Genomic DNA, 115,343 nt, shown 5'->3' with positions numbered 1-115,343 from the left:
TTGTGATCCTTGCTGTTGCAGGCGCGCCACCACGTCTTTATGGGGAAAATGCCATGGGTTCCAGCGTCCGCTGGAAATCAGCGCAATGTCCGGTTGAATATGTTGCACTAATGCCTGCCCCGTCGAGGTTTTGCTACCGTGATGCCCCACTTGTAACACATGGATTTTGCCAAGTTTCGGTAGGATCTTATATTCCACGCTAAGATCCGCATCGCCCGTCAGCAAAATATGGTGCGTGCCATCGGTTAATAAAAGCGTACAGGAATCCCGATTTTCCGCACGGGGCACGATATTCTCCGGTGATAGCACGGTAAAATGCAACCCCTGCCAATGCCATTGTTTACCGGCTTGACAAAAAGTGCGGTCATTTTTTTCGGTGTTTTGGGAACCATATCGCTTTTGTGAAGCGGTGGTCAGTTGAATATGGGGATACATTGCTAAAATATCTTTGGCACCACCTGCGTGATCGTTGTCGTCATGGCTTAATATCAGCCATTCCAAATCAATGCCTTGCCGTTGTAAATAAGGCAGAATTTCCAATTGTGCCATACTGCCGCCCTTCCAACTCGGGCCGGTATCGTAAAGCACGCCTTTGCCGTCTTTCACGATTAAAGTTGCCAACCCTTGCCCCACGTCCAAGGTTTCTAATTGCCAGTTCGGGCGTGAAATAGACTGAGAAATTAACGTCAGGCAACACAGGGCAATCAGCCCGCCGCCCACGCAATAAGCGCTTTTTCGTAACGGTAAACTTAAGGCGCGTTCCGGATTAAAATGAAATCCTTTAAAGCGGTGCTGCCTTGACAAGGCTAAAGTGGATGTTATCGGTTTGGTCGGTTTATAAATAACATAGAGCGCCACTAAAAAAAGAAAGGTTAAACATAGGGTTATCCATAAACTGTGCGGAATGGAAATTGCCAACCAGTCATCCTGCCAAGGCGTCAAAAGTGCGGTGATTTTTTCCGCCAAATCGTTGGCGAGCTGCCACGAATGCCACGCACCCTGGGTGACTACGGCAAATAACACCAACGGGACCAAAACGAAGCTATAAAGCGGCACGGCGATGACATTGGCGATAAAACTATTTAACGAAATGCCGTTAAAAAACAACAGCTGAATGGGCGTGAACAGCCAGAGCAGACCGAATTGCAAATGAAACAAGCCGAAAACATACCGCACTTTCCGCCACGGCGAATTGGCAAGGGAATGGCCGCGCCATTGCAATAGAGACAACGGAAAATACTGATACCAAACAATCAGACAGGTCACTGCGCCCACTGACAACCAAAAGCTGGTGGAAAGCAACATTAGCGGATCGATAAAAATCAGCAAGGCAATCACTCTTAACAAGAATTGCCATACCGTCCAATATCGTCGCCAATACTGAATCGCGTAGAGCATGGCTAACGCAATCATGGCGCGTAAAGTCGGAATAGCAAGCCCTGCCAGTTGGCTGTATAACAGCGCAAAAATGAATCCGCACAGAATCGGAAATGTCGGGCTGATGTAACGCGTCGGCAAGGCAAATTGCAGTAGACGCGCCAAGGTAAAACCCAGCATCATCGCCAGTCCGATATGCAGCCCTGAAATGGCAATTAAATGCGCCGTATTTGTTTTTTGATAAATTTGCCAAGTTTTTTGGTCTAAGCGGAAACGTTCGCCAAAACCGAGTGCCAGCAACAAGCCTTGTCAGGGTAAATTCTCCGTTTGTTGTAAGGCTTGATTGAGAGCGGTTTGGCGTAACGAAAAAACGTTTTCCAATTTGACCGCACTTTTAATCTCTGCCCAAGCGGTGATGTGCTTGCCGAAATACCATGGCTGGCGGTCAAAACCGTCAAAATTCAGGCGGGAAGAAAGCGGTCGCAAGCGTAAATTGCCTGCGTAACGTTCGCCGGGGTTGACTGGTTGCTTGAGTTTCCATTGCGCGTAAATACGTTGTTCGGGAAGATTTTCGGCGAGTTTGGCGCGAATAACCAGGGTTTGATAATGCTGCTGATGCAGAATTTCCTCGACGGTAAATTCGCGGTGAACGGTTTTCGGCAGATTGGCAAGATTATCCGCCTGGGTCAGTATGGAAATTGCCGATTGGTGGACGTAAGCGGACTGAATCATCAAGATCAGTAGCCACATTACTATTTGCTTGATTTTGTCCTGTCGCAGGGCATAAGCAAGCAACATGAGTGGACATAATAAGAGGAGTAAATAGCACGCCGTTTGCCACGATAATAAAAAGCGATCGGGCAAAAACAATAATGTTAAACCGCTAAAAATCAGGGCTATAGCCAACTTATCCAACGAAACGCTCACATTTTCAACCGCACTTTTCTCATCCGAAGGGCGGCTACTATGGAAGAAATGGGCGGGGTGTAAAACCGACGGAAGTGAATATTGGAAACTGAATCACAAAAATAAAATTTTTCATCAAAAAAGCTAGTAGATGTGTAAATTTTATTTGATAAATAGGATAAGTTCTGCTATTTATACGCCTTCAAAATTTGGGTCCGTTTTTTAATCGGTTTACTTTGGTAGTAACAATATTAAGCAACACTGGATTGTGGGGGCTTAGCAGTATGAAATGGATGAATTTTTTATTAGGAGATACAAATGAGTAAAGCGTCTTTGAGTTTATTAGCTTTAGCCGGTGTTGAGCCGTACAAAGAAAAGAAAGGCGAAGAATACATGAATGAGCGCCAAGTGCTGCATTTCAAGAAGATCCTTCAAGCCTGGCATGATCAAATTAGAGATGAAGCTTCTCGAACCGTTGCTCATATGCAGGACGAAGCGTCTAATTTCCCGGATCCATCCGACCGCGCCACACAGGAAGAAGAATTTAGCCTGGAGTTGCGTACCCGTGATCGTGAACGCAAATTAATGAAGAAAATCGAAAGCACCTTGAAAAAATTGGATACGGACGATTTCGGTTATTGCGAATCCTGTGGCGTAGAAATCGGTATTAAACGTTTAGAAGCGCGCCCAACCGCCGATCTTTGTATCGATTGCAAAACCCTGGCGGAAATTCGCGAAAAACAAATGGTGGGTTAATCCTGCTAATTCATTGATAAAAGTGCGGTCAAAAAACACATTATTTTTCGACCGCACTTTCACTTTATTTTTGTGATAAATGGAGATGTATTATCTTTACCTATATTAAAAATCTTTTGAGCAAGAAAACGAAGAACAAAACCTCCGCTCAAAATGAAGTTAAAGTCTCGCCTAAAAAACAATCCGTTATTGAATCTGAACCTGTAACAAGCAAGGCTCAAGGTTTTTCCCACAACAAAAAAAATACCCATAAAAAAGATTTCAAACACAGTATTAAAGCCTCAATGCACGGCATTGCGCCACGCATGATCAATCGCCATGCATTGACCGTGGTGGAAAAATTACAACGCCAAGGCTATGAAGCCTATGTGGTCGGCGGCTGTTTGCGCGATTTATTGTTAGGCAAAAAACCAAAAGATTTTGATGTGGCGACCAATGCCCGCCCGGAACAGATTCAGGCGGTTTTTCAGCGTCAATGCCGTTTGGTGGGACGACGTTTCCGCCTGGCACACGTGATGTTCGGACGTGAAATTATTGAAGTCGCCACTTTCCGCGCCGGTCACATGGAACATCATAATGAAAAACTCGCCAAACAAAGCGAAGAGGGAATGTTATTGCGCGACAACGTGTACGGCACTTTGGAGCAAGATGCGGAACGCCGCGATTTTAGTGTGAACGCGCTGTATTACAATCCGCAGGACAACACTCTGAGAGATTATTTCAACGGTATTGATGATTTAAAAAACGGCAAATTGCGTTTAATCGGTGATCCGGTGACCCGTTATCAGGAAGATCCGGTGCGGATGTTACGTTCCATTCGTTTTATGGCGAAGCTGGAAATGTTTTTGGATAAACCGAGCGAAGCGCCTATTAAAGAATTGTCACATTTATTAAAAAATATCCCGCCGGCACGCTTATTTGAAGAAAGCTTGAAATTGTTACAGGGCGGAAGCGGTGTAAAAACCTATCGCTTATTGCGCCAATACGGCTTGTTTGAACAACTGTTTCCGCTACTACAAAATTACTTCACGGAGCGTGAAGACAGCATGGCGGAGAAAATGATTCTGCGTGCGCTAACCTCCACCGATGAACGTGTCGCCGATAAATTGCCGATTAATCCGGCATTCTTATTTGCCGCGTTTTTTTGGTATCCGTTACGTGAACGGGTGGAAATGCTAAAAAATGAAGGCGGCTTGAATAATTACGATGCCTATGCGTTGGCGTCTAATGATTTGTTGGATGTGTTGTGCAATGCCTTAGCCATTCCGCGCCGTCATACCGCAGTGATTCGCGACATTTGGTCGTTGCAGCTGCAATTTTTGAAACGCACACCAAAATCCGTGCAACGTGTTATGGAGCAATCGAAATTCCGCGCAGGGTTTGATTTATTGGTGATGCGTGCGGAAATTGAGGGCGGGGAAGCTGTGGAATTATCCGCGTGGTGGCACGAATACCAATTCAGCAACGATAGCCAACGGCAGGATCTGGTTAAAGAATTACCAAGCCAGCCGAAAAAACGCAAATATCATCGTCGTAAACGTAGCTCCGCTACGAAAAACACGAATAAGGCTACCTATGAATAAGGTGTATGTCGCTTTAGGCAGTAATTTGGCGGATCCGCAAGCACAACTGGTCGCCGCATTACGGGCGATGAATCAATTGCCTGACAGCCGTCTGATTAGCGTCAGTTCTTTTTATCAAAGCAAACCTCTCGGTCCGCAAGATCAGCCTGATTATGCCAACGCCGTCGCTTGCCTGGAAACGGCGCTTTCTCCCTTCGCATTGCTTGATGAATTACAACGTATTGAACAGGAACAAGGGCGTGTCCGTCTTCGTCGTTGGGGTGAGCGCACATTAGATTTGGATATTTTGCTTTACGCCGAGCAAACCATTCAGTCGGAACGTCTGACTGTTCCCCATTATGATATGCACAATCGTGAATTTGTAATTATCCCGTTGGCGGAAATCGCACCGTCGTTTTCCTTGCCGAACGGGCAATCCATCAGGGAGTTAATGCAAAATTTTACCCATCATCAAATGGTGATTGTGAAAGAGAAGGGCGAGGTTGTGTTTTAAAAAAGTGCGGTCAGTTTAAAAAAAGTTTTTTAAATCCACCGCACTTTACTCTTTGCATGGATTGGGTTTCTTACTTGTGCTTATGTTCGTGATGTTCGCCGACTAAGGTAACTAAAATCACCGTATCTTCCGTTGCTTCCCCTTGAATAAAATGCTTGCCGTCAAAATTCAACACTTGACCCACACGGATGTCATGTTTTTCCGTGTCGTCAAGCAATACGCTAATCTTTCCGTTAAGAACGGTAAAAATGACGCTTTCGCCCTCATGGTTATGGCGTTTTAATTGCTCACCTTTTTTCAATGCTTTTTTTACCACGGTAAACTGATTGCCTTGCAAAATATTGCCAAAGCCTTCTTTTACCGTACCGATGTCCGCATTGGCGTTAAGTGTGATACCGAGACCTAATGCCATGCCCAGCATGAATTTTTTCATAAGCCATCCTTTTGCTAATTGATAAATTGCCTATTCTTTGCTCAAAGCTTGTTTATTCTGAAAGGTTAATAGTAGGTTTGTCAATGAGAATAGTTATCATATTTTAATATAAAGTGCGGTCGTTTTTTTCCGCGTTTTACATTTATTGACAGGTCGGGTGCAGCAACTCCGGGCGATCTTTAAAATATACGGAATCGTGGTGGTACTATTTTCCACTCCAAATAAAGCCGATAATTAAAAATTGTTTTTTCATATTGTGAGTTCAATAAAATAAAGGCTTCCAAATGAAAGCCTTTATTTTTGCACTTAAAGTGCGGTCATTTTTTCAAACGTTTTTAATGACGTTTTATTGTGTCGCTTGGATTGCGGTTAAGGCAATGGTGTACACAATGTCGTCAACTAGCGCGCCACGGGATAAATCGTTCACCGGTTTGCGCATACCCTGTAGCATCGGACCGATGGAAACGAGGTCGGCGGAACGTTGAACCGCTTTGTAGGTGGTGTTACCGGTATTCAAATCCGGGAAGATGAAGACGGTGGCTTGACCGGCAACCGGTGAGTTAGGTGCTTTAGAGCGAGCCACGTCTTCCATCACCGCAGCGTCATATTGTAACGGACCGTCGATGAGTAAATCAGGGCGTTTGTCCTTCGCAATGCGGGTGGCTTCTTTCACTTTTTCTACGTCAGCACCGCTGCCTGATGTGCCGGTGGAGTAGGAAATCATTGCCACTTTCGGATCGATACCGAAGGATTTTGCCGATTCGGCAGATTGAATGGCGATTTCCGCCAATTGTTCTGCCGTCGGATCCGGGTTCACTGCGCAGTCGCCATAGACCAATACTTGATCCGGTAGCAACATGAAGAAGATGGAAGAAATAATGGAGCTGCCCGGTGCGGTTTTGATGATTTGCATTGGCGGGCGAATGGTGTTGGCGGTGGTGTGTACGGCGCCGGATACCAAACCGTCCACTTCGTTGGCTTCCAACATCATGGTGCCGAGCACAACATTGTCTTCCAATTGTTCACGTGCCATGGTTTCGGTCATGCCTTTGGCTTTGCGTAGCTCAACCAAACGTGCCACATAGTTTTCACGCACGCTCGCCGGGTCGATAACGGTAATGCCTTTCACCAATTTAACGCCTTGAGATTCCGCCACGCGTTGTACGTCTTCCGGTTTGGCTAACAGCACACATTCTGCGATACCGCGTTCGGCACATAAAATCGCCGCTTTAATGGTGCGCGGTTCATCACCTTCCGGTAAGACGATGCGTTTTTGGGCGGCGCGGGCTAATTCGGTTAATTGGAAACGGAATGCCGGCGGGGATAAGCGACGTAAACGGCTCGAGGCTTCCACTAAGCCGTTGACAAACGCCGTATCTAATTTTTCACCGGTGTAACGTTTGATGTTTTCGATACGTTCTTTATCATCAACTGGCACTTCAAGATTGAAATTTTGCAGGCTTAGGGCGGTTTGCCAGGTGTTGCCTTCAATACGGAATACCGGTAATTTTTTGCTTTCAAACACGTGTTGGCAAAGCTTTTTGATCTGCGGATCCAATTTGTAGCCGCCGGTTAACAATAAACCGCCGATTTCAATGTCATTAGACACGGCAAGCGCCGCCGCGACGATGACATCAGGCCGGTCTGCAGAAACTACTAATAAGCTGCCGGCACGGAAATGTTCCACCATGTTCGGCAGGCTTCTGGCGCAGAAGGTAATGCCGCGAATCCGACGATTAACATCGCCCTCATTCATAATCGCTGCGCCTAAATGCTTGATTAAATCAATAGCACGGGTGGCGATCAGATCGGCATTCCAAGGAATGCAGGCTAATAGTTTAATCGTGCTTTGGGCGAAAAGTCTGACAAGTTCGGATTCGCTATTATGGCTGTGTTGGAAGGAATCGAAAATTTCGCTTAAATCAGGGCGTGTTCTGCCGGATTCGTCAACCGGTGCGTTGAATTTGTTGACGATCACACCAAGGAGATTCTTATTGCCTTTACCGCCGAATAATGAAGCAGCCGCTTCGACGCGCTCTTTTAATTGTGTCGGAGTTTCCGTTGATGGGGCGGCGACCAATACGATTTCTGCATCAAGGGCTTGGGCGATTTCGTAGTTAATGCTGTTGGCAAAGGTATGTTTACGGGTTGGAATCAAGCCTTCCACGATCACGATTTCGTTGTTTTTCGCCAGCTTTTGGCGATTCTCAACAATTTTTTCCAATAACACATCGGATTGATTTTGACCGATTAAGGATTCCGCCACGCTTAACATAAACGGTTCGGCAGTTTCTAAAGCGGTGCTGGTACGCACGATGGAGGTGGTGCGGTCGATAACATCCTCACCGGTGTTCGGTTGGGAAATTGGTTTCATAAAGCCGACTTTGGCGCCTTTTTGTTCAAGGGCATTGATTAAACCGAGGCTTACACTGGTTAAACCTACGCCAGTGCTAATCGGAATGAGAATAATAGTACGGGACATAATTTACCTTTATTTTGTGTGAGTAAAAAAGAAACTGCCGATTTAATCGGCAGTTTGTTTGATTAATGTTCAAATACAAAGACGTGCAGTATCTTGTGCGATAACGAGCTCTTCGTTGGTTGGAATTACTATAGCGATAGGAGTGTTATCGGCCGTGATGATACCTTCTTTACCGAAACGGGCGGCAAGATTTTTCTCTTGATCCAGTTTGTAACCGAATAATTTTAAGTGATCCAAGGTGATTTCACGCACATGGGCGGAGTTTTCACCGATACCGCCGGTAAACACGATAGCATCCAAACGTTCACCGATTACCGCCATATAAGAGCCGATGTATTTGGCTAAACGATAGCAATAGACACCTAATGCGCGTTTTGCCGGGATTTCTTTCTCATAATTATCTTCTGCATAACGACAGTCACTGGTCACTTCCGTTAAGCCTAATAAACCGGATTTCTTAGTTAACGTATCGTTAATTTCTTTCACGGACATACCCAAAGTATCGTGCATATAGAAAATAATAGCAGGGTCGATGTCGCCGGAACGGGTACCCATCACTAAACCTTCCAATGGCGTTAAACCCATTGAGGTGTCGATACATTTGCCGTGACGGATTGCCGATACGGAACCGCCGTTACCTAAATGACAAGTGATCACGTTGATTTTATCTTCCGGCACACCTAACCGTTTTGCTGCTTCACGGCTGACATAATAGTGGCTGGTACCATGCGCACCGTAGCGACGAACGCCATGTTCGCGGTATAAAGAGTACGGTAATGCGTATAGGAATGCTTCTTCCGGCATGGTTTGATGGAAGGCGGTATCGAATACCACGACATTTTTATCTTTCAGGTGCGGGAATAATTTGAAAGCCTCTCTGATCCCGATTAAATGTGCCGGGTTGTGCAGCGGTGCGAATTGAATTGCTTCTTCAATGCCTTTGACCACTTCATCGGTCACAATAACGGAAGAAGTGAATTTTTCGCCGCCGTGTACGATACGATGACCGATGGCTACAACGCCTTTTTGTAATTCAGGATCAAGAGAGAAAATTTTATTAACAATGAAATTTAATGCTTCGGCGTGAGCGGTACCGGCACCTAAATCTGCCTGCCCTTTTTCACCGTGCAATTTCCATTTAATACGGGCTTCAGGTAAATAAAACGCTTCGGCTAAGCCGGATAATTTTTCTTCGCCTGTTGCAGGATTAAGAATTGAGAATTTTAATGAGGAACTACCACAATTGAGAATTAGGACTAATTTTTCAGACATAAACGACCTATACTGGTTTGAGTTAAACAAAATCCGTTCAAATAACGAACGGGTAATAGAAGGTTAAACCGCCATAGGATACACCTTTCACCATACAAAATAAATTCTCAACAGCAAAAAACACGACATTAATCGAAAAATTTGGTGATTTTGGTGAACGTTAAATTTCGTGATTCACGTTCTGAGCTAAGATACCGGGGGGATTATAAAAAATAGCGGCTTTATGTTATGGTGAGCGTCAAGTTAAAAAGAAGGATAAGGTAGTACATGAGTTTTTTCAGCACTCTAAAAAGCGGTCAGCAATATTTGAAAACCTGGCCGTTAGAACCTAAACTCGGTGCGATTTTTCCGGAAAATCGTGTCATCAAAACCACATTATTTGCCCAAAAATTCATGCCGTTCTTGGCAGTGTTTTCTATTGTATGGCAACAATTTTATGCGCAAAGTGACGGGATTGCATTGGCGGTAGCGGTTCTGACAGCGTTATTTGCGTTATTTTTACCTATGCAAGGCATTTACTGGTTGGGTAAGCGCGCCAAAACACCGTTACCACCAAAAAGTGCGGTCGGTTTTCAGCGCGTTTATGAGGCACTGAAAGAAAAACAGGCAGCGTTGCCGATATGTCCCGAAAAGCCGACTTACTTTGATTTAGCGGTGTTGTTAAAACAGGCACAACAAAAATTAGGACGGGATTTCTGGCAGGATCTTTAAGCCTCGAATTTTCCATATTTATAAATATAACAATGAGATAGTAACGTCCTTTGGATCATTTGATCAAAAGGGCGCTTTTTTGAGCGCATAATTTTTTTGCGCAAATGTTTTCGTTTTTTGCTAGAATAGCGCCCATTGCAAATGAAAATATCTTTTTTCAACGCACAGAGATGATTTAATGATTGATTACATTATTATCGGCATTATTGTTTTTTCCATTATTGTCAGTTTATTGCGCGGCTTTGTCCGCGAAGTCATGTCACTAGCCAGCTGGATCGTGGCATTTTTAATTGCAAGCAATTTTTATATGTATCTTGCCGGACTCTTAACATCAATTGAGTCCGTTTATATTCGTAACGGCACGGCTATCGGTATTTTATTTATCGCTTCACTCATTGTCGGCGCCATTGTCAATTATGTCTTAGGGCAACTGGTAGATCGTACCGGGTTAAGCGGCACGGATCGTGTGCTCGGCGCCTGTTTCGGCTTATTACGCGGGGTTTTGATTGTCGCCGCTATGTTGTTTTTCTTAGATACATTTACCAGTTCAAATCAAACCGATTGGTGGAAAGAATCTAAATTAATACCGCACTTTCGTTTCGTGGTGGATTGGTTCTTCCAACAATTACAAGCCAATTCCGGTTTTTTAAATTCAACCCTGAATTTGGAGCAGATTGCCAATCCGGCAACAAATGCAGTTCCGGTTTCAACTACAAACTAGTCTATTTGGTTGGGATCAGATGAATATCCCTTGGAACGGGATTTATTTGAACGTTGGCGGGGGTAGGTGTTTAAAGTGCGGTGGGTTTTAAAAACGTTTTTAAAACCCACCGCACTTTTCATTTATATTGGTTACATCGGGGCTTACCCTTTACGTTTAGCGTTCACTTTTTTCAGCAATTTCTGAATGTCTTGATCGGCAAAAATTGCGTCGGTGTTTTGCGTTAAACGGCGGCGCCAGTTGGCGTATTGCATACTGGTGCCCGGAATGTTGACCGGTTCGGTCATACCCAGCCAGTCTTCCGGTTGGAAGCCGAACAGGGCGCTGCCCACATCGGCGACATAAGATTGCAGCTGATGAACAAATTTTTTGTTCACATCGGAAGACAAGGTTTCGTCGATACCGGCGTCCACGTCAATGTCATGTTCTTTCAAGCGTTGCAGGATACCCGCTTTTGCTTTCACGCGACCATTTTTCAGAATTTCCAGAATTTGCGGGTTCGGATACACGCCGTATTTTTGCCCCAACTCAAAATCATAACCGCGCCAATAACCGTTAATGGTCGGCAGATCGTGGGTGCTTAGGGTGGTCATCGCTTGGTACGGATAGTCCTGCAGGTCGCGACTTTGTCCCTGTTTATCGAATTCAAAATAGAATATTTTGTAAGACAAAATGCCGGCATTTTTGAGTTTGCTGACGATTTCTTTCGGCACGGTGCCTAAATCTTCACCGATAATCACGCAGCGACGACGTTGGCTTTCGAGGGCGAGAATGGCGATCAAATCATCGACCGGATAACGCACATAGGCGCCGTTGGCCGCGCTGTCGCCTTTCGGGATCCACCACAAACGCAACAACGACATAATGTGATCGATACGCAATGCGCCGCAATGATTCATATTGGCGCGTACCAAGTCGATAAACGGCTGATAAGCGCGTTGTTTCAGAATGTGCGGATTCATCGGCGTTAAGCCCCAGTTTTGTCCTTGCGGACATAACACATCGGGCGGCGCGCCCACGGACGCCCGCAGACAATACAATTCCTTATCGCTCCAGGTTTCCGAACCGCTGCCGGTGACGCCCACCGCTAAATCGCGGTACATACCGATGGTCATTTGTTGCGCTTTGCATAAGGCATCGCATTCGGCAAGTTGTTGGTCGGCGCAGAATTGCAACCAGGCATAAAATTCGATTTTCTCACCATATTGACGACGGAATTGGGCGACGACCTCGGAATGATAATCCTGGAATTCCGGCGCCCAGAAATCCCAGCCCCATTGCTCGCGATAACGGGCGCTTAAATGGGCGTGCAGCGCATCAAAAGTGGCTTGCACCTGTAAACTTTCGCCGCCGTTGCGCACGAAATTGGCAAAAGCTTGTTGGGAAAGTGCGGTCGGATTTTCTTTAAATTCGGCAAAGGCAAAATGCAGCCCCTTCAATTTCAACGCCATCACCTCGGCGTAATCAATCCATTCGGCGGCGCGTAAGGCGTTCAATTTTTCCTGCACTTCCGCCGAATTAAACCAGCGTTTTGCCTCCGCGCTTTGTTGAAATTCCGGCAGTTGATCGATGTTGATGTAAATAATGTTCAGCCATTTGCGCGAAGACGGGCTATACGGGCTGGCACCATCGGGATTTCCCGGAAACAGAGCATGAATTGGGTTTAAGCCTAAAAAATCCGCTTGGTACGGCGCAAGCCCGCGAATAAATTCTTGCAAATCACCGAAATCGCCCACACCCCAGTTGCGCGCCGATTTCAGAGTGTAAAGCTGAATAAAGCTGCCCCAGAGTTTTTTCTGTTCGGCAAATGCTTCCGGTTCATAACAACGCTGCGGCGCAACGATAAGGCGGCAATGCACTTCTTCTTTTCCACCATGCAACACCAAATCGTGATACCCCAACGGCAAATCGCGCGGCAGGGTTATGCTATTTTTTTTCACTTTGCCTTCAAGGATGCCGGCACCATCTTCCAGGTGAAGCTGCCATTTGCCCTGCCATGAGCGGGTGGCATCGGAAACATTTAACAATAAAAAGTGCGGTTGATTTTGATGGAGAATTTTCACCGGCGGCAGCGGGTGAGTACGGCTGGTTACATGACCTTCAAAAGTGGAAAGCAAGGCTTTTTTAATAGCAAGTGGCGCGCGAATTTTCAGCCCTCGTTCGTCAAAAAAGTAGGGCATGATGCCCGCTTGGTCGAAGCGTTTTTCTTTAATAGACATAGTGATTCCTTAAAGGATTGTCTGATTCCGGTTGTGTGTTGATTAGCGGTGGTCGGGAGACGCTCGCCATCAGTGGATTTTATCGTTCACTAAAAAGTGCGGTCATTTTTTCAGCCAGATTCGTTGTTGATAATCGCGGATGGAACGATCGGAGCTGAACATGCCTAAACGCGCGGTATTTAAAATGGCGCTGCGTAACCAGGCATCCTGATCCAAATAGGCTTCGCCGATTTTTTGCTGCGCGTTGACATAGCTGTCGAAATCCGCAAGTACAAGGAACGGATCATGCTTCAACAGGCTGTCCAGCATCAGTTTAAACATCTGTTTGTCGCCGTGGCAGACCTTGCCTTTGGTTAAGAAATCCATGGCGCTTTTTAACACCGGATTGCGTTTGTAGTAATCGCGCGGTTTGTAGCCTTTCGCCAATAACTCGCGCACGCTTTCCACGGTGTGACCGAAAATAAACACGTTTTCTTCGCCTACCATTTCGGCGATTTCCACATTCGCGCCGTCCAATGTGCCTAAGGTCAATGCACCGTTGAGCGCCAGCTTCATGTTGCCGGTGCCGGAGGCTTCTTTACCCGCCATGGAAATTTGCTCGGATACGTCCGCCGCCGGAATGATTTTTTCCGCCAGGCTGACGCGGTAATCCGGCAGGAACGCCACTTGCAGGCGATCTTTCATGGCTTTGTCGTTATTGATGACCTCCGCCACGTTGTTGATGGCGTGAATGATATTTTTCGCCAGATAATAGCCCGGCGCCGCTTTACCGGCAAACACGAACACGCGCGGGGTGTAATCCTGATTCGGATTGGCTTTCAGCGATTGGTATGTAGCGATAATGTTTAACAGATTCAGATGCTGGCGTTTATATTCGTGGAAACGCTTAATTTGAATATCGAAAATCGCATCGGTATTCACGGTGAAGCCTAAAGTGCGTTGAATTTCATCGGCTAACACCACTTTATTGTGATGTTTAATGGCGCGATATTCCTCACGGAACGCCGCATCGTCCACAAATTTTTCCACGCCTTTGAGCAACTCCAGATCTTTCGCCCAGTCTTTTCTCAGGGTTTTATCCAACAGCGCGCTTAATTTCGGGTTGGCTTGTTGGATCCAGCGGCGCGGTGTAATACCGTTGGTGACGTTGCAGAATTTGGTCGGGAACAGTTTGTGGTATTCCGGGAACAAATCACTGACCACCAAATCCGAGTGAATTTGCGCCACGCCGTTGACTTTGAAACAGGTCACTACGCACAGATTCGCCATACGCACGCGGTAGTCGAACAGAATCGCCAATTTTTCCCACACTTTCGGATCCGCACCGAATTTCGACCGCACTTTTTCGTGGAAGAGGTTATTGATTTTTTCCACAATTTGGAAATGGCGCGGCAGTAATTGTTTGAATAAACGTTGATCCCATTGTTCCAGGGCCTCCGGCAATAAGGTGTGGTTGGTGTAAGCGAAGGTGTGGGAACAGATCTTCCAGGCGTCGTCCCAGCTGAGATCATGCTCATCCAACAACACGCGCATTAATTCCGGAATGGCGAGAGTCGGGTGGGTGTCATTCAGTTGAATCACTTGATATTTGGCGAAGTCTTTCAACGCATGACCTTCGGCAAAATGACGCGCCAGAATATCAGCGACGGAGCAGGCGCAGTGGAAATATTGCTGCATTAAGCGCAATTTTTGTCCCGCTTTGTGGTTGTCGTTCGGGTAGAGCACCTGAGTAAGTGCGGTGGCATTGACGATCGTTTTATCCGCGTTAAGGAATTTACCGTCGTTGAACAACGCCAAATCGAATGATTGTTCGCTGTCTGCCTGCCATAAACGTAGCGGTTGGATGACATCATTCTTATAGCCGACGATCGGCAAATCAAAGGCTTTGCCTTGAATGATGAGTTTCGGCTCCCAAGCGTATTTGTCGCCTTTAATCGGCGTGATTTTACCACCGAAGCCGATATTTTGTGTTTTGGACGGGTTATAACGGTGCCATGGGTAGCTGTTGCGCGACCACAGATCGGCGCTTTCTTTTTGCATACCGTCTTCAAAGGATTGTTTAAATAAACCGTATTGATAATGCAAGCCGTAGCCGGTGGCATTTTGTCCGAGCGCCGCCATAGAGTCTAAAAAGCACGCCGCCAAGCGCCCTAAACCGCCGTTACCTAATGCGGGATCCCGCTCCTGTTCCAATACATCCAGCAGTTCCACATCGTATTTTGCTAAATAGGTTTTGATGTCGTCGTAGTAACCGAGATTCATCAAATTATTGCCGGTGATTCTACCGATTAAAAATTCCATGGAAAGATAATTCACATGGCGACCGTTTTTTTTCGCGGCAGGTTTGCCATAAGCCAGTTCGAGAGTGCCTTCGGCAATCACGCGATACCATTGGTCGAGGGCGAATTGTTGCGGTGATTGCACATCAAAATAACGGCAATATTTTTTGACAATCGCATCAAATGCGTTGTCATAGGTTCGTTGTTTAGGCATAAAAGGGGCTCCTGATTAATTTATTTCGTGGTTTTATTATGTTTAATCAAAGTAAAAGGAAATCCTCCCTGCTATAATCTTGCCGGTATGACAACAAGGAAGTAATTCGTTAGACTAGGTAGGAGAAATCCTCCTTCTTTCGTTATAGTTCAATTCACGATTAAAGTTATGTTAATTCCATCAAAGTTAATTTGTTCTTATCGCCTGCAAAACAGTATTCAACGGGATCGTTTAACCCGCTTGCTGGACAAGGCGCATCTTTATCCGCTGGTGCTGATTCATGCGCCGGCAGGCTATGGCAAAACCACCTTAATTTCCCAATGGGTCGCCGGGCAGAAAAATGTCGGTTGGTATTCTTTGGATGACAGCGACAATGAGGCAGAGCGTTTCGCCACCTATTTCAGCGCGGCGTTGCATCGTGCTATCGGCATGAAACCGCCGATGACGGAAGAAGGCTTTAATCAGGCGAATTTACTTTCTTCGTTAAATCAGTTGCTGATGAAGGTCTTGGATTTCAAGGAACATTTCTATTTGATTATCGATGACTACCACTTGATCGATAATGACGAAATTCATGACGCATTAAAGTATTGGATTCGCCATCAGCCGGAAAACATGACGCTGATTCTCATTTCCCGCGCCGTACCGCCGTTTGGCATTGCCGGCTTGCGGGTGCAGGAACAATTGCTGGAAATTGATATGCATCAGCTTTCTTTTAATCATCAGGAATCCCTCGCCTTTTTCCAATCCCGTTTAGGAAATGGACTGCCGGAACAGGAAATCATTGCGTTATGTAACGAAGTGGAAGGCTGGCCGACCGCACTTCAGCTGATTAGCTTATCTGCCAAACAGGCAATGGATAAATCCGGTGGCGTGTTGCCGTTGCAGGAAATGGAAAAACGGCTGGCAAAATTAAATAATTTCCACATTAACGAATATCTAAGCGATGAAGTGCTGAATCATGTAGATAACGAAACCCGCACCTTCGTGTTGCAATGTTCCATTTTGCGTTCTATGAATGAAAATCTGGTGAAAGAGGTTACCGGTTTAAGCAATAGCCGTCGCAAACTGGAGGAACTGGAAAAGCAGGGCTTGTTTATTCAGCAAATGGATTCCGACGACAACTGGTGGCGTTTTCACCCGCTGTTTGCTTCTTTCCTGGCGCATTGTTGCGAACTGGAATTAACGGAACAACTGGAAGAATTGCACCGCCGCGCCGCCCAAGCCTGGTTAAAACTGGGCTATTTTACCGAAGCGCTCTATCACGCCATGCAATTAAGCGATGTGTCCACATTATTGGTGATTTTACAACAGCACGCTTGGTATTTGTTTCATCAAGGTGAATTGAAGTTACTGGAAGAAAGTTTGAATCGCGTTGATTATGCAGTATTGATTCAACACCCGAATTTGGTATTACTGAAGGCGTGGTTGGTACAAAGTCAACACCGTCATGTAGAAGTGTCCGGTATTTTTGCTCATTTTCAGGATGCCTTGGCTGAACATAACGTACAAATGAGCAAAGAAAATCAGGCAGAATTTGACGTGCTGAAAGCACAGGTGGCGATTAACAGCGGAGATGAGAATACTGCCTTCTCTTTGGCTTCTAAAGCGCTAGCCGATTTATCAGAGAATTATTATTATGCACGTATTGTGGCAACTTCCATTATCGGCGAAGCTTACCATTGTTACGGCAACCTTAACGAAGCGTTAATTATGTTGCAAGGTGCGGAAAAAATGGCACGTCAACATCACGCTTATCACAATATTTTGTGGTCGCTGTTGCAACAATCGGAAATTCTCATGGCGCAAGGTTTCCTGCAAGCTGCTTACGATATGCTGGACAAAGCCGGTTTATTCGTGAAAGAAAATCATCTGCAAAAAGTGCCGATGTACGAGTTTTTACTCCGACTGAAAGGGCGTATTCTGTGGGAGTGGTACAATCTGGATAAAGCGGAAGCCATGGCAAATGCGGGTATCGCCGTGCTGAATGAACCGAAAGATAAATTACAGTGCATTGCTTTGTTGAGCAAAATTTCCCTAGTGCGCGGCGACTTGGACAATGCCACCCGTTTATTGCGGGAAGCGGAGCAGTTGCAAAATGCCTATAACCATCATCATGACTGGCTGGCAAATGTGGATCAGGTGAAATTATTTTTATGGCAAATGACTAATGACGAAGAAGCAGCACACAATTGGCTGATTCAAAATCAGCCGCCGGCAACTGATCGTAATCATTTTACTCAGGTTCAATGGCGCAATATCGTGCGTGCGCAAATGTTGGTGGGGCAGTTTGAAGAAGCCAAACAGATTCTGGATAAACTCATCGCCACAGCGGAAGAATATCATCTCACCAGCGATTTAAACCGTGCCTTGATATTGCGTAACCGTTGGTATTTCCTGCAAAACGAAAAACATTTGGCGCAAAAGGATTTAATCGAGGCGTTGCGTTTGGCGCGTCAAACCAATTTCATCAGTGCCTTTGTGATTGAAGGGGAAATGATGGCACAACAAATTCGTCATTTGCTGCAATTAAACGTATTGGACGAACTTGCTTTGCATAAAGCGCAATTTATTTTGCGAAACATTAATCAATATTACCGTCATAAATTCGCCCATTTCGATGAACAGTTCGTCGCCAAGTTGCTTGCCAATCCGCAAGTGCCCGAGTTGCTCAAAATCAGCCCGCTCACGCAACGGGAGTGGCAGGTACTGGGGCTGATTTATTCCGGTTACAGCAATGAACAAATTTCCGACGAACTGCAAGTGGCAACCACCACTATCAAAACCCACATCCGTAATCTCTACCAAAAAATCGGCGTGGCAAACCGTAGTGAAGCCATTTCTTATACGAAAGATTTGTTGAAGCTGATGGGGTATATATAGTTAGAAGGAAAGTGCGGTGGCTTTAAAAAACTTAATGACATAGCAGACAAACAAAGTTGTTTTTATCAATTTTTGCTCATAAATTCAAAGAAGTGGGTGAACCCCATACCAGTATTATCAGGCTTTAACTCACTTTTTATAACCTATTGAGCTTATTTCTTTCTTGCCAACATTGTCACAAATTTCATTTTAATTCGATTGCCGTTTTCATCGGTTTTGTGCAATTCGCCCATGTCTTCGTTGTACTCAAGAAATTCCCAGTCTTTGTAGTATTGTTTTAATTCTCCTTCGGCGAAGGTGAAAGAAAACGGCAGTGGACAAGGGACTTCCGCTGTAGACATGGCGGCAACGATTAAATTATAACCACTCGGGTTGGTGCGGTCTTGTATATTTTCGATAATTGCCGGCATGCGGTCGCGATCCAGGAACATGAAGACCACCGTGGAAACGATGAAATCATAGTTTTCTTGAATATTGGCATCGTTGATGTTGTAAAGTGCGGTCTGAATATTCAGATTTTCTTTTTCTTTGATCTCATTTAAAAACATGAGACTGCTTTCATTGTGATCCCAAGAGGTCACATCATAACCGAGCAAACTTAAATAAAGGGAATTACGTCCTTGTCCGCAGCCTAAATCCAACACCTTGCACGGTTTGATGATTTTGGCAGCATCCACCACATCGCCGTGGGTGGCAGTCATGTTGTATTTTTTGCTGAAATAGTCTTCTTTTGTACAATAGAATTCAAGGAAACATTCTAAATCGTCTGATAGCGCTTCGACACGGTGCCAAAGTTGTGGTTCCACAAAAGGCGTTTCATATTGTGGGGTGAAAATATGCTCGCTGAGCACATCGCCGTCTTTGGTCAGTACATAAAATTTTAATTTTCCTTTTAAGACAGTGATTTTTCCCCAAGTGCCGGTTTTGGTGTTGTGTTTTTCCCGAAACATTTTGGGCAATGTGTGTTTAGTCCAAACAGGCATTTTTTTATAAGAAATCAGCTCGCTTTGCATTTTCTTCTCCAACATAAAATAGTTGAGTGTAATAGTAGGTTAATTTGCTTTGCTATGCAATATTTTATGCGCATTATGTGACGGGTAAATAAAATCGATAAAGTGCGGTCATTTTTTTGATTACTTTAGCAAATTATACCAATTTGTGATTATTTAAAAATGAACGGCAAATAGGATATTTTCTGGCTTAGCGTGAAAAACCGCTATCATTTTTTCAAAAAATCTAATAAGATTCGTATTATTTGTTAAAAATTTGTAATGTCTGTTTTTTTGTACAGAAATTGTATAAGAATTTTTGACAGATTAAACATATTTTAGTTATCAATTCGTTGTTTAATTTCTACAAAAGTAGGTTAAACGTACTTCTAACTTAACAAAGATAAGGAAAAAGCTATGTTAGAATTGTTAAAAAATGACGTAGATCCGATCGAAACTAACGATTGGTTGGCAGCAATTGATTCGTTAATTCGTGAAGAAGGTGTTGAGCGTGCGCAGTTCATTATTGATCAAGTGATGCAGCAAGCTCGTATTGGCGGCGTTTCTTTGCCGACAGGGATTACTACAGATTACGTGAATACGATCTCGGTTTCTGAACAGCCCGAGTATCCGGGAAATTTAGACATTGAGCGTCGTATTCGTTCTTATGTCCGCTGGAATGCTGTGATGATGGTGTTGCGCGGTCAGAAAAAAGACCTTGATTTAGGCGGTCACTTATCTACTTTCCAATCTGCTGCAACGGTTTATGAAGTTTGTTTTAATCATTTCTTCAAAGCCGCAACCGAGAAAAATGGCGGCGATTTGGTTTTCTTCCAAGGTCACGCTGCACCGGGTATGTATGCGCGCGCATTCCTAGAAGGTCGTTTGACCGAAGACCAATTAGACAATTTCCGTCAAGAAGTGCACGGCAAAGGTTTGTCTTCTTATCCGCATCCGAAATTAATGCCTGATTTTTGGCAATTCTCAACAGTATCTATGGGTTTAGGTCCGGTCAATGCGATTTATCAAGCCCGTTTCTTAAAATACTTGGAAAATCGCGGTTTGAAAGATACGGCTGATCAAAAAGTGTATGCTTTCCTGGGCGATGGCGAAATGGATGAAATTGAATCTAAAGGTGCATTGACATTTGCCGCCCGTGAGCATTTGGATAACTTAATTTTTGTGATTTCCTGTAACTTACAACGCTTAGACGGACCGGTAAACGGTAACGGTAAAATCGTTCAAGAATTAGAAGGTTTATTCGTCGGCGCAGGTTGGGAAGTGATTAAAGTCATGTGGGGTAGCGGTTGGGATAAATTATTCGCCAAAGACACCACTGGTAAATTAACCCAATTAATGATGGAAGTGGTTGACGGGGACTACCTGACTTTCAAATCAAAAGATGGTGCCTATGTGCGCGAGCATTTCTTCGGTCGTTACCCTGAAACTGCCGCTTTAGTTGCCGACATGACAGATGATGAAATCTGGGCGTTAAGACGCGGTGGTCATGATTCGAAGAAAGTTTTTGCCGCATTCAAGAAAGCGCAAACAGCGGGCAAACCGGTGGTGATTTTAGTGCATTCCGTGAAAGGGTATAAAATTTCCGAAGCAGAAAGTAAAAACACTGCGCACCAATCCAAAAAAATGTCTATGGATAGCCTTAAAGCCTACCGTGATTACTTCCATATTCCGGTGAAAGACGAAGATTTGGAAAAACTGCCTTACATGACCTTCCCTGAAGGTTCGGACGAGTACAATTACTTGCACCAACACCGTAAAGCATTACAAGGATATTTACCGGCGCGTCAACCGAAATTTGACGTTGAATTTAAGGTGCCTGAGCTTAGCGAATTCGCACCGTTGTTAGGCGCACAACCACGTCCGATTTCAACTACAATGGCATTCGTCCGTTTCCTAAATACCTTATTGAAAGACAAAAATATCGGTAAAAACATTGTTCCGATCGTCGCGGATGAAGCCCGTACTTTCGGTATGGAAGGCTTGTTCCGTCAAGTAGGTATTTATAACCCGCACGGTCAAAACTATGTTCCTTCAGATCGCGACCTCGTGGCGTACTATCGTGAAGCGAAAGACGGTCAGGTATTGCAAGAAGGTATCAACGAATTAGGCGCGACATCTTCCTGGTTGGCTGCGGCAACCTCTTATTCCATCAGTAATGTGCCGATGATTCCGTTCTTTATTTATTACTCTATGTTCGGCTTCCAACGTGTGGGCGACTTATTGTGGGCAGCGGGCGACCAATTGGCGCGCGGCTTCATGATCGGCGGTACATCAGGCCGTACGACATTAAACGGTGAAGGTTTACAACACGAAGACGGTCACAGCCATATTCAATCCTTAATCATTCCGAACTGCGTGTCTTATGATCCGGCATTCGCTTATGAAGTGGCGGTAATAATGCAGGATGGTATCCACCGTATGTACGGCGAAAAACAAGAAGATGTGTTCTATTACATCACCACCTTAAACGAAATTTATGACCAACCGGCAATGCCTGCCGGTGCGGAAGAGGGTATTCGTAAAGGTCTGTATAAATTTGAAAGCGTTGAAGGCAAAGGTAAAGGCGCGGTGCAATTATTAGGTTCCGGCGCGATTTTACGTCATGTTCGCGAAGCGGCTCAAATCTTAGCGAAAGATTACGGCGTCAGTTCTGATGTTTATAGCGCGCCGTCTTTCACTGAAGCGGCTCGCGAAGGTGCCGACGCGGTACGTTGGAATATGTTACACCCAACCGAAACGCCACGTGTGCCATACGTTGCGCAAGTGATGAACGACAAACCGGCAGTGGCGGCAACGGACTACATGAAACTGTTCGCCGAGCAAATTCGCGCCTATGTGCCGTCTAAACACTACCATGTGTTAGGTACCGACGGTTTCGGTCGTTCCGATAGCCGTGAAAACTTACGCGATCACTTTGAAGTCGATGCGCACCACGTCGTTGTTGCGGCATTAAACGTGTTGGCGCAAGAAGGTTCGGTTGATAAGAAAGTTGTTGTCGAAGCAATCGCTAAATACGGTATCGATCCTGAAAGATTGAACCCGCTATACGCATAAAAATACACGAAAAAACCACCGCACTTTAGTGCTCGGCATGAAAAGTGCGGTCGGTTTTAAAAACATTTTTAAAGGTAAAAAAGAAATGGCTAAACAAATTCAAATCCCGGATATCGGTAGTGATGAAGTTACCGTAACCGAAGTGATGGTAAACGTTGGAGATAGCGTCACCGCGGATCAATCCATTATTAATGTTGAAGGTGATAAAGCTTCTATGGAAGTACCGGCACCGGAAGCGGGCGTGGTAAAAGAAATTTTAGTAAAAGTGGGCGACAAAGTGACTACCGGCACGCCGATGTTGGTGTTAGATAGTGCCGATGCCGCATCGGCTCAAGCGCCTCAAGCTGAGGCACCTGCACCGCAAGCCGCGCCTGCTGCCGCACAAGTGGTGGATGTTAATGTACCTGACATCGGCGGTGACGAAGTGAACGTGACCGATGTGATGGTGAAAGTGGGTGATCGTGTTGAAGTGGATCAATCGATTATTAATGTTGAAGGTGATAAGGCTTCTATGGAAGTACCGGCACCGGTGGCGGGTATCGTTAAAGAAATTATTATCAAAGCCGGCGATAAAGTGTCCACAGGCACTTTAATCATGCGTTTTGAAACAGCGGGCAGTGCGCCTGCAGCTGCTCCGGTAGCTTCTTCGCCTGCTGCAGCGCCGGCACCGACTGAGCAAGCAGTACCACAAGCTGTGCCTGCACCGACAGCACAGGCTTCCGCGCCGGCAGCCGCATCTTCTTCCCAAGCGGATGTTGAAAGTGCGAAAAGCTATGCGCACGCCACACCGGTGATTCGTCGTTTAGCGCGCGAATTCGGTGTGAACCTGGATAAAGTGAAAGGCACAGGTCGTAAGGGTCGTATTTTAAAAGAAGATATTCAAGCCTATGTGAAAGCCGCCGTGAAAGCTTTGGAAAGCGGTGCTGCGGCAACAGGCGCTGCAAATGGTGCCGGTTTAGGCTTGTTACCGTGGCCGAAAGTGGATTTCAGCAAATTCGGCGAAATCGAAGAAGTGGAATTAAGTCGTATCAACAAGATTTCCGGTGCGAACTTACATCGTAACTGGGTCATGATTCCGCATGTTACCCATTTCGATAAAGCGGACATCACCGAGTTGGAAGCATTCCGTAAAGAGCAAAACGTCTTGTCTGAAAAACAAAAACTGGGCGTGAAAATCACCCCTGTGGTCTTCATTATGAAAGCCGTTGCCAAAGCGTTGGAAGCCTTCCCGCGTTTCAACAGTTCCATTACCGAAGATGCACAACATTTGATCCTGAAAAAATACATCAATGTGGGCGTGGCGGTAGATACGCCGAACGGTTTAGTTGTACCGGTCTTTAAAGATGTCAACAAAAAAGGCATTATCGAGCTTTCCCGTAAATTGATGGAAGTGTCCAAAAAAGCCCGTGACGGTAAATTAACCGCAGCGGATATGCAAGGCGGTTGTTTCACCATTTCCAGCCTTGGCGGCATTGGTACAACACATTTTGCACCAATCGTGAATGCACCTGAAGTGGCGATTTTGGGTGTCTCCAAATCCGCTATGGAACCGGTTTGGAACGGTAAAGAATTTGCGCCGCGCTTGATTCTGCCGATTTCCTTATCTTTTGACCACCGTGTTATTGACGGTGCGGACGGTGCACGCTTCATCAGCTACATCGGTTCCGTATTAGCCGACTTACGTCGTTTAATTATGTAATTTGCTACGCCTCTCGCATTGAGGGGCGTTGTTGCATTGACACTGATCGCCGAAAAGTGCGGTCAGAAATTTCAACGTTTTTACGAGGTAAAAATGAGTAAAGAAATTAAAACCCAAGTGGTTGTACTTGGTGCAGGCCCTGCCGGTTATTCCGCCGCCTTCCGTTGTGCCGACTTAGGCTTAGAAACCGTCATTGTAGAACGTTATTCCACCCTTGGCGGTGTGTGCTTAAACGTCGGTTGTATTCCGTCTAAAGCCTTATTGCACGTTGCGAAAATTATTGAAGAAGCAAGACACGTTGAACATCACGGTGTGGTATTTGCCGAGCCAACAATCGATTTAGACAAAATCCGTGCCGGTAAAGAAGGCGTGGTTTCCCGTTTAACCGGCGGTTTGGCGAACATGGCGAAAATGCGTAAAGTGCAAGTGGTGCAAGGCGAAGCCAAATTTGCCGATTCCCACACTTTAGCGGTGACCGATAAAGATGGTAACGTCACCAGCGTGAAATTCGACAACGCTATTATTGCGGCGGGTTCACGTCCGATTGAACTTCCGTTCATTCCTCATCACGATCCACGTGTTTGGGATTCCACCGATGCCCTTGCTTTGCGTGAAGTGCCGAAAGATTTGTTAATCATGGGTGGCGGTATCATCGGTTTGGAAATGGGTACTGTATATGAAGCCTTGGGTTCAAAAGTTGACGTGGTAGAAATGTTCGACCAAGTAATTCCGGCGGCGGACAAAGACATCGTGAAAATCTTCACCAAACGTATCGAGAAAAAATTCAACTTAATGCTTGAAACCAAAGTGACTGCAGTAGAAGCCAAACAAGACGGTATTTACGTTTCTATGGAAGGCAAAGCGGGCAATATCACTAACCGTTATGATGCGGTGTTGGTGGCGATTGGTCGTACCCCGAATGGCAAATTAATCGACGCGGAAAAAGCTGGCGTAAACGTTGATGAACGCGGCTTTATCCGTACTGACAAACAAATGCGTACCAACGTTTCCCACATCTTCGCCATCGGCGACATCGTAGGTCAACCGATGTTGGCACACAAAGGGGTACACGAAGGTCACGTTGCTGCTGAAGTGATTGCGGGCAAAAAACACTATTTCGACCCGAAAGTGATCCCGTCCATCGCTTACACCGAACCGGAAGTGGCGTGGGTAGGTAAAACCGAGAAAGAATGTAAAGCCGAAGGGTTGAACTACGAAGTTGCCAACTTCCCGTGGGCGGCTTCCGGTCGTGCAATTGCTTCCGACTGCGCCGACGGTATGACTAAACTGATTTTCGATAAAGACACGCATCGCGTACTTGGCGGCGCCATTGTCGGTACCAATGCCGGTGAATTGTTAGGCGAAATCGGTCTTGCCATCGAAATGGGTTGTGACGCGGAAGACATCGCATTGACTATCCACGCCCACCCAACCTTACACGAATCCGTTGGTCTTGCTGCCGAAGTATTTGAGGGGTCGGTCACCGACTTGCCGAATCCAAAAGCGAAGAAAAAATAATTTGCTTAATTGAAAATAAAAGCCTTTCCGTTTGGGAAGGCTTTTATTGTAAGTATAATTCAGTTAACCGATGAAAATCACTTTATCAAACAAATAAAGTGTGGTCGGAATTGAGTGCAAAATCTGCAGCTTGTTTGGTGCGATTGGTAATGGTCAGCTGTGAATAGGTTAACGGGTGATTTATCTCAATGCTTGGGTTTACCACGTGGGGCAACGTTTGATTAAATCGTCATGCTAGGTAACGACCTGTTGTGCGTAGTTCTCAATACGTTTAGAGTCACTAATTATGGGGTATTTCTATATGATAAGAATAAATCCCTTATGAAAATAAGGGGATATAAAACGCCAATAAAAATGACCGCACTTTTGGAACAGGGGCGAAAAAGAAAACAACCCCGAAGGGCTGTATTGTGCGTGAATAAAAACGATTTAGAAATAACTGATCAACTCACTGCAATTAACGGCTTTTTTCTCCCGTTCCGGTTTTTCTTCGGCGGAACCGATCATGACGAAACCGATAATTTTGTCCTGTGCCGAACAATGGAAAGCTTCACGCAATGTGGCACCGTCCAGCCACGGACCGCTGATCCAAACATTTTTAAAGCCTAAGGCGTTGGAGGCCAGTTGAATGGCGTAAGTGGCGCAACCTGCGCAAAGTAACTGCTCCCATTCCGGCACTTTTTTAATGCTTGTATCCAACTTCGCCACCACGCCGATAATCATTGGTGCGCGGGTAGCTAGATTTTCCGCTTTTTTCAAGCGTTCTTCGCCAAGGTCGAATTCCTGCACGGCATCTTTTAGTAACTCGCTGAAGTTATTCATTTTGGCTTGTTCAATGACGATAAAACGATAAGGTTGCAATTTGCCGTGATCCGGTGCGCGTAATGCTGCCTGAAAGATCAGATCCAATTGTTGAGGCGTTGGGGCGGGAGCGTTGAGTTTTTTTTCCGAACTGCGTTCGGTGAGTAATTGTAATGCGTCCATTTGCTTTATCCTTTTAATGTGAAAAGTGCGGTGGATTATAACATAGTTTCTTGAATTCAGCGGTTTATTGTACTGGCGGATTGTGGTATTTTAGACGCCGTTTTATTGATTTCCCGAGGTTGTATGAAAGTTATTTTTTCGATTATTAAATTTGCCTGGCGCACATTAAATTTTATTCGTGATTTGGTCATGAATATTGTGTTTCTGGTTTTCGTTTTATTATTGCTGACTGCGCTGCCTTTCGTGGTTGGGCTGGATAAACAAGCTGTGGCGTTAAAAGGCGATCAGGGGGCGTTGTATTTAAACCTGGATGGCTATTTGGCGGACAATCGCGATAATCAAGGTGGCGTAAAAACGCTTTTAAAAGAACTGGATAATCAACATATTCCACAACAATATTCCACTTTTGATGTAGTTTACGCTATTGATTCGGCCGCACTGGACGACAAGGTTCGCGGTTTGGTGCTGGATTTGAATTATTTTCAAGGCGGCGATTTACCTTCGTTGGAATTTGTGGGTGCTTCCATTGAAAACTTCAAGAAAAACGGCAAGCAGGTTATTGCGTATTCCGATAATTACAATCGGGCGCAATATTTTTTGGCCAGCTATGCCGATGAAGTTTATATAAATCCAGTAGGAACAGTATCTATTGATGGCTTGGTGCAGGAAAATCTGTATTACAAAGATCTGCTGGAGAGCTTGGAGGTGAACCCGCACGTTTTCCGCGTCGGTACATACAAATCCGCCGTCGAACCGTTTTTACGCAACGATATGTCTGACGAAGCCAAAACCAATTTGCGTCGTTGGTTGGGTATCATGTGGAACAATTATAAACAGCGTGTGGCGGAGAATCGTAACATCAAAGAAGAGGCTGTTGCACCGAATGCGCACACCTATTTAACCGAATTAAAAGCCTTGCAAGGCGACATGACGGCTTATGTGAAACAACGTAAGTTGATTAACGGCGTGTTGGACCGCTTTAATTTAGATAAAAAACTGACCGCACTTTTCGGTGAGAATGAAGATAAGCAACCGAAAATGGTGGATTACGACACTTACCTGGCTTCCTTGCCGGATCGTATGTCGGGCGACACCAAGAATAAAATTGCCGTAGTGAACGTGGAAGGGGCGATCATTGATGGCGAAACCGATGAAGAAAACGTTGGTGGCGACACTATCGCAAACTTGTTACGCAAGGCTTATGATGATAAGGACGTGAAAGCTGTCGTTCTGCGCGTTAACAGCCCGGGCGGTAGTGCCTTTGCATCGGAAATCATTCGTCAGGAGCTCAGTCACTTACAACAAGCAGGCAAACCTGTGGTGGTTTCCATGGGTGGCATGGCGGCTTCCGGCGGGTATTGGATTTCTTCCACCGCTGATTATATTGTGGCGGATAAAAACACCATCACCGGTTCTATCGGCATTTTCGCCGTATTACCGACATTCGAAAAAACCATCAAGAAAATCGGTGTGTCCGCCGACGGGGTGAAAACCTCCGATTTAGCACTGGGATCCGCGTTCTTGCCGTTATCTTCCGAATTAAATGATGTATTACAGCTAGAAATTGAACATGGCTACGACGAATTCCTGACTAAAGTCAGTCAAGGTCGTCACTTAAGCAAAGCGCAAGTGGATAAAATCGCCCAAGGTCAGGTTTGGCTGGGTTCCGAAGCGATTGAACATAAATTGGTGGATGAGCTGGGCGATTTGAATACTGCTTTAGGCAAAGCCATGGAATTGGTGAACGAAAAACTGGACGAAAATAGCGAAATTCAGGAAGAAGGTTTTTCCGTAGAATGGCTGGATGACGACAGCGGTTCGTTCTTCAAAAAATTCATGCGTGATTTCAAAGCCGATAGTAAAGCATGGGTAACGGGGTTGGTGACTGAAGCCGTCGGTTTACCGAAAGAATTTACGCAGGTGAAACAACTTGGTTTGTTGAACACCTTTAACGATCCGAAAGGGCAGTATTTATATTGCTTAACCTGCGGCAAAGTGCAATAAAAGTGCGGTTGTTTTTTTAAACGTTTTTTAGATGGGATACATGGAACGCTTGGCGGAATTAAGAGAGCAGATTGATTCATTGGATCATGAACTGTTGCAACTGCTGGCGAAACGGCAACAGGTGGTGCACAAAGTGGGGGAAGTGAAACAGCAACACGGGTTGCCCATTTATGCACCACAGCGTGAGGCGGAAATGTTGCAACGCAAGCGTGAGGCCGCCGAGCAAATGGGGTTATCTCCTAATCTGATTGAAGATGTGCTGCGCCGCATTATGCGTGAATCCTATGTCAGCGAAAATCAATTCGGCTTTAAAACCGTTAATCCGCAAATTCGGAAAATCGTCATTGTGGGCGGACGAGGCAAACTCGGCGGCTTGTTTTGTCGCTATTTGCAAGGTTCCGGCTATCAGGTGGAATGTTTGGAACAAGAAGATTGGGCGCGTGCCGAGCAAATTTTGCAGCATGCCGATGTGGTGATTGTGTCCGTGCCGATTGCCAACACGTTGGCAGTGATCGAACGGCTTAAACCTTATTTGACGGAAAATATGCTGCTGGTGGATTTCACTTCCGTGAAACGCACGCCTTTAGAGAAAATGCTGGAAGTGCATCAAGGTGCGGTGGTCGGTTTACACCCCATGTTCGGACCTGATGTGGTAAGCATGGCGAAGCAGGTCGTGGTGTGCTGCGACGGACGTTTTAGCGAGCGTTACCAATGGTTGTTGCAACAAATCCAAATCTGGGGCGCGAAAATTTATCAGGTTGATGCCGCCGAACATGATCATCACATGACTTATATTCAGGCGTTGCGCCATTTTTCCACCTTTGTTTATGGCTTGTATTTGTCACAACAGCCGGTGGATCTGGAAAAATTATTAGCGCTTTCTTCACCGATTTATCGTCTGGAACTGGCCATGGTCGGGCGTTTATTTGCGCAAGATGCGGCATTGTATGCGGACATTATCGCCCACAAGCCGGAAAACCTGGCGGTTATCGAACATTTCAAAAACAGCTACGAAACGGGTCTCGCCTTTTTCAAACACCATGATCGGCAAGGCTTTATTGAACAATTTAATCAGATTCGTGACTGGTTCGGTGGTTATTCCGAGCAATTTTTACAGGAAAGCCGCCAGTTACTTCAGCAAGCCAATGACTCTCGAAATGTTTAGGAAACCTGAAAAAGTTATCTGACGCGAAATGAAGTGTGTATAATAACGCGTCTATTTACTCGAGAGTAAGCCAATGAGTCAATTTTTTTATATTCATCCGGAAAACCCGCAAGTTCGCCTGATTAATCAAGCGGTCGAAATTTTACGCAACGGCGGGGTGATTGTGTATCCCACCGATTCCGGCTACGCCTTGGGGTGCATGATTGGCGATAAGCACGCAATGGACAGAATCGTGCACATTCGTCAATTACCCGAGGGACACAATTTTACGCTAGTGTGTAGCGATTTGTCGGAATTATCCACCTATTCTTTGGTAACTAATTCCGCTTACCGTTTGATTAAAAATAACACGCCGGGGCGTTACACATTTATTTTAACGGCAACCAAAGAATTGCCGCGTCGCTTAATGACGTCCAAGCGCAAAACCATCGGCATTCGCGTGCCGGATAACCAAATTGCGTTGGATTTACTAAAAGCCCTTGGTGAACCGATTTTATCCTGCTCGTTGATGCTACCGAATGAAGAGCATTTGACGCAATCGGATCCGGAAGAGATCCGTGATCGTTTGGAACATCAGGTGGATTTAATTATTCACGGCGGTTATTTGGGACAAGAACCGACAACGGTGGTGGATTTAACCGGAGACACTCCGGTGATCTTGCGTGAAGGCAGCGGCGCGGTTATGCCATTTATTTAGATTAGATACTTAGTTAAATTAACACAGACGCTTGGGAAAGCGACACGAGGATTTATGAAACCCACAACAAAACGCACTCAAAATCGACCGCACTTTTCGTCGAACAAAGATAAAAATGCGACGGCGAAGCCGCGTCCGATCAGCAGCGCAAGCAAAACCTCCGCGGCAGAAGGCGAAAAATTACAAAAAGTGTTAGCCCGTGCAGGACAAGGTTCGCGCCGTGAAATCGAAGCTATTATTGCGGAAAACCGGGTCAGTGTGGATGGTAAAATTGCCACTTTAGGCGATCGGATTAATGTGTATGCCGGCGTGAAATTGCGTATCGACGGACATCTGATTAATTTAACCCAAGCGCAGAAGGAAGTGTGCCGTGTGGTGATGTATTACAAAGCGGAGGGTGAGCTATGCACCCGCCACGATCCGGAAGGGCGCGCCACCGTCTTTGATCGCCTGCCGCGTTTAACCGGCGCCCGCTGGATTGCTGTAGGGCGTTTGGATATTAATACCTCCGGTTTATTGTTATTTACGACAGATGGCGAATTAGCCAACCGCTTAATGCACCCGAGCCGTGAAGTGGAGCGCGAATATTCCGTGCGTGTGTTCGGGCAAGTGGATGATGCCATGTTGAACCGTTTGAAAAAAGGCGTGCAACTGGAAGACGGTCCGGCAAATTTCAAAGAAATTAAAGTCGTTGGCGGCGTAGGCATGAACCAATGGTTTGACGTGACCTTAATGGAAGGGCGCAACCGTGAAGTGCGTCGTTTATGGGAATCGCAAGGCATTCAGGTCAGTCGTTTGATTCGCATTCGTTACGGCAACATTAAACTGATGAAAACTTTGCCGCGCGGTGGCTGGCAGGAAATGGAACTGGCGGATGTGAATTATTTGCGTGAACTTGTCGGCTTACCGCCGGAAACGGAAACCAAATTGGGTGCCAATAAAACCCGTCATAAACCGAAATTCGGTCAAATCCGTAAAGCGGTAAAACGTTACTCAGAATTAAATAAACGTTATAAAAATAGCAAGAATAGCTATAGATAAAAGAGGCAGTTATGAAATTTCAGCAACTTAGTTACGTGGTTGAGATTGTGAACCAAAATTATAATGTCACGGAAGCTGCACATGCGTTATACACCTCCCAACCGGGAATTAGTAAGCAGGTTCGTTTATTGGAAAATGAGCTTGGTTTGGAGATTTTTGATCGTCACGGTAAACATATTAAAGGGCTTACGCCCGCCGGTAAAAAAATCGTGGGTATTTCCCGGGAATTAATGGTGAAAATGCAAGCGATTCGTTCCGTGTCCGACGAATATACTAAACCGGATCACGGTGTGTTGCGCATTGCCACCACAAACACCCAGGCACGTTATATGTTGCCTCATGTGGTAGAACGTTTTGCCAAACGTTATCCTGATGTGAGTTTACACATTCATCAGGGTTCTCCAATGCAGATTTATGATGTGCTATTGTCCGGTGAAGTGGACTTGGCAATTACCACGGAAGCTCAATATTTATTTGATGGCGTGGTGTTGCTGCCATGTTATATGTGGAATCGCTCGGTCATTGTGAAGTCAGATCATCCGTTAGCCAAATGTGAGCTACTGACTATCGAAGAATTAGGCAAATATCCTTTAATTACTTATACTTTCGGCTTTACCGGCGTTTCCGATTTGGATTATGCCTTTAATGGTGCCGGTATCCTGCCGAATATTGTATTTACCGCTACCGATGCGGATGTTATCAAAACCTATGTCCGTTTAGGCTTAGGTGTGGGCATTATGGCGTCCATGGCGCATACGCCGGCGGATGTTGATTTGGTGGCACTTAAAGCGGATCATTTATTCCGCGCCAGCATGACGCAAATCGCCTTTAAACACGGCGCTTTCCTGCGTAATTATATGTATGATTTTATCAACTATTTTTCACCGCACTTAACCCGTGAAAACGTGGAACGGGCAGAGCGTATGCACGACAATAATGCGGTGAAAAGATTATTTGATGACGTCAGATTGCAAACTTTGTAATTGAAAAGTTGGCTTTTCGCACATTGAATTTGCAACGACGAACACCCGACCCCCCTTTTTACTAACATTGATATAGGAAGCAAAATGTCAAATTTACAACAACTTATTGAAAACGCTTTTGAAAAACGCACTGAAATTACACCAAAAACCATTGACGTACAAACCCGTGCGGCGGTTGAAGAGGTGATTGAAGGCTTGGACAGCGGCAAGTATCGTGTTGCCGAAAAAATCGACGGCGAATGGGTGACTCACCAATGGTTGAAAAAAGCGGTCTTGTTATCTTTCCGTATTAACGACAATCAACTTGTTGACGGTGCAGAAACCAAATACTACGACAAAGTCCCATTGAAATTTGCCGATTACACCGAAGAACGTTTCCAACAAGAAGGCTTCCGTGTAGTGCCGTCTGCTACCGTACGTAAAGGCGCATATATTGCTAAAAACTGCGTGTTAATGCCGTCTTATGTGAATATCGGCGCTCACGTGGGCGAAGGCACCATGGTAGATACTTGGGCAACCGTAGGTTCCTGTGCGCAAATCGGTAAAAACGTGCACTTATCCGGCGGCGTGGGTATCGGCGGTGTGTTAGAACCGTTACAAGCCAACCCGACTATTATCGGCGATAACTGTTTCATTGGTGCCCGTTCCGAAGTGGTAGAAGGCGTTATCGTGGAAGACGGCTGCGTGATTTCCATGGGCGTATTCATTGGCCAATCCACCAAAATCTACGATCGTGAAACCGGCGAAGTGTATTATGGCCGCGTACCGGCAGGTTCCGTGGTGGTTTCCGGCAGCCTTCCGAGCAAAGATGGCAGATACAGCCTCTACTGCGCGGTTATCGTGAAAAAAGTAGATGCGAAAACCTTAGGCAAAGTGGGTATCAACGAGTTATTACGTTCTATTGAAGAATAACAATTAAGACCGACCGCACTTGAAAAACATTTTCCTGTTCAAGTGCGGTTTTATTTTATCTCTACTTTTTTAAATTCAATTTTTCGGCATAGTAGATAAAATATCTCATTTCACTTACGCCTTCCAAATAATATGATATTGCCGATCGTCTTCGCGGTGGGAAATGAGGAATTTAGCGAAGATGTTGTCCATTTCATCTTGTTTGTTTACCAGCCCGATCCAGACTTCTGCGTATTCTTGCGGGCCGATAAGTATGCCGATTTGTTCTTCCCAGTTGTCAGCGGTTTCCACAAATTCTACTGCGCCGTGTTCTTCAAACTGGAGGTTGAACAGCATAATATCTGCCGGGTCTAAGTTTTCCGGTGCCATTTCAAGAAAAATATCGTAGGCAATGTCGATGGCTTTATCAGGATCAAGCCGGGTTAATTCTGTCATTTTAGGTTTCCGGTAAGTTAAATTCGGCGCACATCATAACATAAGCCAGTAAGAAGTGCGGTCGAAAAAAATGATGTTTTTTCCAACTGCACTTTTGGGGCCTTCGTTCCGATAACCTTCTATCGCTTTACTAAAAATCATTGCCGGCAATGGACCGATTGGTGACAATGTGTATACCGTACACTATTAAGGGTTAATAGCAATCGTATAATGGTTCGCAACGTTTGTTGTTGCAGGCGATGATGTCTTTTTTGTCCGCATGCGGAGTTGTCAGTGAATCGTAATAGTAGAAGGGACGGAGAGTTTACTGTGAAGTTATTTTTCTACTATGCAAAGGATAATAGCCATATTTGGTGCGGTCATTTTTATATGTGTTTTTAAATAATTATAAAATGTTTAATAACTATTAAAAATGATGATGTGTGAATATAGAAAAAAGGCATGTGAATGACGCCCTCATGCGGTTTGTCTTAAAGTTTTTTTACCGATTTACGCATTACTAATTCAGGGTGAATTTCAATAGTTTTTCGTTGATCGGATTTGTGATTAATGCGTTCAAACAACAAATTTACCGCCTGTACCCCCAAACGGGATTTGGATTGGTGAATGGTGGTCAACGGCGGCGAATAAAAACGGGAGGCGTGAATATTGTCGTAGCCGATAATGGAAATGTCGTCCGGCACACATAAGCCTTTTTCGCCGATAGCAGAAATTGCCCCTAACGCCATAACGTCGTTGCAACAGAATACGGCGGTGGGTAGGGTTTCTTGACGCAGAATTTTGTTCATACATTCATAGCCGTCTTCCGGTTCAAAAAAACCTTCCATGACCCAGTTCGGGTTAATTGCCAGCCCGGCTTCCTGCATGGCGTGTACGAAGCCTTCATAGCGGGTTTTCGCTGTGGTTTTGTTCAGTTCACCGGCGATAATACCGATATTTTTATGTCCGTTTTCAATCAGATGTTTAGTCGCCAGATAGCCGCCGTCGAAACTGTTATCCTGAATAATATTCGTATGGGCATTCGGGCCCCAATCCATCACCACCATTGGAATAGAAGAAAATACCGTAAGTAAATCCTGCGGATCCTGCAAATATTCGGAACACATCACCAAAATTCCATCAACACGTTTTTTTGCCAGCATTTCCAAGTGATTTTTGATCTTTTCCGCATTATTTTGCGTATTACATAAAAACAGAGAATAGCCTTGGCGATAGCAATGTTCTTCCACCGCATGAATGATTTCGGCGAAATAAGGGGCTTCGCTGGTGGTGACGATCATGCCGATGGATTTGGTAGTGTTGACTTTTAAACTGCGCGCCACCGCACTGGGTGAATAATTCAGATCTTTTATTGCTTGCAAAACCTGTTGTTTGGTTTCAGCGGCAACAAAACGGGTTTTATTGATAACGTGGGATACTGTGGTGGTCGATACGCCTGCCATTTTTGCGACATCTTTGATGGTAGCCATAATTTTCTCCGTAAATATTTTGGCTATTATAAAGATTGAATAGGTTTTGGTTAAGGAGAATCGCGGGAAATCCGATGAAAAATTACACTTTTTTACATTTGGCTGGTTTTTTCTGTGAATTTTTTGTTAGAATGCACCGCGGGTTACTATAAACAGGAAAAATGAGGTAAAAAAATGGGTACGTTTGGTTATGCAATGATGATGGTTGTGCTTTCTCTCGGCTTAATCCTGGTGTTGGCGTTTGCGATTTTCTAATTGAAAAATAACTTGAAATCGAACCGCACTTTAATCACCTAAAGTGCGGTTTACTTTTTTGTTAAATCTTGATTGCCTCCCGCCAGTCCGTTACGGATTTTATTTTCAAAAAACGCATAGTCCACTAAAAACGCATCATGTCCGTAATCGGAGTTGAATTCGTAATAATTCAAATTGACGCCGTATTGCTCCAGTAATTGTTTACTTTTGCGTAATTCCGGCAGTTTGAACAGCTGATCGTTATCCACCGAGACCAGTGTATAACGGGCTTTGATTCGAGAAAGAGCGGTTTTTAAATCGGCATAGCCGATGCTCGAATCGTATAAATCCAACGCGCGTAATAAATGCAAATAACTGTTGGCATCGAAGCGCGCCAGAAATTTTTGTCCTTGATAGCTTAAATAGGATTCCACTTGAAAATAGTCGCCCTGCAAATGACCTTCCGCTTTGGTGGCGCGTCCGAAGGCTTTGCTGAGTTGGACATCGGTGCGATACGTGAGCATACCGAGCATACGGGCGATGGCTAAACCTTTGTCCGGGCGCTCGCCGTCATAATAATCGCCGTTATTGAAATTTGGATCGTTCATCACCGCTTGGCGCATGACGTGATTAAAACCGATGGCTTCCGCGCTCAAGGAAAGGGAAGAGCATAGATTAACCACATTGGAGACGAAATCGGGATAATCAATCGCCCATTGGGTTGCCTGCATACCGCCAAAGGAACCGCCGATAATGGCGTGTAAATGCGGAATTTCAAGAAAATCCAGCAGCGCTTTTTGCACTTTGATGATGTCTTGCACGATAACCGCGGGAAATTGGCTGCCGTAAGGGCGATTGGTTTGCGGATTAATTGAGGACGGACCGGTCGTGCCTTTGCAGCCGCCAAGTACGTTGGAACAAATAAAAAAATAGCGGGAAGTGTCCAATGCTAAGCCATCGCCCATAAAATTTTGCCACCAGCCTTCTTGGTTTGTGCTTTTATCAAAATAAGGTTCGGCGTCGCCGGTAAGCGCGTGGCAGATTAACACCGCATTGCTTTTATCCGCATTCAATTCACCATAGGTTTGATAAGCCACGTCAATTTGTTGAAGTTGACTGCCTAAAACGAGGTGTAAAGGTTGATGGGTAAAAATAGTGGTTTTTTTTATTGTCATTGCCGAGTCCGACGCAATTCTTATTGTTATGGCTAGTGGGGCATAACGTTACATCTTGCCTTATACCTTGTCAAGAAATTTTAGCCGTCTAAACATCTGGAAGTTTTGAAGTCTATAAATAAAGAGATTGGACTTGAATTCTGTGTTTTTTTTCTTTATGTTGAGCACCAGTATTTTTTGACAATAATGCTAATGAAATTGAATTTAAAAGAAAAGTTACAAGCTTATTTAACTGCGACGCAAATTAAACGGATTGGCCGTTATTTTGCCTTGTTTTTTGCGGGTTTTGCTTTGTTATTGATCGTTGTGGATCAAATTATTGGTTATTATGTGCGCAAAGATATTTATTATGACATCGACAAAGTGCCGAACCGCCCGTATGGTTTAGTGCTTGGTACCTCAAAATATTTCTCCAATAACACACTAAATCTGTTCTATTATAATCGTTTACTTGCTGCGCAACGTTTATTTGAAGCAAGAAAAGTGGACTATCTGTTGTTAAGCGGTGATAACCGCACATTGCAATACAACGAACCGCGTACCATGTTGCAGGATTTGAAGAAAATGGGTGTGCCGCAAGAGTTTATTTATCTGGATTTTGCGGGCTTTCGCACATTGGATTCGGTGATTCGTGCCGATCAGGTATTTAAAGCCCATTCCCTGACGATTATTTCGCAGAAATTTCATTGTGAACGCGCTTTATTCATCGCTAAATTCCACAATATTGACGCCATTTGTTTTGCGGCGGATTATCCGCAGGTGTATTCTTTCGTGCGTGTACGGGAATTTTTTGCCCGTTTGCAGGCTGTGTGGGATTTATTGGTAGAAAGGGAACCGCACTTTTTGGGGGCGCCGGAACCTTTGCCCCCGCCGGTGACGATTCCCGATGTTAACAGTGATATTTAATAATACTGCGGGTTAACGGCGTTGTATTGACGCTGTTTTTGTGTTTCTTCGACATGGCATCAAAGGTCAATGTCAGCAAAGATTGCGACACTTTGTCATAATCCTGCACGCTGCACAGTACTCTGTTTTCCAGTAGCTCTAACATCTCAACATGCCCGAAGGTGGCAATCACTAAGTCTTTCGGCACCTGTCCCAGTTTTTGCAACAAGACCAATAACACTCCTTCCAACAAGGTAAAAGACGTGGTGAAAATTGCTGTTGGTAACGGATTATTTTCTAACCATTGGGCAAAACATTGCGCCGCTTCGTTTTTACGGAACATATCGCCGTAAAGATATTTGGCGGAAGCCTTCCGATACCTTAATGCCGAGCGAAATCCTTCTTCCCGTTCCCGGCTTGTCGGCAAATCCGGTAACGCACCGAAGAACAAAATTCTTTTTTGATGAGGGATTTTCAACAATTCCTTCGTTAAACGATATGCATCGCCTTCGTCGTCGGTCAGGGCATTCACCACTTTCGGGGAGCTAATACGGCGATCAAAACCGATAATCGGCACGCTGGCGTTTTGGTAAAAATCTGTGTTCGGTGGCAGTGCTGAGGAAACCAACAATGCATCAACCTGACGTTGTAATAAATGTTTCACGCAATCTTGCTCATTTTCCACTTTGTCGTTAGAACAGGCGATGAGTAGTTGATAGCCTTTTTCCCGTAAACGATTTTCCAGATTATTGGCGATTTTCGCATAACTGATATTTTCAAAATCGGGAATCACTAAACCGATGGTTTTACTTTTCCCCACGCGCAGGCTTGCCGCCATGGCGTTAGGTTTAAAGTCATACTGTTTAATCAAGGCTTGGACTTTTTCGATAGTGCTATCGCTTACACGATACTGTTTGGCTTTTCCGTTCACAACGTAGCTCACCGTGGTGCAGGAAACGCCCGCAAGCTTGGCTATTTCATCTAATTTCACATTAACTCCTTAAAATGTCAGAAATAGATAGTTGATTGATTCCGAATTAACTAAATATTGGTTGTTAAAATGAGAGTATAAATCCATGCGGATTATAACACTTTAGTGTGATAAAAATTGAATAAATGTCCACAAAATTATTAAATAATAGAAGAAATTGCATAATTTGATTTATGTACAATGTATATTCATAAATAATCATTGATCACAATGAATCTTTACTAGTCGGAAAGAAAATGGGCTTTTAGAATAGACATGCTTGTTACAATAGTAAAAGGCAGAAAATTTACAGAGGTAAATAGCTAGCAGTACAAGCTGGGATGCATGTACCATAAAAGTGAACTAAAGAGAATTCTATAAAAAAAGAATAGAAAGTTTTTCACCTGAAATGTGTAAAGAATTAGAGTTTTATGTTTATCGTTTAATTGATCCAAGAAATGGTTAAACTTTTATACTGGTAAATGAAAGGATCACCGTGTTTTTTAACATGTAAACACCTCTGTTTAGTATGATAAAAAATTGATGATTACTAGGGGAAAGATGAAATTTCCCTCAACTATTTGAGAATTAGAGAAATTCATAATGCAGGTTTAAAGGTTATTCATATTATTGACCGTTATAAAATGACACATAAGATTGCTCATGAAGTTGAGGGTGCATTAATTTAGGCTTATCCAGGATTTTCAAATATTCAAAGTGGGGCGGGAATAATGAATATAGTGTAATAAATGCTTCTCATCTTGAAATAAAGTATTATAATGATGCCGCGCGCGATAAATTAACCACTTTCAGCGCGATAAATCAAATTTAATTTTATTTCACATAGTAAAATATTGTTACAAAAAGAAGTTTGTTTATTACAGAGAAATTCCTTTTTAGTCGGTTTAACTTCGGGTATTTTAAGAAAAAATCTCTGTAATTTTTACAGAATCAAAATTGATAACGCTACGCCAATTTTGCACACCGAATTTTTAAATATTAGATTTGTTGAAGACGGACGCAAAGATAGCGTAGTAAAATTTGTCTCTACCCTTGCACCATCCACTCCGCCGTTTTATTGCTTATTATCTGAATTGAATGAAGAAGAATGATTAGTAAGGCTTAGCGAAAAAACTAAACCTTTATTCTATATAAAATTATACACTAAATTATCTTCATATTGCCCTTGATAGTTGAGGTTTGTCTTAATCGTAATTCTTTGGGCGCCATCAAATGCCTGCCAGTTATTGACTTTATCTTCACACATATACTCAATAAATCGCACGAACTCGCTTTTTGTCGATGAGAAGAAGATATACGGTGGTCGTGTAATGTTAATTAAGCGTAGGAAGTCGATAAGATCGAAATAATGCGCTTGCTTATAGCTCTCTTGTTTCGTACACAAATATGGCGGGTCTAACACAAATACCGCCCTTTCGTCATTGATAAAACGCGGAAGTAACGTGTGGAATGATTCATTGGTAATCTCTATACCATCCAAATAACCATGGGCATTTGGATAATCTGATTTTCTAATACAATTCCAAAAATCTTTATGATAAAGATCACTAAGTGTTGCGACTTGCTGACCGCTAAATAATAGCCAACTGGCTAAGCAGTTTAAATCCTTATAACTATCAAATAGTTCGATTTCTTTGGATGGTTTTCAAGGCACTATAACCATATGTACAATTACTGTCAAAAATGATTTTAAGGTTATCGGCACAAGTGCACTGGTAAGTAAGTAAAACTACAATACAGAGATCTGTAAACAGATCGCTTATCAAAATTTGATAAATTGTGATAGCTAGAGGAGTATTTATTAAAACAGCGTATTTATGAACAATGTGACTAAAAAGTTATTCTACGCAAGGTTGGTTTATTTACTTAAGCCGATTTTGCAAAATATTAACTGTTGAAGATAATATGATAATGAGTTATCTAACTATATGATGATATACCAAAATGGTTTATTTTATTTTGATGTAGAAATTGAATTTGATATAGTGCGTAGATAACAAATAAAAGTTCTTTATCAAATAAAAAATTAGTATAACTATACCTTATTTCAAAATGAAGGAGGTATAGTACCATCTCAATATTTGCATGAATCTAAAGACGAAAATTATGTAAATAAAACCGCGACTTTACAATATTGTGGATTACTTATCATGTTGCCTGCTTAGATATATTAACACTCTAAAAAATGTTATTTTGGGGTGCAGATCAAAGTGCGGTCAAAAAGCACAATGGATTTTGACCGCACTTTTTCGTATTAAGGAATTAATTTCCTGCCAGCTGTTTAATTTGCGCCGTGCCTAAATGTCCCGGTACGGTTTTTTGGATATTCAAATCCGTATCAAGCAATACGCTGGAAGGGTAGCCACGCACTTTGGCACGTTTGAGGGTTTCGCCATTTTCATCTAATAATACAATGATATTTTTATAATCTAATCCTTTGTACCAGTCGATGAAATCTTGCGTTTCTTTTTCCCCTTTTTTGCCCGGTGAAACTATGGTAATTACATCGAAGTTTTTGTTCGGCTCTCCACTTAATTCGTTGATTTCCGCTAATCCGGCCAAGCAGATCGGACACCAAGATGCCCACATTTTGACATAAACCGGTTTGCCTTTGCTGGTTACCTGATCCAGTGTAACCGTGGCGTTGTTAAGATCTTTAAACTGCACATCTTTCAATGAATTTTCTCCTTCTGCGAAGCTGTTCAAGCTAACTGCCATCAGAATTAATGCGATAAATTTTTTCATAATCATGTATCCTTTTATTGTAATTTATTAGTGATGAGTAGAATCCCCATGACGATAATGAGTAAACCACCGATAATTTTAAATTTGTCTAAGTGTTTGTTTAGTGCTTTGGTGCGTTTTAGTAACTCTTGTGAGAATAAAGAGAAGAGTACAAACGGCGTTGCCAAACCTAATACATAAACCAACATCATAGAAGCACCGTATAGAGCGGAACCTTCATCGCCGGACAACGCCAGAACAGATGCTAAAATCGGTCCAATACAAGGTGTCCAGCCAAGGCTGAAGGTAAGCCCTAGGAAAAAGGCTTCAAAAGAGGCACTTTTGCCTTCAGTTTTTACTTCAACTACTTTGGTTCTTTCCAGGAAATTCAATTTGATAATACCTAATTGATGGATTCCCAGAATAATCACGATAATGCCGGCAATAATGCGCACGTTATCGTTAAAGAATAAATTGCCTAAAAATCCGAAGCTGAAGCCTAGGCTGACGAAGGTTAAAGATAAACCTGCAATGAACAAAAAGGTGTTCATAATTTTTCTACCGCCTTTCGCCAAGATGCCGAAATAAATCGGGATAATGGGGAAAATGCAAGGCGACAAAAAGGAGGCTAAACCCGCTAAGAATACGGTGCCGATTAATAATTGTTGATCAAACATTCTTTACTCCTTTACAGCATTGGTTAGATAACCATAGTTTTCTTTTACCATGTCTTCTAACGGAATAAATTTAACTGCGGCACTATTAATGCAATAGCGCAAACCGCCTTTGTCTTTTGGACCGTCATCAAAAACATGTCCTAAATGAGCTTTACCACTGCGGCTTATTACTTCCGTTCTGAGCATGTTGAAACTGTGATCGTCCTGATAGGTGACGACCTCTTTTGTAATCGGTTTGGTGAAACTTGGCCAGCCACAACCGGATTCAAATTTATCTTTAGAAGAGAAAAGTGGTTCACCGGTGGTGACATCCACATAAATACCCGGTTTAAAGTTATCCCAGTATTCGTTGCTGAAAGAATGCTCGGTATTTTTGTTTTGCGTGACGCTATATTGCAGCGGGGTCAATTTAGCTTTCAGTTCCGCATCGCTCGGTTTCGGATAATCTTTTTCGTCAATAATAACATAATTGGCCTGTTCCAAATCAATATGGCAATAGCCGTTTGGGTTTTTCTTCAAATAATCCTGATGGTATTCTTCTGCTACGATATAGTTATGTAGCGGTTCCACTTCAATCTGAATTTTATTTTTATACTTTCCTTGCAAAGCAGTAATTTCTTTTTCAATTATAGACTTATCAGCAGTATCTTGATAATAAATACCGGTACGATATTGTCTACCGCGATCATTACCTTGTTTGTTCACGCTGGTCGGATCAATAACTTGGAAATAGTATTTTAACAATTTATCCAAGGAAACTTTATTGCGGTCATAAGTTACTTTGACCGTTTCTGCATGATCGGTAATGCCGATCTTTTGGTAATTGGTTTTGTCACTTTTACCATTAGCGTATCCTGAAATCGCATCTTCCACGCCGTAAATGCGCTCCATATAAGCCTCTATGCCCCAGAAGCAGCCACCAGCCAAATAAATTTCGTGAAGATCTTTTTTAGCTTCGGACATATTGCTTTTCTCCATAGTTTGTTGAACGTTACTTTCTGCCATAACGGTTGTCGGGATTGCTGCACAAGATAAAATTGCGGCTAACGCCACAACTAATTTTGATTTTTTCATAATAACTCCTTCATAATTTAGCATAATGAAAATGGTACCTTTTCATATACGTTAGACGGAGTAGGGCGCAAATGCTTACAGATTATTTTTATTATTTTTCGGTTAACCTAAAAATTATTATTGTAAATAATAGGTTATGCTAAAAATAAATTTTATCAAGTTACGTTCCAAGCTATACTATGTTCCTTTTTGATTTATTGCGGGAATAGGACCGTATGAAAAAAATAGAACAACTTTTTGCCAATAATTACAGCTGGGCAACTCGTATGAAAGAGGAAAATTCCACCTATTTTCAGGAATTGGCGGAGCACCAGCAGCCCCATTATTTGTGGATCGGTTGTTCGGACAGTCGTGTGCCTGCGGAGAAATTAACCAACCTGGAACCGGGAGAATTATTTGTGCATCGTAATGTTGCAAATCAGGTGATTCACACCGATTTAAACTGCCTTTCCGTAGTGCAATATGCGGTGGATGTGTTGAATATTGAGCATATTATCATCTGCGGACATACGAATTGCGGCGGTATTCATGCGGCAACGAACGATCAGGATTTAGGGTTGATAAATAACTGGTTGTTACATATTCGCGATATTTGGTTTAAGCACAGTCACTTGCTTGGTAATCTTTCCCCGGAGCGCCGTGCCGATATGCTGACAAAATTAAACGTTGCGGAACAGGTATATAACCTGGGACGTTCGTCTATTGTGAAAAATGCCTGGAAGAATGGGAAAAAATTGTCGTTGCACGGTTGGGTATATGATGTAAAAGACGGCTTTTTAATCGACCAGGGCGTGATGGCGACCAGTCGTGAAAGCCTGGAAATTTCTTATCGCAATGCTATTTCCCGTTTGTTGAAATTAAATGAAGAAGAAATGTTGAAAAAGGCGCACGAGCTGGATGCGGAATAATCGCTGTTTAGCGTAATCTTATACAGAAAAGGGCGGGTATAGCCCGCCTTTTTTAAAAGCAACCGCACTTTTGGTGGGTTATCTTAGGATTAGTTTAAATAATTGAACACCTTAATCACTTTCGCTACTCCCGCCACGTTACGCGCGATTTTTGCGGCGGCGTTGGCTTGATCCTGAGTAACGTTACCCATCAGGAATACTTCGTTATTTTCGGTGACGACTTTGATGTCGCTGGTTTTTACTTTGGAATCAATCAACATCTTGGATTTGATTTGGCTGGTGATCCAACTGTCTTTGCTGATTTGAGCGAAATTCACTTTGGGGCCGACGCGCACTTCGTTGTACACATCATTGACGTTTGGTACGCCTTTCGCCAAACTGGTGGCGACTTCGCGCAAACTTTCGTTTGGAACCTGACCGGTCAATAACACACGACCGCTGTAAGAGGTGACGCTGATACGCGCTTCGGATTTAAGTTGTTGGTCTTTTCTGATTGCCGAATCCACGCGGGTTTCAAGGGTTTCGTCATCAATTTGTGTACCGACGGTTCTTGGGTCGGTTGCCACTTTGGTTGCTCCGGCAACTGCGGCGCCTCCGATGGCGGCAGCAACGCAACCTTGTAATAACATTGCGCTACCGAAAATTAATACCAGTTTTTTTAATGGACTTGTTAACATGGTCATCTCCTTTATGTGTAACAACCGGGCGCTAGTGTGGCGTGAAACGTCCGATTTTGTCAAGTTACGAATGTGAAAATAATTGAAAATCAATGAGTTCACACATACTGTTAATAATGAATAAATGGTTCTCCAGTATGCGACTTTCCTTACTGCTCGGTACGGCGATTTGTAAATCTTTGTCTGTCAAAATTCCCTGAATATGATCGTTACTGTTACCCGTTAAGACAATCACATTAATCTCTTTGTTCACGGCATGTGTAATTGTATTGAGCACATTTTTTTCATTTCCTAAAGGTGCGAATGCCACCAAAATATCGCCGGACCGCGCGATGGCGCTGAATTGGTGTTGATACAGTTTTTCCAGCGTATTGTCGGAAACGAAAGTGGAACCGACCGCACTATCCAGGCTCAATAACACGGAAGGAAAACTCGGACGTTTTAGATCATAACGGTTAAGCAAATTCGCCACCAGACATTGCGCATTAATGTAAGAACGACCGTCACCGCAGACAATGACTTTATTACCACGCAACAGGCAGGCAATCAGGTGTTGCGTCGCTTCGACGATTTGTGCGCTGAGCAGGCTTTTTGAATAAATATGAGTTTTAATATTTTCCTCATATAAATCATTGAGTTTGTTTTGCATAGTGAAAGAATATTAATCAAGAAAGTTGGAGATCCATTGAATGTCTTGATCGGTTTTACCAAACGCGACCAAATCGAAACGGCAATCGGTGTCTTCTAAACTTTGTTCCCGTTGTGCCAGCCAAAGTGCTGCCGCATTCAGCCAGCGTTGTTGCTTTTGCCAATCTACGCTTTCCACGGCAGAGCCAAAATGATCATTTTTACGTTGGCGCACTTCCACAAATACGATGGTATTTTGTTCCAACATAATTAAATCCAGTTCGCCGCACTTGAAATTTTGGTTGGCGGCGAGAAATTTCATGCCTTTAGATTCTAAAAAGAGGCGAGCTTTTTGTTCAAATCTCGCCCCTTGTTGACGTTTTGGTGATAACATCGGTTCCACTTAATTCAATACCTGAATACCGCCGTTTTGGTATTGGAACCAGGTCATATCACGTTCGATATTGCAATTCGGACCGGCGCTTAATTTACCGGTTAAACCGTCAATGTTATAGCCCGGCACTTGGCGAAGTTCATTGAAGTGGTTGATTAATAACCAGGAATCAGCACCCATCGCATATAAACGCATTAAGGAATAATCGTTATTGGTTTCGGTCGCCACTTTTTGATATTGCGCGGAATCCGTATCTTTAAAGAATGGAATATCGCTGAATTGCAGTCCGTTCATCAATAAACGGTATTCCGGACCGTTATTGGAAGAGTTGCTGCGTGAGCTGGCGTACAATTTAATGTTGTTGCCGCTGTTATCAATCACGCTTTTCAAGTCGGATAATTCTTCACTTTTCGCAACGATATAAAGCCCTTGTACGCTTTGTCCTTGGAGCGCAACGCCGACATCACCGGCTTGGTTGTAATATTTGATATTTGCATCGGTGCCGGCTAATTGTTGCCAACGCACATTAAATGCGGTTGCGGTGCGTTGTCCTAAATCATTTTGCGGCACCGCGACCATCGGTTCGCGAATGCCGTCACGCCACATTTTGTTGGCGGCGGATTCCGCTTCGTCTTCAGGCGATAAACCATAGTAACAAACCTGACCGATAGCGCGGGCATTCGGGGTAGAATTCAATGCAAGCACATCTAAACCCTGAATAGCGGACGGATTGTTCAAAATAACATCTACGTTTTGTTTCAATAACGGACCGATAAGGGCGCGTACGCCTGCTTGTCTGGCTTGTTCGATGATTTCGTTCATCGGGGTGGCTACGGTGTCGTACACCTGCACCTGAATGGTGGTATCTTCGCCTTTTGCCGCATCAAAACCGGATTTGATGGTATTGCCCAAAACCTGACCGTTACCGCTTAACGGTAAAAGCAAACCGATTTGTGAAAGGGCAGTTTGTTGGAAGTTAAATAAACCTTGTAACTCGGTTGGGAATAAATAGGCGGCGGAGTGGTTCGGATAGGATGACTTCCAGCTTTGTAATGCCTGACTTAATTGAGTCGCTTGATTTAAGTTATCGTTATAGGCGCGGGCTAGTGCCAACCAACCGGCTAACGCCAAATTGCCTTCATCGGACGTATTGTGGATTAAACCACGATTAGTACGACGTAATAACGCCCAAGTGCGGTCATTATTTTCCTGTTTTCTTTGTATGTCGCTCAACACATGATCCATTTCAATGCGCGCTTTCACCGCATCAATAATGGCATTTTGGTTTTCTGCAACACGGGCTTTCACTGCGTAATAACGCCCGACCTGAGAGGAGCTTAATTGGGTTAAATCAATGCCTTTGAGTAAGTTTTCCGCTTCGTTATTTTGACCTTTCACTGCCGCAATATCGGCATCAATCAACGTTTTATCCAATAATTGTTCCGGATTTAACTCGGTCAATTCATTTAATAAAGATTGCGCTTGCGCCACTTTATTTTCGGTAACTAAAACGCGTGCAGCTAAAAGTTTATAGGTTTGCTGATCTTCAATATCTTGTGTTTGTCCGATTTTGTTCATGTAAAATTCGGAGCTCGCATTCGCATCTTTTTTTAGCTCGCCGGTGAAGCTGCTGCCGAAGAAATTCGTCGTACAACCGGCTAAAAAGAGCGTAAATAAAAAGGGCATTAATCGATTTTTTAAATTAATGCGTTGTAGTTGTAATAGAATAGGCATAATTACTCCATTGGTTTAAATAATCGGAGCGATCTTACTTATCTCACCAACTAAAAGCAAATAAAAGAAGCACGAAATGAGCAATTCAAAAGGAATTTTATACATCGTCGCCACCCCTATCGGCAATTTGCAGGACATCACCCAACGGGCGTTAGACACCTTCCAAAAGGTGGATTTAATTGCGGCGGAAGACACCCGTCACAGCGGATTATTATTAAGCCATTATGGCATTAAAAGGCCATTTTTTGCCTTACATGATCATAACGAACAACAAAAAGCGGGTGCCCTGGTGGAAAAGTTGTCACAAGGCATCAACATCGCGTTAATTTCCGACGCGGGGACACCGCTTATCAGCGATCCTGGATTTCACTTAGTGCGTCAATGTCGTCAGGCGGACATTCAGGTTGTGCCGCTGCCCGGCGCTTGCGCGGCAATTACCGCTTTATGCGCTTCCGGCATTGCTTCCGATCGTTTTTGCTTTGAAGGTTTTTTACCGGCGAAAAGTAAAGCCCGTTTGGACAAACTGAAAAACGTCGCCGAAGAAGACCGCACTTTAATCTTCTACGAATCCACCCACCGCATTTTAGACAGCCTTACGGATATGCAAACGGTGTTCGGTGGCGAGCGTTATGTGGTTTTAGCGCGCGAAATTACCAAAACCTGGGAAACCATTCATGGCGATCATTTGGCGGATTTGCTGGCTTGGCTGCAAGAAGAACCCAATCGTACCAAAGGCGAAATGGTGGTAATTGTCGAAGGCAAAACTAAAGAAGAAAACGCCGAAGAAATCTCACCGCAAGCCATCAAAGCCCTTGAACTCATCAGTCGCGAATTGCCGTTAAAAAAAGCCGCCGCCATTGTGGCGGAGCTTTACGGCTATAAGAAAAATCAGTTGTATCAGTTCGGATTGGAGTTTTTGAGTTAAAAGTGCGGTGGTTTTCCTCAGTGTTTCTTATTCTCCCTAGGCGTGTTTAGTCAATACGTTGGCATGCTATTCTCTCCCAAATTTTTCATTAAACTGAAAACTAAATCCACTATCTGAATTGTGCATAGTGTTAAGCGTGATCATGATCACAATATTCGAAAATTGTCCGCGTCTTTGTTTCCTTTGATTTCGTTTGCTATGATAAAATGAGCATAAACGAACATTTAGATTTAAAAATGAACAGATTTATATCAAATTCGAGGTGGAAAATGCAAAGAAATATTGAACTTGAGAAAGTAACGAGTACGGATAAATGGGATTTTATTGTCATCGGTGGTGGCGCCAGCGGTTTAGGGATTGCTTTAGATGCCGCATCTCGTGGCTATAAAACCTTGTTGTTGGAAGGTTATGACTTTGCAAAAGGGACTTCAAGCCGTAGTACCAAATTAGTTCACGGCGGCGTGCGTTATTTGGCGGCCGGCGATGTGGCGTTAGTGAAAGAGGCGTTGCGTGAACGTGGTCGTTTAGCAAAAAACGCGTCCCACCTGTTCAAAAATCAGAATTTTATTATTCCTAACTATAATTTTATCGACAGCGTGAAATACCGTGTCGGGTTGGGGTTGTATGATTATTTGTCCGGCGATTTAAGTTTGGGTAAAACCATCGCGATTAATAAAGACACCACGATGCAGCGTTTACCAACCTTAAACGGAACGGACTTGAAAAACGGCGTGGTATATAAAGACGGTCAGTTTGACGATTCCCGCTTGGCGATAAATATCGCGCAAACCGTGGTTGAACAAGGCGGTACCGTGCTTAATTATGCGAAAGTGACTGAGTTGTTAAAGGACGGGCAAGGTAAAATCAACGGCGTTAAATTTACCGATGAATTAAACGGCGAACAATATAGCGTGCATGGTACGGCAGTGATTAACGCCACCGGTGTATTCATGAATGAGGTGTTATCCATGGATCACGGTACCGATAAAAAATTCGTGGTGCCAAGCCAAGGGGTGCATTTGGTGTTGGATAAATCCTTCTTACCGAGCGATGACGCGTTAATGATTCCGAAAACTTCCGACGGTCGTGTTTTATTCGCGGTGCCATGGCATGAAAGATTGGTAGTAGGAACAACGGATACGCTGGTGAAAGAACCGTCTTACGAACCTGTTGCGTTGGAACAGGAAATTCAATTTATTTTGGATACGGCAGGTCAATACCTCACCAAGAAACCGACCCGTGATGATGTGTTGAGTATTTTTGCCGGTTTACGTCCGTTAGCGGCGCCGGAAAAAGCCGGTCAAAGCACGAAAGAAGTATCCCGTAGCCACAAAGTTGTGGTCAGCGATAGCGGTTTGGTTACTATTACCGGCGGTAAATGGACGACCTATCGTCAAATGTCGGAAGATACGGTGGATGAAGCTTTGAAAGTGCATCCGCAATTAGCGAAAAAAGCCTGTGTCACCACGAAGTTAGCGATTCACGGTAAAATTCCGGCGGAACAGGTAGATTTGAAAAATCACTTATACATTTACGGTGCCGACATCCCGGCAATTAAAGCCTTGGAAGCGGAAAATCCGGCAATGACAGAAAAAATTCATCCGCGTCATCCGAATACCATTGCCGAAGTGGTTTGGGCGGCACGTCAGGAAATGGCGCAATCTGTGGAAGATGTCCTTGCCCGCCGTGTGCGTTTGTTGTTCCTTGATGCCCGTGCGGCGATGGACAGTGCTGCGAAAGTGGCAAATATTCTGGCGAAAGAATTAGGCAAAGATGCGCAATGGGAAAAAGAACAAACAGAAAAATTCTTAAACATTGCGAAACACTGTTTGCTTGTGGATTATATGCCGCAAGTCTAGTCAAGAATATTCAATGAGCTCTTAAAGGCAATTTTATGTTGCCTTTTTTTGTATTTACATAACGGTAACGAAGTATTTTCCTTTTTTACAAATCAACCCTAAGCAAAAATAATAAATTGGTGTTAAAATATTGTTAATTAAATTTTGCAATTTTTTTATTTAGTTTAGAGGTAGTTATGAAAAACATCGTTATTGTCGGTGGTGGCGCCGGCGGGTTAGAACTTGCCACCCACTTAGGCAACAAACTTGGACGCAAAAAACGCGCCAATGTCACTTTAATTGATCGCAACCAAACCCATTTATGGAAACCGTTATTGCATGAATTGGCAACAGGCGCATTAGATGACGGCGTAGAAGCTTTGAGTTATCGTGCCCATGCCTGCAATCATCATTTCAATTTTGAGCAAGGCTCCATGGTTGGCTTAAATCGTCAGCATAAATATGTAGAACTTGCCCCGGTTTACGGTGAAGACGGCGATATGATCGTGGTTTCCCGTCGCATTCCTTATGATTATTTAGTCATTGCCATCGGCAGTAAATCCAACGATTTCAATACTAAAGGTGTGGCAGAAAACTGTATTTTCTTAGATAACCCGTCACAAGCCATGCGCTTCCAACACAAAATGTTGGAGCTGTTCCTTAAATTCCGTGAAAATCAAGCCCTGGACGATATTGGTGAGGAAGAGAGTAAACAACAATTAGTAGAAGACGGGCATATTAATATTGCCATTGTTGGCGCGGGTGCAACGGGCGTGGAGCTTTCCGCCGAACTTTATAATGCGGCAGAGCATTTGTCTTCTTATGGATACGGTCAAATTGACAGTAGCCGTTTAAAAGTCACCTTGGTAGAAGCCGGTCCGCGTATTCTGCCAGCCTTGCCGGAGCGTATTTCTAATGATGCCACGGAAGAATTACGTAAACTCGGCGTGGATGTAAAGACTAATACGATGATTGTTGAAGCTAAGAAAAAACAATTGGTGACAAAAGATGGTCAGTTAATTCCTGCAGATTTAATCGTGTGGTCGGCAGGCATTCGCACGTCAGCTATTACAAAAAATTTCGATGGTTTGGAAATTAACCGCATCAATCAACTCGTTGTGAAGAAGACATTACAAACTACAAACGATAGTACGATTTTTGCTATGGGGGACTGTTGTTTCTTGATGCAAGACGATGGAAAACCGGTTCCGCCTAAGGCGCAGGCAGCCCATCAAATGGCAAGTTTATGTGCGAAAAATATGGTTGCTTTATTTGATAATAAGCCGTTAAAAGACTTTGAATATAATGATAAAGGATCGTTGGTTTCCTTATCGGAATTCACCGCTTTTGGTGCCTTAAGCGGTAAAATCACGGGTGGTTCTTCGATGACCATTGAAGGGAAAATCGCGCAATGGGTATATGTTTCGCTTTATCGTATGCACCAGGCGGCGCTACACGGTTGTTTTAAAACCGGTTTGATTATTGTGGTAGGGCATTTGAATCGTTTCCTACGCCCATCATTAAAGTTGCATTAATAAAAAATGTTGTTTTTTATGACCGCACTTTATTTGTAACTGCACTTTAAATGAAAAAAGCACCTTAGAGGTGCTTTTTTGTTTCTTATGAGATTTATGAGATTAAAGTGCGGCCACAATTTTATCTATTTCTGCTTTCGCTTGCGCTTGTGCTTTTTCAACCGCTTCAGGACCAAAACCAATGCCTTCTGCATACACGAATTGCACATCGGTAATACCCACGAAACCTAAAATCATTTTTAAGTATGCCGTGACGATATCGGAAGATTGATTTTGGTGGAACCCGCCGAATACAGCTAATACCACGGCTTTTTTGCCTGTTAATAATCCTTCAGGGCCTTCCTCCGTATATTGAAATGTTACGCGAGGGCGTGCAATGAAATCAAAATAGCTTTTTAATTGGGTAGGGATATTAAAATTATACATCGGTGCATTGATGATAATGGTGTTTGCGTTTTTAATTTCGGCGACTAATTCATCAGATAACGCCAATAATGCGTTTTCTTCCGCTGTCGTCGGTTGACCGCGTAGGGCGGTTGTGGCAGTGGCACCAAAGTGGGGAAGTTGATTTACTGCAAGATCGCGCACGGCGATATTTTTGCCTGTAAGCTTGCTTTCCAAATAATCAGATAATTGATTGGTTTGTGAACTGTCTGCCAGAATACTGGATTTTAATACAAGAACGTTGTTCATTTTGTTCCTTCCTAAATGAATGAGTGAAAAGTGCGGTCATTTTAACGAATGTTTTTTTTAAATAAAGGCTTTTCTTTTGAAAAGCACTATTAACGATGGGTTAATAATCCGATTTATTTGAGAGATAAAGTAGCTTTAAGGAAAGGCTTCTCCTATAATCTGGTCTCTTGTTAATAATATGAAGGAAAAATTATGTGGTCGGAAATTTTTATTGGTTATGGTGTATTTCTTTTGGAAGTTATCACGCTATTACTTGTGATCGCCGCCGTGGTCGCGATGATTATTGCAATTAAACAGAAAAAAGCGCATTTGCACGGTGAATTGGTGATTACCGATTTATCCAAGGAATTTGAGGAAAATGGTAAAAAATTAAGCGATTTTCATCTCACCGAAGACGAATTAAAAGCGGCGGAAAAAGCCGAGAAAAAAGCGGAAAAAGCGAAAGCAAAAGCATTAAAAGCGCAACGTAAAAAAGGCGAAAATCCGGCAGAAGAACGTAAGCCAACTCTTTATGTTTTACATTTTAAAGGGGATATTTCTGCTTCGGAAACAGCAGCGTTAAGAGAGGAAATCAGCGCTATTATTCAAGTTGCCAAACCCACTGATGAAGTTTTGGTATGTTTGGAAAGCCCGGGCGGTGTTGTACATGGCTATGGGCTCGCTGCCTCTCAATTAATGCGTTTGAAACAACGCAACATTAGATTAACCGTTGCCGTGGATAAAGTAGCAGCAAGCGGCGGTTATATGATGGCCTGTGTTGCCGATAAAATTGTATCCGCACCGTTTGCTATTATCGGTTCTATCGGTGTGGTAGCGCAGATTCCAAATGTTCATCGCCTACTAAAAAAACATGATGTGGATGTGGACGTGATGACGGCAGGCGAATATAAACGCACTATGACGATTTTTGGTGAAAATACCGAAAAAGGAAAGCAAAAATTCCAACAGGAATTAGAAGAAACTCATCAGTTATTCAAGCAATTTGTCGCACAGAATCGACCGCACTTGGATCTGGATAAAGTAGCAACAGGGGAACATTGGTTCGGTCAGCAGGCATTAAATTTAAATTTAGTGGATGAGATTATGACCAGCGATGATTTGCTATTACAGGCGATGAAAGAGAAATCGGTTATCGGCGTAAAATATGCGGTGAAGAAATCGTTATTACAAAAAGTCGGTAAACAGGCGGAAGAAAGTGCCGATAATATTGCTTTACGTTGGCTTAAGAAAAATGAAAGAACATTGATATAACATCCTATTTTTTTCGATTCTATTTATACAGATTGATTAAAAATAGAAAACTCGGATTTACTTTAATCCGTTTTGTAATTACCATACGGAGCTGAAATTGAAGTTGCACTATTGCTTTTTGAGCCTTCTTTTTATTATATCTATGGTTCCTTTGGATTGTTCTACTCACCTAAAAATAAGGTAAAACAGATGAAATTATCACATTTCTTATTATCTGCAATCGCAGCGGCAACTCTTGTTGCTTGTGGTAACTTAAGTAAAGTATCTAAAGAAGGTACTCCTGCCGAAGGTTCTGAATTAGTATGGCCTCAAATTGAAAAATCTACATTTAATCATAACGGTAGCCAATTCGGTTCCTGGCCGAACTGGGACAATGTTCGTATGATTGAAAAAGGCATGAATAAAGATCAGCTTTATAACTTGATTGGTCGTCCGCACTTCGCTGAAGGTTTATTCGGTATTCGCGAATGGGACTATGTGTTTAACTATCGTGAAAACGGCGAGCACAAAGTGTGCCAATATAAAATCTTATTCAATTCCAACATGAACGCACAAAACTTTTATTGGTATCCGAATGGCTGTAACGGTAACTCTTCTTATTCTTTAACCGCCGATTTCTTATTTGATTTCGATAAAGATACGTTAACGGTGAAAGGCAGAGAAGTGGTTGATAAAGTGGCGGCACAATTAAAAGAATCCAAAGCGCAGGAAGTGAAAGTTGCCGGTTATACCGACCGTTTAGGTTCCAAAGTGTATAACATGGATCTTTCCCAGCGTCGTGCAGATCGTGTTAAAAACCGTTTAATTGAACAAGGTATTGATGTTCAAATTAATGCAGTTGGTTACGGTGAAGCTCACCAAGTTCAAGCCTGTAACAATGTTAAATCCAGCCAATTAATCAGCTGCTTGCGTCCAAACCGTCGTGTTGAAATTTCCTCTTCCGGTATCACACCAAAAGATGAAAGTAAACAAGTTGGCGGCGAAATAGGACCAACTCCGTTATATCAAAAATAATGGTTAAATCAGAGATATAAAGAAAGGGCTAAATGCCCTTTCTTTTTTTGTGTTGTGCTTATAGATTTTCATAGCGTTGCAACACATCATGCACCCATTTATTGGCAAGTGCCACATAATTGCCGTGGAAGCGGCTGCTGAAGTTAAGCAAATGATAAAGCTGATACACGATTTTTCGATCCTGATAGCCTTCTTCTAACGGAAAAGTGCGGTCATAATTTTCATAGAATTCACGCGGGAACGGTTCAAATAATTCGGTAAACGCCAAATCGCATTCCCGATCCCCCCAATAACACGCCGGATCATAAGTAACCGTATGTCCGTCAATATTGGCACAATTTTCAATCCACAAATTACCATGTAGCAAAGACGGCTGCGGCTGATGTTTTGCCAACAGCGTTGCCACGGCTTTGATGATGGTTTCCGTATCACCGAAATGCAGTTGTTTTTCCGCGCAAAGCTGTAATTGCCAGCCAATCCGCTGTTCGCTGAAAAACTTCGCCCAGTGGTTGCTCCATTCGTTCGGTTGATATTGCGGACCAAGCCAAGTATCAAAAGACAAACCGTAGTTTTCTGAGCCGTGATATTGGTGCAAACGGGCGAGTTGCTCACCGAATTCCGCCATATTTTGCGGCGTATTCGGTTGCATATTTAAGCCTTCCAATAACAAAAAACTATGATTTTGCGAGCATCCCACACCATACACTTCAGGCACGCGTACGGTGTTGGTTTTGCCTAAAAGGATCAATTGATCCGCTTCGGCGCGGAACATGGAACGGTAGGACTTTTCATTCAGTTTTACGAAGACGGGTTGAATGCCGTCATTAATGAGCCAAGATTCATGCATTTCGCCCGTATGAATTTTGGTTTTATTTTTGATGGAATAATACGCCCCGAATTGATCAGCTAAAACTTGAGAAATCGATTTCCACATACCATGTTCCTTTTTTTCAGTTAATCATGTTTATAGTGTAAAAGATTGAGAAAAAATTACTGTGACTCAAGTCAAAATTTAGACATTTGGTTGTCATTGTAAAATATGCTAAAATTGCGCGCCGCACTTGGTTTGTCCGCTTGTAAGGATGATAAAAGTGCGGTGGTTTTTTTAAGCGTTTTTTAAATGAAATGAAACAAGTCACCTTGCGTATGGGTGACCACTGTAGAAGGATTTATTATGCCGATTATTACTTTACCTGACGGTTCACAACGTCAATTTGATAAACCCGTTACCGTATTAGAAGTTGCTCAAGATATTGGCGTAGGACTTGCAAAAGCGACCATTGCCGGTCGTGTCAACGGCGAACGCAAAGATGCCTGCGACCTGATTACCGAAGACAGCCGTGTTGCAATTATTACTGCCAAAGAGGAAGACGGTCTGGAAATTATCCGTCACTCTACCGCACACTTGCTTGGTCACGCCATTAAACAATTATTTCCAAACGTCAAAATGGCCATCGGGCCTACCATCGACAACGGTTTCTATTATGACGTGGACTTAGACCGCTCTTTAACCCAAGAGGATTTAGACGCCCTTGAAAAACGGATGTTGGAGTTGGCAAAAACCAATTATGACGTCATCAAAACGCCGGTGAGTTGGCAAGAAGCAAGGGATACTTTTGGGAAACGCGGCGAACCTTACAAAATGGCGATCTTAGATGAAAACATTGAACGCACCGCAACGCCTGCACTTTATCATCACCAAGAATATATCGATATGTGCCGTGGTCCTCATGTGCCGAATATGCGTTTCTGTCATCATTTCAAATTGCAAAAAATTGCCGGCGCATACTGGCGTGGGGACAGCAAAAATAAAATGCTGCAACGGATTTACGGTACCGCCTGGGCGGATAAAAAACAACTTGAAGCCTATTTGCATCGTCTGGAAGAAGCGGCAAAACGGGATCATCGTAAAATCGGTAAAGCATTGGATTTATATCACATGCAGGAAGAAGCGCCGGGTATGGTGTTCTGGCACAATGACGGCTGGACGATTTTCCGTGAACTGGAAACTTTCGTGCGCACTAAATTGAAACAATATGACTATCAGGAAGTGAAAGGTCCGTTCATGATGGATCGCGTGTTGTGGGAAAAAACCGGTCACTGGCAAAACTACGGCGATTTGATGTTCACCACCTCTTCTGAAAACCGCGAATATGCCATCAAACCGATGAACTGCCCGGGACACGTTCAGATCTTCAATCAAGGTTTAAAATCTTATCGCGATTTACCGCTACGTATGGCGGAATTCGGTTCCTGCCACCGTAACGAACCGTCCGGTTCATTGCACGGTTTAATGCGCGTGCGCGGTTTTACTCAAGATGACGCTCACATTTTCTGTATGCCGGATCAAGTGGAAAGCGAAGTGACTTCCTGCATTAAAATGGTGTATGACATTTACAGCACCTTCGGTTTCGAAAACATCAAAGTGAAACTTTCCACCCGCCCGGAAAAACGCATCGGGTCCGATGAGATGTGGGATAAAGCGGAGGCGGACTTAGCGAAAGCGTTGGAACATAACGGCTTGTCTTACGAAATTCAGGAAGGCGAGGGCGCATTCTACGGTCCTAAACTGGAATTTGCTTTAACCGATAGCTTAGATCGCGAATGGCAGTGCGGCACGATTCAGTTAGACTTCTTCCTGCCGGAACGTTTAAATGCCTCTTATGTGGGAGAAGATAACGAACGTAAAGTGCCTGTTATGATTCACCGTGCAATTTTGGGCTCCATTGAACGTTTCATCGGCATTATCACCGAAGAATACGCCGGTTTCTTCCCGGCTTGGTTGGCGCCGACCCAAGTGGTCGTGATGAACATTACCGACTCTCAATCGGAATATGTGCAAAAAGTCGCGAAACAGCTTTCCGATGCGGGCTTGCGCGTGAAAACCGATTTGCGTAACGAAAAAGTCGGTTTCAAAATCCGCGAACACACCTTGCGTCGCGTGCCTTACATGCTGGTCTGCGGCGACAAAGAAATCGAAGCCGGCAAAGTGGCAGTACGCACCCGTAAAGGTCAAGATCTCGGCACCTTCACCGTGGAAGAATTTTTAGACATTCTGAAAAAACAAGTGAGAAATCGCGAATTGAAATTATTGGGTGAGGCGTAGTTCTGACAATTAAATGAGCTGAAATTACGCTAGCAGGAATCATCATTCAATAGATTTATTGATTTTTCCGACCGGCGTAGTTTCAGCTTTTTAACACTCGATATTGTATAAAACAAAGTACACTTTGTACTTGACAACCAGTAATAGGAGTAAAAAATATGCTTGCCTTGCCTTGCCTTGCCTTGCCTTGCCTAAACTAAACGTTAATTGCAAGCAAAATCTATCACTTTTCTTAAAAATTTATTCGGAGGATAAATGATCTCCGAAGAACTTTTCTCTCGTGACGGCGTTTCCGCTAACTCTGCACAACTTACCCAACTTAAAGCTCTTTTCCCGAATTGTTTCGATGTAAGCGGTCAATTTTTATTAGAAAAATTCCAATCTGAAATTGCAGAACAAGCCGACATCAGCCGTGAATTTTACGAAATGAACTGGTTGGGTAAATCCTATGCCAAATTGCTGCGTAATCTTCCGCCTGAAACTTTACTTTGCGAAGACAAAAACCACAACGCTAAACCTGAAAATGCCAACAGCCAAAATCTGTTAATCCAAGGGGATAATTTGGACGTGTTAAAGCACCTAAAAAATGCTTATACAAACAAAGTGAAGATGATTTATATCGATCCGCCGTATAACACAGGTTCAGATGGCTTTGTCTATCAAGACGACTGCAAATTCACGCCCGAATAGTTAATCAGCTGATAAGCCGACTTTTTAGCCTTATTTGTCGTTTATTTGCAGGAAAATGCAGATAAATTCAAACAAGCAGGCATTCGCACAAAAGTGTCGGAAACCTACATAAAAAATAACGTGATGCTGACCCGAGACAAGGAAAATCTAGACGATACGCCGATTCGTTTTAACACTATGACATATCGTGAGTTTTTGGAAAACTTGTCAGCAGCGGCAAAAATCAAAATGACCACGCTGCATCAAGCCTTTTATCAAATGCGAGAAACGTTGGATATTAGCCAATTTTTGAATATGCAGACCATTTCGCAAATCAAAAGCGGGTTTAATCAATTTTTGCTAAATCATTCGTTTAGTAAGTTTGAACTGGGGTATCAGCTGGTGAATAATGCCATTCACCCGACGCAATTTACCGATAAAAACGGCAAAGCAAAAGCGGTGCGCGTGGCTGATTTGGGACGAATGGCAGATGAAATCCATGAACCAGCGGCAAGTTATTTGTTTGGCGAAATTTTTATGATTCAGAAATTGAACATCAAAACATCGCCAGCGAAGAAATTGAAGGTGTAACCGTGTTTACTAAAATCCCGAAAAATTCTATCAAAATCCCCGTGGCAGGAGGCGGGACTTATTCCCCTGATTTTGCCTATATCGTCAAAACCAAAACAGGCGAGATTTTGAATTTTGTGATTGAAGCAAAAGGCGTGGATGGTTCGGATAACTTACGAAAAGGCGAAGAACGCAAAATCAAACACGCCGAACGTTTATTTGCCCAAATCTCAAAAGAGGTGAAAGTCGTGTTTAAAACTCAGTTTGAGGGGGACAGGGTGGCTGAGTTGATTATGAAAACGATAACCTCTTTATCCGGGTAGTTTGGAGGGATTTACCACTATTTTTTCCATCAAACCGCCGCCGACATGCAACAAATGTGCCGACAAATTCGCGGCGGCAGAACCGTTTAAAAAACGCATCAAAAATCAACCGCACTTTAAAACGCGTTTTCCATCATAATCTCGCCGTTTTTATGTACGCGATGAAGGGCGTATCCTTTGGCTTTTAAATGCTCATAGCTTGCTTTTACCATATTCGGATTGCCGCAAATCAGAAAACGCGTATCGGTTTTGCTAAAACGGATATTTAAGGCGTGTTCTAATTCGCCGTTTTCCAGCAATTGGGGAATGCGTTGATGTAATGTGCTGTTGACTTTTTCTCGGGTAATGACCGGTTGATAAATTAGTTTATCGGCATATTGGCCGATAAGGGAATGACCTTTTAAATCAGCCAAGTATTGCTCAAAAACTAAATCGTCGGCATAAGACACGGAATGCACCAGCACAATTTTGTCCGTTTTTTGCCAGAATTCTTCGCTTTGCAGCATGGATAAAAAAGGTGCAATGCCTGAACCGGTGGCAAGCAAAATTAATTCCTTACCCTGTGGAATTCGGTTGACGGTAAAAAAGCCGACGGGCTTTTTCTCAAGTAGTAACGTATCGCCCGCCTGCATTTGCTTAAAGTAGGCGGACATGATGCCGCCTTCGATTAAAATGGCGTAAAAATCCAAATATTCCGCCGTTTCGGAAGAGATCATGGAATAGGCGCGGGAAACGTAATTATCTCCATTCATAAAACCTAATTTGGCAAATTGACCGGCAATAAAATCAAAATCGGCAGGTCGGGTGATGCTGAAAGAGAGGAGTTTCGGCGTATGTTTTTTCACCCAACGGACTTTTTGTTCGGTGAAAGTATATTCTTTTACGGATGTGTTCATAAATAGCTCCTGATTTTCCTAAATAATAAATAATTAAAAGTAAAAAGCGGCTAAACCGCCAATCGTTAGTGTGGTGATATTTTATACTACTTCGCATTGAATTACCGATTTTCTTTCTATAATTATTTTATTGCTATAAAAGGTTTTAAAATCAATTTTTATGGACGGTTTCGCTATTGCTTAACGGTGCAAAATTCTGTAAAATGCACCCCGTTTTTTGCTCATTATCAGAGCACGCAAAATGAATTTAACTTCTGTTCTTAATAGATAAAACAGCAGTTTTGTGACTTAATTAATAGAGGAATGTCATTATTAAAACCGTAAAAAAAGCACCCGCAGTAAATCGCCCTAATCGTATTAACGATGAAATTAGAGTGAAAGAAGTCCGCTTGATTGACCAGGACGGTGAGCAAGTTGGGATTGTTCCGATTCAACAGGCATTGGAGATGGCGGAAAACGCCGCTTTAGATCTTGTGGAAATTAGCCCGAATGCGGAACCTCCGGTATGTCGCATTATGAACTACGGTAAATTCCTTTACGAGAAAAGCAAAACGGCCAAAGAGCAGAAGAAAAAGCAGAAAGTTGTGCAGGTGAAAGAAATTAAATTCCGTCCCGGCACAGACGAAGGCGACTACCAGGTAAAACTACGCAGCCTGGTTCGCTTTTTGGAAGATGGGGATAAAGCCAAAGTCACCGTTCGTTTCCGCGGACGTGAAATGGCTCACCAAGATATCGGTTTGGACGTGTTAGAGCGTGTTAAAAATGATTTAGCCGAAATTGCCGTGGTGGAATCTGCACCGGGTAAATTGGAAGGTCGCCAAGCCATTATGGTGCTTGCTCCGAAAAAGAAATAATCAGTGCATTTCAAGTAACAAAAGTGCGGTGAAAATTCCAAGTGTTTTTTCAACCGCACTTTTATTCGCCTGATTATTTGTGATAGAGCCTTTTAGATTTAAAGTGAGTACAAGGCAAACCGCTGAAGACAGTGCAATTTGCACGGTGAAGCGGTTTAACGTAGTAATCGCTTTAAAGATAAAGGCGTGATTAGTGTTAAAAACAATGCGGAGTTATTAGACAATGCCTAAAATTAAAACAGCACGCGGTGCTGCTAAGCGTTTCAAAAAAACTGCTTCCGGTGGTTTCAAGCGTAAACAATCTCACTTACGTCATATTTTGACTAAGAAAACAACAAAACGTAAACGTCACCTACGCCATAAATCTATGGTTGCTAAGTCCGACTTAGTATTAGTAGTCGCGTGCTTGCCATACGCATAAGCACAACGTACGTCAGTTCATTTTAGTTAAAATATTACATAGGAGATTAAATAATGGCTCGTGTAAAACGTGGTGTTATTGCAAGAGCACGCCATAAGAAAATTCTTAAGGCTGCTAAAGGTTATTATGGTGCACGTTCACGCGTGTATCGCGTTGCTTTCCAAGCGGTGATCAAAGCCGGTCAATATGCATATCGTGACCGTCGTCAACGTAAACGTCAATTCCGTCAATTATGGATTGCGCGTATTAACGCAGCGGCTCGTCAAAACGGTTTGTCTTACAGCAAATTCATCAATGGCTTGAAAAAAGCCTCTGTTGAAATCGACCGTAAGATCCTTGCTGATATCGCCGTATTCGACAAAGTGGCTTTCGCTGCATTAGTTGAAAAAGCAAAATCTGCACTTTAATTTTAAAGTTTAGATAAAAAATAAGGGCGCTCATGAGCGTCCTTTTTATTATTGTTGATTTTCTGATTGATTGGCTATTTTTTCTTGTTTTGAATAATAGAAATAGAGCCAAATGAGTCCGATTGGTGAGATAAATAAAGCAAAAAAGTAACAGATAGCCATTGTTATCAGTTTTACTGTCATCATAAATAATGCATCTGTGATGAATATATTATCTCCCACAATGTATTCAACAATACCTTCATAAGTAAAGCGTGAATAAGGGTATAAAATTAAAGAAACTAAACCATAAACAATATTTGTTGCCAAAATATAATAGTTTCCACTTCTGTTGTAATGGTCATATAGGTAGCATATTAATGAATTATGCGACTACAAAAATGTGGAAATAATAGAAGCGCATGCACTGAAATAGTATATTCATATGCTTCTAAAAATTCCGCCGAAATTATCGGTATCAAGTTTTATGGGGTATTTAAAGGGAAAATCATCGTTAATGATTTTTGAAAGGCATGCGAACCTAAAATACAACTATGGTAACCGANATTTTTGGTCGAAAGGCTATTATGTAAGCACGGTAGGGCTAAATACAAAGGCTGTGGAGGAGTATATAAGGAATCAGGAAAAAGGAGGATATTTATACTAGGCCCTTATAAGGTAGCCTAAAAACTGCACGTTTTACGTGCGGATCGTTATTTAAGATTATCCATTCATTCTAATGAACATATTTGGTTAAGAGAATTATTACTTAATCGTCGAAATAAATTAGGTCTACAGTGCGCATTTTATGAAAAATTGGGTGTTGTGTATTCTTTTATTGATAAAGTCGAGACCATAGATCGTCGTTTGGATATTTTTGAATTTATTGAATACTATAAGGGGGTGGGAGCTAGGTCCTGTTAGGGTTTTACAGGAAAATTGAAAAGCGTTTTGGTACGAAATCTACTTTCTAAAATAGACTACATTTTTCTCTGTTCTCGAAAAAGAAAAAACCGCTACCCAATTCTGGATAGCGGGGAGGTCTTAAATATAAGAAAACTTTAAAGACAACTGCATTTGCAGTGCACTAGCAATTATTAAGACTAGAAACAGAAAAAATAGTTCGTAAAAATGAAAAAAAAACTTGTAATTTACAAAAGCTTACATTCTATTTTTTCGAAGACCTGTAACTCATTAATAAATAGTAAGAAAACTTTTTAAATAAGATTAAATAACTTGTTTTGTAAATTTTTGTATGAGGTTTTTTTGTTCTTAACCATCTCTTTTCAGCTATTGTCGGTTGTAACCGACAGATTTCTATGGTGCCTGTCCTAGCCTACCACTTCTACTTTAAAAAATACTAAAATTTTTGACCGCACTTTTTTCTCTCTCGAATCCCGGCAAAGCATCGCCTATTAATTTTAGAAAATACGATTTGTAATGTTTTGTGATATTGATCACAACTTTCATAAGTTTTCATATTCAAAATTATTTTATTATGTATTATTAATTCAAAACATATCGAAAGTTTTAAGTGAATATCGAAAGTAGGAGAAAAAGATGACAATATTAAAACAAAAACGGTTGGAAAAATTATACGGTAAAGAGCGAATTTTTCGCGCTTTAGCAATTGATCAGCGCGGCGCGTTAAAGCGGATGCTGGGTGAAGAGGTAACGGATGAGCAGCTTCAGATTTTTAAAAGGTTAGTGTCCGAGAACTTGACGACACGGGCTTCAGCCATTTTGTTGGATCCGGAATTTGGCTGGCAGGCAGCGGGATTAAAAGAGCAGCATTGCGGTTTAATTATGGCTTACGAAAAAACCGGCTATGACAAAACCAAAATCGGACGTTTTCCCGATTTGATTGACGGCGTATCGGTTAAGGGGTTGAAAGAGAAAGGCGCAGATGCGGTGAAATTGCTGTTGTACTTTGATGTAGATGAGGGTGACGCGATTAATCGGGTGAAAACCGCTTTTGTAGAACGCGTCGGTTCCGAATGTATCGCAGAGGAAATGCCGTTCTTTTTGGAGATTTTGACGTATGACTCTAATGTTTCGTATAAGAAAGAATTCGCAAAAATGAAACCTGAAAAAGTGATTGAAGCGATGAAAGTGTTTTCGAATAAACGTTTTGCGGTGGATGTCTTAAAAGTGGAAGTTCCGGTAGATATGAATTATGTGCAAGGATTTACAAATGGTGAGGACTATGTCTATACGCAAAAAAGCGCACAGGCATTTTTTAAAGAGCAAAGCGATTGCAGTGATATTCCGTTTATCTTCCTAAGCGCAGGTGTTTCGCCGAAATTGTTTCAAGACACGCTTGAATTTGCCAAATCGGCTGGTTCTACCTTTAATGGCGTATTGTGCGGACGCGCTACCTGGGCGGGCAGTGCCGAGGCATTTAAAACTCAAGGCGTGGCACAAGCGGCTGAATGGTTACGTACACAAGGTGTAAAAAATATCAATGAACTCAATGAGGTATTAATGAAATCCGCAACACCGGTTAAGTAATAAAGGAGAATGCAACAATGCAAGAATTAGTGAAAAAACATAAAGCAGGGCAACAAGTGGGAATTTGCTCGGTTTGTTCGGCGCATCCGCCGGTGGTTGAAGCAGCGTTGCGGTTTGATTTGGAGACGGATAATGATGTATTAATTGAAGCGACGTCTAATCAAGTGAATCAATTCGGCGGTTATACCGGTATGAAACCGACAGATTTTAAAGCTTTCGTTTATCAGATAGCGGAAAAAGTGAATTTTCCGAAAGAGCGCATTATTTTAAGTGGCGATCATCTGGGACCGAATTGTTGGCAAAATGAAGCGGCTGAAATGGCGATGGAAAAAGCCAAAGCGTTGGTGATTGATTATGCGAAAGCGGGTTTTACTAAAATTCATTTGGATGCTTCAATGTCTTGTGCTGATGATCCGGTGCCCCTTCCTCCGACTGTAAACAAGGTAAAATTCAATTCGACAAACTGATTGCGTCGGTAAATTTCATTGAAGATTATATTACCGAAGTTGAAAAGCTTGATGGCACACCGATGAATGGAAAAATAGTCTTAAAATTTCAGTAAACGTAATATAATAAAAGCGTATGAAACTTTCGTACGCTTTTATTTTTGCTGTATAAGGAATATTTATGAATGCTTTTGACCGACGAAATCTGATTATCGACTTATTAAAAGAAAACGGTAGCGTATTAGTCAGCGATCTTGCCAAACGCTTTAATGTATCGGAAGTTTCCATTCGTACCGATTTGCGTTTGTTGGAAGCGCAAAATTTACTGACCCGTTTTCACGGCGGTGCGGGATTACTGCAATCACAGGATAACGAAACCTTTCTGGATGACCGCTATTTATTATCGCCTGATCCTAAAATCCGTATCGCCAAAGCAGCGGCCGGACTCATTAAAGAAGGGGATACAATTATTCTGGATAGTGGTAGCACGACGATGATGATTGCCAATGAGTTATTGAAAATTAAGAATATCACCGTTATCACCAACAACCTTCCCGCCGCTTTTGTGTTGTCCGATTCCGTAGATATTACATTGGTGATTTGCGGCGGTTATGTGCGTCACAAAACCCGCTCCATGCACGGCACTATTGCGGAACACACACTTAACGGCATTCGTGCGGATATTATGTTCGTCGGGGCGGATGGCATTGATCCGATTAATGGACTTACCACTTTTAACGAAGGCTATCACATCAGCTCCATCATGGCGAAAGCATCGTCAAAAGTGGTATGTGTTGCCGATTCGACGAAATTCAATCGTAACGGTTTTAATCAGGTGTTACCAATGAGTGTAGTAAATTTAATTATTACCGACAGCAATATTACGGAAAAAAATAAAGCGGAATTGGCGGGGTTAAATATGCCGTTGCAGGTGGTTTAGCCTGCCTACAGAGCGAGCAGGCATTGAAGAGGATTTATAAAAACATCGTTTTTTGTGACCGCACTTTTGAGAACAAGAAACCGTTCCAACATCGGAACGGTTTTTTATGCGGCTAATTTTTACTTCTCACCTAAATAATTCAAAATCTGCCATTCAATCCCTGCAGCATCCAACTTAAGTTCGGTGAGCATTTCCGATTGGGTGCCTTGCGGGATAAAGAAATCCGGTAAGCCTAATTGCAGCAATTTTACCTGATGTTGTTGATGATTCAACACTTCGGCTACCGCGCTGCCTGCGCCCCCTTGAAGAGCATTTTCTTCCAATGTAACGATAAGTTCATGTTTGGCGACCGCATTAATACGAGCAGCATCCAGCGGTTTAACGAAACGCATATCGATAACTGTGGCATTGAGTTTTTCCGCCACTTGCAGAGCGTTTGGTAATAGCGTACCGAAATTTAAAATGGCGATTTTTTTGCCTTCGCGAATCAGTTTGGATTTTCCCAATTCCAATGGTTGCAACGGTTCCAATTCAACACCAACCGCATTGCCGCGAGGATAACGCACGGCGGCGGGCTTGCCGCAATGATAGCCGGTGTAAAGCATTTGACGGCATTCATTTTCATCGCTTGGTGTCATGATCACGAGATTCGGAATGCAGCGCATGAAACTGATATCGAAAGCCCCTTGGTGGGTTTGTCCGTCGGCACCGACAATGCCGGCGCGGTCAATGGCAAATAAGACGGGGAGATTCTGAATCGCCACATCATGAATTAACTGGTCGTAAGCCCGTTGCAGGAATGTGGAATAGATGGCGACCACCGGTTTATACCCGCCGATTGCCAAACCGGCGGCAAAAGTCACGGCGTGTTGTTCGGCGATGGCAACATCAAAATATTGTTGCGGAAAGCGTTGAGAAAATTCCACCATGCCGGAACCTTCGCGCATTGCCGGGGTAATGCCAATGAGTTTCGGATCCTGTTCCGCTATTTCACATAGCCAATCACCGAAAATTTTAGAATAGGTCGGGGTGGCGTTGGATTTCGGCAATTCACCACTTAAATGGTTAAATTTCGGTACCCCGTGGAAGCCGATAGGGTCTTTTTCCGCCGGTGTGTAGCCTTTGCCTTTTTTAGTGACGATATGTAAAAATTGCGGACCTTTGAGTGAGCTCATATTTTGCAAGGTGCTAATCAGTTCTTCCACGTTGTGTCCATCAATTGGTCCGATGTAGTTAAACCCGAGTTCTTCAAACATAGTACTGCCTGGTGAGACAAAACCTTTGACGTGTTCTTCGGTTTTTTTCACAAATTCTTTAATGGGCGGCACACCGGAAAGGATTTTTTTGCCGCCTTCGCGAAGGCTGGAATAGAAGGAACCGGACAGCAAACGCGCTAAATGGTTATTCAGCGCACCTACATTTTCAGAAATGGACATTTCGTTGTCATTGAGAATCACCAGCATATCCGTATGCAATGAACCGGCATGGTTCAGCGCTTCAAATGCCATGCCTGCGGTAATCGCACCGTCGCCGATGACACAAACAGTTTTGCGTCCTGCATTTTCACGCTCGGCGGCAATGGCAATTCCTAATCCGGCACTGATAGAAGTAGAGGAGTGTCCCACACTTAATACATCGAATTCACTTTCACCGCGCCACGGGAAAGGATGTAGTCCGCCTTTTTGGCGGATGGTCGGCATTTGGTCGCGGCGACCGGTCAGAATTTTATGGGGATATGCCTGATGTCCTACATCCCAAATTAGCTGATCGAAAGGGGTTTTAAATACATAATGCAAGGCAACGGTAAGTTCCACCGTGCCTAAGCCTGAGGCTAAATGCCCGCTGCTTTGACTAACCGATTCCAACAGATATTCACGCAATTCCTGACACACTTGAGGAAGTTGCTCTTTGTTCAACAAACGCAAATCTTCAGGCGAATTAATTAATGATAAAAGGGGATAATTTTGCATAATGGTTAGTCAATTCCGACGTTAAAATTTATATATCGACACATTAAAAACACGATTAATTTTTACCGCACTTTGGGAGAAAAATTAGCTTTTTCGTTTAACGATAAATTCCGCCAACGCATAAAGTGCGGTGGTATTAAAAGGTAAATTTTTTAGCTCGGTTAATGCTCTTTCGTATAGTTCCAGTGCTTTTTGTTTGGCGCCTTCAAGCCCCAATAATTTCGGGTAAGTGCTTTTGTCCGCGGTTAAATCGGAACCGGTGGTTTTGCCGAGGGTCGCACTGTCGCCCTCGATGTCTAAAATATCATCCTGCACTTGGAAGGCTAAACCGATGGCCGTAGCATAGCGTTCCAATTGTTGCGCTAACGCTGCATCGGCAAAGTGCGGTGAGCAAATAAAGCCCATTTTTAAGGCAGCGGTCAGTAATGCGCCGGTTTTGTTTAAATGAATCTGTTCTAGTTCTTGTAAGCTGATGATTTTTTGTTCTGAAATTAAATCCAGACTTTGCCCCAAACACATCCCTTTTACGCCTGCTGCCGCACTTAACGTTTTAATTAACATCAGTTTTTGTTCTGCCGATAAATGAGGAATATCCGTTAAGATCTCAAAAGCCAATGTCTGCAGCGCATCGCCGGCTAAAATGGCGGTGGCTTCATCAAATGCAATGTGGCAGGTTTGGTGTCCGCGACGCAATTCATCGTCGTCCATAGCGGGCAAATCATCGTGAATTAAAGAGTAAGCATGAATGGCTTCAATAGCGGCGGCGGCGTAATCCAGGTGCGCCATGTCAGCGCCTAGCATTTTGCCGGTGGCGTACACCAAAAAAGGACGAATGCGTTTGCCACCCAATAGCAATCCGTATTTCATGGCTTCAGCCAGTGGCGCGGGGGCGCTGTCAATGTGTGCAAATTGCTTGGCTAAGAAGTGATTAATCCGTTGCTGAACGTGCTGTAAATCTTGCGAAAAATGATACATTGCCGACCTGTTATTCTTCCGGTTGATAGTCGCTGAGTTTTGCGCTTTCGCTTTTTTGCAACAAAATTTGGATGCGTTGTTCCGCTTGTTGTAAACGTTCCTGACCCAATTGAGCCAATTTGATCCCTTGTTCAAAATCTTTTAAAGCGTCTTCAAGGGAAAGTTCGTTATTTTCCAAACGGGAAACGATTTCCTCCAACTGTTTTAGCGTATTTTCAAAATCAGGTTCGTTTTTTTCAGCCGGCTTACGTGCCATGATATTGTCCTTTGCGCAAAATAGAATTGGCGTATTGTACTTGATTTTTAGTGATTTTGTTAGGGCGAATTTGAGGTATTTCCGCTGAAAAATGCCGGTGAAAAACGCCGCAAAAAAGTACCGCACTTGATGGCTAATCAGAGCTATATAAATTGCTATAAAAATTTTAAAAATTATGGTCTAATAGCCCACAATTTTTTGTTAATCAAGAGAAAAGGTTAAATATGAGCTGGATTGATAGAATTTTTAGTAAAAATACATCTTCTTCCTCACGCAAAGCCAATGTGCCGGAAGGCGTTTGGACAAAATGTACCTCATGCGAACAAGTATTATATCGCGAGGAATTAAAACGCCATTTGGAAGTGTGTCCGAAGTGTGGTCACCACATGCGTATTGATGCCCGTGTTCGTTTATTGACCTTATTGGATCAAGACAGTGCGCAAGAATTGGCGGCGGATTTAGAACCGAAAGACATTTTAAAATTCAAAGATTTGAAAAAATATAAAGATCGCATTACCGCCGCACAAAAAGACACCAGTGAAAAAGACGCGTTAATTGCCTTTTACGGCACCTTATACAATATGCCGCTTGTGGCTGCTGCATCTAACTTTAGCTTTATGGGCGGTTCTATGGGTTCCGTGGTGGGGGCGAAATTCGTGAAAGCAGCGGAAAAAGCCATGGAAGAAAATTGCCCGTTCGTGTGTTTTTCCGCCAGTGGTGGCGCACGTATGCAGGAAGCTTTATTCTCCTTAATGCAAATGGCGAAAACCAGTGCGGTATTGGCGCAAATGCGTGAAAAAGGCGTGCCGTTCATTTCCGTGTTGACCGATCCGACGTTAGGCGGTGTGTCCGCCAGTTTCGCTATGTTGGGCGACATTAATATTGCCGAACCGAAAGCGTTAATCGGCTTCGCCGGGCCGCGCGTCATTGAACAAACCGTGCGTGAAAAACTGCCGGAAGGATTCCAACGCAGTGAATTTTTATTGGAAAAGGGCGCCATCGACATGATCGTAAAACGTGCCGATATGCGTAATACTTTGGCGAGTTTATTGAGCAAACTCATGAACAAACCTTCACCTTTCGTAGAAAGCGAATTGGTTATTGAAGAAACCGCCGCATAAAATCTCATTTAAGGCATTTATAATGCAAACAGAATTAAAAGCCACTTCGCCACTCAACGAGTGGCTTTCTTATTTGGAAAACAGTCATTTTAAAGCTATCGATTTAGGGCTGGAACGGGTGAAATCCGTCGCTCAGGCACTGGATTTATTAACGCCGGCACCTTTTGTGATTACGGTAGGCGGCACCAACGGCAAAGGCACCATCTGTCGTTTACTGGAAACGATTTTACTGAGCGCCGGTTACCGCGTGGGCGTGTATTCTTCACCGCATTTGTTACGTTATAACGAACGCGTGCGTATTCAGAATCAGGAGCTGGAAGATATGCTGCATACGGCTTCCTTCGCTTATATTGAGCAGCACAAAACCCAATCCTTAACGTATTTTGAATTCAGCATCTTGTCGGCGTTGCATTTATTTAAACAGGCAAATTTGGATGTGGTGATTTTGGAAGTAGGGCTGGGCGGTCGGCTGGATGCCACCAATATTGTGGATAACCACATGGCGGTGATTACCAGCATCGATATTGATCACACGGATTTTCTCGGTTCCACCCGTGAACAAATCGGCTTTGAAAAAGCGGGGATTTTCCGCGCTCATAAACCGGTGATTATCGGCGAGCCGAACATTCCGCAAACCATGCTGAATCACGCGAATACGCTTGGTAGCCAATTGTTTTGTCGCCATCTTGATTGGACGTTTAACCAACAAGAACAACATTGGACATGGCAAACCGTGCAACCGGAACAAAAAGTGCGGTGGGATTTTTTAGCGGATTTACCGCTTTGCCAAATTCCGTTAGCCAATGCGGCAACGGCGATCGCGGCGGTGCAAAAACTGCCTTTTGACATTTCTCTTGAAACCGTTAAAAAATCCTTAGCTGAGGTGGAACTCACCGGGCGTTTTCAAACCATCAAACCGGCACAGTTAACCCATTTGGCGCAGAAATTGCAGCGTGAAGTGACAACGTTACCGCGTATCATTATTGACGTGGGGCATAACCCGCACGCGGCGCGTTATTTAGCGGAAAAACTGACCGCACTTAAGGCACAATCTCATGGCAAACTTATTGCCGTTTGCGGCATTTTGAAAGATAAAGACGCGGTGGGGGTGTTGACGCCGTTGCTGTCCTTAATAGATGAATGGCGTTGCGTGACATTGGATGGTTATCGCGGTCAACGCGGGGCGGATTTATTTGTGACGTTGCAACAGGTTGCCGCTCAACATCGCTTAAATGTTAAAGGCGGTTATGCCGATTTTGTTGCAGAAGGCGTAAAAAGTGCGGTAGAAATTTCCTATGAAAATGATACCATACTGGTGTTTGGTTCATTTCATACGGTGGGTGAGTTTTTAACCTTTAGCCAAGCCTAACATTCAATAAGCATCATAAAAAAGCGCCGCAGGCTAATCACCTTGGCGCTTTTTCTTTAACTTAAATGTCCCGTTTCATTGATCACTTCAAGGGTAAACTTACCGTCGTCGGCGTTGGTTTGTCGGTAACGCACGATATTAATCGAGGTATTCAGCAAGGTCTGGCTTTTGCCCTCGTTACGGTGTTCCTGCCAGGTTACCCCGTTGAAAAGAGATAAAAGCAAGCGGAGCGTGTGCCCGTGGGAAATAATCAGAATATTTCCCTGATCATGCACCTGAATAATATCCTGTATGGCTTTCATTGCCCGTTCGGCTAATTGCTCAAAGGTCTCGCCGTTATTGCTTTGCGCTTTGTAATTTGCCGCGTCGCTGCGCATTTGTTGGAATTCTTCCAAATGGCGTAGTTCGTCAACGGGCAAGCCTTCCCAGGTGCCGAAATATTGTTCATTTAAACCATAATGTTGAAATAGCGGCACATTTCGCTCGCCCAAGATATGTTGCGCCGTGTCGATAGTGCGTTGTAGGCAGCTGGTATAAGCCGCTACGAAAGGTGTGTCTTTTAATGCCATGCCGGTAAGCTGTGCGCCTTTGACGCCGCTTTCCGTTAATGCGGAATTGCCGAAGCCTTGCAATAAACCCTGTTCGTTCCAAAGGGTACGACCGTGGCGGATTAAATAAAAAGTCAGATTTTTGTTCATTATTATCCTTGATTAAATGTTATCGAGATAAAAACACCGAGAAAATCAACCGCACTTTTTACTACAACAGCGGGCTGAAGAGGAAAAACAATTTTTCGATAATGCGTTGATAAACGGAACGATTTGCCCACTTGGCATGATCAGGTAATTCTGAATTGTTGATGTAACCTTCGTGGAGCAAGGAAATTTCATTGGCGAACGCCGGATCTTCCACCACCATAGTCACTTCAAAATTCAATAAAAAGCTGCGCATATCCATGTTAACGGTGCCGACCAAAGCGAGCTTGTTATCAATGAGCATACTTTTAGTGTGCAATAACCCTTTCTTGAAATTATAAATTTTTACGCCGGCGGCAAGTAAATCATCAAAAAAGGTACGACTTGCCCAGCGTACCATCATGGAATCGTTTTCTTTCGGCAGAATAATGGACACCTCCACGCCACGCAGAGCCGCAATGCGTAAGGCTTCGGCAATGTTGTGGCTCGGCACGAAATAAGGCGAGGTGATCACAATGCTTTTACGCGCGGAGAAAATCGCAATGGCAAGAGATTGCGCCATTAAATCATCGGGGAAACTCGGACCGGTGGCGAGAATTTGCACGGCGTGCGAGTTATTTTGTTCCAGCGGTAACAACGGGCTGTCAGGAATATGCAGCGGGACGGATTGCCCGGTTTCAATCTCCCAATCCCAAGCATGTAGGCCGTTAAGCACTGCCGACACAGGGCCGTTAATACGCACCATAATGTCAATCCATTCGCCCACATTGCTGTCTTTTTTGAAGAACTTCGGATCCACCATGTTCATGCTGCCGGTGTAGGCAATTTGGTTATCGATCACGATAATTTTACGGTGTTGGCGCAAGTCTATGCGGCTGAAGAACATACGGAACAAATTCACATGCAGGGTTTCGGTGATTTCAATGCCTTGTTCCTGCATGAGACGGCAATCTTGGCTTTTTAAGAACGGACGGCTGCCCACGGAATCCAGCAAAATACGAATTTCCACACCGCGTTGACGGGCGGCGATAAGGGCTTCCATCACCTCATCAACCAAGCCTTTCGCAGACCAAATATAGAACACCATATTGATGGATTTTTCAGCGCCTTTGATGTCCTCGATAATGCTGCGCATGATACTTTCCGGCGTATCCAAAATATGCAGTTCGTTGCCCAGCACGCAAGGAATGCCGAGGCGTTGTTTGGCTAAATCGAAAATCGGACGATAGAGTAGATTGGTTTGGGTATTCACCAAATTATCGCACTGCGACAGCTTCTCAAACCATGCCATAAACTTCGGTTTCAGTTGATTAAACAGTGCGGCCCGGCGCTTCCCGAGATTGATTTCACCGAAAATCAAATACGCCACAATGCCTACGATGGGAAACACATAAATCACCATCAACCAAGACAGCATAGCAGACACCGATTGCTTTTTGATCACCAGACGAATGGTAATGGCAATGGTCAGAATCCAGATCAATACCGGGATAATATAGGCGGTAATTTGTTCAATATTCATAAAAAATGACTGTTTATAAAGGGGCCGAGGTAAATAACATCAATAAAATCGGGGGCGTAATGTTGGCAATAAAGCCAAAACTAAACGCCAGCGGTAACACTTCCATGCCGCCCGCTTTTTGGATAATCGGCAGGGTGACATCCAGTGCCGTGGCGCCGGCAAAGCCTACCGCCGTAGAACGATAGTTTTGCATAAATAATGGGATAATAAATAAGCTAATCAGTTCACGGGATAAATCATTAAAAAACGCAATACTGCCCCAAACCGGTCCCCAGGCATTGCTTAGGGTCACGCTGGATAAAGAATACCAGCCGAAGCCGGAAGACACCGCTAAACCTTGTACCATCGGCATGGACAATACCTGCGCACCGACAATGCCACCCAGCAAAGAGGTCAGGATAAAAATGCCGCCCATTGCCAAGCCCCGTTTGTTGAAAAACACCGCCCGCATGGAAATCCCGTTATTGCGCAGTTGTACGCCCACACAGAAAATCATCACAACCAGCACATAAGTCGTCGTGTTGTGGGAGAGGGCAAAATGTCCTTTCGCCAACCAACCGGCGACAAAACCGATTGCCACAACGGCACATAATTTCAAGGAATCCGGCAAAATATGCCAGCGGGAAGGCATTTTTTCCGCATTGTGTTTTAGGGGTTGCGGGTGAAGTTTGTCGTAAACCAACAAGCCGATAAAATTAAACCCTTGCGTCAATAAAATAAAGGTTAGGGCATAAACGCCGATTTGCGGTAATTGTTGTGCCAAATCATTCAGTTGACCGAGAGAAAAGCCCATGGAGAACAAGATCATGTAAAGCAGAACCATGGTTAATCGCCCCAATGCGTGCAAAATCGTCTGATTTTTCGTTTTAACCATGTAGCCGACAAACATCGGCACTAAAATAATGAGCAAACCTTCGTACACCCTGAAAATACCTTAGAGTTATTGTTAAGCGCGAAGTATAGCACTTTTCTGTCACCCCGCCTAATCGCGCGCCGATAAAGCGATTGTTGTATGTTATAATGCCACCCGTTTTTTCTTATTGATTTTCTCCATGACGTTTCAAATTGTATTTCAACATCCTGATTTTATCGTGATTAATAAACCGAACGGTATCAGCGTACACAAAGACGATGCCGACATCGGCTTAACCCGACTGGTGGCGCAACAGCTTGGCGTGCCGCAGGTTTGGCTGGTTCATCGGCTGGATAAAGTGACCTCGGGGTTATTAATGTTAGCATTAAATGAACAAGGCTGACGTGACGTTGTCACAAAAGTTTGCATATCATCAAATTCAGAAAACTTACCTCGCACTGGCAACTCACAAACCAAAGAAAAAGCAGGGGAGAATCAGCGGTGATATGCAAAAAGCGCGCCGAGGTGCTTGGAAACTGACCCAAAGCAAAGAAAATCCTGCCGTGACAGATTTTGTGTCCCATAGTCTCGCACCAAATTTGCGCTTATTTATTCTGCAACCGAAAACCGACAAAACCCATCAGCTCCGTGTCGCTATGAAAAGTTTAGGCAGTCCGATTTTAGGCGATGCTTTGTATGGCGGCGATAGCGCCGATCGCACCTATCTGCACGCTTATCAATTATCGTTTGACTATTTCGGACAGGCGGTTCAAATTAAAGGGGAACCGCTCAAAGACGAAAAGTGCGGTGATTTTTTTCAGCGTTTTTGGGCAGACATCGAAAAACACGTCAATGCCGACGCCGAAAAAACACCTTAAAATCTGACCGCACTTTTCGGCGATAAAACCCAAGGAAGCCCGTTATGCAGACGAAAATCAAAACAACGTCATACCAAAAAGCCATTATTTGCATGATCTTTGCCTACATTAGCATTGCCTTGATGGGCGTGTTCGTCAAATACGCTTCCGACGAATTGCCTTCCAGTGAAATCCTATTTTCTCGCTTTCTTATCGGCTTCATTTTTTTATTGCCCTTTATGATTCGCGACGGCGATTTCAAAGTGGAACTGAGTCAATGGCCGTTTCTCGTCATGCGTAATCTTGCCGGCATCGCCAGTATGTTGCTGACTTTTTACGCCATCAAATATTTGCCGATTTCCATCGCCGTTTTATTGATGAACACCTCGGCGTTATTCGTGCCGTTATTATTGTTTGTGTTACGCACCCGAACTCCGCTGAAAGTATTGGCGTGCAGTTTCCTTGGTTTTGCGGGCGTTTCCATTATCATGTTGACGGATTCCTCCAAACATTTTGAACTCTTACATATCGGCTATGCACTGGGCGCGGCATTCTTAGCCGCCATGGCGTTTATCAGCTTGCAGGAGCTCAACAAACACAACTCACCGAAAAACATCGTGTTCTACTTCCATTTATTAGGCTCCCTGTTGCTGCCGTTATTTTTCGCCGCACAATGGGAAATTCCTACGGCTCACGGCTTTCTTTTATTGCTCTTAGTGGGCGGTTTCGGCTTAATCTTCCAATTATTGCTCACCCGCGCCTTTAAATACGCCCCGGCGAACGTCATCACCCCGTTTGCTTTCACCGGCGTGATTTTTTCCAGCATTTGCGACTGGCTGTTCTGGCACAACGTGCCGACGCTCAATTTCTGGATCGGCTCATTCGTTATTATCCTGTCCGTCAGTTTATTGGCGAAAATGCGCCGTTAAATGTATAAATTATTTCCCCGAAACCCACGGCTTTTCGTTACAATAGCGCGCTTTTAACATTTCATACCCAGGGAGAAAACACATGGAATACCCAATTTGCCTATCTTGCAAAGGCGAAAACACCTACCACGATTCAATCCAATTCGTCTGCCCCGATTGCGGATACGAATGGACTGGCAACGAAACCGAAGAACAGGATGATGATCAGCTTATCGTTAAGGACAGCAACGGCAACTTACTCGCCGACGGTGACGACGTGCTGCTCATCAAAGACTTAAAACTCAAAGGCTCTTCCGAGGTGTTAAAGAAAGGCACCAAATTCAAAAACATCCGCCTCACCCACGGCGACCACAATGTCGATTGTGGCAAAATTATGTTGAAATCGGAGTTTTTGAAGAAGGCGTAGATGGATGAGAAAGCCATCTGTTAGTCGGATGGCTTTTGTAATTTGATTTATTACAGATATTTTTTTAAATCTTTTAGTTCATTAGTGTCATTTAACCACATTTCAATAACTGCTTTACTATCAGGATTATCAGTAGCTTCTTCTCGGAGAATATCTACGGTCCATTGACGAATTTCTTCTCGCTTATTTTCAGAAAATGCAGGATGGTGTACTACGGAAGCTATAAACTGTCTTCGATATTGTTTGTCATTAATATCTATCCAAATTATCTCTTTTAATTGTTCCTTTGAAATAGAATCTAAGTTTAGGTTTTCATACAGATAACTCCTATCTTCAAAATATCTAAGAAATGGGGTTAAGATATCTTGAGACTTGGGCGTTTTTTTGTATTCTTCAATTTTCTCTTCAAGAAATTTTGCAAAAATATCATCACTTTCTCCAAAAGGGAAAAATTACGTAACTTTAAATCATAAGTAAAATTATTTTTTAAGAAAGAATCAATTATCTCTTTGACTTCTTTCTCTAAATTATTAGCTAATTCAGCGTCTTCATAGTTAATTATTTTGTAAGAAAAGTATATATTTCCTAACCTCATTCTTTTAGCTTGCTTTATAGTTATATCATATAGTCTATTAATGAAATCAGGTTTTGTTTTTAAGCTGTGAAACTCAGTTAATATATCATCGAATTCTTTTTCTTCTTTAAGTTTTTCATCTGATATTAAATCTTTTTTTATTAGCTTTTCTAATGTGTCATTATTTATCTGATATTCAGTGAAATGCTGTAAAATTACTTTACCCCATTCATTTAAACCATAAAAAAAAGTAAAGTTATTTAAGTAGCTGTTAAATGCTCTCGCCTTATAATAATCATCTTCAGAATCAAAATTTAAAAGAAAGTTTACGTCAACAGAAAAAGTTTCACCTTTCTCTGTAGTTAATTCAAACACTCCTTTTTCAAAAATCATTCTAATAACAAAAATATTTTCTAGTATATATCTTTTGCTTGTTAGGCTTAAATTTTTATTTAAAGAAGTTATGTTTCTGTAATCCTTATCTACTTTTATATAAAATCTTAAATTTTTATATTTTAAAATATTGTAGAAATTTTCATATATATCAAAATTTTCGTTGTTATTAATTAGTTTTCTGATGATTGATATGTTTTCATCTAATATTAAGACATCATCAAATACTTTTTCTTTATATTCCCTGAATACTTCTAGATCCTTAGATTTATCTTCATGTAAAATCATTATAATTTTACATTTCTTTTCCTCTTTTAGAAAATTAATGAGACCCATGATTTCTCTTGTGTCTAATTTATCTGATTTTCTCTCAAAATCATCAATACAAATGACAGTATCTTCAATAAAGTTTGATATTATGCTGTTTATCATACTTTGAGTAACTGAAAGACTAAAACCTTTGGCTTCTAGTTTTGGGAAGTCAATGTTACTTATAATAGATGAAAATGCTTTCTTTATATGTAATAAATAATCTTTTTTCTGCTTTGTATCATGAGTGTTTATAGCAATTTGATATTTAAATGATTCTAAGGAATCAATACCAAATAACGAAACATAAGAATACTTATTCATTTTGAAATTATTATGATTCTTTTCATAGAAATTCTTCCAGAAATGCGTTTTACCAATTCCCCATTCACCTGTAAGTGCAATAGCAAAAGAGTCTGCTTGATTGATAAGGTTTAATAATTTTTCTTCAATTTTTTCAGTAGTTGCCATAATTGGTTACTCTAAATGATCCATTCTCCCTTCGGATAACTAACTCGCAATGCATTTTTTAATGTGGAGGGAGCCAATCCAGACTTAACTGAAAGCGAATGCAATGTAATGTTTCGCTCATGTAACTCGTAAACAATCCGCTTTCTACTCCAATCCTTTTTTTTCATAGTTCCTCGCTTTTGCATTTGAATAATTTAAAGATTAGGTTAAACTTGGGTGTAAATCTTTAGTCTTACTCCTTAGCGTTAAACTTAGTTTAAATCAAGTTTAAAACTAAAGTCAACAATAGTTTAAATAAAAATTTTGTAAAACTTATGTAAAGAAATTTATTTTTATTTAAATCAATACGTTAAGAGGTATTGTAAATTAAACTTAGTTTTAATCCTTGGTTTAAAACTAGGAGGTTAGATATGATCCGAGAGTGGCTAGAACTGAAAGACCTTTTGGGAGTAGCTGGACTACCAGAAACTGTTCAAGGGGTAACTAAAAAAGCCAAATTAGAAAACTGGGAAAGACGACTTATAAAAGGAAGAAAAGGGAAAACATACGAATACCATTATTTATCCATGCCTTACGAGGTGCAGCGCGCCCTAGGCTTTAAACGCAATATAATAGAAGATCCTACCGCACAATATAACGCATCAAAAGAAGACTTAACGGAAGTAAGCAAGGCGCGCTTTTTAACGGCGATCAGCACACTTGAAGAAATCTTAGCAATGACACGCAAAACCATGGAGCCCGAAGCCAAGGCGCAAATGGTATGGATGATTTATGAATTACTAAGCGAAGAAAGCGCTAACGAGAAGATTATTAATTTATTTAAATTGGTTGCATAAACTAAGGAGAGTTATGGACAAGCAGTCAATTCTTAAATTCTTTAATGATAATACTAAGGACGCGCCACAAGGCAGCATATACATTCAATATGGCAACAACTATACAACAAATGACATCTGTATAGCAGACAACATAAACATCACTTGCGCGGAAAAGTGTCAGATTTACGCACTGATAAAACAATTAGAAAATAAGAACAAAAAACCGCTTTAAATGACATTTAAACGATTTTTAAACGCTTTTTTATTTTCGCATTTTGTTTCGTTTTTTTTTGCGATTTTTAAAACTTTTCGCATTTTTTATTCTTGTCTATTCTTCAATAAAAAAGGACGCCGTTTTTTCTTGCACCCTTGTTTTCATTGGTTTTGTTCCACTTATTCCCGCTTGATTCAACATTCTCCCTAGTTTATTCCTTTTTCTCATTTTGTTCGGTGTTTTACATCCATAAAATGAAAATAATATGTAAATTTTAGTAAAACGAGTTACATTTTCAAGTGATATTGACTTGATGTTTATATGATTTTTAAGTGCGGTGAAAATCAACCGCACTTTTTTGTTACACCTACCGAACTCATCGACGATACGCTCATCTAATCAACAGTATATCTTTTAAACAGGAAAATCTTATGCACACAAAAACATGGTTGGCTTCTTTGGTGGGGTTGGTGATTTCAGGAACGGTGTGGGCGAATCCGCCGCAGGCGCAGGATCCGTTGGCGGAGGCACCTTATTTTAATAAAACGGGTAACGGCTATGATTTGCAATTCTCGCCGAAAACCTACCGCACTTTGGAGGCGAAGGTGAACGGGGAAACCGTGAAATTCCGTGCTTTTGAGAAGATTGTGTATGTGCAGCAGCCGCTTGAACCGGATTATCAAACGCTGAATATTTATGTACCGGAAGCGTATTTTAACGAGGGTAACATTAACGGTTTTACGGCGAAAACCGCGCCGATTTTCCTGCCGAATGCAGTGGGCGGTTATATGCCGGCGAAAGCGGCGACTTATGACGCAAAAGGGTTTGGCAACAACGATAAACCGAATGCGATTTTGACCGCACTTTCTAAAGGCTATGTGGTGGCGAGTGTGGGCGCACGCGGGCGGACGCTGGAGAAAGACGGAAAATATACCGGCAAGGCGCCGGCGGCGATTATCGATTTGAAATCGGCGGTGCGTTATTTGCATTTTAATGATGAGGTGATGCCGGGCGATGCCAATAAAATTATTTCTAATGGCACCAGTGCCGGCGGGGCGTTGTCCGCCTTGTTAGGGGCGAGCGGCGATAATCCGGATTATGCCCATTATTTAAAACACGCGGGCGCGGCAGAAGCGAGTGATGCAATTTTTGCGGTTTCTGCCTATTGTCCGATTACCAATTTGGAGCACGCCGATAGCGCTTATGAATGGGAGTTTAACGGTTTAAACGAATATCGCCGTATGGATATGAGTCGTTTAAATGCGGACAGTTATAACGATCGTTCTCAAGCAGCGGCAAAAGCGACCATTGACGGCACGTTGACGGCGCAGGAAATTACGCTGTCCGATCAGCTAAAAGCCGAATTTCCCGCCTATTTAAATAGTTTGAAATTGAAAGACGAAAAAGGCAATGGGTTAACGTTAGACGCGCAAGGCAACGGTTCTTTTAAGGATTATGTGAAATCGGTGATTATACGGGCAGCGGATAAGGCGCATAAAAACGGCACCTCTTTTGCCGATCAGCCTTGGGTGAACGTCAGCAAAGAAGGTGTTACCGACATTGATTGGGACGGTTATATTCACGCGGAAAAACGAATGAAATCGCCACCGGCATTTGATGCGCTGAATTTGAGTTCGGGCGAAAATAATTTATTTGGTACGGAAACCGTGAATAATCAGCATTTCACCGTTTTTTCTTGGCAACACAGCACGGAAAAGGGAAAGATGGCGGATAAAAATGTGGTGCGCTTAATGAACGCCATGAATTATGTGGATCAAAGTAAAACGCAGCATTGGCGCATTCGGGTCGGCACCTCCGACCGTGATACTTCGCACGCTATCGGTGCTATGTTAGCTATAAAATTGCGTATGGCGGGTAAGCAGGTGGATTATGAAACGCCATGGGGCGTGCCGCATGCGGGGGATTATGATTTGGATGAGTTGTTTCAGTGGGTGGATAGTATTAGCAAATAGTTTACGGGAATGGTAAAAGTGCGGTGGTGTTTTACATAAAGCATCGGCACTCACTACTGTAGAGGACGATCGTTGAGCTTGAGTCAGAGCTTGTCGAGCTTCTGGCTATCAAAACATTGGGCCTGTTCCACTGGGACATGAAATAGCAATGTAATACCTAAGGGTGGTTAAAAAATAATCACCCTATAACTTAGGGGGACATATAAAAGCAAAAACGGCACTTTTCATAAAGCACCGTTGTATGCTAAACACATAAGCGCGGTTGTTTCACATTATTTTTTTACGGAATAATAACCCGCCATAGAACTGTAAACCGCATTTTCGGCCTGAATTACGTTATATTTGGCTTGTAAAATAGAGAGTTGGGAATTTTTTTCGGTATTTGCAGCGGTTAACCATTCACGTAATTCGGATACACCTGCATTATACCGGTTGCGGTAGTACTGCGTAATACGCTGATTGTAAATGTAGGTTTTTTGGGCATTAGTAAAGCGTTTTTTGGCTTGTGTAAATGAGAAATAATTAGTATCCACATCATTTAATGCGACAGTGATACTTTTTTCATAATTCAAACGCGCTGTTTCATAATCTGCTTCGGAAATTTTTACATTCCATTTAACCGTATTCCAGTTTAAGAACGGCAGACTAATACCTAATGCACCTCCACCGATAAGTGTATTTGTTGCGCTATTCAATTTTTTACCGCTCGAATTTAAGCTACCGCCTAAGGTAATTTCCGGGAACCAGCTTTTTTCAGTCGCTTTGACATTTTTAAATGCACTACTTAAGCGTGCTTGATAGCCTTTTATATCAGGACGGTTGGCGATGACGGAAACCGGTACGTTCAAATTTACACCTACGGATTTAACTTTCAAAATATGCGGGAAGGTAATTTTTAATGTTTCGTCCGGTTTTAAGTTAAGTAAATTGCGGAGTGTTTGTTCTGCAGTTTTACGATTGAGTTGATAAGTGATTAAATTATTACGTGCCGTTAACACTGCCTGTTGTGCTTGATCTACACTGATGCTATCTGCTACACCCTGTGCCAGGCGGTTGCGCATGATATTACTAATATCGGTGTAATATTTAATACTTTCCTTTGTCGTGCTAATGGCATCGTTTAAATAGGCGATTTGGTAATAGGTGGTAACCACAGAATTAATTAAGGAAAGCTTAGTGGATTCCATATCCTGGACCGTAGCTTTATGTGTCCATTCTGCCGCGTCTGCGGTATCTGCTAAGCGGAACCATAAATCTAAGGTATAGCTGACATTTAAAGAACCTGTATGGCTGATCGTTGAGTTGCCGCCGGTTTTTATATTCTTTTGTGCTGTGGAGCGGGTGGAACCGCTGAATGCAGGAACTAAATTCGCACCGGCAAGGTTCGCACTATAAAGGGCGCGATTAACGGAAATTGTGGCTTTAGCTAAATCTTTATTATTCAATAGGGCTTTTTCGACCACACGATTTAACTGGGCATCTTTATAAAGCTTCCACCAATCATTCTTAATATTGTATTGTTTGGTGATTTCTTCATATTGTTTGTAGTTCTTAAGGCTGGCCCGATAAGAATCGCCAATATTGGCACAGCCCGTGAGGGTTGTTGCCACCACTATAGTTAAGGTTAATTTTTTTATTGTGAACATTGTTTTTTCCCTTTTTTATAAAAGTGCGGTCAAAAATTATAGAGAATTCTAACCCCTCTTTTGTATTTTACAAAATTTATTCTTGCGCCAACGCTGTAATCGGATTTAATTCTGCTGCTTTCTTTGCCGGCATATAGCCGAATAACACGCCGATTAGGGTGGAGAATAATACGGCGGTAACAATGGATGCAGTGGAAAAATCCATGCTGAAATCCGTTATAAAGCTATTAAACAACACGCCGATGAGGACAGATAACAAAATTCCGGCCACGCCACCGATTAAACAAATTAACACCGCTTCAATTAAAAACTGCTGCAAAATATTAATCTGACGGGCGCCGATTGCCATGCGTACACCAATTTCTTTTGTGCGTTCTGTCACTGACACTAACATAATGTTCATCACGCCGATACCGCCTACAATTAAGGAAATAAAAGCAATAGAAGAGATGAGTAATTTCATCGTGCCGGTAGTATTTTCAATGGTCTGCTTAATAGTGTCACTGTTCATGATAAAAAAGTCTTTTTTGCCATGCAGAGATTTCAATAATTCCGTTAGGCTTTTCTCCGCCACGGTAGAATTTACGTCATCACTAATTTTTACTGTGATGGAACCAATTCGACTGCCACCGGTAATTTTATTTAATACAGTACTATAAGGAGAATATAGATTTAACGAATTACCGGGAAATCCGCCCAGCTGTTGATCTGACACCACGCCAATGACACGAAATGGTCGCTTATTAAAAATCACCGTTTTGCCAAGGGGATTTTCGTTGGCAAAAATGGCTTTTTTTGCACTTTCGTCCAGCACGACCACCTGGTTGCTTTGATCCACATCGTCCTCGGTTAATAAACGGCCCTGTTTTAACTTCAAGCCTTCTACATCAAAATATTGTTCACCGATACCATATAAATTGGCGGATGTGAAGGATTTGTTACCGACCACTAAAATGCCGCTGGAAGAGGTATTTGGAGTAACGCTTTGAATATAACTTTGTTTCGATAACGTATTGGCATCGCTGATTTTTAGGTTTTGAATGTGCCGTGAACGACGGTCACCGAAACCATTACCGTTAAAAATCGTCATTGTGTTTGTGCCGATACCGCGAATATTTTCCAAAATCTTTTGTTGTGAACCATTTCCTAACGCCACCACGGAAACGACGGAAGTGATCCCGATGATAATTCCCAGCATGGTCAGCAATGAGCGCATTTTGTGCGCTACAATGGCACTGACGGACATACGGAAGGCTTCCATAAGTTGATCTTTGCTGAAACCGAAACGACCTTTAAAAACACTTGGATTTTTAACCGCACTTTTTACCTGACGTTTTTGCGTATCACTGATAATTTCACCATCTTTGATTTCAATGATCCGATTGGCACTGGCAGCAATGTGCTTGTCGTGGGTCACCATAATAATGGTGTGGCCTTCCTCGTGCAGTTGACGGAGGATTTCCATCACATTTTCACCGCTGTGCGAATCCAGCGCACCTGTGGGTTCGTCGGCAAGGATAATTTCTCCGCCGTTCATCAATGCACGGGCAATACTCACTCTCTGTTGTTGACCGCCTGAAAGCTGGTTCGGCTTGTTTTGCCATTTATCGCCCAATCCCAGTTTTTCCAATAATTGTTTGGCACGTTCCAAGCGTTGGCTTTGTGGCATTCCCGCATAAATTGCAGGTAAGGCGACGTTTTCTGCGGCGGTTAAGCTGCTTAATAGGTTATAGCGTTGGAAAATAAAACCGAATTTTTGGCTGCGTAAATCGGAAAGCTGATCGTTGGTTAATTCAATGGTTTCTTTTCCATCAATTTTGTATGAACCACCGGTTGCCGTGTCCAAACAACCAATGATATTCATCAGTGTGGATTTGCCTGAACCAGATTGTCCCATAATGGCGACAAAATCACCTCTTTCGATGGAAAGGGAAATGTCTTTTAAAACATGAACGCGGTTTTCACCTTCGCCAAAATAACGGTTGAGCTGCTTGATTTCAATTATATTCATCGTCGAAACCCACCGCACTTTAGAAGATAATCGGGGCATCAGGATCGCCGAAGGTTTCACCGGCAGCAACTTGTGAAATCACTACTTTTTCGCCTTCCGTTAAACCGGATTTGACTTCCGTTTGGAAATCATTTTGCACGCCGATTTCGATTTCCCGTTCTTGTGTTGTATTGCCGTTTAGTACATTGACTACATATTTGTCTTGCTGCTTTTGCACTGCCAAATTCGGAATAAACAACACATTTTGCACATCGGCAATTTTAATGTTATTTTCCGTGGTCATACCAATACGCAAAACATGTTCGGGATTTTCAACGATAATGTTGGCGTAATAATATACTGCGCTGCTGCTTGAACCGGAGGAGGAACTGGAACCTGAGCTTGAACTGTTTGAGCTTGAATTGTCGCTGATGGTGGTTGTTGCCGGGTCTACGGAATCAATTTTGGCGTGATAAACGGTTTTATTGTCGGATAAAATAGTGAAGGTCACATCTTGCCCCGCTTTGACTTTGGTAATGTCGCCTTCGGAAATTTCCGGCTTAATGCGCATTTTGCTTAAATCCGCCACTTTAATGATAGTCGGCGTGGTCTGATTGGAATTTACCGTTTGCCCTTCGGATACCGGTGTGGAAATGACCGTGCCGTCAATCGGGGAGGTGATTTTGGTGTAGCCCACGTTGGTTTCGGCGGTGTTCACTTCAATTTCCGCCTGTTTAATATTTTCCTGTACCACGTCCATTTCCGCTTTGGCATTATTCAAGGTGGCTTTAGCGGTATTTAATGTGTCCAATGAAGTGGCTTTTTGCCCGTATAATTTGGACAAGCGATTGTAATTGGAAAGTGCCACATCGTAAGCGGTTTTGCGTGCAACTAATTGGGCTTGATAACTCGCCAAGGCGGCTTTGCGGGTGTTTAACGTATTAATTTGGGTGGTGGAATCAATCTCGGCAATTAAATCGCCTTTTTTCACCTGTTGTCCCAGTTTGACATAAAGTTTGGTGACTTTCCCTGACACCTGCGCGCCCACATCAACAGTATTGATACTTTCGATGGAACCGGTAGCAACCACGTTCTTTTCAATATTGCCGCGTTTGACCTCTTCCGTTAAGTAAGTGGTTTGTGCGCCGGAATCGCGTACAAAAAAATAACCGCCGGTAATCACAGCGGCTGCAATAGCAGTAATAATAAGAGGTTTTTTCTTCATCTTTTTCTCTCATAAGTCCACAATGAATCGCCACACTATACAACAAAACTTAAGAAATTATTAAAATTTTTAGCGTGTTGCCATTATTCTCCCAATGATACTCAATTAAAAATAAGGGTAGTTTGCACATTTATTTCAACAATAAGCCGCATTCCTCGCTTTTTATGCTGAAGCGTGTAGAATAGTGCGGTTATTTTTTTATGCGTTTTAATGAGAAAACTATGAGCACAGAAACTGTATTAGAAACGGCGGAAAATAGCCGTCCGCACAATTTTATTACTCAAATTATTAATGAAGATTTAAAAAGCGGTAAACACAATAACGTTTATACGCGTTTCCCGCCTGAACCAAACGGTTATTTACACATCGGTCATGCTAAATCCATTTGCTTGAATTTTGGTATTGCAAAAGATTACCAAGGGCTATGTAATTTGCGTTTTGACGACACCAACCCGGTGAAAGAAGATGTGGAATATGTGGATTCTATTAAAGCTGATGTAGAATGGTTAGGTTTCCATTGGGCGGGCGAAGTGCATTATGCGTCCGATTATTTTGACGCGCTTTATGGTTATGCCATTGAGCTTATCAAAAAAGGTTTGGCGTATGTGGATGAACTTTCGCCGGAAGAAATGCGCGAATATCGCGGCACCTTAACCGAACCGGGTAAAAACAGCCCATATCGTGATCGCAGCGTGGAAGAAAACCTGGCTTTATTTGAAAAAATGAAAAACGGCGAATTTGCCGAAGGTAAAGCGAGCTTGCGGGCAAAAATTGATATGGCGTCGCCGTTTATGGTGATGCGCGATCCGGTGCTTTATCGCATAAAATTCGCCAGCCATCACCAAACAGGCGACAAATGGTGCATTTATCCGATGTACGATTTCACTCATTGTATTTCCGATGCTGTTGAGCGTATCACGCACTCCTTATGTACCCTTGAATTCCAAGATAACCGTCGTTTGTATGATTGGGTGTTGGAAAATATCAGCATTGAACGCCCGCTGCCGCACCAATATGAATTTTCCCGTTTAAATTTAGAAGGCACCTTAACCTCTAAACGCAAACTCTTAAAATTGGTGAATGATGAAATCGTGGACGGCTGGAACGATCCGCGTATGCCAACCATTTCAGGCTTGCGCCGTCGTGGTTATACACCGGCGTCCATTCGTGAATTTTGCCGTCGTATTGGCGTGACCAAACAAGATAACGTGGTGGAATACAGTGCATTAGAAGCCTGCATTCGTGATGATTTAAACCAAAATGCACCACGCGCCATGGCGGTGATCGATCCGGTGAAAGTGGTGATTGAAAACTTTGACGGTGAAGAAATATTGACTGCGCCAAATCACCCGAATCGTCCAGAACTAGGAGAACGCCAATTACCGTTCACAAAAGAAATCTATATTGATTGTGCCGATTTCCGCGAAGAAGCGAATAAACAATATAAACGCTTAGTGCTGGGCAAGGAAGTGCGTTTGCGCAATGCTTATGTGATCAAAGCGAAACGCGTAGAAAAAGATGTGAACGGTGAAATTACCACGATTTACTGCACTTATGATCCGAAAACCTTGGGTAAAAATCCGGCAGATGGTCGCAAAGTAAAAGGCGTGATTCACTGGGTGTCTGCGGTGCATAATCACCCGGCAGAGTTCCGTTTATACGATCGTTTATTCACCGTGCCGAATCCGGGCGCGGAAGAAGATATCGAAAGCGTATTAAACCCAACTTCTTTAGTGGTGAAACAGGGTTTTGTGGAGCAAAGCCTTGGCAACGCGGAAGCGGAGAAGGGCTATCAATTCGAACGTGAAGGTTATTTCTGTGCCGACAGCAAAGACAGCCGCTCCGAACATTTGGTATTCAACCTGACAGTGAGTTTGAAAGAAGGATTTTAAACTCAATCGCATAAAGTGCGGTCGTTTTTCACGATGAATTTTGACCGCACTTTTCTTTATCATTTTTCGCTATGCAATTAGAACCCGATTTTTGGCTACACAAAACCTTACTTGACATGAACGATGCCGAGTGGGAGGCGTTATGTGACGGGTGTGGGAAATGTTGCTATCGTAAATATATTGACGGCTATGGCAAATATGAACATTTGTATTACACGCGCATTGCCTGCAATCTGTTGGAGTTGGAAACGGGAAAGTGCGGTCAATATTCACGGCGTTTTGAATTGGAAGAAGACTGCACCAAGCTCACCAAAGAAAACTTGTCGGATTTCGATTGGTTACCCGCCACCTGTGCTTATCGTTTATTACATGAAGGAAAACCGTTGCCCTCATGGCATCCGCTTATCAGCGGCGATCCCGATAGCGTGAAAAAAGCCGATATTTTGATTAAATACGGCATTCATGAACGGGATGTTATTGATTGGTTCGATTTTATTCTTGATTGAGATCACTAATTTGCACTAAAAGTGTTGTTTTTGTGTTAACCTCTACTACAATACTTAATAATTGTTATTTTTCTTGTCGTATGTTGTTGTAGGTTTTATATGCAAATTCCAGACTCCATCAAGCAATCCACAGAAAAATTAGAACTTGCTTTAGCTCATTATGATAGTGGCAGGCATTTAATTTATGCCAGTACGCAAACGTTATCGTATTTTATCAAATTACCACAGCCGCCTAATAAATCAGAGTGTTCTAAAGGGGAATTTGATGATGTGATTACGATGTTTAATAATGACATGATCTATTATGATTTGACCCGTTTATCTCTTCCTTCTTGTTCATTACATTACCAACTCTTTGATGAACAGGGCAATAAGTGTGCAGAACACTCCCTTTTCGATTTTCCATCTATTCAACTTTCTCAGCAGCCTTTCAGATACTACCAATTAAGGCATTTGATGCATTTAAAAAAGCATAGGGCGGGGCATTGTTGTATTAATGTCTTGGACATCTTCGAATACCAAGATCAGCAGGCGGAAGAAAATACTGTCGGTTGGCGTAAGAAATTAAGCAAATCATTCGATCTTATTTTCAATGATGAATACATTGCTTCGTTTTTCTGTTTAATCAAGCACGCAACGCTTAGCGAGGATTCATTATGACTCAATTAGTAGCGCAATCAGTTATCAATCAATTTTTTGACGGCACACATGGTGATCCGTTTTCCGTATTGGGTATGCACGAAACCGAAAAGGGTATTGAAATTCGTGCGTTGTTGCCGGATGCAAGTCGTGTTTTGGTCATTGAAAAAGAAAATCAGGAAACGTTGTGTGAATTAACCCATTTAGATGACAGAGGCTTTTTTGCCGGCGTGGTGCCGGATACGCGGAATTTCTTTGCTTATCAACTACAGGTGTATTGGGGTAAAGAGTCACAAATTATTGAAGACCCGTACCGTTATCACCCGATGATTAATGATTTGGATGAATGGTTGTTGGCGGAAGGTTCGTTTTTACGTCCGTATGAAGTATTAGGCGCGCATTTCATTGAATGTGACGGTGTCTCAGGCGTGAATTTCCGTTTGTGGGCGCCAAATGCCAAACGGGTTTCTGTGGTAGGCGATTTTAACTATTGGGACGGTCGTCGCCATCCAATGCGCTTACACCCGGCAAGCGGCGTGTGGGAATTGTTCCTGCCGAAAGTCTCTTTGGGGCAACTGTATAAATTTGAATTAATCGATTGCCATGGCAACCTCCGCTTAAAAGCCGACCCTTATGCCTTCAGTTCTCAGTTACGTCCCGATACCGCGTCACAAATCAGTCCGTTGCCGAGTGTCGTGCCGATGACGGAAGCCCGTCGTAAAGCTAACCAATGGGATCAGCCGATTTCCATTTATGAGGTGCATTTAGGCTCTTGGCGACGTAACTTGGAAAACAATTTCTGGCTGGATTACGATCAAATCGCCGACGAATTGATTCCTTACGTGCAGGAAATGGGCTTCACCCATATTGAATTTTTACCGTTGTCCGAGTTTCCGTTTGACGGTTCTTGGGGTTATCAACCGCTTGGCTTGTATTCGCCGACCAGCCGTTTTGGTACGCCGGAAGGCTTTAAACGCTTGGTAGAGCGGGCGCATGATGCCGGTATTAATGTGATTCTCGACTGGGTGCCGGGGCATTTCCCGAGCGATACCCACGGTTTGGTGGCATTTGACGGTACGGCATTGTATGAGCACGCCGATCCGCGCGAAGGCTATCACCAAGATTGGAATACGCTGATTTACAACTACGGACGCAACGAAGTTAAGAATTTCTTATCCAGTAATGCGTTGTATTGGCTTGAACGCTTCGGTATCGACGGCATTCGGGTCGATGCGGTGGCGTCTATGATTTATCGTGATTACAGTCGCGCCGAAGGGCAGTGGATTCCGAATCAATACGGCGGGCGGGAAAACTTAGAAGCCATTGAATTTTTGAAACATACCAACTGGAAAATCCATAGCGAAGTACCGGGTTCTATCGCCATTGCGGAAGAATCCACCGCCTTTACCGGCGTGACCCATCCGAGCGAACAGGGCGGTTTAGGTTTTAATTTCAAGTGGAACATGGGTTGGATGAACGACACCTTATCCTACATGGAAAAAGACCCCGTTTATCGCCAATATCACCACAACCAAATGACTTTCGGCATGATGTATCAATACAGCGAAAACTTCGTGTTGCCGCTTTCTCATGACGAAGTGGTGCATGGCAAATGTTCTCTTATCGGCAAAATGCCGGGCGATGCGTGGCAAAAATTTGCCAATTTGCGTGCCTATTATGGCTATATGTGGGGTTATCCGGGCAAAAAATTGCTATTTATGGGCAATGAATTCGCCCAAGGTCGCGAATGGAATTACCGTGAAAGTCTGGATTGGTTCCTGCTAGATGAAGGCATCGGCGGTCAATGGCATATCGGCGTACAACAGCTGGTGAAAGATCTCAATAAAATTTACCGCGAAAACGCACCGCTCTTTGAGCTGGATTCCGATCCGCAGGGCTTTGATTGGTTGGTGGCAGATGACGTACAAAATTCCGTTTTCGCTTTTGAACGCCGCAGCCGTGATGGCGGACGTATTCTTGTAATCAGCAACCTCACGCCGGTGCCGCGTCATGATTATCGTCTCGGTGTGAATGTTGCCGGCGAATATCACGAAATTTTAAATACCGACTCCGCCTATTACGCCGGTTCAAATGTGGGTAATTTAGGCGCTGTACACAGCGAAGACATCGCCAGCCATAATCGGGCGAACTCCATTTCCGTCTCTATTCCGCCATTGGCAACCATTTATTTGAAATATCAGGGTAAAGCATGATTGCAGTAAAAAATAACGGTAAACCTTATCCTTTCGGCTACAGCCGATACGAAGAAAGCGACGAGCAGATCACGAACTTCGCCCTGTATTCTTCGGCGGCGCAACAGGTGGAACTTTGTCTGTTTGAAGAGGAGCGGGAATCCCGTTTCAACATGGTTAATTCCGACAACGTGTGGCATTTGGCGTTAAGCGGGGTGGCAAACGGAACCCAATATGGCTTCAGAATCACATCAAAAAATGACCGCACTTTGACGGCAAATCCGCAGAAATTGATGCTGGACCCTTATGCCAAGGCCGTGGTGGGCAAACCGGATTTAAGCTCGCCTGAAACGCAAGCGTGGTTTTTGTTGAGCGACGAGCGGGATAACGCCCGCTATGCACCGAAAGCGGTGGTGGTTGATCGTGCATTTGACTGGCAGAGTGACAAAGCGCCGAATACGCCCTGGACCGAAACCATTGTGTATGAGTTGAGTGTGAAAGGTTTTACCAAATTACAAACGGAATTACCAGAGACAATACGCGGCACCTATGCCGGTTTGGCGCACGCGCAAACGATTGCGTATTTGAAAAAGTTAGGTATAACAGCAGTCGAGTTGTTGCCGGTAAATTACGCGGTAAGCGAACCGCACTTACAACAAAGAGGGTTATCCAATTATTGGGGTTACAACCCGTTAGCCATGTTTGCCGTGGAGCCGAAATATTGCTCGCAAGCCAATATGGCCAATCCGTTAAATGAATTTAAATACATGGTGAAAGCCTTGCATGAAGCGGGCATTGAAGTGATTTTAGACGTGGTGTTCAACCATACGGCGGAATCGGAAAAATACTTCCCAACCTTTAGTCAACGTGGCATTGATGACGAAACCTATTATTGGCAAACCCCGCAAGACGAATATTTAAACTGGACCGGTTGCGGCAATATGCTGAATTTGTCCAATCACATTACCCGTCGCTGGGTAGTGGATTGCCTGCGTTATTGGGTGGAAGAATGCCATGTAGACGGTTTCCGTTTCGATTTGGCGACTGCGTTAGGGCGCGAAACACCGGATTTTAATCACCATGCGGCGTTGTTTAACGACATTGCGCAAACGTCGAGTTTGCAGCGGGTGAAATTAATCAGTGAGCCTTGGGACATCGGACATTATGGCTATCAATTAGGCAATTTTCCCCATTATTTCGCTGAATGGAACGACCGTTTTCGTGATGATATGTGCCGTTTCTGGTTGTGGAAAAGTGGGGAAGTGGGCGCCTTTGCCGAACGTCTGGCGGGCTCCGGCGACATTTTTAAACAGGAACGGCGCCTGCCGCATACGTCGCTGAATTTTATTACCGCTCATGATGGCTTCACCTTGCGCGATTTAACCAGTTATAACCAAAAACACAATGAAGCCAATGGCGAAGAAAACCGTGACGGGCGCAATGAAAATTACAATTATAACCATGGCTTTGAAGGCAGCGAATTGGATTTAACCGATCCACACCAAAGTGCGGTAGAAAATCAGCGAGTTTTAACGGCAGGCAGTTTGCTCATGAGCTTATTGCTTTCCAACGGCACGCCGATGCTGTTGGCGGGCGACGAGTTCGGCAACAGTCAATTCGGCAATAACAATGCCTATTGTCAGGATAACGAAATCACCTGGTTAAAATGGCAGTCATTTAATCAGGATTTATTTAACCTAACCAGCCAAACGATCGCGTTACGAAAAAAAATTGCAAGTTTGCTGAGTGATCGTTGGTGGTCACAAGAAAATGTGTCTTGGCTTAATGCTCACGGAGAGCCGATGAACCTTGATGATTGGCACAATCGAGAAAATAAAACGCTACAAGTAGTATTAGATGAGCAATGGATTTTCTTAATCAATGCCAAAGCGGAAAAACAACATTTTACATTGCCTATGCAAGCGGTAAGTCAATGGAAACATGTATGCGGGACAACACACTTAACGTTGCACGAAAATCAGGTGGAAGTCGATGGGGTGGCATTTTGTGTGTTGCGGAAATATTAACCACATAACAAAGAATGGAGTTCGCTATGAAAAGTAGTCTTTCCCAATTACCCAACAAATACGATCTTGTTAAAGATACGCTTGTTCTTATTTTAGCCGGCGGTCGCGGTTCACGTCTTCATGAGCTGACAGATAAACGTGCGAAACCGGCACTTTACTTCGGGGGGAATCGTCGTATCATTGACTTCGCACTTTCCAACTGTATTAATTCCGGCTTAAACCGTATCGGTGTGGTTACGCAATATGCCGCCCATTCTTTGTTGCGCCATTTGCAAAAAGGCTGGTCGTTCTTACCGCAGGAACGCGGCGAATTTATCGATATGTTGCCGGCGCGTCAGCAAATTGACGATTCCACCTGGTATCGCGGCACGGCGGACGCGGTGTATCAAAATATGGCGATTATCCGCAATCACTATAAACCGAAATACATCCTGATCTTAGCCGGTGACCACATTTACAAACAGGATTACAGCCAAATGCTGTTAGACCATGTGACCAGCGGGGCGAAATGTACCGTCGGCTGTATTGAAGTGCCGCGTTCCGAAGCCAGTGAATTCGGCGTTATGGCGGTAAATGAAAATCTGAAAGTCAAAGCCTTCGTGGAAAAACCGAAAGATCCGCCGGCAATGGCAGGCAGACCGGATACCTCATTGGCATCCATGGGGATTTATGTGTTTAACGCCGATTATCTCTATGAAATGCTGAATCGGGAGGTCAACACGCCTTGCACCTCTCACGACTTTGGTAAAGACGTATTGCCGAAATGTCTGGAAGAAGGTGCGTTATACGCTCACCCGTTCAGCCGCTCCTGCATGGGACGTAATACCGAAGGCGATATTTACTGGCGTGACGTAGGGACATTGGACAGCTTCTGGCAATCCAATATCGATTTGGTTTCCGAAAGTCCGCAATTGGATATTTACGACCAAACCTGGCCGATTCGTGGTAATCCGGTGCAAGCCTATCCATCTAAATTCTTTTATAAAAACACCAATATCAAACCGGTGGATAACTCGCTTATCGGTGGTGGCTGCGTGATTACCGATGCATCAATCAGTTATTCCGTGTTGTTTGACCGCATCAAAATTAACGAAGGTTCGCAAATCGATCATTCCGTGGTGTTACCGCAAGTGGAAATCGGGAAAAACTGCGTGTTAACACATTGTATTATCGATCGCCACTGTATTATCCCGGATGGTATGCATATCGGTGTGGATAAGGAATTAGATCGCCAACGTTTCCGTGTCAGTTCCAGCGGTAAAGTGGTGTTGGTTACCCCTTCTATGTTGAAAAAATTAGAAGGGCGTGAAGTTGTCGATGAAGAGCACCTGGATTAAAGTGCGGTCGTTTTTCACGATGATTTTTATTATGATGGTGTATGTTTTATTGTATGTGTCTAAAATAAAAGCGTTTATTATAGGCACACATCGAAAGACGCACCACTATCATTATTAATAAAAAACACTTGAATTTTTAACCGCACTTTTTAGAGTAGGGCGTATAAATGCGCCATCAATCAAGCATCATTAGGAAATTAAATGAAAGTATTACACGTTTGCTCGGAGTTATATCCTTTACTGAAAACCGGCGGGTTAGCCGATGTGATGGGCGCCTTGCCTTTTGCGCAGAAAGAAATCGGCATTGATACGCGAATTGTATTACCGGCATATCCTGCTATTGCAGCCGGTATTCCGCATACTTCCGTCGTGGCAGAATTTGATAATTTCGCCGGACACATTATTTTACGTTATGGTGAATACAACGGCATCGGCATTTATTTGATTGACGCGCCGTATTTGTACGCACGCGAAGGTAATCCTTATCACGATGCCAATTACAACGATTACGGCGACAATTATAAACGCTTCGCCCTGTTGGGTTGGGTCGGTGCGGAACTGGCGACCGGTTTGGACAGCTGGTGGCGCGCAGAAGTGGTGCATGCCCACGACTGGCACGCCGGATTGACCGCCGCATATTTATATCATAAAGGTCGCCCTGCCAAGTCGGTGTTCACCATTCATAATCTGGCGTATCAAGGTCCGTTTGATTATCGCCATTTATTTGAAATCGGTTTGCCGGCAGAAATGTTCCATGTGAACGGTTTGGAATTCTTCGGACAAATTTCTTATTTGAAAGCCGGTTTATATTATTCCGATGTGGTCACGGCAGTGAGTCCGACCTATGCGAAAGAAATTACCACGCCGGAATTTGCGTACGGTTTACAAGGTTTATTGTCCACTCTCGATCAAGAGGGTCGCTTGGTGGGTATCTTAAACGGGGTCGATGAAAAAATCTGGCACCCGAATTGCGATCAATACATTCAGCACGCGTATAAATTGAAATACATGGGCGGAAAAGGGAAAAATAAAGCGGATCTACAGGCTTATTTCAACTTACCGCAGCAATCCGATGCGCTGTTGTTTGTGATGGTCACCCGCTTAACGGAACAAAAAGGCGTGGATTTACTGTTGGAAAGCGCCGATGAAATCGTTAAACAAGGCGGGCAACTTGCGATTCTCGGCTCAGGCGCACCGCACTTGGAAGCGGGAATTCGCAAATTAGCGAAAGGTTACCCGCAGAACGTTGCCGTGAAAATCGGCTACGATGAAGCGTTATCCCATTTAATGCTTGCCGGCGGGGATGTGATTTTAGTCCCAAGTCGTTTTGAGCCTTGCGGTTTAACCCAATTATACGGACTGAAATACGGCACATTACCATTAGTCCGCGCAACCGGTGGTTTGGCGGATACAGTGGTTAACGCTTCCGTCGAAAATATTCAAACGCGAACAGCAACAGGTTTTGTCTTTACACACGCAACAGCTGATGACTTACGTCATGCGTTGCAAGCGGCATTTGCTTTATGGAAAAAACAACGCTTATGGGCAAGTGTTCGCGTTATTGCAATGGAACAAGATTTCAGTTGGCAAATCTCTGCAACTCACTACCAACATTTATATCAACGAATTTTATCTAAGTAATGAAATAGTTAATCTTTCGTTCAAGTAAAAATACGGCTTGAACGGAAGATTATTATTGTTTTTTTATCTCGAATGATTAAAATTTCATCCGTTTTTTTGATTGTTAACTGAGGACTATTTTATATGACAATGGATAACTTCGATTCTCCATTCTTGTACGATCATCCCGAAATCAATGTGGCATCATTGAAGAAGGCGATCGTCTATAAACTGATTTTTCTTATCGGGCGCTCGCCTAAAGAGGCAAGTCAGCGCGATTGGTTAAACGCGACCTTATATGCAGTGCGTGATTTTGTGACGGAAGGTTGGATCACCACAGCCCGTCGAGCCAGAACGGAAGGTTCACGTCGCGTTTATTATTTATCCATGGAGTTTTTGATCGGTCGCACTTTGTCTAACGCCATGATTGCCGAAGGGCTTTATGAAGTCACCCGTGATGCGCTTTCCGAGCTTAATGTTGATTTGGAAGAAATTATTCAAAAGGAAGTGGACCCGGGTTTGGGGAACGGCGGTTTAGGTCGTTTGGCAGCTTGTTTTATGGATTCTATTGCAACGTTGGGCTTACCGGGCATGGGGTATGGTATTCGTTACGAATATGGAATGTTCCGGCAAAAAATTGAAGACGGTCAACAGGTAGAACGCCCGGATGCGTGGTTGGAAAAAGGTGCACCGTGGGAGTTTATTCGCCCGTCTAAACGTTTCACTATTCCTTTCGGCGGCAGCATTCACTTTGAAGGCAAAAAATGTATTTGGGACATCGGTGAGCGCGTCGTAGCGTTGGCCTATGACCAAGTTATCCCGGGTTATAAAAATGATTCTGCAGCAACCTTACGTTTATGGGCGGCACACGCCGGTGAAATGTTCAATTTAGAAGATTTCAACCGTGGTCAACATATTGCGGCGATGGAAAGCCGTGCATCAATTAAAAACCTTTCCCGCGTGTTATATCCGGACGATTCCACCTGGAACGGTCGTGAATTGCGTTTACGTCAGGAATATTTCCTGGTTTCCGCCTCATTACAGGATATTATTCGTCGTCATAAACGTACCCATAACACCATTGAGAACCTTGCGGAAAAAGTGGCGATTCACTTAAATGATACTCATCCGGCATTGGCGATTCCCGAATTAATGCGCATCTTAATTGATGAAGAAGGTTTCGCATGGCAAAAAGCCTGGGATATGACACGCCGTATTTTCTCTTACACCTGCCACACCTTAATGTCCGAAGCATTGGAAACCTGGCCGGTAGAAATGATGGCGAAAATCCTGCCGCGTCATTTACAAATGATTTTTGAAATTAACGATCACTTCCTTGAGTATGTAAAAACCTATATCACTACCGACATGGATTTCATCCGTCGCGTATCTTTGGTGGAAGAAGGTGACCAACGTAAAGTGCGCATGGGCTGGCTGTCCGTAGTAGGTTCTCACAAAGTCAACGGTGTGGCGGCAATTCACTCCGATTTAATGGTAACCTCAACCTTTGCCGATTTTGCCCGTATTTATCCGGAACGATTCACTAACGTCACCAACGGTATTACACCACGTCGTTGGTTAGCCGTAGCGAACCCGAAATTGGCATTGCTTTTCGATCAATATATTGGCAGCGACTGGCGTTGTAATTTAAGTCAAATTGCGTTGTTGAAAGAACACGCCAATGAATCCGAGTTTAAACGCGCTATTGCCGACATTAAATTCGATAACAAAGTGCGTCTTGCCAATTACGTCAAAAAAGAATTGGGTATTGAACTTGACCCGCACGCCTTGTTTGATGTTCAGGTGAAACGTATTCACGAATATAAACGCCAAATTCTCAACGTGTTGCACATCATCGCACGTTACAACGAGATGTTGACGCACCCGGAAAAAGACTGGCAGCCGCGCGTCTTTATCTTAGCCGGTAAAGCCGCTTCCGCTTACTACGCGGCAAAACAAACTATTCATTTGATTAATGACGTTGCCAACGTGATTAATAACGATGTGCGTTTGCGCGGTCGCTTAAAAGTGGTATTCATTCCGAACTACAGCGTCAGTCTGGCGCAGTTAATCATTCCGGCGGCGGATATTTCCGAACAAATTTCTCTGGCGGGTACGGAAGCCTCCGGCACCGGTAACATGAAGTTTGCCCTTAACGGCGCCTTAATATTAGGTACGTTGGACGGCGCAAACGTGGAAATTCTGGAAAATGTCGGTAAAGACAACATCTTCATTTTCGGTAACACCGTTGAGCAAGTAGCGCAGTTACGCCGTGACGGTTATCGTCCGTTTGATTATTATCAAAATGACGCGGAATTAAGAACGGTGGTTGATCAGATCATCAACGGCGGGTTCTCCCCGAATGACCCGAATCGTTATCTGCAATTGTTACAAGGATTGCAATATCACGACTATTATCAGGCGTTTGCCGATTTCCGTAGTTATGTGGATATGCAAAAAGTGGTGGACGAGAAATATAAAAACCGCGACGCATGGATTGAAAGCACCATTCAAAACATTGTCAACATGGGCTATTTCTCCTCCGACCGGACGATTAAGGAATATGCGGAAAATATCTGGAATATTGAACCGCTAAAACCGGCAAAATAATCGGTGATTAAAAATTAACCCCGTTCATATTTGAGCGGGGTTTTGTTTATTTATGAAAAGTGCGGTTGAAATTTTCAGTGTTTTTGAAGTGAAAAGTGCATCAAAGACGACCGCACTTTTAGTTGGCGGGTTTTGTTTTGCGTGCTTTATACCATTTCCAGGCAACGAATATGACTAAAACGGCAACCAGAATATAAATCACCGACTGTCCTTTTTTTATTTGTTCGTGCAACCAATCCAGATTACTGGCACCGAAATCGCCTAAATATACCCAAATCGGAACGGAAATAATGGAAGCGAATAAATCCAACAAAAGAAAGCGGATAAAACTGACACGACGGGTAATGCCTGCAACCATGTAAATCGGTGCGCGTAATCCCGGCAGAAAGCGGGCTATAAATAATACACGGTTGCCGTACTGATCAAATTTATTGCGAACCAAACGTAAGCGTTCTACTGTTAGGAAGCGGCGAATCGGGCGAAAGCGTAAGATTTTCACGCCATAAATACGCCCCAACCAATACATGGTGCTGTCGCCCAACAACACGCCGAAGAAGCTGACCAGCAACATAACGTGCACATTGGCGTAGCCCAAACCTGAAATGACACCGCCGGAAACTAAAGTAATATCTTCCGGAATCGGCACGCCAAAGCCACAAATAATCAACACGAATAAAACGGCGAAATAACCGTAATCGGTAAAAAAGCTAATTAAAAATTCCATTACATACTCTTAAAATCGATAAAAAAGAACGTGTTATTTTAGCCTGTTTTTTGTTGTAATATCTAGGGAAATTATGGGATTTTAATTTGCTTTACATTTGCGAATTCATTATAATGCACCACCTCAAAGTTCAGGCTTTGAGCAAATTTTGTGAACTCGCTGGGTCGCCTGCGATTTTTTATTTAAATCTTTTTACATTAAGAGAATATTAAAATGGCATTTAAATTTAACGCTGAAGTTCGTACGGCGCAAGGTAAGGGTGCGAGCCGCCGCCTGCGTCATAACGGTCAAATTCCTGCTATCGTTTACGGTGGTAGTGAAGCGCCGGTTTCCATCATTTTAAATCATGATGATGTAAACAATGCACAAGTGCACGATACTTTCTATTCCGACGTGATTACGCTAGTGATTGATGAAAAAGAAGTAGCCGTGAAAGTGCAGGCAATGCAACGTCACCCGTTCAAACCAAAATTGGTTCACATTGACTTCAAACGTGTTTAATGATTGATAAAACTCCGGTTATTGCCGGAGTTTTTTCTTTAGGCGGAAATTAAGGTTAGGAACAAATAATTTAATTTTCTGTCTAAGACCCGTGTTTTGTCCGTTTATCGGATCAATACTTATCCATAAACTCATAAAGGATTTTAATATGAACAAATTTACTAAAATCAGTGCAACTGCTTTATTTGCTCTTTTCTTGACTGCTTGTGATAAACCGGCAGACAAAGCGCCGGATGCCAAACCGGAAGCCCAAACACAATCAGCACCGGCGACTGCCGAAGCGGCAAAAACCGATGAGACGGCTGATTATAAAAAATTAGTAGATTGGAACAAATCTCAAGAACAAACCCAGCTTCAAGCACAACAAAAATTCCAACAGGATTTAGTTGCTGCGGTGCAAGCGAAAGATGATAAGAAAGTTCAGGAAGCCATCGACACTTTCAACAAATCCGTACAAGAAACCATCGCCAGTTTAGATGCGTTGAATATCAGCGCCGATTCTGTGAAAGCGGTGAAAGAACAAACCAAAAACGTCCTTGGTTTAGCCAGCAATCTATTGGTTGAACAAGCGAATGTAAGTTTAGCGAACCCGACACCGGAACAACAAAAAACTTACATGGAAAAAGCTGAAAAATTAAGAGATGCAATGTTAGAGTTACAAAAACAAAGCGTCGCTTTAGAACAAAAATTTAATCCGGCTCCAGCTACGCCTGCAGCAGCACCTGTGGCACCGGCTCAAGAATCTAAATAATTCCGACTAACAGAAAATCGCCTTATTGTTATGCAGTAAGGCGATTTTTTATCCCGTAAAAGTGCGGTCGAAAAAAACAATGTTTTTCAACGCAGGGTATCATCTCAAATGTTTTTAACCTTGTTGAAAGAAACCTGCTAAAATAGCCTCGGTTTTTATTCTCCTGAATGTCCTATGTTAAAAAAAGTTTTTCCTTCATTGTTTCTGTTGCCAGCCGTTGCAATGGCTCAATCTTATGTGGTGTATGATTTTACTCACAACAAAGTGTTAGAAAGCAGTGCGCCGAATACTGTGCGTCCGATCGCTTCCGTAACCAAGTTGATGACGGCAAATGTTTTTCTTGAACACAACAAAAACCCCCGTTGTACCGCTTCCATTACCGATGACGATTATGATTATATTAAAGGCACACGCACCAAATTGCCTAAATATACGCCGATTTCCTGTCGTGAATTGCTGAAAATGATGTTGGTGCATTCCGACAATTATGCGGCTCACGCGTTATCCCGTTCCGCCGGTATGACCCGTTTGCAATTTATCGGCAAAATGAATGAAAAAGCCAGACAATTGGGGATGAAATCCACCTGTTTTAGCGACAGTTCGGGCTTGTCTACCCATAACGTATCCAGTGCGATGGATTTGGTTAAACTCACCAAATATTCCATGAGCAAACCGGAAATCAAAGCATTTTCCAATCTTTCCTCCACTTACGTTCAGGCGGGCAAACGTAGTGTGTTTGTGAAAAACACAAATAAATTGGTGCGGGACGAAATGTTCAGTGCCGCAATCAACAAAACCGGTTATATTCGCGAATCAGGATATAATTTGGTGTTTGTTAATAAAGTGCCCTGCAATCGCGCTACCATTGGTGTGATTAGTTTAAATAACAGTTCTTCTGCATACCGTTCCAGTTTTACCAAGAATAAACTGGAAAAATACGGTTGCACGGCATTAAACAGCAAAGTGTTGAGAGACTTTGTGGATGATATGCAATATGAAGAAGGTTATGACGAAGCCGGAATGGACGAGTTGATTCGAAAAGTGGCGGGCTAGAAAAGGGCGTTTCCGCTGCCATTTTCGTCAATTTTTATAAAATCGCTATCCTAAAAATAAAACCCTTATAAATTCTTCAAATTTTCACCGCACCTGCTATTTTCAAGCTGTTAGAACGATCAAAATCCTGTATAATCTCAGCAATCTTTTGTTTAAATAATGCATTGTGAGATCCCTTAATGCTTGAAACATCACAAACAATTCCCGAGCTGGTTTCATGGGCGAAAGAACGCGAGTTTTCGTTGAATTTGCCCACCGATCGTCTAGCGTTTTTATTGGCAATCGCCATTTACAATAACGAACGTTTTGACGGCGAAATGATCGAATCGGATCTGGTGGATATTTTTCGCCACGTTTCCGGTGCTTTTGAACAATCCCAAGAAACCATTGCCACCCGCGCCAATAACGCCATTAACGAATTGGTAAAACAGCGCTTTCTTAACCGCTTTAGCAGTGAATTTACCGAAGGTTTGGCAATTTACCGTTTAACCCCGCTGGGTGTCGGTGTGTCCGATTATTACATTCGTCAGCGCGAATTTTCCGCCTTGCGTCTTTCCGTTCAGCTTTCCATTGTCGCCGATGAAATTCAACGTGCCTCCGATGCCGCCGAAGAAGACGGTGACGAACATTATTGGCGTCGTAACGTCTTTGCGCCGTTAAAATATTCCGTGGCGGAAATTTTCGACAGCATTGATTTGTCGCAACGCATAATGGACGAAAACCAGCAGAGCATTAAGGATGAAATTGCCGGTTTATTAACCAAAGATTGGCAAGCGGCGATTTCCAGTTGTGAACAATTATTAGACGAAACCTCGGGCAATTTACGGGAACTACAAGATACCCTCAACGCCGCCGGTGATAAATTGCAGGCGCAATTATTGCGGATTCAGGACTGCGTTATCGGACGCGGCGAATTGTATTTTATTGATGAACTGATCACCAATTTACAAGCGAAACTAGACCGCATTATCAGTTGGGGACAACAAGCCATTGATTTGTGGATTGGCTACGACCGCCATGTGCACAAGTTTATCCGTACCGCCATTGATATGGATAAAAATCGGGTTTTCTCCCAGCGTTTACGCAATTCCATTCACAATTATTTCGATCACCCATGGTTCTTATGGACGGCTCAGGCAGACCGTTTGGTGGATTTGCGCGACGAGGAATTAGCCCTACGTGAAGAAGATGCGCTGGGTGAATTGCCGGAAGAGTTGCAATACGAATCTTTGGCGGATATTCGTGAGCAGATTGTGGAACACATGCAAACCTTGCTTATTGATTATCGTGAACATCAACGTCCGATTAATTTAAGTCTGGTGTTAAAACAACAACTGGAAAGTTATCCGCTGTCACAACATTTTGATGTGGCGCGAATTATCGTGGATCAAGCGGTACGTCTGGGGATGCCAAGCGATGATTTAAGCGGTATTTATCCGATTTGGGAGAGTATTAACGAACGTGGCGCAGAAGTCCAGGCGAACGTCATTGATGAATATAAAAGCTAAAGTGCGGTCGTTTTTTCAGGCGTTTTTATAAAGCGAAAAACACATAAAATTTTATTCACAAGTTCGCTTGTTCACCCCTCACGGGGCCGTCGGGAAAGCCGACGTTCAAAATCCGCTGGATTTTGTCACCGCACTTTTGGCAACAAGAACAAATTAACATAAAGGAAAACATGAAAGAATTACTTAAAATCAGAGGCTTTTTACCTTATCTCGCCATTGCATTTCTCAATGCGGGAGTAGATTTGGCGCATAAAATTACTATTCAAAACGTGCTGTTAAAAAGTTTCGATGGTGACACGCGGGTAGTCTTAACGGCACTGGTCAATGCCATGATTCTATTACCGTTTGTATTCTTGTTTTCTCCGGCAGGCTTCATCAACGATAAATATTCCCAAACGAAAGTCATTCGCTATGCAGCCATCGCCGGCGTGCTGATTTCTTTTGCAATTTTCCTCAGCTACTTTTTCGGTGCATTTGAGCTTGCTTTCCTGTTAACCTTGATTCTGGCAGCACAAAGTGCGGTCTATTCTCCCGCCAAATATGGGATTATCAAATCCATTGTGGGTACGGAAAATCTGGGCGCTGCCAACGGCATAATTCAAGCCTTAACCATTGTGGCGATTTTATTCAGTTCTTTTGCTTTCTCTTATCTTTTTGAAGCCATTTATGTGGCAAGCGACAACCCGGCAGATATACTTTCCAGTATTTATGTGATCGGTTTCTTAATGGTGATTTTTAGCGCATTTGAAGCCATTTTCGCCTTTAGATTGCCTTATTTTCCATCGGCAGAAAGTGAAGAAAAAACACATTTCAGCAGCAAAAAATATTTTTCTTTAAGCTACTTAAGAGAAAACATGAAATTGGTTCGCGCCGATAAGAATATTTGGCTTAGCATTGTTGGATTAAGCATTTTCTGGGGCGTATCACAGGTGATTGTGGCGGCATTCCCGGCACATTACAAAATGTTGTTTAACGATGATAACGCATTAATCATTCAGATGATTTTAGCCGTCAGTGGCATCGGTTTAATTGTCGGTTCCTACATTGCGGGTGCTATGTCCAAACATCATATTGAATTAGGCATTGTTCCCCTCGGCACGTTAGGCTTGTTTGTTTCCTTATTTTTCTTAGCATCATCGACGAATGTGGCATTAATCAGCTTCTGTTCTTTCTGTTTCGGTTTATTCGGCGGATTATTTATCGTGCCGTTAAACGCTACCATTCAGTTCTTCGCGCCGGAAGCCAAAATGGGGAAAATTATCGCCGGCAATAACTTCATCCAAAACATCGCCATGATCGGCTTTTTGTTGTTAAGTATCGCCTTTGTTTACGCGGATATTTCCACCACAGGCTTATTTATTTTCGTTTCCGTGGTGTGTTTTGTCGGTTCCTTATATGCCATTTTGCAATTGCCGCATTTATTCACCCGCTTATTTTTATTACTTTTCCTAAAAACCGGCTACCGCTTCCATGTGGAAGGCTTAAAAAATTTACCGCAACGTGGCGGTGTATTGTTATTAGGCAATCATATCAGCTGGATTGACTGGCTGGTGCTACAAGCCGCCAGCCCGCGCGCCATTAAATTCGTGATGTATCGCGGCATTTACAACAAATGGTATCTCACCTGGATTTTCAAATTCTTCAAAGTCATTCCTATCGGTGCCGGTTCCAGCAAAGAAAGTATCGAAACCATTCGTCAATATTTGGAAAACGGCGAAGTGGTAGCGCTTTTCCCGGAAGGGCATATCAGCTATAACGGACAAATTAACGAATTTCAGCGCGGCTACGAATTAAGCATTAAAGAGTGGCAAGACGTGTGCGTCGTGCCGTTTTATTTGCGTGGTTTATGGGGTTCCAGCTTCTCACGCGCAGATGAGCATTATAAAGAACTCACCAAACAACGCGGTAAACGTGACATTATCGTGGCATTCGGCAAACCGATTCGCGAGTTTATCGATCATGTTGCCATGAAACAAAAAGTGGTGGAGTTATCCTTCTCTTCTTGGGAAAGCTTTATTTCCCGTCAACAGCCGTTGACCCATTATTGGTTGGAGATGGCAAAAAGCAATTTATTCCGCGAATGTGTTGCCGACAGCATGGGGACGGAATTAACCAATGCAAAATTTATCAGTGCCGTATTGGTTTTCAGCAAACTGTTTAAACAAACCCTGAACAACGAGAAAAATATCGGTGTGTTACTGCCAAGCTCCGCCATGGGCGCCATTGTCAATATGGCGTTATTTGTGAATGGTAAAGTGCCGGTGAATCTGAATTACACCTTAAGCGAACAAAGTATGGCGTTGGCGTTAAAAAAAGCCAACATTCAACAGGTGATTACGTCCGAAAAATTCCTTGGGAAATTAAGCGGTAAAGGTTTTGATTATCAGGCGCTGCTCGCCGACAAAGCCGTGATGATGGAAACATTAGGCAAGTCTGTGAGCAAAACACAAAAAACGCTGGCATTTTTGACCGCACTTTTTGTCCCTGCAGGCTGGATTAAATTACTGAATTTTGCCGATGTAAGTTTAGACGACACCGCAATCTTATTCAGTAGCGGCAGTGAAGGAGAACCGAAAGGCATTGAATTAACCCATAAAAATCTATTAACCAACATTCGCCAAATCAGCGATTTGTTGAACTTCAGAAAGGACGATGTGATTTTAAACTCGTTACCGATTTTCCACTCTTTCGGTTTAACCGTGACAACGTTACTTCCGTTATGCGAAGGTGTGAAAATGGTGAGCATACCGGACCCGACGGATGGCGCTGCAGTGGGGAAAATGGCGGCGCGCCATAATGCCAGTATTTTATTCGGCACCTCAACCTTCTTCCGTCTTTACATAAAGAATAAAAAATTGCATCCGTTAATGTTCCAGAATATCCGCATGGTGGTTGCCGGCGCGGAAAAACTGAAAGCCGATGTGAAAGAAGCGTTCCGTTTGAAATTCGGTTTAGACATTTACGAAGGCTACGGCACAACGGAAACCGCACCGGTTGCAGCGGTGAATATGCCGAATATTTTGGAAAAAGAAACGTTAAAAGAGCTGACATTTAACAAACAGGGCTCTGTCGGGATGCCGTTGCCGGGGACGATTATTAAAATTGCGGATCCGGAAACCTTGCAGGAATTAGCAACGGGAGAAGACGGGCTAATTTTAATCGGTGGCGGACAGGTGATGAAAGGTTACTTAAACGATGCCGAGAAAACCGCTGATGTCATTGCTGAAATTGACGGCGTGCGTTATTACAAAACGGGTGATAAAGGGCATATTGATGAGAATGGTTTTATTACCATCGTTGACCGTTATTCCCGCTTTGCGAAAGTCGGCGGTGAAATGATTAGCTTAGGCAGTGTAGAAGAACAAATTGCACAGGTTTTAAATGACATGTGCAATTTACCGCTGCAAATGTGCCGGATGAGAAAAAAGGTGAAGCGGTGGTGCTTTTAGTGAAAACCGAATCGGATATTAATGAGGTCGTCAATATGTTGAAAAATTCAGCCATACCACCGTTAATGCAGCCGTCTTTTGTCTTTAAAGTAGATGAAATTCCGACCTTGGCAAGTAGTAAAGTCGATTTCAAAGGGGCGAAAAAACTCGCCGTCGCATTAGTGCAAAATAACGAATAAACACAAAACAGAGAAACAACATGACAGAAAATAACCTAGATGTAATTTCCCCGAAATTGGCAGCCGCCATTGCCAATCCGTTATTTCCGGCGGTGGATAGCCAATTGCGTTCCGGTAAACATATCGGCACGGAGCATTTAGATAACCACGCCTTTTTACTTGATTTTCAATCGGAGCTGGATTTGTTTTATCGTCGTTATAACGTGGAACTTATCCGTGCGCCGGAAGGTTTTTTCTATTTACGCCCGAAAGCGACGACGTTAATCGCGCGTTCCGTGTTAACGGAATTGGAAATGTTGGTGGGCAAAGTGTTGTGTTATTTGTATTTAAGCCCGGAATGCCTGGCACAGCAGGGGATTTTCAGCACTCAGGAAGTGTATGACGAGTTGCTGAATTTAGCCGATGAAGGCAAATTGCTGAAGGCGGTGAATCAGCGTTCCAGCGGTTCCGATTTGGATAAACAAAAATTGGCGGAAAAAGTGCGGACGGCAATCGGTCGTTTGCGTCGTTTAGGCATGATTTACACAGTGGGTGAACCGAACAGCGGTAAATTTACCATTTCCGAATCCGCGTTCCGCTTTGGCGCCGAAGTGCGTGCCGGCGATGATCCGATTGAAGCACAATTACGCTTAATTCGTGATGGTGAAGCGGCAACCCCGCAATCCTTACAGGCAGAAAAACTGGCGTTACAAAGTGACGCGGAAAACAGCGAAAACGATGCGGAAGTGGAAGAAGAATTCGTAGAAGAGGAACAAGAATAATGACTGAAGAATTATCCCTGGAAAATGACGTAATGGATACGACGGCTGAAGCCGCACCTGTTATCTTTAGCCAAAACAGTGGGGTAGAACGCGGTAAATTCCGTTCTCTAACGCTTATCAACTGGAACGGATTTTTCGCTCGCACCTTTGATTTGGACGAATTGGTTACCACCTTATCGGGCGGTAACGGTGCCGGTAAATCCACCACTATGGCGGGATTTGTGACGGCGCTCATTCCCGATTTAACCTTATTGCATTTCCGTAACACCACGGAAGCCGGCGCAACAAGCGGCTCACGCGACAAAGGTTTGCACGGAAAATTGCGTCCGGGAGTTTGTTACGCGGCGCTGGATACCATTAATTCCCGCCATCAACGGATTATTGTCGGCGTGCGTCTACAACAGGTGGCAGGACGCGATAAAAAAGTAGATTTAAAAACCTTTTCTATTCAAGGCGTAGAATTATCCGTAAATCCGACCGCACTTTTCACCGAAACCCTCAATGAACGCCAAGCCCGCGTGCTTACGTTGAACGAATTAAAAGACAAAGTGGAGCAAAGCGGCGCGCAATTTAAGCAATACCATTCCATCACCGACTATCACGGCATGATGTTCGATTTGGGAATTATCCCGAAACGTTTACGTTCTTCTTCCGACCGCAGTAAATTCTACAAACTCATCGAAGCCTCTTTATACGGTGGTATTTCCAGCGCCATTACCCGTTCTTTACGTGATTATTTATTGCCGGAAAATCTTGGGGTGAAAAAAGCATTCCAAGATATGGAAAGTGCTTTGCGCGAAAACCGCATGACTTTGGAAGCGATTAAAGTGACTCAAGCGGATCGCGATTTATTCAAGCATTTAATCACCGAATCCACTAATTATGTGGCGGCGGATTATATGCGCAATGCCAATGAACGCCGTGGCAATATCGAAAGCGCGTTAAATTTCCGTCAGGAATGGTATAAAGCCAAATCCGAACAGGATTTATCTCAACATCGCTTAGTGGATTTAAGCCGCGAAGCTGCCGAATTGGCAGAAAATGAAAAAACGTTGGAAGTAGATCACCAAAGCGCGTTAGATCATTTGAATTTAGTGCTGAATGCGTTACGTCATCAGGAAAAAATTTCCCGCTATCAAGAAAATGTCGGCGAGCTGACAGAGCGGTTAGAAGAACAAAAAATGGTGGTAGAAACCGCCAACGAGCAGTTAGAAGAAAGCCAAGCGCAATTTGAACAAACGGAACAGGAAGTTGACAACCTACGTTCGCAATTGGCGGATTATCAACAGGCGTTGGATGCGCAACAAACCCGCGCATTGCAATATCAACAAGCCATTCAAGCCTTAGAAAAAGCCAAAACGTTGTGCGGTTTGGCGGATTTAGCCGTGAAAAATGTGGATGTTTACCACGAAGAATTTGAAGCGCAAGCGGAAGTGCTAACGGATAAAGTGCTTGAACTTGAACAAAAAATGTCTATTTCCGAAGCGGCAAAAACGCAATTCGACAAAGCCTATCAGTTGGTTTGCAAAATTGCCGGCGATGTACCTCGTTCTGCTGCGTGGGAAAGTGCGAAAGAATTGTTGCGTGAATATCCGACACAAAAACTGCAAGCACAGCAAACACCGCAACTACGCGCCAAGTTACATGAATTGGAACAACGTCTGAATCAACAACAAAGTGCGGTCAGATTATTAAACGATTTTAATCAACGCGCCAATTTGTCTTTAGAAACCGCAGATGAATTAGAAGAATTTTATGGTGAACAGGAAGCTTTAATTGAGGATTTGTCGGCTGAACTTTCGGACTTGGTAGTGCAGCGTTCAACCCTTCGCCAAAAACGTGAAAATTTGACCGCACTTTATGAGGAAAACGCCCGTAAAGCACCGGCATGGCTCACGGCACAAGCGGCGTTGGAACGATTGCAGGATCAAAGCGGTGAGCAATTTGCCGACAGCCAAGACGTGATGAATTTCATGCAGGCACAGTTGGTTAAAGAGCGTGAATTCACCATGGAGCGCGATCAGCTTGAGTTACAACGTCAGCAATTAGATGAGCAAATCAGCCGATTAAGTCAGCCCGACGGATCCGAAGATGCCCGTTTGAACGTACTTGCGGAACGTTTCGGCGGCGTGTTGCTTTCCGAGTTGTATGATGATGTGCCGATTGAAGACGCGCCTTATTTCTCCGCGCTATACGGTCCGGCGCGTCATGCTATTGTCGTGCGTGATCTGAATGCGGTAAAAGAACAACTTGCCAATCTGGAAGATTGCCCGGAGGATTTATATTTAATTGAAGGCGATCCGGCGGCGTTTGATGATAGCGTACTTTCCGCACAGGAATTGGAACTGGGCGTTGTGGTGCAAGTGTCCGATCGTGAATTGCGTTATTCTAAATTCCCGGAAATTCCGTTGTTTGGTCGTGCCGCTCGTGAAAAACATTTGGAAGAATTACAGGCAAAACGTGAGGAAGTGGCGGAACATTACGCTCAACGCGCTTTTGACGTGCAAAAATGCCAGCGTTTACACGAACATTTCAGCCAATTTGTCGGTTTACATTTAGCATTAGCGTTCCAAGATAATCCAGAACAGGTCATGGCTCGGACCAATCAGCAGCGCAATGAAATTGAACGCGAACTAAACCAATTCCTGACCGGCGAACAACAAATTCGCATTCGTTTGGATGATGCGAAAGAACGTATGCAGTTGTTGAATAAATTAATTCCGCAATTGCCATTATTGGCGGATGACAGTTTAACCGATCGCATTGAAGAATGCCGCGAACAGCTGGATTTAGCCGAACAGGATGAGTTATTTATTCGTCAATACGGCGTCACGTTGTCACAATTAGAGCCGATTGCCAATACTTTGCAAAGCGATCCGGAAAATTATGAACACTTAAAAGCCGACTATGAGCAAGCCATTCAGTTGCAAAAACAGGTGCAACAAAAAGTGTTTGCTTTGGCGGATGTGGTGCAACGTAAAGCCCATTTCAACTACGCAGAAAGCGTGCAAACGGAAACCTCCGAATTAAACGAACAATTGCGCGCCCGTTTGGAGCAAATGCAACAACAACGCGAAACACAGCGCGAGCAATTGCGTCAGGTTCAAGCGCAATATGCACAATACAATCAAGTGTTGATTCAATTGCAAAGTTCTTTCAACAGTAAAAACCAAATGTTGCAGGAATTAATGCAGGAAATCGGCGAATTGGGTGTACGTGCCGACGAAGGCGCGGAAGAACGTGCAAAAATCCGTCGGGATGAGTTGTATCAACAACTTTCCACTAATCGTCAGCGCCGTTCTTACATTGAAAAACAACTCACCCTCATTGAAAGCGAAGCGGAAAATCTTACCCGCCGCATTCGTAAAGCGGAACGGGACTACAAAACCCAGCGCGAATTGGTAACGGCGGCTAAAATGAGCTGGTGCGTGGTGCTGCGTTTATCTCGCAATTCTGATGTGGAAAAACGCTTAAATCGTCGTGAATTGGCATATTTATCCGCCGATGAGCTACGTTCCATGTCGGACAAAGCCCTTGGTGCGTTGCGTACGGCGGTTGCCGATAACGAATATCTGCGCGATGCCTTACGTTTATCGGAAGACAGTCGCAAACCGGAAAATAAAGTGCGGTTCTTTATTGCGGTATACCAACATCTACGCGAACGTATCCGTCAGGATATTCTGAAAACCGACGACCCGATTGATGCCATCGAGCAAATGGAAATCGAGCTTTCCCGCTTAACGGAAGAGTTAACCGGTCGTGAACAGAAACTGGCGATCAGCTCTGAAAGCGTGGCAAACATTATGCGTAAAACCATTCAACGTGAACAAAATCGTATTCGTATGCTGAATCAAGGCTTGCAAAATATCGCCTTCGGTCAGGTGAAATCAGTGCGTTTGGTGGTGAATATTCGTGATACGCACGCCATGTTGTTGGATGCGCTTTCCGGCAACCAATCGGATTATCAGGATTTATTTACCGACAATCGTATGACTTTTTCCGAGGCTATTGCGAAATTATATCAACGCCTGAATCCGCATATTGATGTAGGACAACGCACGGCACAAACCATCGGTGAAGAATTACTGGATTACCGTAATTACCTTGATTTGGAAGTAGAGGTGTACCGTGGCGCAGACGGTTGGTTACGCGCGGAAAGCGGTGCATTATCCACCGGTGAAGCCATCGGTACCGGTATGTCCATCCTCTTAATGGTGGTGCAAAGCTGGGAAGAAGAAAGCCGCCGTATTCGTGGCAAAGATATTGTGCCGTGCCGCTTATTGTTCTTGGACGAAGCGGCGCGTTTGGATGCCAAATCTATTTCCACTTTATTCGAGCTGTGCGAACGGCTAGATATGCAATTGCTCATCGCCGCCCCGGAAAATATCAGCCCGGAAAAAGGCACAACCTACAAACTGGTGCGGAAAATTTCCGGTAATCACGAACACGTTCATGTAGTCGGCTTACGCGGATTCGGCGCAACAGAGTAGTTTGTAAAAGAAAAAGTGCGGTTAAAAAATAAAGTGTTTTTTGACCGCACTTTATTTCATTAAAAGGAATAAAAAATGCACAATCTCATTATCGCCGTCCTCTGTAGCGTAGCGGTTTCCGTACTATTGAAAGTTGCCCGCAAGCGTAATATCGTTATTCAACAAGCTATTGCATTTAACTATACTGTTGCGTTGTCACTTTCTTGGTTTTTGTTAAAACCGGATTTCAAAGGGCTTGAATTTACGGATTTCATCGCACAAAGTGAAAATATGCCGATTTTCTTGGCATTAGGTATTTTGTTACCAAGCGTATTTATTATTATGTCCAAAGCGGTGGAATTCGCCGGTATTGTACGTTCCGATGCGGCACAGCGTTTATCCTTATTCTTACCGATTCTCGCCGCATTTTTAATCTTTCATGAAACCTTAAGCCAACCAAAGCTTGTCGGAATTGTGTTGGCGTTTATCGGGTTATTTTGTCTATTAAGCAAACCGAATCCACAAAGTGCGGTCGATCTTCGTGGTATTTTGGGATTGGTTGGCGTATGGTTCGGCTACGGTATTATTGATATTTTATTCAAACAAGTAGCGAAAAGCGGCGGCGCATTCCCAACAACCTTGTTTATCGCGTTCTCATTGGCAGCCTGCATTATGTTCATTTATTTGCTGTTTAAACAAACCAAATGGAATATAGAGAGCTTTGTAGGCGGCATTATTTTAGGTGTGCTGAATTTCTTTAATATTTTGTTTTACATTAAAGCGCATCAAAGTTTTGGCTCTAATCCAACGTTGGTTTTTGCCGGTATGAATATCGGTGTAATTTGTTTAGGCACCTTCACCGGCGCATTAATTTTTAAAGAGAAAATAACCAAAATTAATTGGTTAGGTATTGTATTTAGCTTAACGGCAATCTTTTGTTTGTATTATTTAGATAAAATTTTGGCTTAGATTTGAGAAAAATGATGGCAAAAAACGACTTTAGTTTTTTTATTTATGATTATGAAAGTTTTGGGGTCAATCCCGCAACGGATCGCCCGGCACAATTCGGTGGCATTCGCACTGACGAGGATTTTAATATTATCGGTGAGCCGATTGTTCTTTATTGCAAGCAAACTAACGATTATTTGCCTGCACCAGAAGCGGTTTTAGTCACCGGAATTACACCACAGGAATGCAACGAAAAAGGGCTGTGGGAACCCGAATTTGCCGCCAAAATTTTACAGGAATTCAGCCGTCCGAATACTTGCGTGATGGGCTTTAATAACATTCGTTATGACGATGAAATGACCCGTTATACGTTTTACCGTAATTTTATCGATCCTTATGAATACAGCTGGAAAAACGGCAATTCCCGTTGGGATTTACTGGATTTGGTGCGTGCTTGCTATGCGTTGCGCCCGGACGGTATTGAATGGCCTTTAGATGATGAAGGTATGCCGAGTTTCCGCCTGGAAAAACTGACAGAGGCCAATGGAATAGCGCACGATAGTGCGCATGATGCCATGTCAGATGTGTATGCCACTATTGAAATGGCAAAGCTCATCAAGCGGAAACAGCCTAAATTATTCCAATATTTCTTTGAAAATCGGGGTAAAAAGGAGGTTGAAAAGCTCATCGATACCGCAGAAATGATGCCATTGGTACATGTGTCGGGAATGTTGGGGAATTATCGCGGAAATACCACGTTAATTGCACCTTTAACCTGGCATCCGACGAATAAAAATGCCGTTATTGTCTGTGATTTAACTGCCGATATTGATGATTTATTAACAAAATCGGTAGGGGAGTTGCGTGAAAATCTTTACACCAAAAAAGAGACCTTATTGGCTGCCGGTGCATTGCCTGTGCCATTGAAGCTCATTCATATCAATAAATGTCCGATTGTTGCGCCGGCTAAAACTTTGTTGCCACAAAACGCCGAACGTTTAGGTATTGATCAGGAGTTATGTGCGCAAAACCGACAACGTTTGCAGGAAGCAAAAGATATTCGCCAAAAAGTAATGGATATTTTTCATCAGGAACGTGAATTTGACGCTTCCGATAATGTTGAAACCGAACTGTATAACGGCTTTTTTAGTGACGCCGATAAAAACAATATGGCGATTTTACGCAGTTTGGAACCCGAAAAATTGGCTAAACATAATCTTAGTTTTCAAGATCCACGAATTCCTGAATTGCTGTTCCATTATCGTGCCAGACATTTCTATCGTACATTGAACCGTGCGGAACAAATTAAATGGCAAAAATACTGCCGTAAAAAATTAGATGCCGAGGCTTTGCAATTTGAACAACGTCTTCAAGAATTAGCCGAACAATATTCCAACAATGAAGAAAATCTTATGTTATTGCAAAAGGTCTATGAATATGGAACGAAAATAATCGGTTAAAAGTGATCTGCCCCCCAAAACCTGGACACCTAATTTGAGGTGCAGATTATGTCTTACTCTTATCAATTTCGTTAAAAAACTATCAAACAGGTCACCGAGCAGGATTTTGGTATCCGTGAGGTGGCTAAATTTCATCAGATTTCTCGTTCTCAAGTCATTTATTGGAAAAGCCTTTCGTGAAAGAGGGCTTAATGGCGTAAAATCCCCTTATATAAACCCTCAACGCCCTAAAATAGTGAAGCCAAAGATGAAAAAGAAAGCGATTGAAATCCCGGAACAAACAGACTTTTCCCCAAAAGCGTTTAAAAAGCTGCAACGAGAGCTGGCATTAGCACGTGCACAGATTGCTTACCTAAAGGAGTTGGAGGCACTC

General features: G+C 43.2%; 88 protein-coding genes and 8 pseudogenes (1 of these 96 running past the window's edge). 60 read left to right on the top strand and 36 right to left on the bottom strand.

Annotated elements, in window-relative coordinates; genetic code table 11:
* Positions 1–2,304, bottom strand: a pseudogene (locus A3CS_RS01000000110855) (DNA internalization-related competence protein ComEC/Rec2); it reaches 126 nt to the left of the window's first position.
* Between the two features lie 297 nt (positions 2,305–2,601).
* Here A3CS_RS01000000110855 and dksA point away from each other — a divergent pair.
* The 3 genes from dksA (at position 2,602) to folK (ending at position 5,115) form a co-directional block, all read left to right on the top strand.
* Positions 2,602–3,039 carry an RNA polymerase-binding protein DksA gene (gene dksA, locus A3CS_RS0104065; protein ID WP_005542366.1) on the top strand — a complete coding sequence of 146 codons (438 nt, stop codon included), beginning with the start codon at positions 2,602–2,604 and terminating at the stop codon, positions 3,037–3,039.
* A 116-nt stretch (positions 3,040–3,155) separates the two neighbouring features.
* Positions 3,156–4,622: a polynucleotide adenylyltransferase PcnB gene (pcnB, locus tag A3CS_RS0104060; protein ID WP_019518259.1), complete on the top strand. Its 1,467-nt coding sequence runs from the start codon at positions 3,156–3,158 to the stop codon at positions 4,620–4,622.
* Positions 4,615–5,115, top strand: coding sequence for a 2-amino-4-hydroxy-6-hydroxymethyldihydropteridine diphosphokinase (gene folK, locus A3CS_RS0104055; protein WP_005550118.1), 501 nt, complete (start codon positions 4,615–4,617; stop codon positions 5,113–5,115). Before pcnB ends, folK begins: the two co-directional genes overlap by 8 nt.
* A gap of 70 nt (positions 5,116–5,185) precedes the next feature.
* Here folK and A3CS_RS0104050 read toward each other — a convergent pair whose 3' ends face one another.
* The 3 genes from A3CS_RS0104050 to A3CS_RS0104040 form a co-directional block, all read right to left on the bottom strand.
* Positions 5,186–5,548, bottom strand: coding sequence for a cupin domain-containing protein (locus A3CS_RS0104050; RefSeq protein WP_005542369.1), 363 nt, complete (start codon positions 5,546–5,548; stop codon positions 5,186–5,188).
* A gap of 346 nt (positions 5,549–5,894) precedes the next feature.
* Positions 5,895–8,030, bottom strand: a complete 2,136-nt coding sequence (gene pta / locus A3CS_RS0104045; protein ID WP_019518258.1) for a phosphate acetyltransferase — start codon at positions 8,028–8,030, stop codon at positions 5,895–5,897.
* Positions 8,031–8,099: 69 nt separating this feature from the next.
* The gene (locus A3CS_RS0104040) at positions 8,100–9,302 is read right to left on the bottom strand and encodes an acetate kinase (protein WP_019518257.1); all 1,203 of its coding nucleotides are present in this window, start codon (positions 9,300–9,302) and stop codon (positions 8,100–8,102) included.
* 267 nt (positions 9,303–9,569) lie between these two features.
* On the opposite strand from A3CS_RS0104040, the gene yfbV reads away from it, so the two are divergent.
* A complete protein-coding gene (gene yfbV, locus A3CS_RS0104035) occupies positions 9,570–10,013 on the top strand; it encodes a terminus macrodomain insulation protein YfbV (RefSeq protein WP_005542372.1) in 444 nt (147 codons plus the stop codon).
* Positions 10,014–10,191: 178 nt separating this feature from the next.
* The gene (locus A3CS_RS0104030; protein ID WP_005542375.1) at positions 10,192–10,734 is read left to right on the top strand and encodes a CvpA family protein; all 543 of its coding nucleotides are present in this window, start codon (positions 10,192–10,194) and stop codon (positions 10,732–10,734) included.
* Positions 10,735–10,877: 143 nt separating this feature from the next.
* Here the strand turns inward: A3CS_RS0104030 and malQ are convergent, their stop codons facing one another.
* Together malQ and malP are read right to left on the bottom strand one after the other, a co-directional pair.
* Positions 10,878–12,953 carry a 4-alpha-glucanotransferase gene (malQ, locus tag A3CS_RS0104025; RefSeq protein ID WP_005546510.1) on the bottom strand — a complete coding sequence of 692 codons (2,076 nt, stop codon included), beginning with the start codon at positions 12,951–12,953 and terminating at the stop codon, positions 10,878–10,880.
* 102 nt (positions 12,954–13,055) lie between these two features.
* Positions 13,056–15,446, bottom strand: coding sequence for a maltodextrin phosphorylase (gene malP, locus A3CS_RS0104020; protein ID WP_012820980.1), 2,391 nt, complete (start codon positions 15,444–15,446; stop codon positions 13,056–13,058).
* Between the two features lie 168 nt (positions 15,447–15,614).
* On the opposite strand from malP, the gene malT reads away from it, so the two are divergent.
* Entirely contained in the window at positions 15,615–18,329 is a 2,715-nt protein-coding gene (gene malT, locus A3CS_RS0104015; protein WP_005546506.1) for an HTH-type transcriptional regulator MalT, read from the top strand.
* A 152-nt stretch (positions 18,330–18,481) separates the two neighbouring features.
* Here malT and tehB read toward each other — a convergent pair whose 3' ends face one another.
* Complete coding sequence (gene tehB, locus A3CS_RS0104010) at positions 18,482–19,342, bottom strand: SAM-dependent methyltransferase TehB (RefSeq protein ID WP_019518256.1); 861 nt, start codon at positions 19,340–19,342, stop codon at positions 18,482–18,484.
* 393 nt (positions 19,343–19,735) lie between these two features.
* On the opposite strand from tehB, the gene aceE reads away from it, so the two are divergent.
* The 3 genes from aceE (at position 19,736) to lpdA (ending at position 25,610) form a co-directional block, all read left to right on the top strand.
* Complete coding sequence (gene aceE, locus A3CS_RS0104005; RefSeq protein ID WP_019518255.1) at positions 19,736–22,393, top strand: pyruvate dehydrogenase (acetyl-transferring), homodimeric type; 2,658 nt, start codon at positions 19,736–19,738, stop codon at positions 22,391–22,393.
* 85 nt (positions 22,394–22,478) lie between these two features.
* Positions 22,479–24,092, top strand: coding sequence for a pyruvate dehydrogenase complex dihydrolipoyllysine-residue acetyltransferase (aceF, locus tag A3CS_RS0104000; RefSeq protein WP_005575231.1), 1,614 nt, complete (start codon positions 22,479–22,481; stop codon positions 24,090–24,092).
* A gap of 93 nt (positions 24,093–24,185) precedes the next feature.
* A complete protein-coding gene (gene lpdA / locus A3CS_RS0103995; RefSeq protein WP_026161172.1) occupies positions 24,186–25,610 on the top strand; it encodes a dihydrolipoyl dehydrogenase in 1,425 nt (474 codons plus the stop codon).
* A 429-nt stretch (positions 25,611–26,039) separates the two neighbouring features.
* Here lpdA and A3CS_RS0103990 read toward each other — a convergent pair whose 3' ends face one another.
* Positions 26,040–26,594: an NAD(P)H nitroreductase gene (locus A3CS_RS0103990; RefSeq protein ID WP_005588935.1), complete on the bottom strand. Its 555-nt coding sequence runs from the start codon at positions 26,592–26,594 to the stop codon at positions 26,040–26,042.
* Between the two features lie 123 nt (positions 26,595–26,717).
* Here A3CS_RS0103990 and sppA point away from each other — a divergent pair, with 123 nt between their 5' ends.
* The 6 genes from sppA to dapD all read left to right on the top strand — a co-directional run bounded on the left by sppA (position 26,718) and on the right by dapD (position 33,396).
* Complete coding sequence (sppA, locus tag A3CS_RS0103985) at positions 26,718–28,598, top strand: signal peptide peptidase SppA (protein ID WP_019518254.1); 1,881 nt, start codon at positions 26,718–26,720, stop codon at positions 28,596–28,598.
* A 40-nt stretch (positions 28,599–28,638) separates the two neighbouring features.
* Positions 28,639–29,763, top strand: coding sequence for a bifunctional chorismate mutase/prephenate dehydrogenase (gene tyrA, locus A3CS_RS0103980; protein WP_005575234.1), 1,125 nt, complete (start codon positions 28,639–28,641; stop codon positions 29,761–29,763).
* Between the two features lie 73 nt (positions 29,764–29,836).
* Positions 29,837–30,460, top strand: coding sequence for an L-threonylcarbamoyladenylate synthase (locus tag A3CS_RS0103975; protein WP_005588933.1), 624 nt, complete (start codon positions 29,837–29,839; stop codon positions 30,458–30,460).
* A 54-nt stretch (positions 30,461–30,514) separates the two neighbouring features.
* Positions 30,515–31,501 (top strand): 23S rRNA pseudouridine(2605) synthase RluB, encoded by a 987-nt coding sequence (gene rluB / locus A3CS_RS0103970; RefSeq protein WP_005546482.1) that lies wholly within the window; start codon positions 30,515–30,517, stop codon positions 31,499–31,501.
* Between the two features lie 11 nt (positions 31,502–31,512).
* Complete coding sequence (cysB, locus tag A3CS_RS0103965) at positions 31,513–32,484, top strand: HTH-type transcriptional regulator CysB (protein WP_005546480.1); 972 nt, start codon at positions 31,513–31,515, stop codon at positions 32,482–32,484.
* A gap of 84 nt (positions 32,485–32,568) precedes the next feature.
* The gene (dapD, locus tag A3CS_RS0103960; protein WP_005546477.1) at positions 32,569–33,396 is read left to right on the top strand and encodes a 2,3,4,5-tetrahydropyridine-2,6-dicarboxylate N-succinyltransferase; all 828 of its coding nucleotides are present in this window, start codon (positions 32,569–32,571) and stop codon (positions 33,394–33,396) included.
* 114 nt (positions 33,397–33,510) lie between these two features.
* Here dapD and A3CS_RS0103955 read toward each other — a convergent pair whose 3' ends face one another.
* The 3 genes from A3CS_RS0103955 to metX form a co-directional block, all read right to left on the bottom strand.
* Positions 33,511–33,831, bottom strand: a complete 321-nt coding sequence (locus A3CS_RS0103955) for an HI1450 family dsDNA-mimic protein (protein WP_005546474.1) — start codon at positions 33,829–33,831, stop codon at positions 33,511–33,513.
* 470 nt (positions 33,832–34,301) lie between these two features.
* Positions 34,302–35,300 (bottom strand): HTH-type transcriptional repressor PurR, encoded by a 999-nt coding sequence (gene purR / locus A3CS_RS0103950; protein ID WP_005567221.1) that lies wholly within the window; start codon positions 35,298–35,300, stop codon positions 34,302–34,304.
* A gap of 305 nt (positions 35,301–35,605) precedes the next feature.
* On the bottom strand, positions 35,606–36,709 hold the full coding sequence (gene metX / locus A3CS_RS0103940; protein WP_005546469.1) for a homoserine O-acetyltransferase MetX: 1,104 nt from the start codon (positions 36,707–36,709) through the stop codon (positions 35,606–35,608).
* 192 nt (positions 36,710–36,901) lie between these two features.
* Between metX and A3CS_RS0103935 the strand changes: the two genes are divergently transcribed.
* Entirely contained in the window at positions 36,902–37,615 is a 714-nt protein-coding gene (locus A3CS_RS0103935) for a SanA/YdcF family protein (protein WP_005542400.1), read from the top strand.
* Here the strand turns inward: A3CS_RS0103935 and cra are convergent.
* Positions 37,599–38,585 (bottom strand): catabolite repressor/activator, encoded by a 987-nt coding sequence (gene cra / locus A3CS_RS0103930; protein ID WP_005546465.1) that lies wholly within the window; start codon positions 38,583–38,585, stop codon positions 37,599–37,601. The two genes, A3CS_RS0103935 and cra, sit on opposite strands and share 17 nt — an antisense overlap.
* Positions 38,586–39,418: 833 nt before the next feature.
* On the opposite strand from cra, the gene A3CS_RS1000000112220 reads away from it, so the two are divergent.
* Positions 39,419–39,676, top strand: coding sequence for a hypothetical protein (locus tag A3CS_RS1000000112220; RefSeq protein WP_005575249.1), 258 nt, complete (start codon positions 39,419–39,421; stop codon positions 39,674–39,676).
* A gap of 35 nt (positions 39,677–39,711) precedes the next feature.
* Here the strand turns inward: A3CS_RS1000000112220 and A3CS_RS1000000112215 are convergent.
* The 4 genes and pseudogenes from A3CS_RS1000000112215 to msrB form a co-directional block, all read right to left on the bottom strand.
* Positions 39,712–40,221, bottom strand: a pseudogene (locus A3CS_RS1000000112215) (hypothetical protein); the annotation flags it as partial.
* Positions 40,222–40,847: 626 nt separating this feature from the next.
* The gene (locus tag A3CS_RS0103915) at positions 40,848–41,330 is read right to left on the bottom strand and encodes a redoxin family protein (RefSeq protein WP_005546459.1); all 483 of its coding nucleotides are present in this window, start codon (positions 41,328–41,330) and stop codon (positions 40,848–40,850) included.
* Between the two features lie 14 nt (positions 41,331–41,344).
* Positions 41,345–41,986 carry a cytochrome c biogenesis protein CcdA gene (locus A3CS_RS0103910; protein WP_005546457.1) on the bottom strand — a complete coding sequence of 214 codons (642 nt, stop codon included), beginning with the start codon at positions 41,984–41,986 and terminating at the stop codon, positions 41,345–41,347.
* A gap of 3 nt (positions 41,987–41,989) precedes the next feature.
* Positions 41,990–43,060, bottom strand: a complete 1,071-nt coding sequence (msrB, locus tag A3CS_RS0103905; protein WP_005546455.1) for a peptide-methionine (R)-S-oxide reductase MsrB — start codon at positions 43,058–43,060, stop codon at positions 41,990–41,992.
* A 215-nt stretch (positions 43,061–43,275) separates the two neighbouring features.
* On the opposite strand from msrB, the gene can reads away from it, so the two are divergent.
* The gene (gene can / locus A3CS_RS0103900; RefSeq protein WP_005546453.1) at positions 43,276–43,968 is read left to right on the top strand and encodes a carbonate dehydratase; all 693 of its coding nucleotides are present in this window, start codon (positions 43,276–43,278) and stop codon (positions 43,966–43,968) included.
* A gap of 89 nt (positions 43,969–44,057) precedes the next feature.
* Here the strand turns inward: can and dolP are convergent, their stop codons facing one another.
* The 4 genes from dolP to A3CS_RS0103880 all read right to left on the bottom strand — a co-directional run bounded on the left by dolP (position 44,058) and on the right by A3CS_RS0103880 (position 47,400).
* Positions 44,058–44,645, bottom strand: coding sequence for a division/outer membrane stress-associated lipid-binding lipoprotein (gene dolP / locus A3CS_RS0103895; protein ID WP_005546451.1), 588 nt, complete (start codon positions 44,643–44,645; stop codon positions 44,058–44,060).
* A 64-nt stretch (positions 44,646–44,709) separates the two neighbouring features.
* Positions 44,710–45,294 (bottom strand): D-sedoheptulose-7-phosphate isomerase, encoded by a 585-nt coding sequence (locus A3CS_RS0103890; protein WP_005546449.1) that lies wholly within the window; start codon positions 45,292–45,294, stop codon positions 44,710–44,712.
* A 12-nt stretch (positions 45,295–45,306) separates the two neighbouring features.
* The gene (locus tag A3CS_RS0103885; RefSeq protein ID WP_005540160.1) at positions 45,307–45,666 is read right to left on the bottom strand and encodes a YraN family protein; all 360 of its coding nucleotides are present in this window, start codon (positions 45,664–45,666) and stop codon (positions 45,307–45,309) included.
* A gap of 9 nt (positions 45,667–45,675) precedes the next feature.
* A complete protein-coding gene (locus A3CS_RS0103880; protein WP_005546444.1) occupies positions 45,676–47,400 on the bottom strand; it encodes a penicillin-binding protein activator in 1,725 nt (574 codons plus the stop codon).
* A gap of 76 nt (positions 47,401–47,476) precedes the next feature.
* On the opposite strand from A3CS_RS0103880, the gene rsmI reads away from it, so the two are divergent.
* From rsmI to A3CS_RS0103865, 3 genes are all read left to right on the top strand, one after another.
* Positions 47,477–48,325, top strand: coding sequence for a 16S rRNA (cytidine(1402)-2'-O)-methyltransferase (gene rsmI / locus A3CS_RS0103875; RefSeq protein WP_005546443.1), 849 nt, complete (start codon positions 47,477–47,479; stop codon positions 48,323–48,325).
* 269 nt (positions 48,326–48,594) lie between these two features.
* Positions 48,595–50,184, top strand: coding sequence for a glycerol-3-phosphate dehydrogenase/oxidase (locus tag A3CS_RS0103870; protein ID WP_005546440.1), 1,590 nt, complete (start codon positions 48,595–48,597; stop codon positions 50,182–50,184).
* A gap of 176 nt (positions 50,185–50,360) precedes the next feature.
* The gene (locus tag A3CS_RS0103865; protein ID WP_005546438.1) at positions 50,361–51,698 is read left to right on the top strand and encodes an NAD(P)/FAD-dependent oxidoreductase; all 1,338 of its coding nucleotides are present in this window, start codon (positions 50,361–50,363) and stop codon (positions 51,696–51,698) included.
* A gap of 102 nt (positions 51,699–51,800) precedes the next feature.
* On the opposite strand, the gene A3CS_RS0103860 is transcribed toward A3CS_RS0103865, so the two are convergent.
* The gene (locus A3CS_RS0103860; protein ID WP_005546436.1) at positions 51,801–52,391 is read right to left on the bottom strand and encodes an NAD(P)H-dependent oxidoreductase; all 591 of its coding nucleotides are present in this window, start codon (positions 52,389–52,391) and stop codon (positions 51,801–51,803) included.
* Positions 52,392–52,583: 192 nt separating this feature from the next.
* Here A3CS_RS0103860 and sohB point away from each other — a divergent pair, with 192 nt between their 5' ends.
* Complete coding sequence (gene sohB, locus A3CS_RS0103855) at positions 52,584–53,642, top strand: protease SohB (RefSeq protein ID WP_005546434.1); 1,059 nt, start codon at positions 52,584–52,586, stop codon at positions 53,640–53,642.
* Between the two features lie 189 nt (positions 53,643–53,831).
* Positions 53,832–54,656, top strand: a complete 825-nt coding sequence (locus tag A3CS_RS0103850) for an OmpA family protein (RefSeq protein WP_005546431.1) — start codon at positions 53,832–53,834, stop codon at positions 54,654–54,656.
* A gap of 58 nt (positions 54,657–54,714) precedes the next feature.
* Here the strand turns inward: A3CS_RS0103850 and A3CS_RS0103845 are convergent, their stop codons facing one another.
* The gene (locus A3CS_RS0103845; protein ID WP_005546428.1) at positions 54,715–55,590 is read right to left on the bottom strand and encodes a fructosamine kinase family protein; all 876 of its coding nucleotides are present in this window, start codon (positions 55,588–55,590) and stop codon (positions 54,715–54,717) included.
* Positions 55,591–55,830: 240 nt separating this feature from the next.
* Between A3CS_RS0103845 and thrS the strand changes: the two genes are divergently transcribed.
* From thrS to A3CS_RS0103825, 4 genes are all read left to right on the top strand, one after another.
* Entirely contained in the window at positions 55,831–57,762 is a 1,932-nt protein-coding gene (gene thrS / locus A3CS_RS0103840; protein ID WP_005546427.1) for a threonine--tRNA ligase, read from the top strand.
* Between the two features lie 255 nt (positions 57,763–58,017).
* Positions 58,018–58,452, top strand: a complete 435-nt coding sequence (locus A3CS_RS0103835; protein ID WP_019518251.1) for a type III restriction-modification system modification protein — start codon at positions 58,018–58,020, stop codon at positions 58,450–58,452.
* A 45-nt stretch (positions 58,453–58,497) separates the two neighbouring features.
* Positions 58,498–59,022: a restriction endonuclease gene (locus A3CS_RS01000000110840; RefSeq protein WP_233143745.1), complete on the top strand. Its 525-nt coding sequence runs from the start codon at positions 58,498–58,500 to the stop codon at positions 59,020–59,022.
* Between the two features lie 2 nt (positions 59,023–59,024).
* A complete protein-coding gene (locus tag A3CS_RS0103825; protein WP_005546421.1) occupies positions 59,025–59,324 on the top strand; it encodes a restriction endonuclease in 300 nt (99 codons plus the stop codon).
* Between the two features lie 116 nt (positions 59,325–59,440).
* Here A3CS_RS0103825 and A3CS_RS0103815 read toward each other — a convergent pair whose 3' ends face one another.
* The gene (locus A3CS_RS0103815; RefSeq protein WP_005546417.1) at positions 59,441–60,220 is read right to left on the bottom strand and encodes a ferredoxin--NADP reductase; all 780 of its coding nucleotides are present in this window, start codon (positions 60,218–60,220) and stop codon (positions 59,441–59,443) included.
* Positions 60,221–60,528: 308 nt separating this feature from the next.
* Between A3CS_RS0103815 and infC the strand changes: the two genes are divergently transcribed.
* From infC to rplT, 3 genes are all read left to right on the top strand, one after another.
* A complete protein-coding gene (gene infC / locus A3CS_RS0103810; RefSeq protein WP_431002974.1) occupies positions 60,529–61,074 on the top strand; it encodes a translation initiation factor IF-3 in 546 nt (181 codons plus the stop codon).
* Positions 61,075–61,297: 223 nt separating this feature from the next.
* Positions 61,298–61,495 carry a 50S ribosomal protein L35 gene (gene rpmI / locus A3CS_RS1000000111415; RefSeq protein ID WP_005573011.1) on the top strand — a complete coding sequence of 66 codons (198 nt, stop codon included), beginning with the start codon at positions 61,298–61,300 and terminating at the stop codon, positions 61,493–61,495.
* A 53-nt stretch (positions 61,496–61,548) separates the two neighbouring features.
* Entirely contained in the window at positions 61,549–61,902 is a 354-nt protein-coding gene (rplT, locus tag A3CS_RS0103805; RefSeq protein ID WP_005546410.1) for a 50S ribosomal protein L20, read from the top strand.
* Positions 61,903–61,950: 48 nt separating this feature from the next.
* Here rplT and A3CS_RS1000000111410 read toward each other — a convergent pair whose 3' ends face one another.
* Entirely contained in the window at positions 61,951–62,211 is a 261-nt protein-coding gene (locus A3CS_RS1000000111410) for a hypothetical protein (protein WP_005575271.1), read from the bottom strand.
* A gap of 46 nt (positions 62,212–62,257) precedes the next feature.
* Here A3CS_RS1000000111410 and tnpA point away from each other — a divergent pair.
* The 5 genes and pseudogenes from tnpA to A3CS_RS0103790 form a co-directional block, all read left to right on the top strand.
* A pseudogene (gene tnpA / locus A3CS_RS1000000111405) lies at positions 62,258–62,548 on the top strand (IS200/IS605 family transposase); the annotation flags it as partial.
* 893 nt (positions 62,549–63,441) lie between these two features.
* On the top strand, positions 63,442–64,392 hold the full coding sequence (locus A3CS_RS0103800; protein WP_005546404.1) for a tagatose 1,6-diphosphate aldolase: 951 nt from the start codon (positions 63,442–63,444) through the stop codon (positions 64,390–64,392).
* Between the two features lie 17 nt (positions 64,393–64,409).
* Positions 64,410–64,829, top strand: a pseudogene (locus A3CS_RS0103795) (class II D-tagatose-bisphosphate aldolase non-catalytic subunit); the annotation flags it as partial.
* Positions 64,829–64,954, top strand: a pseudogene (locus A3CS_RS1000000112445) (galactitol-1-phosphate 5-dehydrogenase); the annotation flags it as partial. The pseudogenes A3CS_RS0103795 and A3CS_RS1000000112445, both read left to right, overlap by 1 nt.
* 65 nt (positions 64,955–65,019) lie before the next feature.
* Entirely contained in the window at positions 65,020–65,778 is a 759-nt protein-coding gene (locus A3CS_RS0103790; protein WP_005546397.1) for a DeoR/GlpR family DNA-binding transcription regulator, read from the top strand.
* Positions 65,779–65,897: 119 nt separating this feature from the next.
* Here A3CS_RS0103790 and dxs read toward each other — a convergent pair whose 3' ends face one another.
* The 3 genes from dxs to xseB form a co-directional block, all read right to left on the bottom strand.
* Positions 65,898–67,748, bottom strand: a complete 1,851-nt coding sequence (gene dxs, locus A3CS_RS0103785; RefSeq protein WP_005546395.1) for a 1-deoxy-D-xylulose-5-phosphate synthase — start codon at positions 67,746–67,748, stop codon at positions 65,898–65,900.
* Between the two features lie 84 nt (positions 67,749–67,832).
* The gene (ispA, locus tag A3CS_RS0103780; RefSeq protein WP_005546393.1) at positions 67,833–68,723 is read right to left on the bottom strand and encodes a (2E,6E)-farnesyl diphosphate synthase; all 891 of its coding nucleotides are present in this window, start codon (positions 68,721–68,723) and stop codon (positions 67,833–67,835) included.
* Positions 68,724–68,733: 10 nt separating this feature from the next.
* On the bottom strand, positions 68,734–68,979 hold the full coding sequence (gene xseB, locus A3CS_RS0103775; protein ID WP_005546390.1) for an exodeoxyribonuclease VII small subunit: 246 nt from the start codon (positions 68,977–68,979) through the stop codon (positions 68,734–68,736).
* A 224-nt stretch (positions 68,980–69,203) separates the two neighbouring features.
* Here xseB and accD point away from each other — a divergent pair, with 224 nt between their 5' ends.
* Together accD and folC are read left to right on the top strand one after the other, a co-directional pair.
* Positions 69,204–70,100, top strand: coding sequence for an acetyl-CoA carboxylase, carboxyltransferase subunit beta (gene accD, locus A3CS_RS0103770; RefSeq protein ID WP_005588913.1), 897 nt, complete (start codon positions 69,204–69,206; stop codon positions 70,098–70,100).
* Positions 70,101–70,122: 22 nt separating this feature from the next.
* Positions 70,123–71,469: a bifunctional tetrahydrofolate synthase/dihydrofolate synthase gene (folC, locus tag A3CS_RS0103765; RefSeq protein WP_019518249.1), complete on the top strand. Its 1,347-nt coding sequence runs from the start codon at positions 70,123–70,125 to the stop codon at positions 71,467–71,469.
* Between the two features lie 56 nt (positions 71,470–71,525).
* On the opposite strand, the gene A3CS_RS0103760 is transcribed toward folC, so the two are convergent.
* The 3 genes from A3CS_RS0103760 to A3CS_RS0103750 all read right to left on the bottom strand — a co-directional run bounded on the left by A3CS_RS0103760 (position 71,526) and on the right by A3CS_RS0103750 (position 74,608).
* Positions 71,526–72,167, bottom strand: a complete 642-nt coding sequence (locus A3CS_RS0103760) for a histidine phosphatase family protein (RefSeq protein WP_005546384.1) — start codon at positions 72,165–72,167, stop codon at positions 71,526–71,528.
* Positions 72,168–72,228: 61 nt separating this feature from the next.
* Positions 72,229–73,686, bottom strand: coding sequence for a cardiolipin synthase (gene cls, locus A3CS_RS0103755; RefSeq protein WP_005546382.1), 1,458 nt, complete (start codon positions 73,684–73,686; stop codon positions 72,229–72,231).
* Between the two features lie 13 nt (positions 73,687–73,699).
* Positions 73,700–74,608, bottom strand: coding sequence for a LysO family transporter (locus A3CS_RS0103750; protein ID WP_005568336.1), 909 nt, complete (start codon positions 74,606–74,608; stop codon positions 73,700–73,702).
* Positions 74,609–74,738: 130 nt separating this feature from the next.
* On the opposite strand from A3CS_RS0103750, the pseudogene A3CS_RS01000000110835 reads away from it, so the two are divergent.
* From A3CS_RS01000000110835 to A3CS_RS0103735, 3 genes and pseudogenes are all read left to right on the top strand, one after another.
* Positions 74,739–75,417 (top strand): annotated as a pseudogene (locus A3CS_RS01000000110835) (TIGR01621 family pseudouridine synthase).
* 44 nt (positions 75,418–75,461) lie between these two features.
* Entirely contained in the window at positions 75,462–76,325 is an 864-nt protein-coding gene (locus A3CS_RS0103740) for a DMT family transporter (RefSeq protein ID WP_005559623.1), read from the top strand.
* Between the two features lie 82 nt (positions 76,326–76,407).
* Positions 76,408–76,731 (top strand): zinc ribbon domain-containing protein YjdM, encoded by a 324-nt coding sequence (locus A3CS_RS0103735; RefSeq protein WP_005546369.1) that lies wholly within the window; start codon positions 76,408–76,410, stop codon positions 76,729–76,731.
* Between the two features lie 355 nt (positions 76,732–77,086).
* On the opposite strand, the gene A3CS_RS0103730 is transcribed toward A3CS_RS0103735, so the two are convergent.
* On the bottom strand, positions 77,087–78,478 hold the full coding sequence (locus A3CS_RS0103730) for a P-loop NTPase fold protein (RefSeq protein WP_019518248.1): 1,392 nt from the start codon (positions 78,476–78,478) through the stop codon (positions 77,087–77,089).
* 11 nt (positions 78,479–78,489) lie between these two features.
* Positions 78,490–78,645 carry a helix-turn-helix domain-containing protein gene (locus A3CS_RS1000000111395; protein ID WP_080630345.1) on the bottom strand — a complete coding sequence of 52 codons (156 nt, stop codon included), beginning with the start codon at positions 78,643–78,645 and terminating at the stop codon, positions 78,490–78,492.
* 243 nt (positions 78,646–78,888) lie between these two features.
* Between A3CS_RS1000000111395 and A3CS_RS0103725 the strand changes: the two genes are divergently transcribed.
* Both A3CS_RS0103725 and A3CS_RS0103710 read left to right on the top strand, forming a co-directional pair.
* Positions 78,889–79,314: a DNA-binding protein gene (locus A3CS_RS0103725; protein ID WP_019518247.1), complete on the top strand. Its 426-nt coding sequence runs from the start codon at positions 78,889–78,891 to the stop codon at positions 79,312–79,314.
* A gap of 627 nt (positions 79,315–79,941) precedes the next feature.
* Entirely contained in the window at positions 79,942–81,483 is a 1,542-nt protein-coding gene (locus A3CS_RS0103710) for a subtype B tannase (protein WP_005545415.1), read from the top strand.
* A 272-nt stretch (positions 81,484–81,755) separates the two neighbouring features.
* Here the strand turns inward: A3CS_RS0103710 and tdeA are convergent, their stop codons facing one another.
* From tdeA to A3CS_RS0103695, 3 genes are all read right to left on the bottom strand, one after another.
* Positions 81,756–83,129, bottom strand: coding sequence for a toxin/drug exporter TdeA (tdeA, locus tag A3CS_RS0103705; RefSeq protein WP_012820994.1), 1,374 nt, complete (start codon positions 83,127–83,129; stop codon positions 81,756–81,758).
* Between the two features lie 76 nt (positions 83,130–83,205).
* Complete coding sequence (locus A3CS_RS0103700; protein ID WP_005545422.1) at positions 83,206–85,140, bottom strand: MacB family efflux pump subunit; 1,935 nt, start codon at positions 85,138–85,140, stop codon at positions 83,206–83,208.
* A gap of 19 nt (positions 85,141–85,159) precedes the next feature.
* A complete protein-coding gene (locus tag A3CS_RS0103695) occupies positions 85,160–86,344 on the bottom strand; it encodes an efflux RND transporter periplasmic adaptor subunit (protein WP_005545424.1) in 1,185 nt (394 codons plus the stop codon).
* 200 nt (positions 86,345–86,544) lie between these two features.
* Between A3CS_RS0103695 and glnS the strand changes: the two genes are divergently transcribed.
* From glnS to A3CS_RS0103655, 8 genes are all read left to right on the top strand, one after another.
* Complete coding sequence (gene glnS / locus A3CS_RS0103690) at positions 86,545–88,236, top strand: glutamine--tRNA ligase (RefSeq protein ID WP_019518246.1); 1,692 nt, start codon at positions 86,545–86,547, stop codon at positions 88,234–88,236.
* 71 nt (positions 88,237–88,307) lie between these two features.
* On the top strand, positions 88,308–88,742 hold the full coding sequence (locus tag A3CS_RS0103685; RefSeq protein WP_005545427.1) for a YcgN family cysteine cluster protein: 435 nt from the start codon (positions 88,308–88,310) through the stop codon (positions 88,740–88,742).
* Between the two features lie 99 nt (positions 88,743–88,841).
* Positions 88,842–89,402, top strand: a complete 561-nt coding sequence (locus A3CS_RS0103680; protein ID WP_005545429.1) for a hypothetical protein — start codon at positions 88,842–88,844, stop codon at positions 89,400–89,402.
* Entirely contained in the window at positions 89,399–91,594 is a 2,196-nt protein-coding gene (gene glgB, locus A3CS_RS0103675) for a 1,4-alpha-glucan branching protein GlgB (RefSeq protein ID WP_019518245.1), read from the top strand. The genes A3CS_RS0103680 and glgB overlap by 4 nt, the downstream gene beginning before the upstream one ends.
* Positions 91,591–93,600, top strand: a complete 2,010-nt coding sequence (glgX, locus tag A3CS_RS0103670) for a glycogen debranching protein GlgX (protein WP_005545432.1) — start codon at positions 91,591–91,593, stop codon at positions 93,598–93,600. Before glgB ends, glgX begins: the two co-directional genes overlap by 4 nt.
* A 26-nt stretch (positions 93,601–93,626) precedes the next feature.
* A complete protein-coding gene (glgC, locus tag A3CS_RS0103665) occupies positions 93,627–94,937 on the top strand; it encodes a glucose-1-phosphate adenylyltransferase (RefSeq protein ID WP_005538828.1) in 1,311 nt (436 codons plus the stop codon).
* 201 nt (positions 94,938–95,138) lie between these two features.
* Positions 95,139–96,578, top strand: coding sequence for a glycogen synthase GlgA (gene glgA, locus A3CS_RS0103660; RefSeq protein WP_005545436.1), 1,440 nt, complete (start codon positions 95,139–95,141; stop codon positions 96,576–96,578).
* 123 nt (positions 96,579–96,701) lie between these two features.
* Positions 96,702–99,167 carry a glycogen/starch/alpha-glucan phosphorylase gene (locus A3CS_RS0103655; protein WP_005589179.1) on the top strand — a complete coding sequence of 822 codons (2,466 nt, stop codon included), beginning with the start codon at positions 96,702–96,704 and terminating at the stop codon, positions 99,165–99,167.
* Between the two features lie 118 nt (positions 99,168–99,285).
* Here the strand turns inward: A3CS_RS0103655 and A3CS_RS0103650 are convergent, their stop codons facing one another.
* Complete coding sequence (locus tag A3CS_RS0103650; protein ID WP_005538859.1) at positions 99,286–99,891, bottom strand: DedA family protein; 606 nt, start codon at positions 99,889–99,891, stop codon at positions 99,286–99,288.
* A gap of 213 nt (positions 99,892–100,104) precedes the next feature.
* Between A3CS_RS0103650 and rplY the strand changes: the two genes are divergently transcribed.
* The 10 genes and pseudogenes from rplY to A3CS_RS1000000112210 all read left to right on the top strand — a co-directional run.
* Positions 100,105–100,392, top strand: a complete 288-nt coding sequence (gene rplY, locus A3CS_RS0103645; RefSeq protein WP_005538860.1) for a 50S ribosomal protein L25 — start codon at positions 100,105–100,107, stop codon at positions 100,390–100,392.
* 148 nt (positions 100,393–100,540) lie between these two features.
* A complete protein-coding gene (locus A3CS_RS0103640; RefSeq protein ID WP_005545441.1) occupies positions 100,541–101,143 on the top strand; it encodes a hypothetical protein in 603 nt (200 codons plus the stop codon).
* 174 nt (positions 101,144–101,317) lie between these two features.
* On the top strand, positions 101,318–102,196 hold the full coding sequence (locus A3CS_RS0103635) for a D-alanyl-D-alanine carboxypeptidase family protein (RefSeq protein ID WP_005589181.1): 879 nt from the start codon (positions 101,318–101,320) through the stop codon (positions 102,194–102,196).
* A 179-nt stretch (positions 102,197–102,375) separates the two neighbouring features.
* The gene (mukF, locus tag A3CS_RS0103630; RefSeq protein WP_005545444.1) at positions 102,376–103,704 is read left to right on the top strand and encodes a chromosome partition protein MukF; all 1,329 of its coding nucleotides are present in this window, start codon (positions 102,376–102,378) and stop codon (positions 103,702–103,704) included.
* 170 nt (positions 103,705–103,874) lie between these two features.
* A pseudogene (locus tag A3CS_RS0103625) lies at positions 103,875–107,332 on the top strand (acyl-[ACP]--phospholipid O-acyltransferase).
* A gap of 20 nt (positions 107,333–107,352) precedes the next feature.
* Positions 107,353–108,093: a chromosome partition protein MukE gene (gene mukE, locus A3CS_RS0103615; protein ID WP_005545450.1), complete on the top strand. Its 741-nt coding sequence runs from the start codon at positions 107,353–107,355 to the stop codon at positions 108,091–108,093.
* Positions 108,093–112,583, top strand: a complete 4,491-nt coding sequence (mukB, locus tag A3CS_RS0103610; RefSeq protein WP_005545451.1) for a chromosome partition protein MukB — start codon at positions 108,093–108,095, stop codon at positions 112,581–112,583. Before mukE ends, mukB begins: the two co-directional genes overlap by 1 nt.
* Before the next feature lie 75 nt (positions 112,584–112,658).
* Positions 112,659–113,531 (top strand): DMT family transporter, encoded by an 873-nt coding sequence (locus tag A3CS_RS0103605; protein ID WP_005545453.1) that lies wholly within the window; start codon positions 112,659–112,661, stop codon positions 113,529–113,531.
* A 14-nt stretch (positions 113,532–113,545) separates the two neighbouring features.
* A complete protein-coding gene (sbcB, locus tag A3CS_RS0103600; RefSeq protein WP_005589188.1) occupies positions 113,546–114,970 on the top strand; it encodes an exodeoxyribonuclease I in 1,425 nt (474 codons plus the stop codon).
* A gap of 81 nt (positions 114,971–115,051) precedes the next feature.
* Positions 115,052–115,343 (top strand): annotated as a pseudogene (locus A3CS_RS1000000112210) (transposase); the annotation flags it as partial.

This window comes from Aggregatibacter actinomycetemcomitans DSM 8324 (assembly GCF_000372365.1).
Classification (GTDB): domain Bacteria; phylum Pseudomonadota; class Gammaproteobacteria; order Enterobacterales; family Pasteurellaceae; genus Aggregatibacter; species Aggregatibacter actinomycetemcomitans.
This window is presented reverse-complemented; position numbering and strand designations above follow the sequence as displayed.

Coding starts and splice junctions, on each gene's coding strand:
- dksA (WP_005542366.1), top strand. CDS start 2,602: ATGAGTAAAGCGTCTTTGAGTTTATTAGCTTTAGCCGGTGTTGAGCCG.
- folK (WP_005550118.1), top strand. CDS start 4,615: ATGAATAAGGTGTATGTCGCTTTAGGCAGTAATTTGGCGGATCCGCAA.
- A3CS_RS0104050 (WP_005542369.1), bottom strand. CDS start 5,548: ATGAAAAAATTCATGCTGGGCATGGCATTAGGTCTCGGTATCACACTT.
- pta (WP_019518258.1), bottom strand. CDS start 8,030: ATGTCCCGTACTATTATTCTCATTCCGATTAGCACTGGCGTAGGTTTA.
- A3CS_RS0104040 (WP_019518257.1), bottom strand. CDS start 9,302: ATGTCTGAAAAATTAGTCCTAATTCTCAATTGTGGTAGTTCCTCATTA.
- yfbV (WP_005542372.1), top strand. CDS start 9,570: ATGAGTTTTTTCAGCACTCTAAAAAGCGGTCAGCAATATTTGAAAACC.
- A3CS_RS0104030 (WP_005542375.1), top strand. CDS start 10,192: ATGATTGATTACATTATTATCGGCATTATTGTTTTTTCCATTATTGTC.
- malQ (WP_005546510.1), bottom strand. CDS start 12,953: ATGTCTATTAAAGAAAAACGCTTCGACCAAGCGGGCATCATGCCCTAC.
- malP (WP_012820980.1), bottom strand. CDS start 15,446: ATGCCTAAACAACGAACCTATGACAACGCATTTGATGCGATTGTCAAA.
- malT (WP_005546506.1), top strand. CDS start 15,615: ATGTTAATTCCATCAAAGTTAATTTGTTCTTATCGCCTGCAAAACAGT.
- tehB (WP_019518256.1), bottom strand. CDS start 19,342: ATGCAAAGCGAGCTGATTTCTTATAAAAAAATGCCTGTTTGGACTAAA.
- aceE (WP_019518255.1), top strand. CDS start 19,736: ATGTTAGAATTGTTAAAAAATGACGTAGATCCGATCGAAACTAACGAT.
- aceF (WP_005575231.1), top strand. CDS start 22,479: ATGGCTAAACAAATTCAAATCCCGGATATCGGTAGTGATGAAGTTACC.
- lpdA (WP_026161172.1), top strand. CDS start 24,186: ATGAGTAAAGAAATTAAAACCCAAGTGGTTGTACTTGGTGCAGGCCCT.
- A3CS_RS0103990 (WP_005588935.1), bottom strand. CDS start 26,594: ATGGACGCATTACAATTACTCACCGAACGCAGTTCGGAAAAAAAACTC.
- sppA (WP_019518254.1), top strand. CDS start 26,718: ATGAAAGTTATTTTTTCGATTATTAAATTTGCCTGGCGCACATTAAAT.
- tyrA (WP_005575234.1), top strand. CDS start 28,639: ATGGAACGCTTGGCGGAATTAAGAGAGCAGATTGATTCATTGGATCAT.
- A3CS_RS0103975 (WP_005588933.1), top strand. CDS start 29,837: ATGAGTCAATTTTTTTATATTCATCCGGAAAACCCGCAAGTTCGCCTG.
- rluB (WP_005546482.1), top strand. CDS start 30,515: ATGAAACCCACAACAAAACGCACTCAAAATCGACCGCACTTTTCGTCG.
- cysB (WP_005546480.1), top strand. CDS start 31,513: ATGAAATTTCAGCAACTTAGTTACGTGGTTGAGATTGTGAACCAAAAT.
- dapD (WP_005546477.1), top strand. CDS start 32,569: ATGTCAAATTTACAACAACTTATTGAAAACGCTTTTGAAAAACGCACT.
- A3CS_RS0103955 (WP_005546474.1), bottom strand. CDS start 33,831: ATGACAGAATTAACCCGGCTTGATCCTGATAAAGCCATCGACATTGCC.
- purR (WP_005567221.1), bottom strand. CDS start 35,300: ATGGCTACCATCAAAGATGTCGCAAAAATGGCAGGCGTATCGACCACC.
- metX (WP_005546469.1), bottom strand. CDS start 36,709: ATGACAATAAAAAAAACCACTATTTTTACCCATCAACCTTTACACCTC.
- A3CS_RS0103935 (WP_005542400.1), top strand. CDS start 36,902: ATGAAATTGAATTTAAAAGAAAAGTTACAAGCTTATTTAACTGCGACG.
- A3CS_RS0103915 (WP_005546459.1), bottom strand. CDS start 41,330: ATGAAAAAATTTATCGCATTAATTCTGATGGCAGTTAGCTTGAACAGC.
- A3CS_RS0103910 (WP_005546457.1), bottom strand. CDS start 41,986: ATGTTTGATCAACAATTATTAATCGGCACCGTATTCTTAGCGGGTTTA.
- msrB (WP_005546455.1), bottom strand. CDS start 43,060: ATGAAAAAATCAAAATTAGTTGTGGCGTTAGCCGCAATTTTATCTTGT.
- can (WP_005546453.1), top strand. CDS start 43,276: ATGAAAAAAATAGAACAACTTTTTGCCAATAATTACAGCTGGGCAACT.
- dolP (WP_005546451.1), bottom strand. CDS start 44,645: ATGTTAACAAGTCCATTAAAAAAACTGGTATTAATTTTCGGTAGCGCA.
- A3CS_RS0103890 (WP_005546449.1), bottom strand. CDS start 45,294: ATGCAAAACAAACTCAATGATTTATATGAGGAAAATATTAAAACTCAT.
- A3CS_RS0103885 (WP_005540160.1), bottom strand. CDS start 45,666: ATGTTATCACCAAAACGTCAACAAGGGGCGAGATTTGAACAAAAAGCT.
- A3CS_RS0103880 (WP_005546444.1), bottom strand. CDS start 47,400: ATGCCTATTCTATTACAACTACAACGCATTAATTTAAAAAATCGATTA.
- rsmI (WP_005546443.1), top strand. CDS start 47,477: ATGAGCAATTCAAAAGGAATTTTATACATCGTCGCCACCCCTATCGGC.
- A3CS_RS0103870 (WP_005546440.1), top strand. CDS start 48,595: ATGCAAAGAAATATTGAACTTGAGAAAGTAACGAGTACGGATAAATGG.
- A3CS_RS0103865 (WP_005546438.1), top strand. CDS start 50,361: ATGAAAAACATCGTTATTGTCGGTGGTGGCGCCGGCGGGTTAGAACTT.
- A3CS_RS0103860 (WP_005546436.1), bottom strand. CDS start 52,391: ATGAACAACGTTCTTGTATTAAAATCCAGTATTCTGGCAGACAGTTCA.
- sohB (WP_005546434.1), top strand. CDS start 52,584: ATGTGGTCGGAAATTTTTATTGGTTATGGTGTATTTCTTTTGGAAGTT.
- A3CS_RS0103850 (WP_005546431.1), top strand. CDS start 53,832: ATGAAATTATCACATTTCTTATTATCTGCAATCGCAGCGGCAACTCTT.
- A3CS_RS0103845 (WP_005546428.1), bottom strand. CDS start 55,590: ATGTGGAAATCGATTTCTCAAGTTTTAGCTGATCAATTCGGGGCGTAT.
- thrS (WP_005546427.1), top strand. CDS start 55,831: ATGCCGATTATTACTTTACCTGACGGTTCACAACGTCAATTTGATAAA.
- A3CS_RS0103835 (WP_019518251.1), top strand. CDS start 58,018: ATGATCTCCGAAGAACTTTTCTCTCGTGACGGCGTTTCCGCTAACTCT.
- A3CS_RS0103815 (WP_005546417.1), bottom strand. CDS start 60,220: ATGAACACATCCGTAAAAGAATATACTTTCACCGAACAAAAAGTCCGT.
- rpmI (WP_005573011.1), top strand. CDS start 61,298: ATGCCTAAAATTAAAACAGCACGCGGTGCTGCTAAGCGTTTCAAAAAA.
- rplT (WP_005546410.1), top strand. CDS start 61,549: ATGGCTCGTGTAAAACGTGGTGTTATTGCAAGAGCACGCCATAAGAAA.
- A3CS_RS0103800 (WP_005546404.1), top strand. CDS start 63,442: ATGACAATATTAAAACAAAAACGGTTGGAAAAATTATACGGTAAAGAG.
- A3CS_RS0103790 (WP_005546397.1), top strand. CDS start 65,020: ATGAATGCTTTTGACCGACGAAATCTGATTATCGACTTATTAAAAGAA.
- dxs (WP_005546395.1), bottom strand. CDS start 67,748: ATGCAAAATTATCCCCTTTTATCATTAATTAATTCGCCTGAAGATTTG.
- ispA (WP_005546393.1), bottom strand. CDS start 68,723: ATGTATCATTTTTCGCAAGATTTACAGCACGTTCAGCAACGGATTAAT.
- xseB (WP_005546390.1), bottom strand. CDS start 68,979: ATGGCACGTAAGCCGGCTGAAAAAAACGAACCTGATTTTGAAAATACG.
- accD (WP_005588913.1), top strand. CDS start 69,204: ATGAGCTGGATTGATAGAATTTTTAGTAAAAATACATCTTCTTCCTCA.
- folC (WP_019518249.1), top strand. CDS start 70,123: ATGCAAACAGAATTAAAAGCCACTTCGCCACTCAACGAGTGGCTTTCT.
- A3CS_RS0103760 (WP_005546384.1), bottom strand. CDS start 72,167: ATGAACAAAAATCTGACTTTTTATTTAATCCGCCACGGTCGTACCCTT.
- cls (WP_005546382.1), bottom strand. CDS start 73,686: ATGAATATTGAACAAATTACCGCCTATATTATCCCGGTATTGATCTGG.
- A3CS_RS0103740 (WP_005559623.1), top strand. CDS start 75,462: ATGCAGACGAAAATCAAAACAACGTCATACCAAAAAGCCATTATTTGC.
- A3CS_RS0103735 (WP_005546369.1), top strand. CDS start 76,408: ATGGAATACCCAATTTGCCTATCTTGCAAAGGCGAAAACACCTACCAC.
- A3CS_RS0103730 (WP_019518248.1), bottom strand. CDS start 78,478: ATGGCAACTACTGAAAAAATTGAAGAAAAATTATTAAACCTTATCAAT.
- A3CS_RS1000000111395 (WP_080630345.1), bottom strand. CDS start 78,645: ATGAAAAAAAAGGATTGGAGTAGAAAGCGGATTGTTTACGAGTTACAT.
- A3CS_RS0103725 (WP_019518247.1), top strand. CDS start 78,889: ATGATCCGAGAGTGGCTAGAACTGAAAGACCTTTTGGGAGTAGCTGGA.
- A3CS_RS0103710 (WP_005545415.1), top strand. CDS start 79,942: ATGCACACAAAAACATGGTTGGCTTCTTTGGTGGGGTTGGTGATTTCA.
- tdeA (WP_012820994.1), bottom strand. CDS start 83,129: ATGTTCACAATAAAAAAATTAACCTTAACTATAGTGGTGGCAACAACC.
- A3CS_RS0103700 (WP_005545422.1), bottom strand. CDS start 85,140: ATGAATATAATTGAAATCAAGCAGCTCAACCGTTATTTTGGCGAAGGT.
- A3CS_RS0103695 (WP_005545424.1), bottom strand. CDS start 86,344: ATGAAGAAAAAACCTCTTATTATTACTGCTATTGCAGCCGCTGTGATT.
- glnS (WP_019518246.1), top strand. CDS start 86,545: ATGCGTTTTAATGAGAAAACTATGAGCACAGAAACTGTATTAGAAACG.
- A3CS_RS0103685 (WP_005545427.1), top strand. CDS start 88,308: ATGCAATTAGAACCCGATTTTTGGCTACACAAAACCTTACTTGACATG.
- A3CS_RS0103680 (WP_005545429.1), top strand. CDS start 88,842: ATGCAAATTCCAGACTCCATCAAGCAATCCACAGAAAAATTAGAACTT.
- glgB (WP_019518245.1), top strand. CDS start 89,399: ATGACTCAATTAGTAGCGCAATCAGTTATCAATCAATTTTTTGACGGC.
- glgX (WP_005545432.1), top strand. CDS start 91,591: ATGATTGCAGTAAAAAATAACGGTAAACCTTATCCTTTCGGCTACAGC.
- glgC (WP_005538828.1), top strand. CDS start 93,627: ATGAAAAGTAGTCTTTCCCAATTACCCAACAAATACGATCTTGTTAAA.
- glgA (WP_005545436.1), top strand. CDS start 95,139: ATGAAAGTATTACACGTTTGCTCGGAGTTATATCCTTTACTGAAAACC.
- A3CS_RS0103655 (WP_005589179.1), top strand. CDS start 96,702: ATGACAATGGATAACTTCGATTCTCCATTCTTGTACGATCATCCCGAA.
- A3CS_RS0103650 (WP_005538859.1), bottom strand. CDS start 99,891: ATGGAATTTTTAATTAGCTTTTTTACCGATTACGGTTATTTCGCCGTT.
- rplY (WP_005538860.1), top strand. CDS start 100,105: ATGGCATTTAAATTTAACGCTGAAGTTCGTACGGCGCAAGGTAAGGGT.
- A3CS_RS0103640 (WP_005545441.1), top strand. CDS start 100,541: ATGAACAAATTTACTAAAATCAGTGCAACTGCTTTATTTGCTCTTTTC.
- A3CS_RS0103635 (WP_005589181.1), top strand. CDS start 101,318: ATGTTAAAAAAAGTTTTTCCTTCATTGTTTCTGTTGCCAGCCGTTGCA.
- mukF (WP_005545444.1), top strand. CDS start 102,376: ATGCTTGAAACATCACAAACAATTCCCGAGCTGGTTTCATGGGCGAAA.
- mukE (WP_005545450.1), top strand. CDS start 107,353: ATGACAGAAAATAACCTAGATGTAATTTCCCCGAAATTGGCAGCCGCC.
- mukB (WP_005545451.1), top strand. CDS start 108,093: ATGACTGAAGAATTATCCCTGGAAAATGACGTAATGGATACGACGGCT.
- A3CS_RS0103605 (WP_005545453.1), top strand. CDS start 112,659: ATGCACAATCTCATTATCGCCGTCCTCTGTAGCGTAGCGGTTTCCGTA.
- sbcB (WP_005589188.1), top strand. CDS start 113,546: ATGGCAAAAAACGACTTTAGTTTTTTTATTTATGATTATGAAAGTTTT.